Here is a 115343-nt window from a genome sequence, read left to right as displayed (position 1 = left end):
GGAATGAATCCCAACAGTACTCCTGTGCAGGCTGGTGGAGCAAATAATCCTTATAAAAATGGTGGTGATAAATATACCAATTCAAATTCACGAATGTCTACTGAATCAAGAAAGCAAAAGGGAGATCAAGCTAGTCTACAGTTAAATTCACAAACATTCTTAGTTGCCAATAAGGAATCAGAACTTCTTTACCCTGGCGCAGAAACACCTTTAGGAAGAATTAAAAAAGAAGCAGAATTACCAATTATTACAGAAGAAGAGTTCAAACATCCTGAGCCAGGTGGATTAATTCAGCGTCAACCAGATTTAGGAAATCGCATTCAAGACCGAATTGAAACTGTAACAGAGTCATTTGAAAAAGCTTCAGGATTTTTGAAAGAAAAAGCAGATGAAGCAAGCGCCAGACCTGAATTACAAAAAAATCCATCTGTAGGCAAATAGACTTTTATTAAAGTACAAAAAGGATAATGAGGATAATTATGAACAGAGTAATTAATTGGTTACAAAATCTGCGACCCTTAAAAGTTTTAACGGTATTTTTAGCTGGGGCTTTGCTCTTTTTAGCACAAGCCTGTAATCGTCCCACCATAGCCGGACAACCACCCCAACCTGCTGGACAACCGCCAAATGTGCAAAGATACGATCCTACAAAAGATTATCCTATCTCTCGATATCAAGGGGGAATGAACAATTTTAGTGATGTAGATCCCAGAGCGAGAGATGCAGAAAAATCAGCCAGAATTAGAGCCGATGAATTAATAGAAAATACTCAGAGAAACATTGAAAATAAAGGAGTTGATAGTACTGAGCAATATGTCCGTAATTATCGCGCAGGAACACCTTTTGGTGAAAGGGTGAAAAATTTAGGTGAAGATGTAGGAAGTTCTGCTGAAGAATTGCAGAAAGGTGTCACCAAAGGAACTAAGCGAGGATTTGAAAATGTGCAGGAAAATGTCGGAAATGCTGCTAAAGATTTGACCAAAAATGTGCAACGTGGAACTGAAGATGTGGGAAAAAATATCCAACGTAGAGCCGAGGATACAGGAGAAGCAATCAACAGAACTGTGAGAGAGGCTGATTAAATTTGATTTAATTTAATGATGGTAGGGCAGGCTTGAAGCCTGCCTATTTTATTTTTGATTTTCTACATACCAATTTTGTAGCGCCATGCGTTGAATTTCTCGCCAAGGTATATGATGTTTTCGTGCTAAGTCTGCACAATCCTCATATTCTGGCTGTACATTAGTAATTACTTTTTTTGCGGCTGATCCTTTCCAAGCAACTTTAACACCAACTTTGCCATAAAGAGGGATTTCTACTTGTTGAATTTCCCGTTGCAAAATAGTGCGTTGTCCAGTAGTGCGACGAATTCCTAAAGTAGTGGTTTCGCGGTATAAAATTTCTTCACAAGTGACTAAATGTTCTGGATGACAAATAACGGTTAATAAAATTCCTGGACGAGATTTTTTCATCCCTATAGGTTGGGTAAAGACATCCACTGCACCAGCAGCAAATAAAGCCTCAAAGACATAACCGATAGCTTGAGGGTTTAAGTCATCAATTTGGGTTTCTAGGACAGAAATGGTTTCTAAATAGGGGCTATTATCAGCAAAATTAAGAATATTTGTCTGGAAATTTGCACTTTCACCGAGCCAGAGCCGTAGTATATTGGGGATGGGTAAATCGAGGGAACCTGCTCCTAGTCCCACTTGTGTAATTGTGATTGGGGGGGGTGAACCAAAATTTCTGGCTAAAGTAGTAGCGATCGCTGCCCCTGTCGGTGTTACCAGTTCTTTATCAATACCATTACTATAAACTGGACAACTCCGCATTTCCCACAGCTTCAATACTGCGGGGACTGGCACTGCCATTTGACCATGTGCAGCGCGAACAGTTCCCCCACCAGTCGGAAACGCTGAACAATAGATCAGAGGTAATCCTTCTTCATTGCTGTCGATACCTAACCAATCCAACCCCAGGCAAGTACCGACAATATCCACAATCGCGTCTACAGCGCCCACCTCATGAAAATGAACTTTTTCCGGTTCAATGCCATGTACTGCCCCCTCTGCCACTGCTAACTGGCGAAATACAGCTAAACTCCAAGTCTCTGCCTGTGACGGTAACTTAGCTTTGAGAATCATCTCCTCTATTTCTGGTAGGTGACGGCCATGATGGTGAGAGTGTTCATGGTGATGATGGTGATGGTGTACTAAATCGACATGGACTTTAGTTGCTTGCTGAGTTTGCCGATGAACAAGTTCTGACCGTAATTGGTATTCTTGCTCAATTCCCAAACAATTGAGTTTTTCTACTAAATACTCTAAGGGAACACCCAGACTTACCAAAGAACCCAGGCACATATCACCGGAAATTCCTGTTGGACATTGAAGATAAGCAATTTTATTCATAAATTATCAATTAATGATTGGTAATTAGTGATTGGTGATTGGTAATTGGTAATTGGTAATTGGTAATTGGTAATTGGTAATACTATTCACATTACCTTTAACCCATAACCTATCACCTGTCACCCCTCAACAGTTCATCAGTTACTCATAGGGGAAACTACACCAATACCCAATACCCATCACCCATTACCCATTACCCGTTACCCAGTGAGCATCTTTTATGGCAAGAACTTTTTCAATTCATCCTGATAATCCTCAAAATCGCCGAATAGATGAGATAAAGTTAGCGCTCTCTAGTGGCGCTATCATGCTCTACCCTACTGATACAGTTTATGCAATTGGTTGTGATTTGAATGCCAAGTCGGCGGTGGAAAGAGTGCGGCAAATCAAGCAGTTAGCAAATGATAAACCACTAACATTTCTATGTCCCTCGCTTTCTAATGTGGCGACTTATGCCTTCGTAAGTGATACAGCCTATCGAATTATGAAGCGGTTGATACCAGGACCATACACGTTTTTGCTACCTGCTACCAAGTTAGTGCCGCGACTGGTGCAAAGTCCCAAGCGGAAAACTACAGGAATTCGAGTGCCAGATCACACCGTGTGTTTGTCATTGCTAGAAGCGTTAGGAAATCCAATTATTTCCACTTCGGCACATTTACCACCAAATGACATAGATGATGAAATAGTAGGAATAGATCCAGAATCTATTTTGTCTAGGGTTGAGCTATTTGACCGTTTGGATAACTTGGTGGACATAATTATAGACACAGGTGAAGAACCGACTTCTCTAGTGTCTACCATTTTAGATTTAACGGAAGAAGAAGCAGTAATTACACGGAGGGGGTTAGGTTGGGAAGCAGCAGCAGCTTGGGTATAATAATTAATCCTTACAGATGCGACTTTCTGTTTCGGAAATTGTGATAAACATACACCAGTTTTAAAATTGTCATACTCACAGACGCTGGGATCGCGGCAAACGGGATGGCGGCAAATCTTGGTATTACCAGGTTTTGGATTTGTTTTAGCGCCCTCTCACAACCGATGTCTCAACTTTGATATAGTTGCTGATAAAAAAAGCGACACACTTGACAAGCCCTTAACTTTTGAAATTTACAGCAGTCTTATGTGTGAACAGTATAGGCGGCGAGTCTTGATGGATAAATGCCAGCAAGATTTTCCTGTTATGACTGGCCTTAAGTACTGTGTCTGCGTTTTAGTTAAGGTGCAATACCAATTCCAGGAAAAGTCATGAAAGCTAACCTCGTCAATCTGCCAAATTCTACACCTGCTTTTGATAGCGATGTTTCCACCGAAGACTTATCAGAGAGTAAATCTGATACTTTAGTACAACTGCTCTGTCAGGAAATGCAGTCTCAGGTAAAAGCTTCAGTTGGATGTGTACAATCTGTAACAAAGCGTATAGCTAAAGAAGTAGAACGCATTTGTGATAAAAGCTCCCGCATTCAAACTTCTGGACAAATCAGGTCTTGGCAGATTACTTTAGCAAGACACCGATTACAAAAGTGCCTGCGTTACTATCAATTGGGTTCAAAACAAGGAAGGGTGGAATTACATAGCAGTTTAGGTGCTATTGTTTATCGCCACGTGACGATCGCTGGCTCAGAGTTGGGTTTTGAAGCTCGTTACAATTTGATTGAAGATTTTCTCCAAGCTTTTTATATTGAAGCGATTAAGGCTTTTAGAAGAGAAAACGAGTTACCGGAAGATTACACACCGCGCACTCAGCTACAATTGGCTGAGTATATGGCGTTTACAGAGCAGTATGCTAAACGCCGCATTAATTTACCTGGTGGTGCTAATCAACAGTTGATTGTGTTACGCGCTCAAGGTTTTGCTCGTCGTCAACCCCAGGAAACGACTGTAGATATTGAGATGGCTGTGGATTCGGCTAAGACTGAAGAGGCAGAATCTTATCAACGCAATTTAGCAGTGCAACAGATTAGGTCACAAATGGTTGCTAAAGCGACATTTGATCCTTCTGAGGAGTCGGAACGCGATCGCGTGATTACAGAGTTGATGAAATATCTGGAGTCCCAAGGTCAAGCCGACTGCATGGATTATCTCTCTCTGAAACTACAAGACCTCTCAGCCCCGGAAATTGACCAAATTCTCGGACTCACTAGCCGTCAGCGGGATTATTTGCAACAACGCTTTAAATATCATGTTGAGAAGTTTGCTAAACAACACCACTGGCAATTGGTACATCAATGGCTAGGTGCTGGTTTAGAACATAAGTTGGGTTTATCGTCCCAGCAGTGGGATACGTTTTGGAATCAACTTACAGAACAGCAACAACAAATCTTTAATTTAAAAACTGCTTTGGAGAATGATCAAGCGATCGCAAAAGCTGTCCAATGTACCCCCAAACAGCTACAAAAGCGCTGGACTCAAATGTTAGAACTAGCATGGGCTATCCGCAATGGTCATGCTGAAGTTAAAACCGGCTGAACCCAAGCTGAAACTCCTAAATTTATCTGAATCCCTGATCCACCTTATACACCTGTTCTTACAAAACAAATATCTCCTCTATTTCTCCCCCAGTCACGGGAGAATTAGAGAATAAGGTAGGAAATAACAATTTTAGATTTTAGATTTGCATAAATACATTTGTTTTAAAGTACAAAAGTACCATATTATTTTTACCCTTTCTGAGAAAAAATCAAAAATTTATACTCAACTAATGACCCTTTGTTACTGCTTTCATGGAATCCTATAATAAGCAGGACTTTCAGCAGAGGGTTTGAGTATGACTATGACTCAAGGTGGACGGGCCAATAAGTCTGGGAAGATTTTAGAAGGTAATATAGAGGCAATATTAAAAGGGCATAATTATTTCCAAGTCGGAAACCATGTCCAAAAAGAATTTTTATTTAATGCTGCTTTATTGCCAAAACGTTATGGAAAAGAAGTTTATATTGGTACAGGAATTTATGATACTGAACTGAAGGTAGACTTTTATATTATTGGTATACCTGCAATGCGATCAGGTTTAATTATTGAGTGCAAATGGCAAGAAAGTGGTGGTTCAGTTGACGAAAAGTTTCCTTACTTGAATATGAATATTCAGTTATCTTATCCTGCCCCAACCATAATAGTTATGGGAGGTGAAGGAATGAGAGAAGGTGCAAGCAACTGGCTCAAAGCAAGAGTTAATGATAACCCAAATTTATTAGCAGTTTTTAGCTTAGATAGATTCATTGCTTGGACAAATAAAAACCTCTAGTAGGAGGTGATTAATAGTTCATTAATTACACCACGTTTTTGAGCATTGGAATTAATTGATCTTGCTGCTGATATAGTACGAATATTGAAATTTCTATAAAGGTCACGAATAAATTTGCAGTCTGAATTAGATAGCATAACTCTAACACCACATTTAGATAATTTTACAAATATATCCCTTAATTCAACTTGCTGACTTTCAGCAAAGGAATAGCGACTGTAAGCTGTAAAATAGCTGGTTTCACTGACAGGATAATAAGGAGGATCAAAGAACACAAAATCATCACCATTGAGCGCATAATTTAGCACTCGTTTAAAATCTGCTTGTTGGATGTCAGCCTTGGAAAGCGCTTTAGATGCAACTCTCAGCAAATCTTCTTGACAAATACCAGGATTTTTATATTTCCCCAAAGGTACATTAAACTTATTTTGAGAATTAACTCGATACAGACCATTAAAACAAGTTTTGTTCAAATAAATAAACCGAGCAGCTTTTTCTAAATCTGTGCCTTCAGGATAGGCTCTTACATCATAATAATAATCTCTATCATGTCGTTCTTGATGTTTTTGTAGTAGTTTAATTAATTCTTCCACATGATCTCTAACACAGCAATAAGTAATAATTAATTCTGTATTGATATCAGTTAAAACTGCCTTCGGTGGTTGGAGATGGAAAAAAACAGCCCCTCCGCCTAAAAAGGGTTCATAGTAAGTCTTGTAATGCTGAGGAAAATAATCTTTATATTGCGGAATCAACCGATTTTTACCCCCAGCCCACTTTAAAAAGGGACGTGGGAAAGTTGCTTTGGGGATTTGACTTACCATTTACTTAATGATTAAACTAAAACTCGGCTCCTCAATCAAAGCCAATATAACTAACGAATTATATTTTATATGAATTGAGCTATTTTCAGCATCATAGATTACAATTAAGCTAAATAAGCATCTGAAAACAAACTTACATTTTATAACAAGGTAGTCTATATTCAAATGTTTGACGGATTTTGGGATAACGTCTTTCGCTACCCTCGGTACTTGATCACTATCGTCTTAGGTATTTTTCTGAATACCTTTGAGCCATTAATGCCACTTTTGAAACGCCCAATCACCTTAATTTCTCTGTTGGGCTTATTTATAGGGGGTCTGTTTTTCCTAACGTTGACTCTCCGGGCTATGCTGGGCTTAGGTACAACCTAGCTTGATCCCATCCCTAATTTGCATCTATTCATGTCGTACAACCTCTGTGAGAAGGCGGAATTTTTATGGCTACAAATCGCCGCGTTTCCCGCGTTGCTGAATTAATTAAACGGGAAGTTAGCCAAATGTTACTCAACGGTATTAAGGATGATCGTGTGGGTACAGGTATGGTAAGTGTTACCGATGTGGATGTTTCCGGTGACTTGCAACACGCTAAAATCTTCGTCAGTATTTATGGGACAGAGGAAGCTAAGGCAGAAACTATGGCAGGTTTAAAGTCAGCGACTGGTTATGTTCGCAGTGAGTTGGGTGCTAGAGTCAGGCTACGTCGCACGCCAGAAGTTATATTTGTCGAAGATGATTCCCTTGAACGAGGCACTAAATTGCTGAGTTTATTGAACCAACTCAAGCAAGATCGTCCACCAGAAGGAACTGACGCTGATAAGCAGGAATCGACTGATGAGTAACGAGCGTTGAGTAACAAATAGTACCGAATAATTAAGGGAATACCAAAAAATAAATTATCCAAAAATTGTAGTTTTTTATTTGGATGTTCCTTAAATAAATCAGAACCTGGCTAAAGACCAGGTTTTTGGCGTTTGAGGTCACTTTACAGCACTTATGTTTATCAAAACAGAATTCAGGAGTCAGGAGTCAGTAGGACTTACGCAAGTGTCACATTTAATATCTTTTGCAGGTGCGTCAGACCTATAAATTGCTTATTATCAAAAGATTTACGATATCTGACGCACCCTACAAAGCTGTTTAAGAAAACATGGCTTTCCAGATTAAAAAATTGTTAACAGATAGGTTGCTGCAAAACTTAGTGGTGTAACTTAACTATGGGAATTTGCAACAGTTTATACTTAATCTCCGCTCATGGGTAATTTATTTTTCTTAGAAAAAATCATCACAGCACGACTAGAAAGAGTTTGCGTTGGCTATTAATAATACTAGCAATATTTTATACCAAAGCAGTTATTTCTAACTGCTAAATTGTAGCTATAGGCATATAGATATTAAAGTGTTAAACCTGTTGAATAGTAGTCACACCGAATTCTCAGTCAGTTTAGTTAATCTCATTGGGATTCATAATATAAAGCGGAGTAAATATAAATGTTAGGATTCATTGACAAACTTAACATTTCTTTAGATAATTTATAGGTCTGTAGCGTCAAAATGATAATAGTTCCGTATAGCAAACTACAAAACCTAGCCACAGGTCTAATTATTGCCATTTTTGTTCCTGATTAGATTGGGAACACTATCTAATTGTAAATTTGTGAGTAAAAACAATGAGTGTGAATACGGTGCCTTCTATCAATTACTACTCTCTAGATGTAATTCAGGACGAAGCACGCCAACTGGTACAAAGGGGAATGTTGAGTCGTCAGCAACCAATATATACGCTCTGCCAATACATCCCAGCGAGAGAGTGGGTTTGTGTTGAATGTGAGTTAGAGAAATGTGACTTTTTATTGCGCGATCGCATTGGTGATTTGATTGGTCGTGAAGAATGGGATAACGACTAATCAATCTTTAGTTGATGATTTTGGTCAGGCTAGAAAGTCTTAATGGGTTTTCATCCAGTTAAGCGATTGCTTCCCTTTGGGTTTCGTAATTGCTCCCAAAGGGATTGGGTGTTAGTTTTTTATTCTAGATTTACGCAATATCTAAAAGTCGATCAATCTAAATAATTAGTCATTGTTTTATTTATACTTGTCCAGATTTCAGAAGTCTGGACAAGTATTTTTTAGCTGACTTGTTCTAAGTACTGGTTAATATCCTCAATCATGCGAGTGAGTTCAGTTTCTGTAGTTACGCGAATGTTGATATTGCGAATAGTCAGCAAAACTTTGGCTGCAAAGGGTGTAGGCCAAATATTGGGGTTACAAAAAACTTCTAAAAAGACTTCACCAGTATAGCGATACTCTAGGGAAGGTTGGGGCTTGACTTTACCACCACCTGGGGTGGGTTTAGCAGCAACAGCTTTCAGACTCACCATTAATTCAGCTATTGCTGCTTTTAATTCTTGTGCTGCTTGGGCTGAAAAACTAAAGGAAACGGAACCTTGACCCAGGTTCAATGTCAGAGGAGTAGAAGACATAGAGCTTTGTGATGACAACTTTTTGGTAATTACTTATCTTACCGGATGGGGTAGTGCGGAGATGGTAAAAAAATAATTTTCCGTTTAATTCAAAAAGCAGATACTAAAACTGAAAATAATTTTTACTATTAATGATAATTATAGTCTATTGGTAGTCACCATAATACATAAATATATAGATATATTAGCTAATTTTTATTTAAAATTAATCTCAATAAAATTGTCTAAAAATTAGAGTTGGTTAAGAGACTTATTCCTTACAGTATAGGACTTTGAGAAATTTTATTTGTGTTAATTGGTGTTTTAGGTTTTACAGTAGAAGTCATAGAACTTGAGATTATAAATTTATGACTTACGATCACCGCGCTGAAGTTAGAAAAGTTTTAATAATTACTCTTTTGCTCAATTTGTTCGTGATGGGATTGAAAGCATTTGTAGGGTACTCAACAGGTTCTCTCAGTCTGTTGGCTGATGCATTACATAGTGTGACGGATAGTGCTAACAATGTTTTAGGATTGTTTGCGAGTCATTTTTCTTCCCCATATCCAGATCGAGAACATCCCTATGGACATCATAAATTTGAAGCGGTGGGTGCTTTAGGGATAGCAGCTTTTTTAGGTATAGCCTGTTTTGAAATTCTCCAAGGAGCAGTGGAGAGGATTCTCAAAGGTGGTGAGCCGGTGAAAGTATCAGCACCGGAATTGTGGATATTGTTGGTTGTGTTAGGGGTAAATATTTTTGTGGCGTTTTACGAACGTAATGTTGGGAGGAGGGTGGGTAGTTCAATTTTAATTGCTGATGCTACTCATACAATGAGCGATGTTTGGGTGACTATTTCAGTAATTGGAGGTTTGATTGGTATTTGGTGGCTAAATTTTCAATGGCTAGATGTGGTGTTAGCTTTTCCGGTGGCTTTGTTGGTGTTTTGGAGTGGTTGGTCAGTTTTAAAAGAAAATTTACCTTCGTTAGTGGATGAGATGGCGATCGCACCAGAAGCAATTCATGCGATCGCACTTTCTGTTTCTGGAGTGATAAATTGCCATGATATTGCTTCTCGTGGTATTCTCGGTCGTCAAGTCTTTATAGAAATGCATTTAATAGTAGATGCACCAGATGTAGAAACTGCTCACCGGATTACCGAAGAAGTAGAAAGCCAACTAGAACAACGCTTTAGTCCAGTCAGGATTTTAATTCACGTTGAACCACCAGCATACAAATCTGAAAATATTAGCTTTGAACCGAGAGTAGAACAGATCGATCCTCAATGTTAATTGTGAGAAAATGCGACTAATTTGGCTATAATTTCCACTAATTGATCTGGCTCTACAGGTTTAGCTACATGAGTCTGAAAGCCAGCTTGTAAGGCACAGAGTCGATCATCACTATCTGCATAAGCAGTTAAAGCTACAGCCGGAATCCTTCCACCTTCATTTGCTTTAAGCGATTGCCTTCGGCACTGCTCTTCGAGCGATCGCACTTGGCGGATTAAACTATAGCCATCTTCATCAGGCATAGCAATATCACAGATCAAAGCATCAGGTTTAAACTTGGTTAGCATTTCCAACGCCGCTGCTGCTGAAGAAACCGCTGTAACAACTGCTCCATCTGCTTCTAAGACGGTAGTAATGTAAAAGCGACTATCTTCATCATCATCGACTACGAGAATGCGTAAGCGAGCAAGAGGGAGATTGGCTGGCATAACATCTTTATTAGTGTTAGGAATTTGCAAAAAAAATCCTCAATCAGTGCTTTTTGTCCTATCCTCATCCACCACACCAGAAATAATTCTACTGTGATCAAGGTAATTTTTTACTATTGATTAATTTAGTTTATTTAATAGTAAAATTGAGCATTATTAATAATCTACTGGAAAATTGGGCAAATATTTATTATTTTGAATAATTCTTTTATAGCTTTTTTTCCAAACAGTAGAAATTAAAGACATTCATTTAACTTTACAAAAATACACTTTTCGTATAAGAGTCAAAATTAGGCTTTTATAATAAAATTTAGAAATTTACCCAGAGCTTTTAACTGATTTTCATAGCTATTCACCGTCTAGTTTAGAACCAATAATTAAATATATATCTAAAATAGTAAGAGTGGAGAAATTGACATCTATTGATTGATAATCATCACTTTATACATTTATAAATCAAGTACAATATCCCCGAAGTGATCACAGTAAAGTTGTAACTTTCAAGCAAGATCCCTAACCCCATTAGAGACTTGCAAATAAAAGAATCTCCAATTTATAGGGTGACACACCACCAACTTCAGGGATAATGGTGAGTGGCTGCGCTTAAACATGGCATAACCCACCTCATACAATTTTCAAAGAAATTTATTTTTTGGTGTTCCTTTAGACAAATTCAATTTGCTCAGGACTTACGCAAAACAGAACGAAAGTAGCGGTAATTCATGAATTACCGCTACGTAATCATAAGGTTTTCAGCCACATCTTGCATAAGTCCTATTTCTATAATAAAACTCAAACAATAATTAGTGATTACAAATCAGAAATTGGAATTATCAATTATGAATACTAGCAATGATGTCAGCATTGATTTAACAAGCTGTGAAAAAGAAGCAATACATATACCTGGATTGATTCAGCCACATGGAGTTATTTTATCTTTTCAAAAACCAGAACTAACTATTTTGCAAATTAGCAATAATACATTTAATATTCTGGGAATACAGCCAGATGAATTATTGAATCAAAACTTGAATAAACTGCTGAAACCTGAACAAATGAATTTATTATTAGATTCTTTAGAGCAGGAAAACTTAGAGTTTGGTAATCCCATTGAATTCAACATCACAGTAAATCAAAAAAATGTAGATTTTGATGGAATTATTCATCGCTGCCAAAAACTTTTTATTTTAGAATTAGAGCCTGCTTTGTCAGAAAAAAGTAATCATTTTTTCAAATTCTATCCGTTGATAAAGCTTGCTATATCAAAGCTAAGAGGAGCAAATAACGTTACTCAATTAAGCCGAGTTATCGCTCAAGAAATCAAAAAAATTACTGGCTTTGATCGAGTAATGGTTTATGAATTTGACGATAATTGGAATGGTGTAGTAATTACAGAAGAAAAAGCAGAAAACCTCACATCTTATTTAGGTTTACATTACCCAGCTTCTGATATTCCTCCACAAGCTAGACAACTCTACACTCAAAACTGGCTCAGACTCATACCAGATATTAACTATCAACCAGCACTAATTATACCCAAAAATAACCCATTCAATCAACAACCTTTAGATTTAAGTAATGCCGTACTCAGAAGTGTTTCACCGCTACATATTGAATATTTGCAAAATATGGGTGTGATAGCATCAATGTCAATTTCTATTATCAAAAATAAAAAATTGTGGGGACTGATTGCTTGTCATCATCAATCACCCAAATATTTATCCTATGAAATTCGCCATGTTTGTGAATTTTTAGGACAAATGGCATCTTTAGAATTGGGCGCTAAGGAAGATATTGAAGATACTGAATATAAATTAGATTTGAAATCCATTCAATCTAAATTAGTAGAATATATGTCAGCAGAAAAAAACTTTATTCAAGGTTTAATTAAGCATCAACCCAATTTACTTAATCTTGTAGACGCTGAAGGAGCAGCAGTTTATTTCGATGGTGAATATATCACTGTTGGACACACTCCTGAAATACAAGAAATTCATAATTTAGTGACATGGATTACTAAAAATTTGCATGACGCAATTTTTTATACTGATGGATTATCACAAGTTTACCCAGCAGCAGAAAAATTTGGAAATATTGCTAGTGGTTTGATGGTAATTTCTATTGACAAAAGCCAGAAAAATTATGTCCTGTGGTTTCGTCCAGAAGTTGTGCAAACTGTAAATTGGGGAGGAAATCCCAATAAAGCTGTAGAAGTAACAGTAAATGGGGATTTATGCTTATCACCCCGGAAATCTTTTGATTTATGGAAAGAAACAGTACGATTAAAGTCACTTCCTTGGAAATCCTGTGAAGTGAATGCAGCGCTGGAGTTGAGAAATGCTGTTATCAGTGTGATACTACAAAAAGTAGATGAGCTTGCACAAATAAATATAGAATTGGAACGGAGTAATAATGAATTAGATGCTTTTGCCTATATTGCATCCCATGATTTGAAAGAACCACTGCGTGGGATTCATAATTATTCTAACTTTTTGATAGAAGATTATGGTGAAACCCTGGATGAAGAGGGTAAGACTAAATTAAGAACCTTAGTGCGTTTGACTCAGCGCATGGAAGATTTAATTGATTCATTACTGCATTTTTCTCGCTTAGGAAGGGTAGACCTTTCTAAGCAGAAAACAAACCTCAATCATCTTCTATCTCAGACTTTAGATTTATTGAGCGCACGAATTGAAGAGACGGGAATAGAAATTCGCATTCCTCAACCGCTACCAACAGTTTATTGCGATCGCGTTCAAGTCGGAGAAGTATTTAATAATTTGATTGCTAATGCCATTAAATACAATGATAAAGATGAGCAATGGATTGAAATTGGATATTTACATCATCAGGGAATATTTATATTCTATGTCAAAGATAACGGTATTGGGATCAAAGATAAACATTTTGAATCTATTTTTCGGATCTTTAAAAGACTCCACAGTCCTAATAAATTTGGTGGAGGTATGGGAGCAGGACTAACCATTACTAAAAAAATTATCGAGCGACATGGAGGTAAAATCTGGGTAGAGTCAACCTATGGTAAAGGTAGTACTTTCTATTTCACATTGCAGGGAGAAGAAATTTAATGTACGAATTCAGGAGTCAGGAGTCAGGAGTCAGGAGTCAGAAGTCAGGAGTCAGGAGTCAGGAGTCAGGAGTCAGGAGGAAGAGGGAAGAAGGAAGAATGATATTTTTCTCTACTGTTAAGAGTTCCCTGCTATATCAAACATTCTGTATCCTTAATCCTTATGTAAAAATTTAGGAGATGCTACGCAGACCTCTTCAGTTCAGAATAGCTATGAAATCAGGATTAGAGAAAAGCGGTATTTTATGAAAATTATCGAATTAGACTCAAAAAATTGTTATTCTCCTGAAATTTGTATTCTTTCTTTTGAATGCTTACAATTTAATTAAGCAATTGTTTTATCAGCAGAGAATTTTAAAACGCATTTAATAATAATTACAAATTTTCAGGTTTAAAATATTTTATGATGCAGCCATCAGCTAAATGTACATTCTGCAAAAAATCAGCACTATTGTTAGTAATTGAAGATAGTGATGAAGATTTTGAAGCTTTTAATAGAGTCATAAATCAACAAGGAGTTATCAATCCCATTTTCCGTTGTACTGATGGAGATGATGCTCTCGATTACCTGTACCATGATGGTATTTATAATGATTACCAAACTTCTCCACGTCCATCTATTATTTTACTTGACTTGAATTTACCAGGAACTGACGGTAGAGATGTTTTACAGCAAATTAAACAGGATGAAAATTTAAAAAATATCCCTGTAATTGTATTTACTACGTCTTCTAATCCCAAGGACATTGAAATATGTTATCAAAACTCTGTTGCTAGTTATATGTTGAAACCAATCGACATCAAAAAATTAATCAAAACAATTCAAAGCTTTATCACTTATTGGTTAGATATCGTCATCCTTCCTGATGTTGGAAGTAATTAGTTATGGTGCAACAGCTAACTGTTTTAATTGTCGATGATTCTTCTGAAGATCGTCAGACTTATCGCCGCTATCTGCTACAAGATAAAGAATATAGCTACACAATTATTGAAGAAGAATCAGGTGATGCAGCATTGGCTTTATGTCAACAGTTTCAGCCTGATAGTATCTTACTAGATTTTAAGCTTCCTGATTTAGATGGGCTGGAATTTATAGCAGAATTAAAACAGCAGGCTCCAAAAATGATGCCAGCAATAATTATGTTAACAGGTTATGGTAACGAAGATGTTGCTGTCCAAGCGATGAAAAATGGTGTACAAGATTATTTAGTGAAAGGAAGGACAACAGCCGATTTATTATGCGCTACTATCCACTCAGCAATTAAAAAATCTCATCTAACTCAAGAACTACAAAGGACTGAAAATCGGTTTCAGACTTCTGTAGAAAATCTACTGGATTGTTTCGGTATTTACTCAGCTATTCGTAATCAGAAAGGTGAAATAATAGATTTTCAGATTGATTATGTAAATGCCGCAGCTTGTGAATGTCACGGCATGACAAAGGGAGAGCAATTAGGTCAAAGTCTCTGTGAAATTTTCCCTGCTTATCGAGAAAGTGGTTTATTTAATGAGTATTGCCAAGTGCTGGAAATAGGTAAACCTGTAGTTAAAGAATCACAGCAATTTATATGTGCTGATAAACAAGAGCAATCACATAGAGCTTTTGATTTTCGGATCACTAAAATGGAAGATAGCTGTGTTGTTTCATGGCGAGATGTGACTGAAAAAAAGCAAGCAGAGGAACAGTTACGGCAAAGTCAGCAGTTTATTGAAAGCATTACTGAAGCAACTCCAGGGATGTTGTATGTTTACGATTTAGTTGCAAAACGGAATATCTATATTAATAGTCGGGTTAAGGAATTGTTGGGTTATACACCTCAACAAATTCAGAATATGAGTATAGTGGATATGGCTAATTTAATACATCCTGATGATATTAAGCCAATATCAGAGATGTATCCACAATTTAATTTAGCCCAGGATGGCGAAATTCTGGAAACTGAATTGCGAATGCAGCACTTCAATGGTGAATGGCGCTGGTTTTGCTGTCGATATGTGGTGTTTGCGAGAAACGCTAACGGTTTTCCTTATCAGTTTCTCGGTTCAGCAATTGATATTAGTGAGAGCAAATTAACTGAAGAGGCATTACGTGAAAGTGAAGCTAAATTTCGTCGGATTGTCGAATCTAATATTGTTGGTATTTACTTTGGTGACTTCGGGGGGAAAATTTTTGAAGCTAACGATGCCTTTTTGAAAATGTTTGGCTATACCCATGAGGAATTAGCTAATGGAAGTCTCCGTTGGGATATGATGACACCTTCAGAATACCAAACTTTGGACGAGCTGAAAATTCAAGAACTGCGAACTGTGGGAATTTGCACTCCCTTTGAGAAGGAATATTTTTGCAAAGATGGGACTCGTGTGCCAATTCTTTTAGGAATTGCGTTGATAGAAGGTAGAGAAAAAGATGGTTATAGTGCCTGCTTTGTTCTTGATTTAACTGAGCGTAAACAGGCTGAAGAGGCATTGCGTCAAAGTGAGGAATCATACCGTTACTTATCTGATGCTATCCCTCAACTTGTGTGGATAGCTAATACTGAGGGTGAGTGTGTTCATGTTAATCAACGGTGGCTGGAATATACAGGACAAAGAATTGAGGAGGTGATGGGTTTTGGCTGGGCAAAATATGTGCATCCAGATGATCTGCAAATTACTATGCAGGCTTTGTTAGAGGGAATGCAGACTGGGGAATCTTATGAATGTGAAAAGCGCTTGCGAAGATATGACGGTGTTTATCGCTGGCATTTAGTCAGAGGTGTACCTATCAAAAATGAGTTGGGACAAATTGTAAAGTGGTTTGGGACGAGTACAGATATTGAAGATCGCAAGCAATTGGAAGTAGAACGTATGCAAATTTTACATCTGGAACAAGCTGCGCGTCTTGAAGCTGAGACAGCTAACCAAATAAAAGATGACTTTGTGGCGATGGTGTCTCATGATTTGCGATCGCCACTCAATGCTATTTTAGGCTGGGCATCCATACTGCGAAATCGGTCTGTAGATACACAAACTTTCAACCGTGCCTTAGAAACTATTGAACGCAATGCTCATTCCCAAGGGAAACTTTTGGACGATTTGCTCAATATCTCCCGTATTCTTCGGGGGAAGCTACATCTAGAACTCTGTCAAGTGAATCTGGTGTCTATTATCCTGGCAGCTATTGAAACTGCTTATCCGGCTGCAAATGCTAATGATATCTTTCTAGAATCTATTATTGATGAATCTATTGAACCCATGATGGGTGATGAAAATCGCTTGCTACAAGTTTTAGGAAATTTACTCTCTAACGCTATTAAGTTCACATCCTCAGGTGGCAGAGTCAAAGTGAGTTTGTCACAAGTTTATGATCAGGTCAAAAAACTCAAATATGCTCAAATTACAGTTAGTGATACAGGAATTGGCATCAGTCCAGAGTATCTACCATTTGTATTTGAACGCTATTACCAGGGTGACAGCCTAACTCATACCGGAGATAATCGCACTCACAAACAAGGTGGTTTAGGATTGGGTTTAGCGATCGCTCGTCATTTAGTAGAATTACACGGTGGCACTATTCAAGCCACCAGTCCCGGTGTAGGTAAAGGCGCTACTTTCACCATTAAATTACCTATTTAGGGAAATGGTGATTGGTGATTGGTAATTGGGAAGAGGTTATGGATAATTCTCTCCCCGCGTCCTGCTTCTTCTACCTGTCACCTGTCACCTGTTTCCTGTCACCTATTTTCTATTCCCACTCAATAGTTCCAGGTGGTTTAGAGGTGATGTCATAAACCACGCGGTTAACGCCTTTTACCTCATTGACAATCCTGGTAGAGATGGCTTCTAGGACATCATAAGGTACACGCGCCCAATCTGCCGTCATGCCATCTTCACTGGTGACAATCCGCAAAACAATGGGGTAGGCATAGGTGCGTTTATCACCCATGACACCTACACTGCGAATTGGTAGTAATACGGCAAAAGCTTGCCAAACCTCGTTATACATTCCCCGCTGATTGATTTCTTGACGGACAATTAAATCTGCATCGCGTAAAATATTTAACCGTTCTGATGTGACTTCACCTAAAATGCGAATTGCTAAACCTGGGCCTGGGAAAGGTTGGCGTTGGACAATTTCTTCTGGTAAACCAATGGAACGTCCTACTTTGCGAACTTCATCTTTAAAGAGTTTTCGCAATGGTTCTACCAATTTGAATCTGAGGTCTTTGGGTAAACCACCAACATTGTGATGACTCTTGATTTTGACTGCTACCCGTTCACCAGTTTTGGGGTCAACATTTGTATCAGCGGATTCGATTACATCAGGATAGAGAGTACCCTGAGCTAAGTAATCGAAATGTCCCAGATTTTTGGATGTTTCTTCAAAGACGCGAATAAATTCATGTCCAATGCGGCGGCGTTTTTCTTCGGGATCTGTGACATCGGCAATTGCAGCGATGAAGCGATCGCGGGCATTTACATATTCTACGGGAATGTGAAACTGTTCTTGGAATAACTTCAGTAATCGTTCTGGCTCTAATTTACGCATAAAGCCTTGATCGATAAACACACAAGTTAGCTGTTCACCGATGGCTTTATACAGCAAAAATGCCAGGGTGGAAGAATCTACACCACCGGAAAGAGCTAATAGTACTCGTTTATCGCCTACTCTGGCACGAATTTCCCGAATTGACTCTTCTACAAAAGCTGCTGTTGTCCAAGTGGGTTCACAGTCGCAGATGTGGTAGACAAAGTTACGAATTAATGCTATCCCACCAAGGGAATGTACGACTTCAGGATGGAACTGTACACCATAAAGTTTCTTTTCGTGGTCAGCAATAGCAGCACAGGGAGTATTTTCTGTATGTGCTAGTAATTCAAATCCCGGTGGCATTTTTTGGACTGAATCTCCATGACTCATCCACATTGTTGTGCCATCTTCAACATTAGTCAGCAAGTCTGTGGGGTCATCTATATATAAAGATGCTTTCCCATATTCACCTCGTTCAGCTTTGGTGACATTTCCACCCAGCTGATTGACCATCAATTGCATCCCATAGCATACGCCTAAAATGGGGATTCCCAAATTCCAGATTTCTGGGTCACAATGGGGAGCATGATCAGCATATACTGAATTTGGCCCACCAGATAAGATAATCCCTTTAGGATTTAGTTGGCGTAAATGTTCCGCTGTAGTGCGATAAGAAAAAACTTCAGAGTATACTTGAGTTTCGCGGATACGACGGGCTATTAGTTCAGAATATTGAGATCCAAAGTCTAAAATTACAATAATTTGGCGATTAAGCTGCCTCAAACCTGCTTGTGTTTGAGATGCTTGTTCGGTTGGTAGAGTCACCGCTGTATTCATGATGGAGAGAGTGTGTCTTTAAGGATAAATCGGTCTAATTGTAAGAATTCAGGAGTCAGGAGTCAGGAGTCAGGAGTCAGAATGCTTATGAAATCAGGAATATAGAGAAGTTATTTTTCTCAAAATCATCAAACGTTGACTCGAAAAGCTTTTATTCTCTTGACTTGTGTATTCTCTATCCTGAATACTTACGTTTAATTTCACATGATCACCATTTTTGGCTTTTTTAGGCTACTAATGGTCTAAAAACCTAATAGATAGACGCGACTCTTGCCGCGTCTGTTTAGCCGATTAATTTGGCTTCGTCATTAAAAGCAAAAAATCACTCTAAAGTAGGTAATCAAACAAATTAATTATTTGGTTTATTTATGTTAATTGATAATAAGTTAGCATAATTTTCCCATTAACATACAACCAGTTTCACTTTGAACGATAATTTGGCGATCGCGATCAAAGAGAATTGAACCACAGACTGTTGTGGCTGTAACCCTTTCACTGTGGCTGTTAATATATTCTTGGCAACGAATATCAATGGTTTCGGCAATGGCGTTATAGACCTGATTTACCCAATTAGTACCAGAATTTTGGTCAAGCGATCGCAAATGCTTTAATGCTGCTTCAGCGGTAGGGCTATGAAACACTGTTTGGATATCTGAAGATTGTAAACCCAGTAATGCACAGTGCGCGGCTAAAATTTCCCGTCGGCCATCGGCTAAGTGATGATGGGTGTGAAAAATTCCCCCTGCCAGTTTCATCAGTTTACCGTGATAACCAAACAATAAAATTTCCTTCACACCTAAAATATCAGCTTCTACTAACATTGGCCCCAACCAGTTAGCCGTTTTCACCAGTTGTTGAGGATTTATCCCTAATTTTCGCGCTAAATCTAAGCCGTTTTCCCCAATACAGAAAACTAGAGTTTCAAACTGACCGGCTTTTTCTTTTAACTCGCTACGAAAAGCGGTGAGTTGATCTGGTGTACTCAAAGGTTGAGAAATACCTGTTGTTCCCAATAGAGAAAGTCCTTCTACTACGCCAAAAGCAGAGTTTGAAGTTCTCATTGCAAGCGATCGCCCTTCTGGTAAAATAATCGTGACTATGATTTTCTCCCCAGGTATTAATAACCGCTGCAAATTCTCTGTTAACAACCTCTGAGCATAACCATAAATCGCTGCATTTCCTTCACCATTTAATTGCTTACCAATCCCCTCTCCCCCTTTAATAATTACGTTTTCCCCTTCTCCTTGCCACCATTCCACCAACGCCCAAATCGGCGTATTTTTCGTCAAATCGAGGTTATCACCTGGATCACTGCGGGTAATTGCCAAAGCAGAATTTTCAGATAGTCCTGCTACCTGTTCAATTGGGATTTCTGCGATTTGGACTGGTTCAATCAAATCCACCGATGTTATGGTCAAAGGTTGACGATGACGTAACCAATGTAAAGCCGCAACAGCAGCAGCACAAGCAAAAACAGGCAGGGTGTATCCAGAAAGGGACATAATTTGGGTTTCAGGAGTTCAGGTTGCTGACATATTCCATCAGATTGTTTTGCAGTGTCAATCCGTTATGGTTGCATTCAATTAGCGATAGCACTACTAGTGGTCTGTCAAGCATAAATTTATGAGTTGGAAGGCAATGGAGAAGTTATTTAGAGTAAGCCACAAAATAAACAATACTGTAGCCAAAATAAGAGCCTTGATAATTTTTGGCAAAAACGGCAAAAATAAGCCTACATAAACGTTTCGATAAAAAGGGAGTTGAGAATCTCAAACCCTTATCCTACGGTTAATACATTAAAAAATCCTTGTAGGAAACCTGGAAGGAATTTTTAAGACTTATTATTTTTGCCAAACCTCAAAGGAATGGGAGTTCATGGTTAAAGCATTATCAAGTCACCCTCGTAAATTGGCTACAGTATTGATAAATGATCAGCAATTCTCATTTTAAGATTTCATGACATAAAAACCCTTTCACCAAGAGGGTTTGATAATTCTTAACAAAACTTGTGATCGCTGAAATGACACAGCCTCGTTTCAAAATGAGAATTGCTGATAAATGATCCTGTTTTGTCATGCTGAGTGTAGCAAAGCGAAACGTTCGCGTTAGCGTGCCGGAGGCTCTAGCCTCTCGGAGGATTCTTCACTACACTTCGTTCCGTAATGCGTCCGGCACGCTGCGCGAACAGAATGACATTGGGCATTTCTTTTTGTGGAGTTCTCTTACTCTAAGTCTTTATCCACAAATAGAAAATTGACAGACCACTAGTTTGCTCACCTTACTTCTCCAATTTGTATAATCAAAGACTTCAAAGCAATCGTCACAACTTTTTCATGATCCTTTTCCTCAACTTGAGAACACGCTTGTAAACCGCAAATCCATTACCTCATCGGGTAAATTTGCTTACTCTGAGAGTGACTCACCAAGGAATGCGAGACCTACTACTGCTAGCATCTTCAAGAAAGGGGAACCAAGCTCTACAGCGTGTTCAGTATTGTCAACTTGATCACTTATTAAGTGTCCAGTTTTACAAAAACTGGCAAAATGCTCACAGTTGAACTTCATGAGATCGTACTGTTTTAACAATCCTGTTCTCTGAAATGTGAGAAGTTGTTCAGCTATTGCAACAACTTTATCAGGAGGAAGAGAAGAGCGATGTGGAACAATAACTACCTTTCTACCATTGGCAAAATCTGCCACAGACGTTCTAGCGATTATAGGTATGGCACCCAGGCAATCTTTCTTAAAGTGAATTACAGTACCATCTCCCATATCAATTCCATGGTGTTCAATAAAAGAACCATATGATGTGTCTACACAAAGATGATCACTTTTTGCCATAACTTTAACTCTCCAAGATAGTTATCACAATCTGTACAAATAATTATAATCTATGTAAAGCCCAATACCCGTGAATGAAATTAATTGAAAGACGTAAACCCTCTTCTAGTATAAGTTATAGCTTTTAGAGCTAGACGATAATTGCCCTATGATATAACCCGGTTAAGAAAATCCCTGACTTTGAGATCACAGCAAATAAGGCAAACTCGATAGACTCCCATTTGGTAAAAACGCCCAAAATCCTTTTTGAGATTGCATTTGAGATATCTGACAAAATTCATTCACGGGTATTGATGTAAAGCCCAGAGCAGGTTATCTTTCAATATCATTTTATAATTCAAGTGATAATGTTCATACTTTCACAAATCTAGATGTAAAAATTATGAAATTTTCACTAAATGAACTAGTCTCTCTAGTGCAATCTCGTCTAGTTAATTCCTTTTCAACTCTTCCCAGTAACAATGATTGGGCTTGGACAGCCATTCTTTTGCTAATTTTTTCCTTAATTGTCATACCACTAGGTTTCAAACTTAATTTTTTGAAAGCTGAAATTCCCGAAATTTCTTGGAAAGTTATATTCCGCTTAACCTTAATAACCTTACTTCTTCCAGTTACAGCAGAAGAAGTGTTCTTTCGCGTTCTATTGTTACCTCATAAGACTGAGCAAGCATCTGTAGCATATCAATGGATTTTTGCAAGCATTAGTCTAGCACTGTTTATTATTTACCATCCGTTAAACGCTACTTTTTTTATCAAGAATGCGAGAACCACGTTTAGCAGCTTTGCCTTTCTCATTTCAGCCGCGATTTTGGCTATTGTTTGTACTATTGTGTACTTAAAAAGTGGTTCTATTTACCCTCCTATAATAATTCATTGGGTATTTGTGTTAGGTTGGCTTTTAGGCTTGGGAGGATATCAAAGGCTTCATAGTCAATCTAATTAATTTTTGAGAATAGAAGAAGTGTCATCCATTTGTAAAAATTTTAATAAATCTATTTACATTAGATGATTTGGTCAACTTTGCAATGTCATCTGACACATAGGGAAGGAATTCTACTTCCAACTCAGTTTTCTCGGCTTTTAAATTCTCGCTGTTAATCTTGATTCGATAAAGTCCTCCAAAAACAGCGACTAATTCATTATTAGTGTAAGCTTCTATCATCGCAGTCTCCGAATCAAATTCGATAACTCTTGCGCCTAAAAGTTTTAACGTTTCCTGACAGCGATTGATGGTGTCTTTAAAGTCAGCCTCTACAAGCAAGAAAGCCCTTTTAAATAAGAAGTGGCGTGCATCATTGGGATCATCTCCCATTCTTCTATAAGCTTTAGTAAAAGCAATAATGTAAAAACAGAAAAAGAGAACGTTTACAACAACAATTACATTTATTTTCAATCCCCAAACTGTGCCTATTACTCCAAAGTTACTCAGTGTGACGTACTGAAAGCCGAAGCGATACAGCAACGTATTAAACAAGATAAAGAGAATACTAGTTATTAACAAAAAAATACCAATCAGAAAATTTCTTCTAACTCTTCTCCAATGTCTTATATCCACTGGCTTCCTGATAATCTTGAGAACCCTTAAAGGTGGACTCCTCTTTTCTTGAAATAAGCTTCTTAACTTTATAGCAACATCAGTTATGGCTGTAAGAGCAGGGGGAGTTGCAGCAATACAGGCAGCGATAATGCTTGCTATGGCTGTAATGTTAGGTTCAGTGCTAGCTGCCATTACTTAACTAAGTCTCCCTTTACACGCCTTGATCTCAGTTGCGTTACATATTACACTTCACTATTTAAATTTTCTAGCTTCCAGATAAATATCTTAATAATTTACTTTCAAGACGTTCAGAAAAAGATGTCTCACTGATAACTCAGCGGTCTAACTATTTGTTATACATAAATTTTCTGTATAACACTTTTACACATAACTATATAGTAAATATTACAGGCGATTCTTGTCAAGTAATGCAGAATTTTTCCGTATAACCCCCTATGGAAAAACGTCCTAAAAAACTGCTAGAGCGGTTACAAAATGTTATCAGGCTTAAGCACTATTCCTACCAAACAGAGAAAACATATATTAACTGGATTAGACGCTATATTTTTTTACAATAAGCGCCACCCAACGGATGGGAAGTGCAGAAATTGAAGCGTTTTCAACACATCTCGCAGCGCAATTGATACCAGAGCGAAATCCGCCTACACTGATTTTTGGATTTCAACCTGTGGAATTTATTTATATAGTTATTCCTTGGCTATATCCAAAACTTCTTGATAAAGCTGTTGACTAATACGTTTACCTTGAGCCATCAATTCATCTAGCACTGGTTTGACACTTTCAATCAATCCCTTGTGTTTGGCAATTAATAAAATACCAACAGTACCAGTTACAGGTAAATGTCTGGATTTTGCTACTTTTCGCGCCGCCCACTCATCAATCAAAACTCGATCTGCGCCCAATTCTTCAGCTAAAATAATCGCGGCACATTCACCTAAGTCTAGATTGGTTTCTGATTGCAAAATAGAGACTTGCTGAGAATTGCGAATTGATAAAACTTCAATCCAGTTTGCTGATTTTACTGCATTGACGGCTGGATGAGTTCCTGTTGTGATTTCGTTGTAAACCTCTTGGGGAATGATAACTTTTCCAAAAATATCCCCTAATAAGTTCATTCGTCCTACTTTTGCCAATTCACTGAAGGGGGTGGTGTTAGAAACAACAATCACTTTTGTTACTTCTCCAGCATAGCTAGGGTTTCAGCAACTTCTTGTTCTAATTCTTCCTTGCTTTGGGGTGAAAAAACAGATATTCCATAAACTGCCATTAAATCTATCACTTCTAGACGAGAAATTCCTAACAATCTGGCGGCTAGTCCACTACTAATCTCTCCGTATCTAAGTAAAGTTATAATATAGGCTTCTTTGGCTTTATATTCTGCTTCTTTGCGGCTCGATTCAGAAATATCAGGAATCTGGACACTAAATTCGACTGTAGTTAATAAGTTATGGGTTGACATATTTGTTTTCTCCTAAATTCTGACTCTGAGGATACTGTAATGAGCGATCGAAGACAAAGCGTTAATTATTTGATAACCTGTTGCTACAGGAGCTTTAGGATCGCTCATGTTATTTTAAGTTAGAACTATATATAGTATAACGTCCAAAACTTCTTGAATTTGGTATCACCAATACCAAGGCACAACTTGGGCAATATACTCAAAATCTTAATATTCAACACTTCTGTGCTGATTGATGTTTTTATGATGATTAATTATCTCCTTGATTAATTTCCTGAAATTTGAGTATCTAAGGACTGGTCTAAGGCTTACATCGCGCATTCTCTCATTCTACTATGGCGATTCCTAGGTCGAGCTTCGCGATCGCTCCCCTAATTAGGTAAACTTGAATAAAAGAGCTACGTTGTTTAAACTTTCATTTTCTAGGTATTACCAATTCTAAACACCTACTTCTGATAACAAAACTTGCATAGCTTCCCAAGATATTCCTTGTTGAATATAACGAGGTGATTCAGGATTGTAAGGACTAGCTATGCGGTCAATACTGCGAATTATTGCTTCATCTGGCAATACAGGAACATCTGGATCAGAGGCGGTAGGACGCATTAGAGAGCTAGAAAAGCCTTTGAATACGGCTATTTTATCTTGCTCATCAGTCAAGTCTATCGTGATGATAAGGACTTCTTGAGGGCGTTTGATTGTGTACTGTTCTAGCCGCTTACCAATGGAATTATTCATCAATAGAAAACTGTGTAACTTAGTTGGTTATCTTCTGATGAAGTATTAACTTGAAAACTTAATACTTCATGCATAAGGATTCAGGATAAAGAATAAAGAATGCAGAACAAATAAGACTTTAGAGTATCATGCTTGATATTTTTGTTAAAATCTCGAATCAGTTAATTCTTGATCTGATGATTATTCTGACTCCTGACTCCTGAATTATTTTTATTGTGTTGCAGAACGTCCCTGCTTGCCTAATTTAATCGTCACAAATATGCCTAAATAAATTACATAAATGACTAAAGCCAATATGCCCAAAAATCCGAGAAAAGCAGGTTTACTATTATAGTGAAAGTAGTCTTTAAACATTAAAGGCGCTTCAGTCCAAACGCTACAGAATGGTTTCTTTAATGAATTTTCTGAAAAAGCACAACCTAAAAATGGTAAAAATGTGATTGCTCCTAAAGTGCAATAAATAGACATTGCCCAACGCCAAGATGTGAACATCAATTTCAGCATACTATTCGGTTGATAATCAATTTCATCGTTGATATCAACCCAAAACCAGAGGGAAATGGGGATGAGAATACGAGCTATTAAGCCAGAGACAAAACCTACTGCCAAACCACCAATCATCAAGTACACTGTGATTGCCAATAGACTTGCTACTCGCCAGTAAATCATTAATAAGCGTTGTATCCCTTCTGATTTTTGTACAAATGCCCAGATCAGGAGAATGAGAGGAATAATTAAAGCAAATAATAACGCTAATCTATAATCCATCCAAACGTAAGGGCGAAACCAAGGTTGTGGCATAACTTTTGTTAGTTGCTAAATGATAAATTTATTTATCTGAATTGTTTAATTAAGTATTTCAGTACAATTAAACATAAGTATGTGAACAAAAATTAATGATATGCAAATTTTCTTTCCTTCTGCCTCCTGTCTATTTACGCTAAGATGAATAAATTTAGAGGCATAAGTTTTATAGTTTGCTATCTATTAGGTAAAAAAGCAAGCAACTCATGAATCTGTAGCTGATATTTTGCACTGACCTATAAAGTTATCAGGAAGATTTTAGAAACTCAACCTGATTTATAATCATTTCAGCATACCCAGAATAACGAAGATTTTTATGGGTTTTTCGGGGTTTTAGCTGAGGTTTTCGCCTCTCTGTGTATAACTTGCTCTTTTTTCCAACTTAGATATTATTTAAGGGGAAGTGGGAGCTTTATATGGGAGTGGACTGAAGGTGCAAGATATTCAGTTGATAGATACTTGGTTGCTTGCCTACTAAACTAGAAGAAAAGGGATGAACTTAATTTCTAGTCTTCGTAAATTTTGCATTCATCAGCTTCTGGATTAGCATCACAGTATTTCTCTAAAGAGTTTTTTGGCTTACTTTGACGCTGGTGGGAAGCTTCAGCTTGTAGTTCTTCAACTGCATCCCAAGCAGCAGCACACTCTGCGGAGTTACCACCTGAAATATCACAGACAGTACGCGCTTGCTCAATTTCTTCTTGGATCTGTTCTTGGATGTTAGTTTTTTCTTGGATATTGGTCATTGGGTTTAGTCTCGTTATGTGTTGTTTATACTAGTGTAGAAAAAAAAATCAAAACTTGTAGTAGTTTTTGCCTATGGCTCGCTTACTATTCTAACCACTGTGTTGATCTGTTAGTATGGGAGTCTGATCAACGATAACTAATACAACTACAACAAATTACCTCATCTGTAGTTTATTCCTCCCTATGTTTTAAGATTTTGTTTAAGATTTTGTGGTGTCAGTACTACAGAAAAACAATAATACAATATATTTAAATGGATATATTAGGCAGTAACCGCCCCAGTTAGCTGCCTGTGATTGACAGGGTAATAAGGGGTATACAAAGGGCTGGTGGTCAACTCTTGTAGGATGGAATTTCCCTGGATAGCACAAACTACTAGCCTCAACACAGAGAGAAGCCCAGAACTCATGGCAGACCAAATGCAGTGGGCAAATGCCCTATCAACCCATCATTCTTTGGAAGCAGCTGTTGCAGATGTAGTACAACAAGCTGTCTCGTCTTTAACAGCGCCTGCGAATCTAGGACTGGTATTCATTTCGTCTGCTTTTACGAGTGAGTATTCCCGACTTTTGCCGTTGTTGGCGGAAAAACTTTCAGTCCCTGTGCTGATTGGGTGTAGTGCTGCGGGTGTAATTGGTACGACATCGAAAAGCGAAACCCAAGAGATAGAAGCAGAACCAGCCCTTAGCTTGACTTTGGCTCATTTACCAGGGGTGAATCTTCAAGCTTTTCATGTTCTAGCTGACCAATTACCTGATTTGGATAGTTCACCGGATGCTTGGATTAATTTACTTGGTGTGCCACCATCACCTGTACCCCAGTTTATTTTGTTGTCTAGTGCCTTTTCGTCGGGAACTAATGATCTGTTGCAGGGGTTAGATTTTGCTTATCCTGGTTCGGTGGTTGTGGGTGGACAAGCTAGTGGGGGGTTTGTGAGCGATCGCATTGCTCTATTTTGTAATAATCGTCTGTATCGTCAAGGTACGGTGGGTTTGGCTTTGAGTGGTGATATTGTCTTAGAAACAATTGTCGCTCAAGGATGTAGGCCTATTGGGGAACCATTACAAGTCACTAAAGCTGAACGGAATATTATTTTGGAGTTGGATGAAAAAGTACCTTTGGTGGTACTGCGAGATTTAATTAGTAATCTCAGTGAAGAAGAGAAGATGCTGGCACAGCATTCTTTGTTTGTGGGTTTGGCGATGAATGAGTTTAAGCTTTCTTTGAAGCAGGGAGATTTTCTCATTCGCAATTTACTGGGAGTAGATCCATCCGCTGGTGCGATCGCAATAGGCGATCGCGTTCGTCCTGGTCAAAGGTTACAATTTCACTTAAGGGATGCTCAAGCCTCGGCTGAAGACCTAGAATTTCTCTTACAAGAATATCAAGACCAAAGCAGTAACGAATCCTCCCCTTTCGCAGCCTTGATGTTTAGTTGTGTGGGACGTGGTGCAGGACTCTACGGTAAATCCAATTTTGATTCTGAGCTATTTCAGCGTTATCTCCATAACATCCCCCTGGGAGGCTGTTTCTGTGGTGGTGAAATCGGCCCTGTCAGTGGCAGAACCTTACTTCACGGTTACACCTCAGTTTTTGCAATTTGCCGAGGGAAGAAGGGGGCAGGTGACAGGTGACAGGTGACAGGTGACAGTAGGAAGGGAGCAGAAGAGATAATTACGAATTACCCATTACCAATTACCAATTAAAAGTTTGCTGTTGTTGTCAATTAGGTGAGGATGACTATCTTGAGTAATTGCACCATATTTTTGAATGTAATGGCGGACTTCGAGAGGGAATTCTGGGTAGTCTAAGACTCCATCTCCATCAGCAACAGCTGACCAAAAGTCTCGTAAATCGGGGGCTAGTTGTTTGGCTTGTGCTAATGGTAGGTTGAGGGGAGGTAGAGTTAGTAGCTTGATGAGGAAGGGGAAAGAGCGATCGCCCATCCATTCCCGTGATGATTGCTGCAAGTTGGGAAAATCAGGTACTGACTCCACCCGATGAGATACAATCTGCAACCATTCCCTATCTAAATGATCTCGTTCAAACTCTAGAACCCGATAAGGATGAGGATAGCTGACTAATGAACCAGTCGTAATATCATATATTCCATCTGCACAAGCTACATCTTGAACGTGCAAATGTCCCGTAAATACTAATCTCACTCCATATTGACGCAGCAAACCTAGAAGTTCTGGCGCATTTTGCAACATATAACGATTTGCCATTGGATGGTCTGATTGATTAGGCAAATGCTCAACAACGTTATGATGTATCATCACCAAAACTAAATCATCCCCAACTGTTGCCAGTTCAGCTTCTAACCACCTGACTTGTTCGGGATCTAAACGCCCTACCTGCTGACCTTGCTCATCAAATGAGTTAGAATTTAGACCAATCAGCCGGACTCCAGGTAGCAACCGACAGTTGTAATAAGATTGCTCTGGGTTTTCATAACCAAACTTGCGGTAATAATGGGGAAAATCTGCAAAAGCGATAGATTGCTCATTTGCCTTTAATACAGGAACATCATGATTACCAGGAACAACATAAACGGGAAAAGGTAGTTGAGATAATCTTGTTTGTAACCAAGCGTGATTTTCTGGTTCACCGTGTTGAGTTAAATCTCCAGGTATCAAAAGAAAATCTAAATCTAATTGTGTTAAATGTTCTAGTACACTTTCAAAAGCTGGAATACTCACTTCCACGAGATGAAAGCGGCTAGGATGATCCCAAATTGTATGGGGAAGCCCTATATGTAAATCGCTAACGATGGCAAACCGAAAATTGATATTCATTGATTTAAGAAAATGTTAAAATCCGAAGTGCAAATACTCTTTTCTTCAAAGTATAACTCTTGCTTTGTCCGTCTGGGGATCAGCGGTTAGACTTAATATTTATATACATTTGAGTTTAATTTTTATGTGTGACATTTAATATTTATTGTAGGGTGCGTCAGACCTATAAATTAGTGATTATCAACAGATATTTGACATCTGACGCACCTATAGCGGTATGTACTTGAATGAAATACATCATAGCCCCCTCATCGCTTGCGGGGAGGGGGTTGGGAGTGGGGTTCTTGTATCTCATTCAACCGAGAACCGCTATAACTAATATGCCAGTTATGTAAGCCCTGTACTTAAAGGAGATTTGATTTTGGCAGTTGTTCGAGTTCGTCAACACGTTAACCCACTTGCCAGCAAGTATAAAATACCAGCCAATCCCCTAGAGTGGGAAAAAGTTTATGCACAGCCAAATCAACCTCTGCACTTAGATATTGGTTGTGCGAGGGGCAGGTTTTTACTAGAAATGGCACAAAGAGAACCGAACTGGAATTTTTTAGGTTTGGAAATTCGGGAACCTTTGGTAGTGGAAGCAAATAAGTTGCGATCTGAACTGGATTTAATAAATTTGCATTATCTATTTTGCAATGTAAATAATTCATTAACACCAATTTTATCTACCTTGCCATCAGGAATTTTACAACGTGTAACAATTCAATTTCCCGATCCTTGGTTTAAAAACCGTCATGCGAAACGACGTGTAGTGCAACCAGAGTTAGTGGCAGAACTAGCCGGTTATTTGACAGAGGGAGGAGTTGTCTTTGTGCAGTCTGATCAAAAATTTATTGCAGTGGAAATGTCGGAACGCTTTTCCGAACACCCAGCATTTGAGAAAATGGGTACAGAGGAATGGTTAGCAGACAATCCTCTCCCAGTTCCCACAGAACGAGAAATAGGAACTATTAACAAGGGTGAACCAGTTTATCGGGCTTTATTTGTGAAGCGGTGATTGGGGACTGGTAATTGGTAATTGGTGATAAAATTCCGGTCTTAATCCTGTCAATCCTTTAATCCTGGATATTCTGATTCTGACAATTTCACATCATCACACAACCTCTTCTCCTCCTCACTCAAACCCACATTAGGATTCTGCAAATAATACTTTAACCAATCACAACCATCCCCAAGTAACCGGTCTAAATTCCGCACAGGCCACAACCGCGCTGTATTGTCCAATGAAGCCGTAGCAATGGTTTTTCCGTCCGGACTAAAACTCACACTAGAGACTACACTCTGATGCCCTTTAAATTCTTGCAGCAGTTCCCCCTTTAAGTTCCATAACCGCGCTGTTTTGTCCTCTGAAGCCGTAGCAATGGTTTTACCGTCGGGACTGAAACTCACACTTCTGAGATCACCTTGATGCCCCTTAAATTCTTGTAGCAGTTCCCCCTTTAAGTTCCACAACCGCGCTGTTTTGTCACCTGAAGCAGTAGCAATAGTTTTCCCATCCGGGCTGAAACTTACACTATAGACAGGTAACTGATGCCCCTTAAATTCTTGTAGTAGTTCCCCCTTTAAGTTCCACAGCCGAGCTGTATTATCTAATGATAAAATGTCACCTGAAGCAGTAGCAATAGTTTTACCTTCAGGGCTAAAACTCACACTTCTGAGATCACCCTGATGCCCTTTAAATTCATGCAGCAGTTCCCCTTTTAAGTTCCATAACCGCGCTGTTTTGTCACCTGAAGCAGTAGCAATGGTTTTCCCATCCGGGCTGAAACTCACACTATAGATAGGACTCTGATGCCCCTTGAATTCATGCAGCAGTTCCCCTTTTAAGTTCCATAACCTTGCTGTTTTGTCATCGGATGCCGTAGCGATGGTCTTGCCGTTGGGGCTAAAACTCACACTAAAGAGACGATCCTGATGCCCCTTAAATTCTTGTAGCAGTTCCCCTTTTAAGTTCCACAACCGCGCTGTCTTATCAGCTGAAGCAGTAGCAATGGTTTTGCCGTCGGGGCTGAAACTTACGCTAAAGAGACGATCCTGATGCCCCTTAAATTCTTGCAGCAGTTCCCCCTTTAAATTCCACAACCGCACTGTGTTGCCTAATGACAAAATATCCTCTGAAGCAGTAGCAATGGTTTGACCATCTGGACTGAAATTTACTCTAGAGATAGATTGATGCCCCTTAAATTCATACAGCAGTTCCCCTTTTAAGTTCCATAACCTTGCTGTTTTGTCAGTTGAAGCAGTAGCAATGGTTTTACCATCTGGGCTAAAACTCACACTATTGACACGATCCTGATGCCCCTTAAATTCTTGTAGCAGTTCCCCCTTTAAGTTCCACAACCGCGCTGTTTTGTCCTCTGAAGCCGTAGCAATGGTTTTAGCATCTGGGCTAAAACTCACACTTATGACAGAATCCTGATGCCCCTTAAATTCATGCAGCAGTTCCCCCTTTAAGCTCCACAACCGCGCTGTTTTGTCCTCTGAAGCCGTAGCAATGGTTTTACCGTCCGGGCTGAAACTCACACTTGTGACATGATCCTGATGCCCCTTAAATTCATGCAACAGTTCCCCCTTTAAGTTCCACAACCGCGCTGTATCAACTGAAGCAGTAGCAATGGTTTTACCGTCCGGGCTGAAACTCACACTTGTGACATAATCCTGATGCCCCTTAAATTCATGCAGCAGTTCCCCCTTTAAGTTCCACAACCGCGCTGTATCACCTGAAGCAGTAGCAATGGTTTTTCCGTCCGGGCTGAAACTCACACTTGTGACATGATCCTGATGCCCCTTAAATTCATGTAGCAGCTCTCCTTTTAAGTTCCATAACCTTACTGTTTTGTCAGCTGAACCAGTAGCAATGGTTTTTCCGTCCGGGCTGAAACTTACGCTAAAGAGACGATCCTGATGCCCTTTAAATTGGTTACGTTCTTTAATATTATCAAGGATATTATTTAAGGCATAGATAGGGCTAATAGTGGGATATTTTTCCAGGGGATTATTTTTAACTAATGTTTTTAAAGCTTTAGCATTTCGTACAGCAGACACTAAAGCTGGTAACTCTTCAAGTTGGAATTGTCTTAAAACATTCACTCCACTTTGTTCTAGTTTGGTAACTAGGAGTGCATCTTCTTGGGATTTGAGTGCTGCTTGTTTAGCTGTCTCTGCTTTTTTTAATTCTGCATCTGCTGTTTTAAAGGTTTCTTGAGCTTGTTTAGCTTTAGTTTCTGCTTCCTGTTGTTGTATTTGTGCTTTTTGTGATTTATCTACCGCTATTCTTGCTTGATCAATAGCCTGTTTATTTATTGCTTCAGCTTTTGCATTTTTATCTGCTAAATCAAATGCTTTTTTTTCAGTCCCTTGTAGTTTAAATTGTACTCGTTTGAGTTTTTGAGTTGACTCTTGTTGTTGTTTAACAGCAATTTGAGCTTTGCCTTCAGCACTATTTTTTTTAGATTCTAATTCTTGAGATTTTGTCTGTAATTCCATTAATTTATTTTGAGTTGCTACCTTTTCTTGATTGAGTAGATTGAGTTTTTTCTCTGCATTATTTTTTGCTCCAAGTAAATTATTAATTTCTGATTTAACGACTTTAAGTTGTTTATTTGTATATTCCGCAGCTATCATAACCAATATAAAAAACAATGCTGATACTCCGACAGTCCAAGCTGCTCTAAAGTTAGCCCATTGAATTTTTTTGTCTGCTTGTTTTTTCGCATTAACTAATATTTCTTTTGCTTCTTCTGCTTCCTTTAACTGCTTTTTGGTGTTTACCAATTCTTTTAATAATTGTTTTCCCTGCTGTTGACGAATAAACTCAACTAAATAATCATGAACTAATTGATATCTATCCGCAGGTGATTCTGGTAAGAGTAATACCAAACCTGACGCAACAAAAATATTTAAAATTAAATCAAGTTTGATAGTAGATGAATTTGTCATGCTGAGGAACGAAGCATCTAATAAATTTTTATTTTCGTTCGCAAAGTTATCTTTAATTCCTAACTGTGCTGCTAACTCAAGACGAGTTTTTAAAGGTCTTGTGCCATTTTCATCTGTGAGTAGATACAAAACCAGTCGCGCTGTTTGTTCATTCTCTACACCACAGTCTTTAATTACATCTTCTAAAAACTTTCCAACTAATTTTTCTTTACCAAATTCTTGATATTTATCTAAAGTTTTAATTTGTTCTGATTGTAATTGTGTCCCGACTATTTGTAATTCAATCGGTCTAACTTCCCCAATATCTCCTGCTAAGTCTTTGACTAATTGATCAATTAGTTCAGCTTGTAAATAAAAGCGTGTTTTTTCGGTAAGACTTTTAATTACAGCTTTAGCATCTGCGGGTGAAAAATTACCCAAATAATAACGAATATTTTTATCAAGAATATTATTATTCGTAACTGTTAAATCAACTAAACGGTCTAATTCTAATAAATAATGTAAATAATCTTCTCGTAAAGAAAGCACAATTTTGACAAAAGGAATATCTAAACAGACTCGTAAAAAGTCATAAAATGGTTTTCTTTGTTTTTGGTCATTATTCACAAAGAAAAATTCTTCAAATTGGTCAAATATCAAAACCGTTAATAAATTTCTGTCGGCATTTTTTTGTAATTGTTGAATAATTGTCTCCGTGGAGTGTAGGGATAATTCATGAATTACCCCTACATTTGATTTTAAAGATTCTCCTAAAATTTCTACCCAATTTGTATAAACTCGTAAAAGAATTGGTAAAGCCTCACGTTCTCCAATTGGTTCTTGTTGGAGTGCAGGAATTAACCCACCTTGTAAAATTGAACTTTTACCAACTCCAGACTGTCCATGAATTACAGTTAATTTATGTTCATTTCCCGCAATTCTTCCCCGCAACCGTTTTACATCTTCTTCTCTCCCAGAAGCAGAAATTTCTTGTGCAATTGTTCCTGTATTTTCAATTACATCAGATACACCCCTCCCCAACCCTCCCCTTACCAAGGGGAGGGTGCGCGATAGCGCGGGTGGGGTATTTCCGTAACTTATAACTTTGCGTTGGGGGTTTAAATAAGATGCACCAACAAATGCTGTAAATCCATATTGTTGTTTTATTTGTAATCTGGCTTGTTTAATTTCAAAGGCTTTTAAATATTCTTTTTCTTGAAAATAGAGTAAATTTAATTGTTCTAATATATCAATATATAATTTAGGATTATATTGAGGATGACTTTCATTTTTAGCAGTTTCTAAAGTTTGAATTGCTGCGGTATTGTCTCTTAAACCTACCTGAGAACGTGCCAATAATAAGCGACATAAACCAAATTCTTGGGATGGTAAATTAGTAATATTCGCTAAAATGTCTAATCCTTGCTGTGCGTGTTGATTTGCTTTTTCCCATTCTTTATTTTCTAAAGCTACTTCTGCAAGAAAAGCATAATTTTGACCTAACCCTCTAACTCCTTTGAATATCAGAGATTCGGAAATATAAACATTATCTCTTCTTCTGGGAGAAAGGTTTTCATATAATTTTAGATATTTTTTAGCCAGATTTTCTAAATCTTCCCATGCTCGTAAATGTCGTAATATTCCCCCTAAAAGGTTAATGGTTTCAACAAATAAATCCAATCTTTCTGATGGTCTAAATATTTTTAAAGCTTCTTGTAAATAATCTCTAGCAGTAACAATTGGCCAATGTTCTTGATTTTGGTTATTACTAATTTCTGATTTGCGGATATAAGCTAAAGCGATTTTAACTAAGAGAATACCGATACGTTCTAGGTTATTTTTACCTTCCCAAAATTTTCGACTGCGCTGATAATAAATTAAAGCATCATCTATATTATCTTGTTGATATTCCTGTAAACCAAAAGCTAAATCTAAACCTGCTTGTATTTCTGGGTCTATTTCTTCTCCTCTATTTTGTAAATCCTGACTTGCCGCTTCTATTTCTTTGTAAACTTGAGGAGTAGGAATAACATCATGATTCAATATTCCTTTTGTTGTTTCTTGCAGTAAATCAATTAAATCATCAGTATCATTTTCAAAATCAATAATACTCCCCCAGTTTTCTAAATCTGGTGCGACTCTGATAATTTTTTTGAGAATTTGGTCATCTATCCAAATCAAAATGGGAAAAGGAAAGTTTTTTCTAAATTCCTCTCGAATTTGATTAGATAAACTCAATATTGAATCAATTTTGTTAACAGAGTCTAAACCAGAAATTATCAAAGCTTGTGGTTGTTCATCTCCCAATTCTTGAGCTATATTATCGTAGAGACTTTTAGCTGATTCTGGTAAAGTTATTTCTCTAATGGGTATAGAAGAAACCTCTTTAAGTTGTGCTGCTATCTGCTGACGTAATTTTACATAATTGCAGCGGAGGAAAATTAGGGATAATTGACCTTGGGAAAAGTTAATTGCTCTTAATATGGTTCTGATAGAATTCTCATTAAGCTGAGAGAAATTTTCATCATTTTCTTGATTATTCATAATGTTAACCCAAACGCACCGTTATAGATTAAATCACAATGGTGCGTTACGCTGTCGCTAACACACCCTACTTACTACGCAATGTGATGATTATTTATGATGCTAATTCCTTGGAATCTATCAAAATTGGATTAATATCAAACCAAGAACCATCTTCATCTCGATATTCAAAAACAAACATACTACGAAGTAAAATATCATATTTATCTTCACCTCTATAGGTTTTTGTTGTCTGTACTTCCTTTAGTAATTCCCATTCATCATCTGTAATTGCTAAACTTAACTCATTACAACGCTTTTTAATAACGGTTTCTACACATTTTTTAGAAATTGGTGTATCTTCTATTTGCAGACAACGAAACAATAGCATTAATAGGTTACGCAAATGTCCACCGCTAACTTTACAAAGTCGTTCTAATGTTTCAGGGCTATCAAAAATTTTTGTAACTAAATTTTGACTTTGTTCCCAATTTACATCAGGAAAAGCCCTAGCCATTACCATTTGTTGTAGGAGTGTAATTCCAGCTTGGTAATCTTGACCATTCCTCTGTTTAATCGCAACCATTGGTAAGACTTTAGGATCTACTCCAAAGCGATTTGTTAATCTACCTAATGCGTTAGAAAATATGAGAACTAGGGGAATTGTATACACAACATGACAATTTAATTTGTTTAGCTGTTCACCCCGTTCTACAAATAGATATTCTGGTTGATATTGACCATTTGGTTTCAGTGCGTTATCTACTCTGTCTAAGTTATCAATGATGACTACTAAACCTGATTTACCTTGTTTTTTAAGTCTTTCTTTTGCAGGTATGAGTAATTCTTTATTAATTGCTTCTAAAATGCCACTGGTGCGGGGTTCTAAATATTGTCGTAACTGACTACGCAGTTTAGGACTATCTTTAGTTTTAGCGGTAATTTTGCCAATACCTACAGATAGTTCTGCTTCCACACCAATATCTAAGGGTGTTTGTAAAAGTTCAGCTATTTCGGTAAATAGATTTTGAAAATATCCTGGTTTGAGTTTGATTTGTGCTGCTTCTAAACTTTGACTAACTTCTCTAGCTATGGCTAGTAAAATATCTGTAATATCAATATCAGCTAAATCTAAACTTTGACTAGATTCAAAATAAACTACATGAAATTCTTGTTCTTGTAATTCTGCTTTCAGTCGTAGTAATTCTGTAGATTTGCCGCAACCTATATGTCCTGTAAATAATTGACAAGTGGGTGATTCTGGAGAAAGTAGGGTAATAGTTCGTTTTAATTCTCTAATTATTTCTGCACCCCGCACTTCGGAAAAATCAATATAGTATTGTCTATCCTCAGCTTTGCTTTGATCAAGAGTTTTATTTGGGTTGCAAGCTTGATAAAATCTTTTTAAATCAAGTGTCATGAGAAATTGCCTAAAACGAGTCTAATCTTAATTCATATCTCAGTAATTATACAGGTAATGATAAAATTAAGCCAGAAATTAGACTCGTGATAGCGCGGCGTAAGCCATACTCCTCACTCAGCAATGTTTTTATTCAAAAATGGTGTATTTAGGACTTGCTGAAAAAGTCTTTCCGTTAGGGCTAGGAGTCAGGAGTCAGGAGTCAGGAGTCAGGACGAAGAATTAGAAGGAGATCAGAATATTCTCAAATCTGGGTAAATGAACGGTTTTTGATGATTTCATCGCTTATTTCTTGCACCTTCTTCTACTTTTTCAGCCTGTAACTATTGATATATCTAGGTTTTTGGTTTATATGCCTAACGGCACGCTCTTCGCGTTCAGCAAGCCCTATTTATTTCAGTTTCATTATGGGCAAATTCACCGTAAATGTTGTCCCTACACCAACCTGACTATCAACGTAAATTTCACCACCATGCGCTTCAACACATTTTTTAGCGATCGCTAAACCCATGCCTGTTCCTGAAATACTGCCGACATTTTCGCCCCGAATAAAGGGCTGAAATAGCCGTTTTTGGTCATGTTTGGCGATGCCAATGCCCCAATCTTGAACCCGGAAAGTGACTACGTTATCTTGACTTGTGACTTCAAATTTGACTGTGCTACCAGGGTGGGAATATTTAATGGCATTACTGAGCAAATTTTCTAAAATGTGCCGTAATAAGCTTTCATCCCACAGGGTATCCTTAAAATCACCACAACTGGTGAATTCTATGGTAACTTGTTTATCTAAAGCTGTTAAATGTAATTCTTCTAGGGTTTGATGACAAAAAGCTTCTAAATCTAGACGACTGAGATTACTGTGTAATTTACCTGAATCAGCTTTACCAATAAAGGTAACTTCATCTAATAACTGTGCCATATTTTTGATGGCAGAGCGAATCATCCGCAAATGATTAACTTTTTTCTCTTTCGTTAATTTGTCGTCACTGTTTTGTAGCAATCCAGCCGCTAAAAGAATTGTATTGAGTGGATTACGGATGTCATGGGAAAGCATGGAGACAAAATCAGATTTGCACTGATAAAGTTCTTGAGCTTTTACTAGTTCAGCAGTTCTTTCTTCAACCCTCGATTCTAATGCTTGATTGACTGTTCGTAGTTGTTCTAGAGCTTGTTTTCGGGCGATCGCATATTCTACTGATCGCACTAACATATCTGGCTTTACCTGCCTTTTAACTAAATAATCTTGCGCTCCCTGTCGCACTGCTTCAATAGCTAGTTCTTCATCATTGGTGTTTGTGAGAACGACAATTGGTGTACTAGGAGCTTGATCTATCAACAGCGGTAAAGATGATAATCCTTGACTATCTGGAAGGGTAAGATCCAATAAAATCACATCATAAGTCTGCTGATTTAGTTCTGCGAATGCATCCCGTAATCTTTGAACATGAACTAAACTAAATTTTTTAGATTGGGCTTGCTTGAGAAACTCTTGTAACAACCTAGCTTCGGCTAAGTTGTCCTCAATTAACAAGATTTTCACTGAGTAGCTCGCAGCCATAATTTTCTGCTTTAATCCCCCTCTAATTGCTGATTTCTGAGTCCTGAACAATAAATTTTTCTCCTATTTTTCCAGCTTACTCTAATGGTAACGTAGCGGTAGAAAACCAAAATTCCTCAATCCCTTTGACGATTTGAAATAGTTGGCTGAGGTTACGAGATTTGGTGATGTAGCAGTTTACGTGCAAGTCATAACTATGGAAAATGTCATCTTCGTTTTTAGAAGTTGTTAAGACTACTACGGGAATGCGTTTAAGTTTGGGATCTGATTTAATTTCTGCTAACACCTCTCTTCCATCTTTTCTGGGTAGGTTCAAATCTAGCAAGATGAGGTCGGGACGTAGTGCATCAGCATATTCGCCTTCTTGACGCAGATAAGCCATTGCATCTATGCCATCTCTAACTGTCACTACCCGATGGGGTAGTGTGCTAGTTTTTAATGCTTCTTGAATGAGGCGAATATCGGCTTTATTGTCCTCAATTAAAAAGATTATTTTGTGTGTTTCTTCCGTTTCTGCGCTCACGCTCACGTCCTCCGGCTGGAATGGTAAAGTAAAAGGTTGCGCCCTGTCCGAGTTGTGACTCTACCCAGATTCGCCCCCGATGACATTCGACAATTTTCTTACAAATTGCCAAGCCCATACCTGTGCCTGGATATTCATCTCTTGTGTGCAGGCGTTGAAAGATGATGAAAATGCGATCGCTAAATCGCGGATCTATGCCAATGCCATTATCGCGCACTGAGAATAACCATTCATCTTCTAGTCTCTCTGCACCTATATGGATTTGCGGCGTTTCTTCACTGCGGAATTTAATCGCGTTACCAATCAGGTTCAGAAATAGCTGCATCAGCTGGGTACTGTCAGCCATGACGGTAGGTAAGGGGTCATGGGTAATAATAGTACCTGTTTCGGAAACACGCTTGCGTAAATTGCTCAGAGCGCGTTCTAAGGCTGTGTCTACTTCTGTAACTTGAAATGCGATCGCTTGGCTATCTACCTTGGAGTATGCTAATACGTCATCAATTAACGTCTGCATCAAGCTCACTCCCTCTACTGCATAGTTAATAAACTCCTTCGCATCCTCATCAAGTTGGGCTTCATAGCGCATTTCTAACAACTGCACATAATTGGCGACTTGATTGAGTGGTTCTTGCAAATCATGGGAAGCGACATAGGCAAACTTTTTCAATTCCGCATTAGAACGTTCCAAATCTTGCGCTAACTGAGCTAATTCATCAGCTTGACGCAAGACAATATTCACAATTCCCTTCCGCAATTCCAATGCTGCTTTGATTTCTACATATTTCCAGGGTAAAGATGTTAATCTGACTGTTTCTTTCCACAATTCAAATGATTTCCGGGGACACAAACGCAAATTCCCATGTGCTTGACTAACTTCAAATGCCTTATTCGGATCACCACCCCAATTTACAGTTTGAATCACTTCCGGTCGGAACCACAAAACATAATTCCGCTGAGAAATAGGAATAGCTAACAAACCACTAGCGACATTTTTGAAGCTTACCGCATCTGGATAAAGACTAGGAAGAGAATCTGTATAAAATACCTCATCATCGACATTATTCTTGAGCCATTCAACTAAAAAGTTTAAGTCTTCTTCTTTGGGCGTTTCACCAATCAAGGTGTAATTTCCCCCAAAGCATACTGCTGCACCTTTCGCACCAGTTAAATCTAGAATATTTGGCTGATTTTTTACCAAGCCATCAATAAAGTTATCCTCTTGGGACATATATTCAACTAATAGTGATTGAATAGATGTCAAATTCATCCGATAGTCATAATCTTCTGTTTCTTCTCTGGCGGAAATTTCCGAAAATATCAATCTTCCCAAGAATTCGCAAGCTTTCCGCAATTCATAAGAAACATATTTGGGTGTTTGATGATGACAAGCAATTAATCCCCAAAGTTTTTGATCTTTAATCAAAGAGATAGTCAAAGAAGCCCCAACACCCATATTATGTAAATATTCCGTATGGCAAGATGCCGCACTTCTGAGACTTGATTGTGTTAAATCAACAGGACGCTCAGTTACAGGATTATTAACAGGAAAAATTTCTATAGGTTGAGAATGAGCATCCGGGATTAATCTAATTGAATTGGAAATAAATAATTTTCTGGCAGGTTTAGGAATATCTGACTCTGGAAAGTGTAAACCCAAGTAAGGTTCTAAACTTTCTATTTTTTCTTCAGCGATCACAGAACCATGTCCATCGTCATCAAATTTATATAACATTATTCTGTCAAATCCCGTCACTTTGCGGACTTCCTGGACGATGATTTGACCAAATTCTCGGAGATTTTTAGTAGTTTCTAGTTGATTTATAGATGCTCTTGCTAAATGATAAAAGCTTAAAAAGGGAATATTTTCTTGAGAAATAGCAGGTTCTAATTCCAGGATTAAAAATCCTTCCGTATTCCGGTGAAATACAGCATCAAATACAGTATATTCGTCACCTTTTTTTCTAATCCAAATTTTAGTAGGATTAATAAAATCTAAATTCTCTTCTGCTAAACCAGATTTAATTCTCTCTATTTGAAAAGGATCAACTAAATCTTCTAATTTTTTCTGCAACATATTTTCGGGGGAAATTCCGAAAACATTTAATGTGTTATTGCTAATTTGCAATATTTTCAACTCCGGTTCTTGTAAAACCAACAAAATACCATGAGGTTGAATTTTACTTGAAACATGAATTGGTGCTTCTTTCAAGCTGGTAACATTCACATTCTGCACTTGTAACGCTATATCCATGTCGATTCCCCTCTTTATATATATCTAGGTGCGTCAAGAGCAGAATTAATGATAGATTTTTCACCTGTCAGGTTTCGTATTCTATCTAAATGTACCGCTCTTAGCTTGAAAATTAACTCGCAGATTATTTCAGAAATATGCTTAAGCTGTAATAATTTTCCTATCTGTCTAGGCAAGAAATTATTCTAGTGGGAAAGAAGTAAAAGCAGCTATATTAGCTATTTTTAAATTTGCTATTCCCCATCAAGTTAATTTTTTTTACTGCCAATATCATGTCAAGTTTCAGTTGTCATTGGGTAGAGTTACCCGAATTTGCCAACTGCTTACAGTGTAACAGTCAGTTATTCTGAATACAGATAAGAAATGTAAAATACAGGTGATTAACCAAGCAGTTTTTATGTACTTATATGAAGCGAATAATCAATAAAATAACTTAGTTAAGTGAGTGACTCAAATCCAACTTCTAAACCACATCCGCAGGTGATAATCTTCTTGAGACAGCGGTAAACCCAAATAGATAGGCATCCAAAACACGAAAGCAGCTATGATAGCGAAAGTGATGGTAATACCCAGTATACGCAGTTCTCGGCGATAACTACGAAGACATTGATCAACAAACCATGCGATCGCTATAAATGTAAAAACCACCGCACACATATAATGGTAGATAAACACACACCGATTGACCTTCACCCAAGGTAAGAAATTAGCGGCATAATTAATAACTATATATAAACTAATCCAAGTATCAACACCCAGATTTTTAGGAACAAAGACGCGTTTTTGCTGTATCCCTGGTAAAACCATTTTTACAAACAGCATTCCCATTAAAAATATCATGGCTGCAACACCAAACCACCACAAAAACGGATTACCTATTGCGTGGACATCATAAATTACTTTCCCAGCACCAGCAGGTAAGGGAGGGCCAAATACAGGTAGAGGATCTTTAAAACTTTGAGTTGTTTGATAATAATAAGCCATTGGTCGAGTTAATAACGGCCATTTGTACCAAGCAGCACAATAAGGATGAACACTAGAATTGTTACCACCTAACTGCAAATGAAATTTCAGAATTTCCTGATGAACTTCTATAAATCCATACCTGGTGTCTAATTGCAAGTGAGGAATCCAAATCAGACTATAAACTGCTGCGGGAATAATTCCCAGACAGGATATCATCTGCAAAATATTTATCTGAATTAGGTTTTGTAATGGTGTTTGAATAGTAACTTCATGATTAATTTGAGAATTTGCTGGAGTAATTAAAGGACGCAAATAAGAAAACAAAGAAACATGGCGTGACGGGGAAAAAAATTGCAACCATTTAATTATCCAAGCTGCTATCCACATTCCATAAGCACCGAAAAGAAACCATAAACCATTCCATTTTGTAGCGATAGAAGCACCAAATCCAACACCAGCTAAAGCCAACCACAACCAACGTTGTTTATTTTGCTTCTCCAAAGCTAATAACAAAAACCATTGCCCAATTAAACCAAAGATAACTATATATATATTATTCAAAGCATAGCGAGATTCTACTAAAAATAAACCGTCACAAGCTGTAAATAAACCAGCTAATAAAGCAAAGCCACGCCGATAACATAATTGATAAGTTAGTAAAACAACTACTACAGGAATAAATGAACCAGTCAAAGCATTTATCCACCTATAACTCCACGGGGATAATAAAGAACCAGTCAACCCATTTACAGTATTTTGCCAAAAGGGAATATGATTACCAATCCAAATCCCAAAGCCAATTATATATTGACTTAACGGTGGGTGAGCATTAAAAAATGGTGTTTGGGTAAGATAGTTATTGCCAAATTGGGCAAAATAAATTTCATCAAAAACGAGGGTATTAAATCTCCCTAAACCCCAAAAGCGTAATATAAATGACAGGATAAATATCACTATCATGCCAGTCCGAAACCATTTTTTAGTCATTGATTATTGATCAAAGGAATTTATGAAAATAGGACTTATTCATTGACAAAATCCATCAAATATGGATTATGAATTTTATCTTTTGTAGGGTGCGTCAGTCCCGATAATTGAGCATCTAACAGATTGTCTCTATCTGACGCACCGCACTAATATACGATTCCAAAAGTCTGAAACTAGGCAATTTCATTCACACATATGATGTGCAGTTTGTAAAGTGAGTAAGTCCTAGAAAATATTTCTATTAAACTAAAACTGTATCCAGTGGAAAATCTTAACTTTACTTGCTTGAGAAATAGATTTTTACTTACAAGTCAATTATCTAGCTAAACATTCAAATACATTTATAAATACTTTCTACAACTTTTGTCTCCAAAATATTGTGATTAAACCACAAAATACACTTTCTTTAACATCCTTGTGAATTTTACGCATTCTGTTTTGTCCAGGCTGGGTATGTTAAAAATCCATAGAAAAAATTGACCCTGAGTTTTACCAGAATCAAAATTATTCTATCAAATTTCTTGTTTAATGCCTACCAAGCCAAAAATGCTAATTACAAATTCGCTCTGAGTTGCACACCATAAATTACTGGATCTCCAAAACCAGCAGTCACATCAGGCGGTGGGAAAAAGAAGCCAGAAGTAATATAACGAGTGTCAAACAAATTATTGGCATACAAGTAAATACCGTATTTTTGCCATTCATAACCAATGCGAGCATTCACCACCACAAACGGATCTTGCTTAATTTGATTTGCATCATCAATACTGTAGCCAAATTACGAGGGTTCAACGGCTGTAGAAGCATTGTGAATACGACCAAGAGAGGTAAGCTTGGCAAAAATCTGGGATAATAAAATAGGCTCAGGCTGTTGCGGAAGCATTTTTAATATTTCCCGAACATATCGAAAACCCCGACAATAAGCCTGAAGATCAACAATGCCAGCACCGGGATTATCTTCACGAAACTGAGCTAGAAGATAATGAGACAAATTGACCATAAAAAAAGAAAGATTAACAGCATTAGTCACAGCAGTTTGACCTCTGTTCATAAAATCTTCCAATCCCCAAAACTGTTTGGCATCTCGGAAATTAAATTCGATTTGGAAGCGCAACTTATAGTAGTCAATTATTTTTTCAGATGATAAAGTTAAGTCACTAGAAAACAGAATTACGTGACTGCGAGCATTAGTTTTGAGATTGGTTTTCACCAAAATAACTACATTCAGTGGTTGGCCAAATTCTTTGTGCAGTAGAGTAGCTTGATAAGTATCAGTTTTAATATCTTCTTCAAGACTACTTTGACGCAAATATGCCCCAGGAATATTACGCCAGTCCAACTTCTCTCCGTATTTACGACGGGAACGATGATTAGGGTCAGGATTGTGGTAAGGTATATATAATGCCGAATCGTGACGTAACTTGGAAATTATGTGTAACTTTACCTGCCTAGCCATCTGCAAAGCATTATTGTTCCCAAAGTGACCATCTACGACCAAGTAAGTGAGGGGAATAAAGTTAGCTATTAACTTAAATAGCTCATTAATCATCTTCTTAATTCTTAGCAATTCAGGTGTAAAAGTCACCTCCTTTTTATTTTTGTTTTTACTTCCTTTTGGTCGTCCCCGTCCACGTTTTTCTTGAGGTTTTACTTCTGGACTTGGCGAGACACTACTTTTTTCTACATCGCTTTTTATTACCTGTTCTATCTGAATCGGAAATGAGTGTCTTTGTTGAACACTTACTAATGATAATGTAAAGAAAGATAGTCCCAATATTGGTTTACTTATTAGACTGGAAAAGAACCTATCTAATCCATAGGTTTTTTTCCCGGCTTTGCTTATTACTACTTCGTCTCCTGCCAACAAATAAACATCATTTGGGCAGAACAAATGCCGCCGAAAAAACACCCAGAACACCGTTGTCCACGGTATGACTGTACGAAAAAATCTGATTACCGTCCGATAACTACCACCACTAAGCGTCCAACGCGATATTCCCAACATTGTGACTCGCCCGCTCATGGCTAACATGGCCGTGATGATCTGGCTTAACTGCCGCATCGTCGTCACTTTTATTTCTGGTAGTAGGCATTGCAACAGTGCTAGTATGTCAAACATGGGCTGTATGTGGCTTTCGAGTTGTCGTTGTGGAAGACTATAACTCTACTACATCAGCCCTCTTTTTATACTCTTTTTTTGGCTACAGTATTGATCATCAAAATAATTTTTCCCATAGCCGCGTAATTCCCCACGAGCAAAGATACCACTAGGACTACGGTACTGAATAGCCAAATTGTAAGTTAATTCTGGTGCAAGAGGAACGCGATTATTACTATAATTTATGCCTGTAAATGGATTGCTGTAGTTTTGAAATTTGCTATCTACATAACCCACGCCAGCAATTAAATCTAGCCCCTTTACAGGTTGGGCTTTTAGTTCAAATTCTAATCCCGTGATATCAACATCAGCATTCGCAATATCGCGGAAAAATCCATCACTATCTGTTAGTAAAACTTGATAGTCATTTACATTAGTCCGAAACACCGATAAATTAGCCATCAAGCGGTTACCCAGCCAGGAAGACTTTAAACCCGCTTCATAAGTCCAAGATGTTTCTGCTCGATATTGGCGGGTCGCGTCGTCGTCAGCCCGGTAATTGAGTCCACTAGGGCGATATCCTTGGGCAATTGTCCCATAGGCCATTAAATTTGGGGTGATTTGATACTGCAACCCAAAACGCGGAATTACTGCACTGCTACTAATTTCTGCTCCTTTTAATTCAGCACCAAATGGGGTAACACCACCACCAGCCACTTCAAAGACACGGCGACGGCTCAGGGTGCTATCCGCAGCTTCATAACGCAAACCAGCAAATAAAGTCAACGCTTCAATTAATTTGTAGTCTAATTGACCAAATACAGCGTAAGTATTACGAGATTGTTCTGCGGAAACACGGTTACGTCCTGCTGGTAAACCAAATATGGCAGCGGCGGTTACTGTTCTTTCTATAGTATCGTTAACAACATTAAAATCACGCCCTTCATAATATCCACCAAGTAACCAACGCAAACGGTCTGCACTTTCTGGTGACTGGAGACGAAATTCCTGTGACCAAACGGTGGAATTAATATCTATAATCTGCCTTAGTAAATCAAGTTCAGCAAAGTTATCTCCCAGGAAATTGGACTGATTGTTAAAACGCCGTGCTGTAATGGACGTAGCCCGAAATTTATCACCATCATAGCCAATTTTCAAGGCTTGGGTATTACTGCTTAACCGCGCAAAACCGTCCACATTTTGATCGATCTTAAATGGGTCATCCGCATTACGAAGATTATAAGTAGGATTACCACCATCACTACCACTAGCATAAGTATTGAAAGACACGCTCCATTCTGGTGTGGGTGTCCACAGAATTTGCGCCCGTCCTGCTACTTTTGATACTTCACCAACTGTGCGATTTAATGTCGTATTATCAATAAATCCATCCCGTGCGTTGTATGCACCAGCTAGTCGAAATGATAATTTATCAGGAATTACCGCATCGCTGAGGGAAAGTTGCAATTCCCGGCTGTTGTAGCTGCCATAACTGGCTGAAACTCCAAATTCCGGCGTTTGAGTTGGTTGACGGGAAATCACATTTACTACCCCAGCCGGACTGCTTCTCCCTTAAAGGGTGCTTTGGGGACCACGTAGGACTTCGACTCGTTCTAAATCAATTAAACTTAGGTCTAAAAAGCCACCATAATCAAATGGGACATCATCAATATAAAAAGCTACGGTGTCTTGGTTAGTAAAAGCATTGAAATTACTTAAACCACGCATACTGTAGTAGTTGTATTCGGCACTACCAGATGAAGATGAAGAAAAGGTAAAGTTGGGTGTGTTATTGGCGATACCAGAAAAAGAACTAATTTGACCATCTTCAAGTTGCTGACGCGGAATAACAGTGAGACTAAGTGGTATATCCTGAGCGTCTTCTGTCCGTTTTTGGGCGGTGACAGTTATTTCTATATCTGGATCTGATGTAGCGACAGATATATTTAAAGTTAAACCGCCATTATTTGCACTTATCTGTAGTGTTGGTGCGTCTTCAATTCCAGTTACTAAAACTCGGACTTGGTTATTTTCTTGTTGTGTAACCGTAATTGCAGTAATTCCCGCTGCTGGATTTTTGGTTGTAAACTCTTTTTGCTCTGGTAAAGCTAGGACTGCATTGGGTATATCTGCAATTAAAGTATTACCATCAATTAAAGTTTTTGGTGCGGATAATTCTCCAGAGGGAGTTTCTAAAACAACTTCTAAACCTATTTCTGTCTTTTGCAGCCGCACACCAGTAATTTGCAAAACTTGAGGAGTTGGAGATTCCTGTGCTAACCAATCTTGAATACTCGTTTTTGGATGTTCAATATCATTTAGTCGCGGAATATCTGTAATAACTCCGCTGAGAACAGGTTCTGCATTCGCTTTTTGAGTTATCAGCAAACAAATCGTACTTACCACACTTATAGACACACACCATTTTAACTTCAAAGCTTCCCCCCACATTCCACAAAAAATAACTAGAGATATTACGTCCCAAGTCTCCAGGTAGGATTATTTACTTCATAGAGTCAGGTTGTCAAAAGACAAGCTGTCAAATAAGATATTTACCTGGTCTTGACTCATCTTTTAAATCCAAATGTTCTAATATGCCCCCACCCGGTATTGAAGAGTTATAATTTTCGTGATAGCTTAATATCTGACATAAAATTAAGTTCAAATAAACTTGCTTAATTAATGTTTTATGTGCTACGTGCGAGTAAAATCAGAGTCATAATTAGACCATCACAGTTTATACTATTAGTTTTTATGCCAGCAACATTTTTTATTCAGACAGAGTGGGCAACCGGGTTTCTTCACTAAAAAGTAGGCAAATTTTGCTACATAGGTTGTTTGTCTGGAAAAAAGCAAATGGCTATTTAGATATTCACAAAAAAATCCATCAACATCAAATAATAGGGCTAATTTTGGGAGTTACTTTGTTACTCTCATTGTTGATATTATTCTGAAATTAGGAATTATAAACCAAATATCATGCTCATATCTGTTGGATGAAACATTCGATAGCTAATATTTCATGTTTTTCAAATCTGATTGTAATCGCTAAAAATTGTTAGGAGCAAATATGTCATCAGCAAACGTAACTCTGGGAATTCCGTCTTTCAATATTATGAATACCCAGGATTATATTGAACTAGAACAGGAATATGGTGCTGATAATTATCATCCTTTAGATGTAGTTATCAGCAAAGGAGAAGGAGTTTGGGTATGGGATATAGAAGGTAAGAAATATCTCGATTGTCTTTCTGCTTATTCAGCATTAAATCAAGGTCATTGTCATCCTAAAATTCTTGAGGCTATGATCAAACAAGCTGAGAAAATTACTCTAACTTCTAGGGCTTTTCGTAATGATAAATTGGGAGAATTGTATCAAAAGCTGGCTCAGATTTCCGGTTTACCTAAAGTATTACCCATGAATTCCGGTGCAGAAGCTGTAGAAACTGCTATCAAAGCCATTCGTAAATGGGCTTATAAAGTTAAAGGTGTTCCAGAAAATCAAGCTGAAATTATTGTTTGTAGTAATAACTTTTCTGGACGCACTATTAGTCTAATTAGTTTTTCCACAGAAGAACAATATCAAGATGGATTTGGTCCTTTGACAACTGGATTTAAAGTTATTCCTTTTGGTGATGCTGAGGCTTTAGAAAAAGCAATTACTCCTAATACTGCTGCATTTTTAGTAGAACCAATTCAGGGTGAAGGTGGTATTATTGTTCCTCCCAATGGTTTTTTGAAGCAAGCAGAACAAATTTGTCATCAACATAATGTATTACTGATTTTTGATGAAATTCAAACTGGATTAGGCAGAACTGGGAAAATGTTTGCCCATGAATATGAAAACGTCAAACCAGATGGTATCACATTAGGAAAAGCTTTATCTGGTGGATTTTATCCAATTTCTGCTTTTATTTCCACCGACGAAGTTATGAGTGTATTTCAACCAGGAGATCATGGTAGTACCTTTGGGGGAAATCCTTTAGCTGCTGCGATTGGAAACGCAGCCATTGATGTCATTATTGACGAAGATTTACCAGGAAAAGCTGCTAAATTGGGAGAATATTTTATGGAAAAATTACAATTAATTCCCAGTTCACATATTAAAGAAGTTCGCGGTAAAGGCTTACTAATTGGCATGGAATTACACCCAGAAGCTGGTGGTGCGAGACGTTTTTGTAAAGCCTTAGCGAAAGAGGAATTATTAGCTAAAGAAACTAGAGATAATGTCATCCGATTTGCTCCACCTTTGGTTATTTCTCAAGCTGAAATAGATTGGGCTTTGGAGAGAATTTTACGGGTAATGACAACTTTGTAATTATTTAAAAATACCTTTTGACCACTGTTTAATTATCCTTAATATTTCCATAACTTAAACAGTAGTTAAAATCAGGTATTCTGTTAGTGAATTAAAGGCGTTGCTGAATTCAAAAATCAATAATTCTCAACTCTTACTTTCTGTGACTCTACGCCTCTGCGTGAAATAAAATTTTAAACTTTAATTAGGGAAAATCTACCATGAATCGTGAAGAACTTTTGCAAGAGACTGTGCAACCAATTGACATTAAAGATTTTGATGTTGTTGGTTTAGTGGAAGCTATGAGCAAAACAGCTTTCCAAGCCAGAAATTTAGGACGAGCGGCGAAAATTTATGATGCCATGTTGCAAGACAAAGAATGTACAATCATTCTATGTTTAGCAGGTTCTTTATTTAGTGCTGGATTAAAGGGAATAGTTCACGATTTAATTACTAACAATATGGTAGATGCAATTGTATCTACTGGTGCTAATATTGTTGATCAAGATTTCTTTGAAGCATTAGGTTATCGTCATTATGTCGGTGATCCTTTTGCAGATGATGAGATATTAAGACAGCAACGAATTGACCGCATATATGACACCTATATTGATGAAGATCAGTTACGGGTGTGTGACATGACCATTGCGGAAATTGCGGAGACTTTAGATAATCGTCCCTATTCTTCACGGGAATTTATTGAGGAAATGGCGGCTTATATAGAACGCAGAGGTAACTATGGTCAGTCTGTAGTACAAGCTGCTTATCAACACCGAGTCCCGATTTTTGTCCCCGCTTTTAGTGACTGTTCGGCTGGGTTTGGACTGGTTCATCATCAATGGAATTCTCCAGACTCTCATTTAACCATTGACTCGGTGCGAGACTTCCGGGAGTTAACTCAGTGTAAACTAGCTTCAAACTATACTGGCTTGGTGATGATTGGTGGTGGTGTGCCGAAAAACTTTGCTCAGGATACGGTGGTAGCTGCGGAAATGCTGGGCTTTGATACGAGTATGCACAAGTATACAATTCAAGTTACCGTTGCTGATGAACGAGATGGGGCTTTATCTGGTTCTACTCTCAAAGAAGCCCATTCTTGGGGGAAGGTAGATAAAGCTACTGAACAAATGGTGTTTGCAGAGGCAACTGTGGCTTTACCGTTGATTGCGGGATATGCCTATCATAAGGGTAATTGGCGCGATCGCCAACCACATCATTTAGCTGATTTATTCACTAAACCTCAACCCAAGGTAGCAACTGTGTAGAGATTTTTAGGGGGCAAAGAAAGCTCCCTAAAATAGCTATAATGTATTTGTAATTAAGACAAAACCTAGATATTAAAATATGACTAATTTACTTAGGTTATTGACAATTTCATCTTTGCTCTTGTCTCTAAGTTTGCCCTCTTTGGCCACTAATAAATCCTTGGTTACGGAGAAAAACTTCCAAGGTGATGTAGAGCCAAAAAACTGCCCTCTACAAAAAAGGAAAAAAGGTAGTTTTATATATGATCTTTGCCAAGTTAAGGGTAAACCAATATCTTTATATATCCAAAGTGTTGAAGCATCTGATGGCAATGAAAATGGTGCTTTGGATGTTGCTGTATTAAAATATAAAAATGGACAATTAATTCACGTTAGTGCTGAAGATTTTCATAGATATGGTTTCCGCAAACAAAAATTAGTTGCAGCTTGGCACTTAGATAATACCATTAAAAATGTATCATCACCTGAATATCGCGCCATAGAAAAGCGTTTTTTAGCAGAGTCTCGGAGCAGTTTAGAACTATTTGGGATTAAGCAAGAATAGCACAGGACTTACGCAAAATATCTCTCAAACCCTCATTTCTCTGTGATCTCTGTGCCTCTGTGGTATGCCTGACGGTCCCGTAAGGGATACGTTTATTCCGTACCTTATGCGTAAGTCCTATGTCTTGTTACTTGCCTGATATAATTTTGCTGCTTTTTGAAAGTCACCAATAGCAGCTTGCTTTTGACCTAAACGACGTTGAGCAAGACCTCGATTATAATAGGATACTGCCGACTCAGGTTCTAGTTTAATTGCTTGATTAAAATCTGCGATCGCATCTTTCGCATTGTCCCTCTCATCTCCCCGCTTCAACCACTGTTCAGCCGTTGTTTGAGCCTAAGAAACTATTACCGGAGATATATTCTGTGAGGTAGTATTTGCGATCTCTTTTTGATTTACACCCATGTTTAGTAACACCAATATGCTGGAAATTCTTAACCAGCTTGGTACGATCAATCTGTACGTTTTTTGTATCATCATTTCTCCAAAAACTTGATATTTGAGATAGTTTATGAAGTGAGTATTTTTAGCATTTTTACAAACTATTTTTACAGATTCAAATTATAGCCAAAAACCTTCAGCATATTTCGGCTAGACTTCATCGCCCAATCGGTATATTCCTTACGTTGTTTAGGGTTAAATTGAGTCGTGATTATATTGTATTTTGGGTTAACAGCACCCACTTCCACCTCCGCAATCAATTTTCCCTTTTCAAACATCCAGACTTGCCCACTACCAGTATCTCTAAACGCAAATAGCTTGCCACCATAGAAGTAAGCCGTTGGTCCATTTTCTCCCTCTGGTCCTTCCATACTAACTCTCGTGTGAATATCTTCCATTGAACACAGTTGATATTCCAGACTCTCGAATCTACGCTTTTGTGGACGCACACAGTTTTCATCTACAAAATTAGTATATTGATCAAATTTCTCTTTGTAAGTTAGCTTAGGTTTTGCTCGCACTTGGGCTTGGGTAGATTGCATTTCTGGGTAATTAAATATGCAAAAAATCCCTATCAGTGCTAACAGCAAATTCGAGTGTTTGAACATAGTTACATGAAAGTAATAATTTTGCTGATCAAGTATAACATAACTTTGTTACTTGCATTTTTACGTAGAATTACATAATCTTCAGATACCTACTGTCAGAATTAGCGCGTCTCAAACCCTATTGACAAGCGGACTTAGCTGATATGACCGTAGCCATTTTTGATTAAGACATTGTTGATCCTTAAGACCTAATCATAGCAGGGGTTTCTTTCTTGTAAGAGTGCCTATTGCTTTCTGCTATAAGTAATCAATTTGTCTACAAATCAAAAATTTCTACCTTTCAGCCCTAACTGAACTTGATTATACGGTATCCCGAATGATATTTAGTACGGTTTACCGTATTTTTTTATCGTGTCAACACCTTGCAAAAAATATTTACAAAATGTTATATTCATTTACATAAGAGAACAAAAAAGAAAAAAACATGACAGTTAAAGGCTTTACCACCAGCGAATTTGGTCAACTCAACAGCTTTGCGATTGAACCCAAGGTATATGTAGATCAAACCCCAAGAACAGGTTTTACAGAATACGCAGAAAAGCTGAATGGACGTTTAGCTATGATTGGTTTTATTTCACTCATAGCTGTAGAAGCGATTACAGGAAATGGCTTGATTGGATGGTTAACAAACCTGTAAATTATTTTTCAGTCAACCAATACAACATTAAAAAGGGGAAACTATGAAAACTGATTTTGATTTTCCTAAAAAAGACTTAATTAGTCCAGTTGTGTTTCGTCCTAACTTCAATAACTTTGAAACAGTTAATGTCAACCAAGCCTGGTCATTGTTTTTTAGTGTAGGACAAGACGACAAAGGACTAGGACAAGAAACTGAACTAGGCAGATTTTTCACAAATGCTTTAATTGCAGTAGGAGTAACGGGAACTCTTTGGTCAACCTTTTTTAATAACTTGGGATAAGAAGTTGGCTGCAAAATATAAACTGAATATTTCCCTAAGAAGTCTTTGTTGTTACAACTCAGACTTCTTTTAATTTTCATATTTACAAATTTGTCTAAATCCACAATATAGCAATTTCTATTTAAGTAAGGTACAAGTGTTAATAATTAAACGAAGATGGACGCAGATATAGCTTGCTTCCCGCAGGGTACGCAGATAATTTTGTACTTCCTTAGACTAGGAAATGCTATATCAAAAATTAAGTTTGACAAGCTGTCTTTTGACTAAGTGGTTTATTTAACTCAAAATAGCTATTCATAATATCAACATTAATAGCCCTTCACACTAGAAAAGTAACTAAATTCCTTTATTCATAGAACCAAGCATGAAACAGCAATTATTATTGACATCTACCACAATGGCAGGAATTATCCTGGCTGGGAATTTCTGTTGCGTTACCAAAACTGTAGCTCAAACGAGTAACAACCAAGAAGTAACCATTAATTTTCAAGGAAGAGTGGGTAAACAACCTTTTGAATGTGGTAAAACCTATACCTTAGGTAAACCAGCCACAAAAGTTACTGCCGATGATTTCCGTTTTTATGTATCTGAGATTGCCTTAATTGATAATAATGGTAAATTTATACCTGTGAATTTAACACAGGATGGAAAATGGCAATATCAAAATGTTGCTCTCTTAGACTTTGAAAATAAATCCGGTGGTTGTGCTAACGGTACTCTCGAAACACGCAATCAAATTGTTGGGACAATACCCAAAGGTAATTATCAAGGCTTACAATTTACTTTAGGTGTTCCTGTCAATCTCAATCATGCTGATTCTGTCATTGCACCATCACCATTAAATCTCACTTCTTTATGGTGGAATTGGCTTTTTGGTTATAAATTTGCTCGTTTGGATTGGAAAACCCAAACTGATAATTCTCAGGTAAAGCATGGTGAAAAAAGTGAAAAAGCTCAGGGTTTCCCAATTCATTTAGGTAGCACTGGTTGTCAAGCAATTGAGGGAAGTCAAAAACCATCAACTTGTAGTAATTTGAATACTGCAAAAGTCATTTTTACTAAGTTTAATGTTGATAAAGATGTCGTAATTGCTGATATTGCAGCCTTAATAGGAAATACAAATTTAACAGTTAACAAAAAAAATACACCTCCTGGTTGTATGTCATCTCCAGATGATATTGACTGCAATGTGATTATGACTAATTTCGGTCTACCTTTTAATGGTAAACCTGCTACTAAACAGAAATTTTTTAGAGTTGAATGAAATTATCTCGCTGGTTCACATTGCTAACAGTTTGTCTGTTCTCAGTTTGTTTATCAATGGGACTGAGTACAGCTATTTCTGCATCTTCAACTTCAGAATATAATTGGAATATTCCTGTCTGGATGCCTAAACCAATTGTACCAGCTGATAACCTGATGAATTCCCAAAAAGTTGAATTGGGAAGACATCTTTTTTATGAACAACGTTTATCAATTACAGGTGAATTTTCCTGTGCTTCTTGTCATCTGCAAAAATTGGCTTTTACTGATGGGGAAACAATAGCAGTGGGAGCAACTGGGGAAAAACATCCTCGTAACTCCATGAGTCTTGCTAATATTGCCTACAACCCTGTATTAACTTGGGCTAACCCTTTAATGACAAAGTTAGAAAATCAAGCATTAGTGCCAATATTTGGGGAACATCCAGTGGAAATGGGGATGGTAGGAAGGGAAAAACAAATATTAGCAATGTTGCAAGATGACAGGAAATATCGACAGATGTTTACAGATGCTTTTGAAAATGATAAAAATCCTATTAATCTCAGCAATTTAACTAAAGCGTTAGCAACTTTTGAACGCACTTTTATTTCTGTAAATTCTCCCTATGATAAATATCGCTTTGGTGGTGATGCTAATGCCATTTCTCCAGCAGCAAAACGAGGTGAGAAACTATTTAATAGCGAAAATTTAGAATGTTTTCACTGTCATGGAGGAATTAATTTTACAGATTCAGTCATGCACGAAAAATTAGCCTTTCAAGAAATTGCTTTTCACAATACTGGTCTTTATAATATTGATGGTAAAGGTTCTTATCCAGCAAATAATACTGGTGTTTATGAAATAACTTCTAAACCAACAGATATGGGTCGTTTTAAAGCTCCTACTTTGCGAAATATTGCCCTCACTGCACCCTATATGCACGATGGGAGTATAGCGACTCTGGAGGAAGTGATTGACCATTATCAAGCAGGTGGCAGAACTATCAATACAGGCGAGTTTACCGGAATTGGCAGTAAAAATCCTTTCAAAAGTGAGTTTATTAGTGGGTTTCAATTAAGTGAAAGTGAAAAACAGGATTTACTGGCATTTTTGCAAAGTCTGACCGATGAAGATTTTGTTGAAAACCCAGCTTTTAGTAATCCCTACGAAGACAAACTAACAGAATAATTATCAATATTGAACGGTAATCTTTTGTAATTGCAGTTCAATTCAGCAAGACTTAAATAAAATTATCCTGCCACTACCATTGACAACCAACGAAAATTATTGTATGTTTATTTTCGATATCGGTTTTAATGGAAAACCCATTAAACGCAAGGGGGAAAGTTTGGTGTAAATCCAACGCTGTCCCGCAGCTGTAATGAGGCTTATGTCTCTGAGTCAGAATGCCCGCCGAGAGTGAAACCAACCATATCCATCTGCGTGGTACAGATGAATAAATCCATGAATATTTCCATCAAAATTAATCATTTTAGCTTCAGAGATTCTCTACAGATTGTGTATTACTCTGAGGATATTAATAGTCGATTGAGTTTTTTGCAACCTTGTATCCAAGAAGACGGAAAGCGTAGATGACTGAGGCTTACTGCTATCTTCAATAGATTTTTCCAAATTTCAAATAGACATAGCAGTTTTCAATTGAATCAAATATACCAATTGATATCAGCCCTTTTTTAACTTGGGAAGGAATGATTTCAAACATTATTTGTTTGCAGGAGAGGTTGCTGCTGTAGCAACTTTTATATCTGCGTTTCTAGCTGATTATTACACATTTTTCAATCAATGCTCAATCAAAAACATACTCTATTTGTCTGCACGACTTGTGGTGGTAAGTGGCAAGACGGGAAGCAGGTTGGTGAAAGTAAAGGTGAACAACTACTACAACAGCTTCAAGAACTTGCAAAAGATAGCGAAATGCAAAATCAATTCTGCATTCAGGGGGTTGAATGTATGAGTGCTTGCAGTCATTCTTGTGTAATTGCTTTTACAGCGGCAGGAAAATCAACCTATCTGTTTGGTGATTTATCCGTAGATGGTAGTGCATCTGCGATACTAGAATGTGCAAGATTATACTGTGCTAAAGCGGATGGTTTATTACTTTGGTCAGAACGACCAGAAGCCTTGAAAAAAGGTATTTTAGCGAAAATTCCTGCGTTAAATAAGTGGGCAAACTTAAACGCCAATTGTTGTTAATTGTTCACTATATATCAGTATAAAAAGTATGTTGCTCTTGGTGACTAGTTAAATTGATGCCAAGCCACTATTGCAATTTTATACCACCTGCGCGACAATGATTATGATTCTCATTTCATGCAGTGCGGCTTCTTTCTTTATTGTCGCAGTCTTTTTTGAGCTTGTAATTGAGTGAGTTACCGTGCTGGGTAATAAAAAAGACTGCAACTTTTACCTTGTCCCAATTTTTAGTTATCCAGGTGTTTAGATCAAAAATGTCTACTAATTTAGTTGCGAAACTGGGAATTCAAATTATTGCGTCTAGTGCGACCTTGGGAATGTGGTGTGAGAATTGCAAAGTTCTAGGAGTAGAAATTACTCAAAATACACCAGCAGATACTGAAGAAAAAGAAGCTGATATTGAAATAAATGTTATTGAGAAGCTATTAAATGAACCTGTTTTTTCACCCTTTCGTCAGGAAGGAACAGTCAAAGATTCTACCCGGCCAATTTATGTAATTACGGGTGAAGAAATGGAAGCGCAAGGTGCGAGAACCGTGAGAGAAGCGCTTAAATTTCTGCCTGGTATATTAGGTGATGGTACAGTAGGAACAGAAGTTAATGCTTTAAGTGGTCAATTTATCCGTGGTTCTAATACCGGTCAAGTATTAATATTACTTGATGGTAGACCAATTAATAATGTGGGAGGTGGTGGTTTTGATCTTTCCGAATTTACAACTAATAATATTCAAAGAGTTGAAGTATTACCGGGAGGAGGTTCAACTCTTTATGGTTCTGATGCAATTGGGGGAGTAATTAATATTATCACCCGTCGTCCTACAGAGAAAATTACCACAGAGGCAAAAGTCAATTTTGGTGCTTATGGACTCAATCAACAGAGTATTCAAAATAGCGGTAAAAAGGGTGATATTTCTTGGGTTGTAGGTTATAACCGTACTCAAGCTGAAAATAATTATCCTTTTTCTATTCCTGAAGCTAATTTTTCGGGAACTCGAAAAAATAATGATGCACTTTATAACAATTTTAATGTCAAATTAGAAGCAAATTTAGGAAAACGAAATACACTCAGTTTCTCGACTTTATACTTAAATAAAGAACAAGGAACACCAGGAGGAGTGCCAATTCCTTTTCCTGTCAATGGACAAGGTTTTTTAAATTCGCTTACTGATAAAAATCGCAAATACACAGATCAAGTTTTAACGGATTTAACCTGGAATTCAAAATTAGGAGGTGGAGATGATTCTTTATTAACAGCAAGAGTTTATGGTGATTTTTTGAACACTCGTTTTGATCCTAGTGGTTCAAGTCGCTTTGAGACTAATCAAACTTCCTACGGAATTCAAACTACGCATAGTTGGAATTTTGCTAAAAATCAAAGTTTAGTTTATGGCTTTGATTATCGCACTGTAAGTGTTCGGAATACTTCCTTTAGCTATTCTACTAATATAGAAACATTGAACTATGACAATGATATTAATCAAGGAGCATTATTTGCCAAATATGAAGTAGCATTAATCCCTAATTTGACTGTTAATTTAGGTTTACGTCAAGATTTTAGTAGCTTGATAAATGCTTCTGTTACATCTCCATCTGTAGGAACAAAATTTGCTATTTTCGACTCAACAACCTTAAGAGCAAATTACATCAAAAATTTCCGAGTTCCTACTATTGCTAACTTATTTAATGTAAATCCTAGCAATATTGGCAACCCAGAACTTAAACCAGAAAGAGGTGATAGTTTTGATATTGGCATTGACCAAAAACTTGGTAATATTGGTTTACTAAGATTAACCTTTTTCAAAAATAGTGTATCAGATACAATTGCCTTTAAGCGACTGACACCACCAGTAAATGTTAATACAGGAACTTGGGAAAATATCGGACTGGTAGAAACTACAGGAATTGAGGCTAGTTTGAATTTGCAACTTGCCAAAAATATTTATACTTTTGTTAATTACACGGCGAATGATCCGCGTATTTTGAAAAGTTCTAATCCGGCGGAAATTGACAAAGAATTACGCTTTGCTGGTGCAGATAAATTAAATTTGGGAGTTTCTTATGAAAATCCTCAAGGTTTGTATTTGGGTTTATTAATGAATTCCTTAAATGGATATCCTACTAATAATACAAATACAGAATTTTTATCTGGATATACATCTTTTGATTTTAAACTGCGTGTACCTTTAAGTGATAAACTTGTAGTTACAGGTAGTGTAGAAAATCTTTTTAATCAGCGTTATCAGTTGTTTCCTGGTTTTCCTGACGGAGGTAGAGGTTTTCAAGTTGGTTTGAGTGCTACTTTTTAATATTAGGAAGGTGTTGTATGGCTGATTTTAATTGTTGGGTAACACCAGTAAATGAAAAAACAATTGAAGCAACGGGGAATAATTGGCAAATTGAATATGAGTTTTTTGATTGTCAAGGTGATGTCCTTGCTTGTTTAGCTTATACTTTATTTCAGGAAAATTGGCATCAAGTCGGTTTGGGACATTTGGAACAAGGTAGTGTTTTAGAGTTGGAGTTTCACGAAGCACCTAAGAAATGTGTTCTCTATGATGGATATTTAACTGTAATTACTAGAGATTGGCATTTTCATTTATGTATTGAGGAAACGTTAGGTGGTCCTAATGCTGAAACTTATATGGAAGTAAGACAGCAACGTTTGATTAGTAAGGGTGCATTTTATCGCCGGATAAATCCTGAAGGAGAACCCAGAAATTGGGGTATTCAATTTTGGAATGGTGCTGGTGAAAAAGCCATGACGATATTTTTACCTAATCCCTATGTAGAGGATGAAAATCTGCTTCCTGAAGGTAAGGCTGATTTTAAAAAGTTAGCTTTTTATCAGGAACTTAGAGATATTTATGTCTTAGGTAAACAGCCAATTCCTTTTACTAAAAATCCTTTCAAATGTGCCTATATTGCAGTTTGTACTTCTGGACGTTGTTATCCTTCTCGAAAATGGCAACCTACTTTTGATGCGTTAAAAGCTGCTGTTGAAAAAGCGGAATTAGATTTGGAAGTGAGAACAAGTGGTTGTTTACAAGTTTGTAAGTTAGGGCCTGTTGTTTATCATTCTACCGATAGAACTTGGTACAGTCGTGTTAAGCCTGAGGTTGCGGAAAGAATTGTACAGGAACATTTGGTTGAGGGGAATAAGGTTGTTGAATATATATATCCTTAGTTTGTATTTGGGTAGGGTTATTTTTTCACGCAGAAGCGCAGAGGGAAATATGGAAGATGGTTTTTAAGAAGTCTCAGGTTATTATTTTTCTATGTCAGTTGTTTTTAGTTGCTGTTTTGGTTGTTTCTTGTCAAGGTTCTCAGAATAGTCTGGTTGTTAGTTCTGCTAATAATGGTTGTGTTCAAAGCTATGATCCTAATGTTGATTATTTTCCCAACAAGCTGAAGGTTACTCATGCTATCGGCTTTGCAGTTGAATATTATAAAAACTACAAAGTCGTGACGATTAAAAATCCTTGGAAAGATGCTAAAACAGGTTTTAAATATGTTTTGGTTCAATGCGGTACACCGACACCAGCAGGGTTTGAGAAATCCCAAATATTTACTACACCTGTAAATTCAGTGATTTCTCTTTCTACAACTCATTTACCACATTTTTCTAAGTTAGATATTGTTGATAAGTTAATCGGTGTTAGTGATATTAAGCAAGTAACTACACCAGAATTTATTGACAGAATCAAGGCTGGTAAGGTGCTATCGGTGGGGAATAATTCTACTGTGAATGTGGAGAAAGTTTTAGAACTTAATCCTGAGTTAGTTACTACTTTTGGGACTGGAAATCAACAAACTGATAGTTTTCCTAAGTTGTTGGAAGCTGGGTTAAAGGTGGCGATAAATGCTGAATATATGGAAGATACTCCACTGGGGAGAAGTGAATGGTTAAAATTTACTGCTTTATTTTTTAATAAGGAGGAAGAGGCGGAAAAAATATTTGCTGCAATTGCTAAGAAATACGAAGATATTGCTGTTAAAGCTAAAGCTGTTAAAAATCGTCCAACTGTGTTTGTTGGCTTCAATTTTAAGGGAACTTGGTATACACCAGGTGGTAATAGTTATGTGGCTAAATATCTAGCTGACGCAGGTGCAAATTATCTTTGGAGTGAGGATAAATCTTCTGGTAGTTTACCTATATCTTTTGAAGCTGTTTTTGAACGTGCTGCTAATGCTGATTATTGGTTAAATCTTAGACAATCTTGGCAAACTTTAAAAGATGTCATTATTGAAGATCATCGCTATGGTGATTTTAAAGCTTTTAAAAAAGCCAATCTTTATAATAATAATGCTCGCTTTAATGTTAACGGTGGTAATGATTATTGGCAAAGTGGTATTAGTAATCCAGATGTAGTTTTATCGGATTTAATAAAAATATTTAATCCAGAAATTTTAGAAAGTCATCAATTATTTTATTATCGGAAACTTAGTCAATAATGTTAACCGCAAAATCTCAAATTTCAAATTCTTTATTACACCAAAAACCTGCGACTCGAATTAAGGCTCTAGTTTTTTCAATTTTACTAATAGGTTTAGTTTTGGCATTTTTACTAGATTTAGCTTTAGGTGCAGTTGAGATTCCTATTAATCAGGTAATTACAATTTTACTCGGACAAGAAGCAGAAAAAACAACATGGACAAATATTATTTTCAAGTTTCGCTTACCTAAAGCCTTAACTGCAACTTTAGCTGGTGCAGCTTTAGGGGTAAGTGGCTTGCAAATGCAAACTCTATTTAAAAATCCTTTAGCAGGGCCATTTGTATTAGGAATTAGTTCCGGTGCAAGTTTAGGAGTTGCTTTAGTTCTACTAACAGCAAGTGTGACTGCACCAACATTATTAAATAATTTGGGAATCCTTGGTGATTTTAGCTTAGTTATAGCTGCAAGTTTTGGGGCAGCTTTGGTTTTAGGGTTGATGTTAGTTGTTTCTCGTCGTGTGCAAGATACAATGACATTGTTAATTTTAGGTTTATTATTTGGATACGCGACAGGTGCAATGGTAAGCATTCTGTTACAATTTAGCTCAAAAGAACGGATTCAAAGTTATATAATGTGGACTTTTGGCAGTTTTACTGGGGTAACTTGGCAACAATTAGCTATTTTAACTCCAGTTATCTGTTTAGGTTTATTAATAGCGGTGCTGCAATCCAAATCTCTGAATGCACTTTTATTAGGTGAATCCTATGCACGCAGTTTAGGGTTGACAGTGCAGAAAACTAGATTTTCTGTGATTAGCAGTGCTTCAATATTAGCAGGCGCAATTACTGCTTTTTGTGGACCGATAGCATTTTTAGGTGTGGCGATTCCCCATCTTTGTCGGAGTCTTTTTAATACTTCAGATCATCGGATATTAATTCCTAGTGTTATCATTATGGGGGCAATTTTAGCTTTATTTGCTGATTTGTTTTCCCAACTTTTAATCAGTCAGATGGTTTTACCTCTAAATGCTATTACTGCTTTGATAGGAACTCCTGTTGTTACTTGGGTGATTCTGCGGCGTAATTCTAAGAAGGCTTTTTAAACGCAGAGGTACACGGAGGTAGGCGCGGAGGTACGCAGAGTGTTTATAAGTTTAATCCGCTAGGCATTATGAGTAACTCAATTCTGACAATTCACAATTTGACTATTGGTTATAAGACTGCTCAGAAAACTATTCGGAATGTGGCAGCGAATATTTCTACATCTTTGCAAGCTGGGGAGTTGGTTTGTTTACTAGGTGCTAATGGTGCTGGTAAGTCTACTTTATTAAGAACTTTGGCGGGAATGCAACCACCAATTGCTGGGGAAGTTAAACTTTTAGATGATGATATTTATAAGTTACCACCACAGGAATTAGCAAAACGGTTAAGTTTGGTATTGACTGAAAAAATTGATGTGGGAATGTTATCAGCTTATGCTTTGGTGAGTATGGGCAGATATCCTTATACTGACTGGTGGGGAAAGTTATCATCTGAAGATGAAAATATTATTAATTGGGCGATAAAATCTGTGGGGGCGGTGAATTTACCCCAACGTAATGTTAGTGAATTAAGTGATGGTGAACGACAAAAGATTATGATTGCTCGTGCGTTAGCCCAGTCACCTATGGTGATGTTATTGGATGAACCTACAGCTTTTTTAGATTTACCACGCCGGGTAGAAATTATGCAATTGTTGCGTCAGTTAGCACGAGATACAAATCAAGCTATTTTGCTTTCTACCCATGATTTAGATTTAGCTTTGCGCCTTGCTGATAAAATTTGGCTGTTAGGAAATCATGGTATTTTACACGTTGGCTCACCGGAAGATTTGATATTAAATGGTATATTTGCTGATACTTTCCGTAGTGAAGGTGTGGAATTTGATATGTTTTCTGGGGAATTTCATCTGCATACACCATATAAAGGGGAAATTAATTTAAGAGGTGAAGGTATTGCTGCTATTTGGACAATTCGTGCTTTAAAAAGAGTTGGATTTGTTGTTATACAAGATGATCAGTCTACACAAGTTACGGTAGATGTGATATCTGCGTCTGAAGGAGTTTTTTGGCGAGTTAGAAATAGTCAGGCTGTGTCTACACATCATTCGTTGTATGAAGTGATTAAATTTTTGGATTTTTTATAAAAGCGATCGCTCATAATGCCGTGTTATCCTTGACTGATAAGAATATTTTTATAATCATGTCACAATTAGAACGACTACAAAAAATGGCAGAAGATGAGCTAACCGAGTACAGCACTGATGCCCGGAAGATGGAAAAATTACGCCGTAAGATAGGTTTATCCGTATCTTTGGCGGAACAGCGACAAATTAAAGAAGCATTATTAGCTACAATGGAATCTAGCACAATTGCTGGAATAGTAGAAGACCAAAGACAAACGGTAGCTTTGCCTTTTTGGGGAATTGCGGGCTTGGGGTTGTTATTTGGAATTTCTCTCAATCAGCCCATAGCCTTGTTAGCGGCTGTAGCTGGTACTGTTGCAGCTTATAGAATTCAAAAATGGGGTTGGCAATTACAAGCAAAGCGTCTATTGTTACGCACATTAGAAGATATTGAAGCACGTATCGCTCAACCAAATAAGTAATTTTTTCTAGCTTTATGTATAAACTAAACTAAAAATGCAGGATCAAGAACCTGCTCAATACTGAAAGGACACTCATTAGGAAAAGTTTCTACTGATTTGTGAGTCTCCTTTGCAGCATCTCGCGCCGCGCGGCGATAATATTTCTCTATCCACTCCCAGTCTTTAAGCAAACGTTGCAAACTAGGAGTATCTTCTAAGCAATCTTGAATTTTGTCTCGACAGTTTGAGATTGTATTGTCCCAACCTTTAGTTCTGAGTTCTGGTTGATACTGGCATTTGAGTAAGTGCATCAAAAGCACTTGTAGGTAACTTCCCAGTTCTTTTTGTTCACTACGACCCAAAGCCTCGATTTCCTCCACCAAGTTTTCAATATCTAATTCAGCCCAGCGCCCCTTTTTTAGACTCTCAGCTTGTTGTTGTGTCCATAGGATAAAGTCCTCATTGTAGAGGATTTCTCGACTCATCAATGGTTTCTCCCCTTTGCTTCCAGCAACATCTTTCATATTTTCGCTTAATCTGATACTGCTGTGCAATTGTCCCGATTTAACTTGTCAGCTTAGTTGGTAATATAGATTACTAAAATAATATCTAGAGAAGGTTCCTTACATTGATAAACTAACAATTATTGCTGGTGTGTGATTGGTTATTACTAAAAAACCATTGAAGGAGATAGAGATGATGACAAAGTATGATAAAATCTTCAATTCAAAAGAAACCTCAGAAGAATCACTGAGTCCTGAAGAAGCGGTAGCGGCTATCGCTGTGATTACGGCAATAGTCGATTCTTCCCTGGAAGACTTGGATACAGAGAGTTTGATTGATATTCTGTGGGAATTTGAGGTTTTTGATGAATACTCAGAAGAGGAAATGACAGAGATAGTTGATAGACTAGTAGCGATCGCACAAGATGAAGGATTAGGCCCACTGTTTAACACTGCATACGCAAGCCTCTCAGACGAAATCGTACTAGATGGCTTTGCGGCTGGGGTAATCATGCTTTTAGACGACGAAGACTTGACTATCCCCGCACAAAAACAATCTTATATCAAACAGCTACAGCAAGCTTTAGAACTAGAAGACGAAGAAGCAGGGGAAATTATTAAAGAAGTCATAGCTGCAATTGAAGAAGCAGAAAATGATGAATATGCAGCAGAAGAATCCGAAGCAGTAATATTTAATGACCTTGGTCAGCAGATATATAAATCACCTTTAGATAATTTTACAGTTCCCATTCCAGTTAACCCAGAACAGGGTGGAAGAATTCAAAGTCAAGAAGGAATAGTCGGTTTTTCGGATGATATTGGTACTTTGCTCAGAATTGATTATTATCCTCTCCCTCCAGAATATTTAGAGGAAATGGAATTTCAAGGGCAAGAAAAATATTTCCACTCAATTATCATCGAAAAATATGTGCCTCAGGCAATATTTGCCAATGTCCAAGGTGCAGAAATTAAATACGCAGAATATCTAGAAGATATTTTAAATGGATATTACTATGTATTAGTTGATATGCCTAAAGGCTCAACAATCTCCAAGCAAGGAAATAACGGAAATGCGATTAGATTAGATGCCTATAGAGGATTGCTGGCGTTTATTAATGGGGAATTTTTTTATATAGTTAGTAGTCAGCGCAGCTTTTTTGAAGGTAATATTCCCGGTTCTATTAAAAAAGAAGCTGAAGAAATTAAGCAGCATATTTTAGAGTTTGTAGAGACGATGGAGTTTAGCTAAATAGGAACTTTTAGAGTCGTAATTTAGAGGATGTTTGTCAAGTTCACCAATATCAATTACCATTACTTCAAAACATCTCTCAAAATACCGGGCAACTGGAATAATACCAATGATTAACCCCTACGACTTTGAAGATGATGACTTCGACATTGAAAATGAGGATTTATTTCCCATGAATCCCGTCAGCAAAATGACCGAAGGCGAGAAGCTACAGCGCTTTAAACGCTTTTTTGACAGCAGTACCCGCTCTATGTTACAAGACTGTCTTTTTCGGATTGTCAATTATGAAGATGGTACCGGAATTTTAGAAATACTTTGTCCAAATGAAATTGTCCGTCAACGTCTATCCAAAAAGAAGCGGAAAATTACAAATAACATTAATGGTTGCTGGAGTCAGATCAGGTGGTTTTCCTTATGTATCCAGGAGAATGGACAGTTAGATTGTCAAACTTTTAACCGTAATGGCGATCGCTTTTGAAACCTTGACGCGATATAGATTTCAGGGTTAATAAACAATAGCTAATTAGTCTTTAATGTGCCAGTTGCGTAAGTCCCGAAATTTTGTTGCAAGATTCAACACTTCTGATTGTGGATAGACTTTAATTTTATGTAGTTTGTTTTTGCACAGCTTTACGTAAACCATTAACTGTGGTTTTGAGTGTGATAGAGGTTTAGATACTAGTATTAATTGTAAAAGCAAAAGCGGTCAGATTGACCGTGTTATTATGTAGACTGGATAGTGCCAACACTTCCGGGATGAAACAGGAAGAGAAACGGACAATTGCTAGTTTTTTTGTATCAGAGAAAATTATGTCTACCAATCCACAAAACCTAATTGTCACAAAATCCACACAAGTCAAAGCTGATTTTGGATACGTTCCTATTGATCAAATTTACACCTACACCTACGATGCCAATGGCAATCAGACTTCACAAACATCTGATTACAATGCTGATGGCACAATCGACTCTATCACCACCTACACTTACGATGCTAATGGCAATCAGACTTCAGTCAACTCTGACACCAATGCTGATGGCACAATCGACTCTACCTACACCTCTACCTACGATATCAATGGCAACCTGACATCACAAATATCTGATTACAATGCTGATGGCATAGCAGACTTCATCTACACCTCCACCTACAATGCCAATGGCAATCAGACTTCACAAACATCTGATTACAATGGTGATGGTATGCCAGATTTCATCAGTACCTTCATTTATAATGCCAATGGCAACCTGACTTCACAAATATCTGATTACAATGCTGATGGCACGCCGGATTATATCACTACCTACACCTACGATGCCAATGGCAATCAGACTTCACAAACATCTGACTACAATGGTGATGGCACGCCGGATTCTACCAGTACCTACACTTATAATGCCAATGGCAACCTAACTTCACAAACATCTGATTACAATGGTGATGGCACGCCAGATTTTATCGACACCTACACCTACGATAGCAATGGCAACCTGACTTCAGTAAACTCTGACACCAATGGTGATGGCACGCCGGATTCTACCAGCACCTTCACTTATAATGCCAATGGCAACCTAACTTCACAAACATCTGACACCAATGGTGATGGCACGCCGGATTCTACCAGCACCTTCACTTATAATGCCAATGGCAATCTGACTTCACAAACATCTGATTACAATGGTGATGGCACGCCAGATTTTATCGACACCTACACCTACGATGCCAATGGCAACCTGACTTCACAAACATCTGATTACAATGGTGATGGCACGCCAGATTTTATCAGCACCTACACCTATAATGGCAATACCAAGAGCAATCTGGCTTCACAAACCTATGACTACAATGGCGATGGCACGGTAGATTATATCACCACCTACACCTACGATGCCAATGGCAATCAGACTTCAGTAAACTCTGACACCAATGCTGATGGCACGGTAGATTATACCGATACTTACACCTATGATGGCAATGGCAACCTGATTTCACAAATATCTGACTACAATGCTGATGGCACGCCAGATTATATCTACACTTCTACTTACGATGCCAATGGCAACCTAACTTCAGAAAGCTATGATTACAACGGTAACATCATTCCTGAATACAGATATCTCTATGATGTGAATGGCAATGTCACCAAACTGCTTAACAGTGTAGTGGAAACAACCCAATTCATCATCGGTACTAATCGCAAAGATTCGTTATTCGGTTCTGATGGCATTGATAATATTTCTGGTGGTAATGGCAAAGATAGACTGTTTGGCTTAAAGGGTAATGACATTCTCAATGGTGATAATGGTGTTGATCTCCTAGTGGGTGGTGCAGGGGCTGATGTCCTCACAGGTGGGAAGGGTGCAGACAAATTCCGCTACAAAAATTTAAGCGATTCCCTGTTAAGCAGTTACGACAAGATCACCGACTTTAAGATTGGTAAAGATAGAATTGATGGTATTAATACCGTTTCTAAACGGAATGTGTTTGATGGAGGTACGGTTAAAAGCTTGATTGATACTGATATTCAAGCAGTGTTAACTAATAGTTATTTTGCGGCTAATGGTGCAGCTACTTTTACTTTGGGTAGTGGTGCAACTCAACAGACATTTGTAGCACTTAATGATGACATTGCTGGCTTCTCTGCTGCTACCGACTCCATTATTGAGATTACTGGTTTTAGGGGTAATTTGAATAATCTAAGAATAATCTAGTAATTTTGTAATTGGACTTAATCTGTTTGTTCTGAGCAATGTTGGCTTGCTCAGAACAATGAGCGCACTAATTATTCAATTTCCGATATGGATTTTTATAACCTGAAAAATGCCTAAAAAACAAAAATTTCCCTATTTACTCGGTTCTAAGTGGACAGCACAACAAAAAATTGATGGGTGGCGACATTTTCAAGTTGTTAACCGGAAAAATCAGGGTAAGTGGGTATATGCAGAAATGGTGGCTGCTTGTGATCCTCAAGTCCGCTTTTGGTTGAATGCGAAATTGTTACAAGATAATTCCCAGTGGCACGCCGGTTGGCAATCATTGCAGGAAATCAATGCTGTTGAAAAAAATTAAGATTAAATTAATATTTATATATCAAATTTATGGGTGACATGATTTAATTAGTTTTTACATAATAAATTTTTTAATTTAATAATTATTTACAACTAACAATTCTTAGCCCTAGCCAGCAGAAGGCATTTTTCATCCAATTAAATCATCCCATATTGAGTAAATTGCCTGAAAGCATCTATTTATATACTCTCTAAAATTCTTGGGTATAGCCAGCCGTAAGGATTGTTATGTTTTTAGTCTTAACTGATAATAATTCTTTTTTGACGAGAAAACAAGCCTATCTGCTTGATAACAAGCTGTAAATAAATGACTAGAATTGTTTGTAAACAGTTATAAACAGAGAATTTATTTTTTTTGTTTTTTGTAACTATTTTATTAATTATTTTTTATAAATTAATTTAATAGAATTTTTGAGAATTTTTTTGAGCTTTATAAGCCTAATTGATGATTTAAAGTATTTATTTATCTAAATTACGCCCTCTAAAGCCAAATTTCAAATTTACAGCCTCTTTCTTTTCTAGGAAATTTGCACAATAATGACACTCACACACCTCACACGTCGCTAATACAGGCTAGGTGAAGGCTGCAAGTTTGAAAAGAAACTATTAAAGAGGCAATCAAAAGTGAAATTAGCAGTATACGGAAAAGGTGGAATTGGCAAATCAACAACTAGCTGTAACATCTCAGTTGCCCTAGCCAAACGCGGTAAAAAAGTACTACAAATTGGCTGTGACCCTAAACATGACAGCACTTTCACACTTACCGGGTTTCTGATTCCTACAATTATTGACACTCTGCAAGAAAAGGATTACCACTACGAAGATGTTTGGCCTGAAGATGTAATTTACAAAGGCTATGGTGGTGTAGATTGCGTAGAGGCTGGTGGGCCTCCTGCTGGTGCAGGTTGCGGTGGATATGTAGTAGGTGAAACTGTAAAACTACTTAAAGAACTCAATGCTTTTGATGAGTACGATGTAATTTTATTTGACGTACTTGGTGACGTTGTGTGTGGTGGCTTTGCAGCACCACTCAACTATGCCGATTATTGCCTGATTGTTACTGATAATGGCTTTGATGCCTTGTTTGCTGCTAACCGAATTGCAGCTTCAGTTCGTGAAAAAGCACGGACTCACCCACTGCGTTTAGCTGGGTTAATTGGTAATCGCACTGTCAAGCGCGACTTGATTGAGAAATATATCGAAGCAGTACCAATGCCAGTTTTAGAGGTATTACCTCTGATTGAAGATATCCGTGTTTCCCGCGTCAAAGGTAAAACACTGTTTGAAATGGCAGAGTCAGATCCTTCACTGGAATACGTTTGCGACTATTACCTTAGCATCGCTGACCAAATCTTGGCACGTCCTGAAGGTGTTGTTCCTAACGATGCTCCAGATAGAGAACTTTTCTCTTTGTTGTCAGATTTTTATCTAAATCCGAGTAAACCACAAGCCACTAATGCAGAAGAGGAATTAGACTTGATGATTGTATAAAACATTTTACCTCGTCAGGATGGGGGGAGACTATGGCATTCTTTAATAGCTTTACGGACTCAATCAAGCAAAAGTGGTTGCAATTCTTTCAGGTGAACCGCGATTGGATTACCCTGCAAATGGCAATAGAATCGGTTTATACCCCCGATGGAGGGAAGCGACCATCTTCGTACCTCATCCTGGGAGTGGTAAATGCGCTAGAACCCAAACTAGCCCAGCTAATGTTTCCTTTTGCTAAATTAAATCCAGATGCTGATACTCTGATTGAAGTATTGGATTTGCATTTTGACCCAGATATTGTCCTCGGAAACCGTTTGAGTCCGACAACAGAACCAAAAAGATACTTGGACGTTTCTGAAGACATCCCTGAAGTGCTAGAAGATATTGCTGAAGATGTTCTGGAAGAGGAACCATCAGCAAGCACTGATGTAAGTGATCTTGGGGGAGAGGGGATTGATCAAGAATTCACAATGATCGATGTCACTCAAGTCAACTGGGACGAAAGCAATTCACTGGTAGATGACAATGCTTTCGATGAGATTTCTTTAGCCGGTGAAAGCATCCTAGAAGAGTCCGAACCAGCCTCCAGTGTAGAAACAGTGGATGAGTTTAGTGGCATTTCCTTTGAGTCTATGACTTTAACGGAAGACAACAACGCGTCTGCATTAGGTGATTTAAATCTATCTGATGACAATGAGTTTGATGATCTAGGTCAACCTGAAGAGAGCGCATTTCGTGATGTGTTGTCTGATGTCTGGGGTGATGAAAAATCCCTGCCAGAGGGTGAAGAAAATAATGACCTTTTGGGTGAAGAACTGCCATCAGAGGTTTTTGATGAATCAGAAATGGCTCGTCTCTTCCCCAATAATTAATTGTTGAAAGCAGGTGATAGGGGACAGGTGACAGGTGATAGGGAAGAAAGTAGAGGGGAATGAATAACCCAATCACCAATCACCAATCACCAATCACCAATATCCAATCATCTGCTTTACAAGCTTTAAAAATTAAGGGGAGAATATTAATATGACTGTTGCTCAACAGCCAGAAGCTTTAAATTTTGAATGTGAAACTGGAAATTATCACACTTTTTGCCCTATTAGCTGCGTTGCGTGGTTATATCAAAAAATTGAAGATAGCTTCTTTTTGGTGATTGGGACAAAAACCTGCGGTTACTTTCTGCAAAATGCAATGGGAGTGATGATTTTTGCTGAACCCCGCTATGCAATGGCAGAGTTGGAAGAAGGGGATATTTCGGCACAATTGAACGATTATGAAGAATTAAAACGATTGTGTGAGCAAATTAAGCGCGATCGCAATCCTAGTGTAATTGTCTGGATTGGTACTTGCACCACAGAAATTATTAAAACCGACTTGGAAGGTTTAGCACCCAAGTTAGAAGCTGATTTAGGTATTCCCATTGTTGTCGCCCGTGCTAACGGACTCGACTACGCATTCACCCAAGGAGAGGACACTGTATTAGCCGCTATGGCTCATCGTTGTCCTGAAAAGTCTCCTGTATCGGAAACTGAAAAAGGCGAGCGCAACGCCATTCAGAAGCTGATGAATTTCGGTAAGAAAAAAGAAGATATCGCCCAAGATGAATCTGAGTATGTAGATCATCCACCTTTGGTGCTATTTGGTTCTTTACCTGACCCCGTAGTGACTCAGTTAACCTTGGAATTGAAAAAACAAGGGATTAAAGTTTCTGGTTGGCTACCCGCAAAACGGTTTACAGAATTACCTGTGATTGAAGAAGGGTATTATGTCGCGGGTGTTAATCCTTTCCTCAGCCGCACCGCTACAACCTTAATGCGTCGCCGCAAGTGTAAGCTGATTGGCGCACCATTCCCCATTGGCCCCGACGGAACCCGCGCTTGGATTGAAAAAATCTGCTCTGTGTTTGGAATTACACCCAAGGGTTTAGATGAACGGGAAGCGCAGATATGGGCTGGTGTAGAAGATTATGTGAAATTAATTCGTGGTAAATCTGTGTTTTTGATGGGTGATAACCTGTTGGAAATTTCTATGGCGCGGTTTTTGATTCGCTGTGGAATGACTGTTCAGGAAATCGGTATTCCTTACATGGATAAACGCTATCAAGCTGCTGAGTTGGCTTTGTTAGAAAAAACTTGTCAGGAAATGAATTCACCTTTACCAACTATTGTTGAGAAGCCTGATAATTACAATCAACTGCAACGGATTTATGAGTTGAAACCTGATTTGGTAATTACTGGTATGGCTCATGCTAATCCATTAGAAGCACGAGGTATTAATACTAAGTGGTCTGTGGAGTTTACCTTTGCTCAAATTCACGGTTTTGGTAATACCCGTGACATTTTGGAATTGGTAACTCGTCCTTTAAGAAGGAATAATAATTTGAAGGATTTGGGTTGGGATAAGTTGGTGAGAGAAGAAGCGAAGATTTAAGTTTTTTCGGCAATTTTAAGGGCGGACTTTTTAGTTCGTCCTTTTTTTTTGCACGCAGAGACGCAGAGGCGCGGAGAGAGGAGGAATGTTATAATTGGTAAGTTATGCTTTTGATTGAGTGGATAGAGCTATATGAACCATCAACTATATGAACAAGATTTTAATCTTTGGAGAGAAACTATCATTACGCAAATCAAAGAAAAACATTTTAATGATATTGATTGGGAACATTTATTATTAGAATTAGAAGATATGGGGAAATCAGAAAAACGGTCATTTTTGAGTAACTTAACAATTTTAATTGCCCACTTACTCAAATTAACTGTTCAATTTGATGCTCCTGAAATGATGAAAGGAAGTTGGTACAGTTCTATTACTGAACATCGGTTTAGAATTAAAAAAGATTTACAAGAAAATCCTTCTTTTAAAAATTATTTTCATGAAGTATTTTTTATAGCTTATGCTGATGCTAGAAAACTGGCGATCAAAGAAAGCAAAAATGCTAAATTGGGAGTGAGAAAACCAGATGAAGCAGAATATCCTCTTGATTTACCTTTTACTTTAGAGCAGTTATTAGATGATGATTTTTATGGAGATATGAACGGGGCTAAATGATACCAATTTTATCGGAGTTTGCAATTTATTTATGTGTTACAAGTAAGGAATAAAATATATGAAAGCTAGTAAGGATTCAGGTCATACCAAAATCTCTACAACCTTTTTCTGATAATGGTTTCCGGGGATTAGGCATAAATTTATATTCTCAACAAGATTTGTGTAACGCATATATTTTCGTTCCTTGTTGCGACTAAAGGTAGGTTAATAAACAAAATTCAATTTTGAAACTGCCTCTGTGACTGGGTTTCAAACACCTGAATCCTTACGAAAGCTATAAAAATGTGGTCTTATTTGGTTGTTTACTTAGTGTTGTTTGGTGGTGTTAATGTTGTAATTTTACCTGCAAAAGCTGAGGAAGTGTGTAAAGTAACTGACCCTACAGGTACTCCTTTGAATGTAAGAGATGTCCCTAATGGTAAAATTATAAATCAATTGAAAAATGGCAAGGAAGTTTACATCTTGGAAATTGCCTATGATAATAAAGGAAAACCTTGGGCAAAAATCTCTGGTTATCACAATGATAAATATAGGGTTTGGGGTTGGGTATTTAGAGAATTTATCAGTTGCTACAATCGCTAATTAAATATGAAGCTAAATCTCAATTACACAGAAATGCCATTTTTACCATATCATCAACGTAAAGATTTACCTACAAAACCAGGTATTTATTATGTTGGTAGTAGTGATTTTCCTGTTATGTACATAGGACTTTCTCTTAATTTGAGAAATCGTCACCTAAATCATCATCGTCAATCAGAATTTGCAGAACTTAAAAATGCTGTTATACGTTATCGAGTTGTCACCGAAGATTTATTAAATAGAATTTCTAACCTTACAGAAAATCTCAGGAGACTAGAAAAGCAAGCTATTAATTATTATCAGCCAGAACTCAATAGAAAAGCTGTCCCTACTCAGCCTAAATTATCACTTGGAGGAGTTTACATTCAAACTCATCAAGTCGCAACAGGCAGGATATTGTCCACATTTTAATGTAGAAGATGGAGAAGAACTAGCCATTAATACAAGTTTAAGAAAGATAAGTTTAATAAATAAAGCTATTGAAAGTCAACGTCCTATTTTTTTAATAGCTTCTGGAAATTATGAAGATTATAAAATAGAAGATTATGATAATTTGTCTGAGTTAATTATGTTCAAACATGAAAAAATCTATATATTGATAAGCTGTTTTATTCCTTATGGTTGCGAACTTAATCACAGTTATGTGCAAGATCATATAGTATATGGAGGCAATTCTAAAATATTTATTGAACCTTACATTATTCTTAACAATCAACCTGGATTTAAGGAATTTAAAAAAAGTTATTTGACAGTAGGATTTACTAACTGTGAAAAATCTCCATTTGCTCAAATTTTGTTAAACTTAGGAGGTTTCCAATTAATTTAGATTATTTAATACATTAAATGGTTGGAATAGAGAAGGAAATAACTAATGTTTTTTTAACGGTTGCGTGGTGTATTGGACAAATACCGCAAAAGAAATAAAAAGTGTGATCGCATCTGCAAAATATACCGCTCTTTACACTGTATTTGGATTAACAGCTATAATTCCCTCAGAGGCATAACGGTTAAAATCACCTGTATTAAATGTCAGAATATGCGCTATATTATTAGCCTTCATAGTTGCAGCAAGACGAGCATCATGCACTTGAACACCTGATACACCAAATTTCACAACTAATTTACGCCACTCTGGGTAAACTGTAGGTACATCAGATAATAAGGGAAAAATCCGCTCAATTAATCTTAACTGTCTATCTGCATCTTTGGGTGTTAAACCAAATCCGTTTTTTGTAGCTGGCCTTGTAGCCACATTCCAAAACTCAGCACAATTTTGGGGAGTAGTTAACATTATATTCCCATCATTCTTCAGCTTTCTAACTGCATTTCTAATCACCGTATTTAATGGATCAGTACGCTGCACAAGGCGCAATAAAATATTCGTATCTACTAAATATTCCACTGTTAAGGATGATCCTCATAAATACTTTCACGACTAACAGCATAATCTGACAAAACAGGTGCATTTTTCCCAACACAAGCTGCAAAATCATCAGCTAATTCATCTAAAGTAGTTTCAAATTCTTCCTGATTTATCAGCAACTTCTCGAAACTTCCTTTACTTTTGCGCTGTGCTTCTTGAATAATTAACTGTTGGAAATATTCACTGGCTGAATTATAACCACCCTCAACAATTTGCTGTTCAATAAAACTTTTCAGTGATTCAGGTACAGAAATATTAATATTGGTCATAGTTTTTAACTTAGGTTTTACTAGGTTACTTGTATATTAACATTTTAGAGTTAAAATAAAAGATAACAGTTTCATTTTATCAAAATGTCTGAAACTATCACTCTCCAACTACCGGAAACCCTGGTGCAAAAAGCTAAAGAAATCGCTGCTTTTACCCACCGCCGTCTTGAAGATGTATTATTAGAATGGATTGACCGTGCTAGTAATGAATTACCTGTAGAATCATTACCAGATGAGCAGGTTTTAATATTGTGCGATTTGCAAATGGAAAGTCAACAGCAAGAAATTCTCAGCGACCTTTTAGCACGTCAGCAAGAAGGACAGCTAAATGATATAGAAAATAGCCAACTAGACGAGATAATGCAAGTTTACCGAAGTGGTTTGGTACGTAAAGCTAAAGCTTTAAAAGTGGCTGTTGAACGTGGTTTAATACCTGCGATTAATTAACAGTCATGGCTCGATTTTACATTCCTGTTGCTTTTTTGGGTTATACTTTTCTAAGTTAACTTTAAAACAATTAAATCTAAATGAATAATCAACTCTTGAAAGAAAAATTACAAGCAATAATTAATAAAATTCAAACTAAAGGTGATGGTTCTCCTGTTACTAATTTAAAGCTGGATCAAACTTTAGCTGAAGAAATTGAACAATTGACAACAGAACTAGAAAGTCTTAATCCTAATCCTCAACCTCTTCTCCATGCTACTGCTTTGTTAGATGGTGCTTGGCAACTTCAATACTCCACAGCTAGAGAAATACGTTCTTTAGCTTCCTTACCATTGGGTTTACAGATAGGTAAAGTTTATCAAGTAATTAATGTTGCTAATAAACTGTTTTTTAATCTAGCTCAAGTTAACCATCCTCTGGGGATAGTATCGGGATATGTGAAAGTAACAGCTAGTTTTGAACCTGCTGTAGATATATCCGGTTCAGCAGATAAACGCATTAATGTTGATTTTGATAAACGTTATTTAGCTATTGAAAAAATTCTGGGTATTGACACACCTCAACTAAATCCATTTAAAGTTGTCACAGCTAATAATCCTCAAGGTAGAATTGCTACTCTCGATATTACTTATTTAGATGAAACTTTAAGAATTGGACGTGGGGGTGATGAAAGTTTATTCATTCTTAATAAAGCCAATAATTTATCTAATTTACCTGCTGAACTAAGGTAATAGCAAGGGGTAAAAAATGGCAGATACAAATAAATTTGACTAATTTTCTTAGCTAAAGAATTTGTGATAAAAACTTCCGTGTTCTTTCTTCCTTCGGTTCAGTAAAAAACATATCAGGAGTCGCTTCTTCAACTAAAGAACCACTATCCATGAGAATGACTCTATCTGCGACTTCCCGTGCAAAACCAACTTCATGAGTCACTACCACCATTGTCATTCCCTCACTAGCAAGATTTCTCATCACATCTAATACTTCTCGCACCATTTCTGGATCTAATGCTGAAGTTGGTTCATCAAATAGCATGATTTTAGGTTGCATAGCTAAGGCACGCGCTATGGCTACTCGTTGCTGCTGTCCACCAGATAACTGTCCTGGATATTTATTTGCTTGTGCTAAAATTCCCACCCTTTCTAACAGTTGCATTGCTAATTCTTCAGCTTGAGCTTTTGGTAATTTACGCACCCAGATTGGTGCTAAGGTGATATTTTTTAAAACTGTTAAATGGGGAAATAAATTAAACTGCTGAAATACCATTCCCGTTTCTTTACGAATTTTTTCAATATTTCGTAAATCACGGCTGAGAGTAATTCCATCAATACTAATATTTCCCTGTTGATATTCTTCTAAAGCGTTAAATGTACGGATGAAAGTTGATTTACCTGAACCCGAAGGCCCCATTAAAACAACAACTTCCCCCCGATTGATTGTTAAACTCACTCCTTGAAGAACGTGGAATTTACCATACCACTTGTGAACATCTTCAGCAATAATAATCGGTGTTTGTTCTTCCATGAATTTCAACCTCAAATTGATAAATATAAATTGGATTTTTTAATTATTTAACTGTTTTTCTAGCCGTCGAGAAGCCAAAGACATTGAGTAACAAAATATCCAATAAATCAAGCCGATAAATATATATACTTCCGCATATCTCCCCAAAAACTGCGGTTGTGCTAAAATAGAGCGAGCAATTCCGGTTAGTTCGACTAATCCCACTAAAGATAAAAGTGAAGTGTCTTTAAATAAGCCAATAAACTGTCCAACAATTGCGGGAATAACAGCACGTAAGGCTTGAGGTAAGATAATTAATATTAATACTAAAGGTGTATTAAATCCTAGTGCTTTTGCTGCTTCGGTTTGTCCTCTGGGTATTGATTGCAGTCCACCACGCACATTTTCAGCCATGTATGCGGCACTAAATAGCACGAGTCCAGCTATTCCTCTGATTAAGCGATCTAAACGTAAATCTGTTGGTAAAAATAAGGGTAACATGACTTGAGCAATAAATAAAATTCCTATGAGTGGTAATCCTCTGACTATTTCAATATAGAGGATGGAAAACCAACGAATTATAAATAATTTACTTGTGCGTCCTAATGCTAACAAAACCCCAAGGGGAAAGGAAAGGACAATACTAATTACTGCCATTAATAAGGTCAACAGCAATCCGTTCCATAAGTTTGTTGATACAGATTGTAAGCCTAATCCTCCTCCTATTAGCCAGATAATCAGAGGGAAAGATAATAACCATGTTGGTGCAAGGGTAGGGATAATAATTTTAGAAAATCTGCGTTTTATGATATTTTCTTTTTTAGAAAATACGCTCCAAGTTATCCCGCTTAAAGTTATAATAATTCCTAGAACTATCCAAATTCGCCAATATAAGCTTTGAGGAAATCTACCAACTAAAAATAAAGGTAAATTAACTTGAATTACTCGCCATTGTGCTTGATTAAATACCCAATTTAAGAATCCTATAATTACCCGAAATATAAATACTGAACAGAAAATTGTTAATAAGCTGTTATACCAATTACTAAATAAATTTTGGCGTAACCAAGTAAGTTGAGTCATTGGAAAAATTTGTTGTTTATCTTTATTTATCGTCAGGATTCAGAAAACAAAATTCAGTATGAATCAGGGTTTTTGAGTTGAGCTTGATAATTTCCTAAAAAACTCGCTTTTCTATATTTTTGATTTAACAAATATTCTGACTCCTGATTCCTGATTCCTGAATTCTTAATTGTTATCTTTCTTTGATTTGCACGGAACGATTTAATAAGTTCATCATGAAGGAGATGATTAAGCTGAGGGTGAGATAGGTGAGCATAATTAATAACATCACTTCTACTGCTTTGCCGGTTTGGTTAAATGTGGTAGAAGCAACAAAATAAATATCAGGATAGCCGATTGCGATCGCTAAACTAGAATTTTTGGTTAAATTCAAATACTGGCTGGTAAGTGGGGGAATGATTACCCGCAAGGCTTGGGGAATCACCACCAACCGCATGACTAAACCGGGTTTCAGTCCTAAAGACCGTCCTGCTTCCCATTGTCCTTTAGCTACTGATTGAATTCCACCCCTGACAATTTCGGCAATAAACGCACCTGTGTAAAACGTTAATCCCAGCAGCAAAGTTGAAAATTCTGGAGAAAAGCTAAATCCAGGCAGTTCTACTCCATTTTGACTTAGGTAGACTAACCCCCAGACCGAAAATTTATTTTCTGCTTTAGGAAAACCAAGGAAAACAGCAAAGTACCAAAATAGCAATTGGAGTAATAATGGGGTATTCCGAAAAATCTCTACGTAAACTAGACTGATATTTCGCACTAACCAATTATCAGACAAGCGAGCGATTCCCGCTGTTATCCCTACAATTGTTGTCAGCAAAATTCCCACCACTGCTACCCGCAAAGAGTTGATTAAACCTATCCATAAAGCGCGGGTGTAGGTATCAGTAGGTTTATAACTAAGAGGAGTTTCGCCAATATCAAAAGATGCTTGTTGCTGAAGAAAATCAAAACCGAATTTAATGCCTAATTGCTGTAAATTCCGGTTGAGATTCATCCCCAAAATAGCAACTATTGCGATCACTAAAATTACAGCTATACATTGCGCTGCAAGTTGCCAAAAGCGGTAATCACGCCATATCGGTGGTCTTGAATTAGTCATTGGAAGAAGGTGACAGGTTACAGGTGACAGGTGACAGTAGGATGAGGATAGAAGAAAAATAATATTCCCCCTGATCTTTTGGTTCTCTCTGTTCTCTCCTACACCCTTTTTTCCCAGTCACGATTACCGGAATGGGGGAGAATAGAGTAAACCCCCTTTTGTCCAGAGTTGATTTTGACCACGGGGGAGATTAAGCTTTGTTTGTTTACCCAGATTGCGATCGTAAATTTCACTGTAGTTACCGACGTGTTTGACTATCTTCGCTGCAAAGTCATTTGTTAAGCCAAGTCCTGCACCCAAGTTGCCTTCTGTTCCCAAAAAACGCTTGATTTCTGGATCGTTACTGGTAGCAAATTGAGCTACATTCTGAGAATTAATCCCCAATTCCTCAGCTTTAATGAGAGAATAAACCACCCATTTAACTACATCACTCCATTGAGTATCACCTTTAGCGACTGCTGGTGCGAGAGGTTCTGAGGACAGTAACTCATCGAGAATTACATTATCTTCCGGTTTGGGTAAAGTCGTGCGTCGAGAAACCAAAGCCGAACGATCAGCCGTCACACCATCACAGCGTCCTTCGGCATAAGTTGCAAAGGTAATATTAACGTCTTCAAAAACAACAGGTTTGTAGGTAACACCTCGTTTCCGCATTTGATCAGCCAGATTCTGTTCGGTAGTTGTACCAGTTTGAGCGCAAATTGCTTTGTTTTTCAGGTCTGATAAGGTCTTGATCCCGCTATTTTTGCGAACCATGATTCCTTGACCATCGAAAAATACTACAGGTGCAAAATCCAACCCAACTGAAGTATCACGGCTGAGTGTCCAGCTAGTATTGCGACTGAGGACATCTATTTCCCCAGTTTGCAAGGCTGTAAATCTTTCTTTAGCATTCAGGTTGCGAAATTCTACCGCATCGGGATTATCAAACAAAGCTGCTGCCACAGCACGACAAATATCTACGTCAATACCGCTATATTTACCGTCAGTTCCCACAAAGCTAAATCCTGGTAATTCACCACTAACACCACAAATCAGTTTGTTACGGCTTTTAACTGTATTAGCAATATTCCGAGTCACCTGAGTTCCTGGATTATTGGCTGTATTGCCTGTTGTGCCTGAATCACCACCACAAGCACTGAGGGCGAAAATTAAAAAAGGAGCGATCGCTAATATGAAAGCCGATTTACGCATAAATTTTCCAGATATTCAAGGTATTCAAGCTGAATGCATTGAGCAATAACGTATAAATTATTCTCATAATAGTACAAATAATCATTTTTATATAGGACTTCTATTTGATTTTCAAACAGGATCGGTACACACTGAAAGTCTTCTTTCCTTTTCCCTAACTCAACGGAAAATTCATAAATCATTTAGGATTATTATATTAGTAATACATAATAAAATTTAGTTATTTGCTATCGTTCTATGTCGCCAATAATTTAAATGATTAAAAACATGAAATCGACATTCTATCCGACCATTTATATCTTTTTATATCAATAAATCCTGTCAAGATATGAAGATAAAAATAGGGGATTTATTGCATTAGATAAAAATAATGAGCAGATAAAGTGATATATTTTAGCTATTGAGATTGGTTAATGCACAATTATTAATCAACCAAACTCAAACATGAGCTTACCAGAAATTCGGTACTCATTTTCACTTTTTTAGCTCTTTTTGTGGAATCTGGATAAATTCTACACTATCAAAAAAAAGAAGCTGCACCAATCTAAATCAAGACCCATAGCAGGTTAAACTAGGTCTGGTAACAGCCGCTCCACCGTTCCTTATGAGGCTTTTATGGGAGCTAATCTGAAACAGATAGCCAATTATTTAGACAATCTTGGCTGGGAATACCGTTGTGATGATGATGAAGACAGAATTATTACAGGTGTAGAAGCTGATAACTTAGAAGACTTTCTGATTGTTGTTCAGTTAGATGAGGAAGGAAAATTTTTCCGAGTCTTTGCGCCTCAAGTTCTCGCGGGAGTGAAAGAGCATCCTCACAAAGCATCTATTCTCCAGACAATGCTGGCCATTTCTTGGGAAACCAAAATGCTGCAATGGGAATATGATCCATCCGATGGCGAAATCCGCGCCATTATTGAGTTTCCTCTAGAAGACTCAATTCTGACAGAAAGACAATTTCACCGTTGTCTCAGTGGATTAATTCAGGTTGTGGATAATATCGCCTTACCCCGACTCCAACAGGTGATGGCAACCGGTGAAGATCCTGGTAATATAGAACTTGGAGAAAGACTGTTACTTAGTATTCAGGAAGAAGCCCCAGGACTACTCGATCTGCTGGAAAAGGCCATGGCAGCTCGAAAAAAGCGGGGCAGTTTTCCAAACGAGTGAGGCGGATAATCACTGAAAATAGCTATACTCCAAAGTGATAACCTCACTATAATACTGAAATTTTTAAGGTTGGATTTTTATGACATCCTATACAACTTCCTCTGCCAAAGCGGAAATGAGTGAACTCCGGCGCTTGAAAAGCTTACTACCACCAGAATTGCAAAGTTGGGTAACGGTTGAAGGCACAACTGAAGTCAATCCACCCCTGGTTCGTTGCGAAGAAATTGGGAAAGACCAGGTAGAAATTCAAATTGACTTGGTGAAATGGGATGCTCTAGCAATGGATCAGCGTAATCTGCTGTTCTGGCATGAAGTTGCTCGTGTTCAAAATGACACGATTCCCAAAGATGGTTGGGAAATGGCAGCATTGGCAATTGGTTTAGGTGGTGCTGTCGGTGAATTATGGGTGCAGGATGGATTACTGCTAGTTTTAGCTTTAGCACTTTGTGGCGTATCCGGTTGGCGACTCTATCAAAAAAATAACGGGGATAAACAAATTAAAGAAATACTCGATGCCGACGAGAAAGCGATCGCACTAGCAACTCGCTTTGGTTATAGTCTCCCCAACGCCTACAAGAGTTTAGGTAGCGCCTTAAAAACTTTAGTTGAAAACACTCCCAACAAGCGCCAGCGCTCTCGCTACGAAGCCAGACTTTCCGCCCTCAAACGCAGCGCCAACAAAGCCAAAGCCAAATCTAAAACCATGAATGAAGGTGGAATGTAAGTACCGAGTACCGAGTACCGAGTATTGAGTACCGAGTATTGAGTAAGAATTTTCTCTCCCTGACTCCTGACTCCTGACTCCTGACTCCTGACTCCTGACTCCTGCCACTTACATCTGCTTCAGCATTTTGTGAGTTTGGGGGATTACCCGCACTTGTTTAACAAACTGCTTCATCAAAGCTTGCCATTCTAAAACTTGGTCTGGTGAAGGTGCCAAAACTGGTACTTGACTGAATTGTTCCGAATTTGCCAAAGGTGTAACAGGTTGCAGAAATATAGGGATATCCTGATGTACTCCCCCGACTAACATCCCAGCGCGTCTTAATTCATCAGGATCTGTCCTTTGAGAGACAATTATCTTGACAAAAACCTCTAAATTTGCATCAAAGCAGAGTTGGAGGAATTTTTCGTGTTCTGTCCAATGAGTTTCGCCACTAACACTGGGCAGTTTTAAATCCATACCCACAGAATCAAGGTAGGGGAGAATCATGGCTAATTGCTCTGGCCTATGCCCTCCAGATTCCAGATATATGGGTAAATTTGTGAGCGATCGCACTTCCGGGAGAAATTGTTCTAAAAAAGGGGCATGAAGAAGTGGTTCGCCTCCCGTTAAGCTGATGCTATCGTGTAAAGAAGGCAAGTTTTGCCTTTCCACCCATTGGAGCAAAATGGGCAAGGAAACAGGATTAGAGTGGCTTTCAAAGTCTCTGAATCCAGGTGAACGCTCTATCTTACATACAGCAGGTGCATTCCATGTCTGGGCGCTATCGCAGAAGTGACAACGCAAGTCACAAAGACCAAAGCGAATAAAAATCTGACGTGTCCCGACATTCAGTCCTTCCCCTTGAATAGCAGAGAAAACTTCAACCAGGCGTGCGGTAGGTTTGACTATAGTTTTAGCAATCATGAGATGATAGATAGCAGTGCGAAATCGCACCTAGTCGTCACAGCAGCAAGTATGTTTTTAGCTTCTTGTTCTATTGTGAACTCTAGCACGCGATTTCTAAGCTCTCCGCTAAAAACTAACTACTTGTCCTTAATCCTACTTTTTCAAAATTAGGTTAATTAATTTTCTAGGACAAAATTTATGTTTGGCAGATTAGATTTAGATGGCAACTAAAGTGCATAGCTTCATGAGTAGCCAACCCACAGAGGCAGATTTCCCAGTTACTTACCTTCAGGACACAGCAATCGTGCAAATGTCGATGCGTTTGAGCGTGCTTGAGGCTGTCAGCTTAAAGCAAACCTGCCGAAACTTAATGCAAGCTGATTCCCATCCCCAGCAAGTTGTCCTCGACTTCCAAAATACTATTTTTATGGATAGTAGCGGTTTAGGGGCTTTGGTAAGTAATTATAAATATGCCCAAGAACAAGGGATCTCATTCGTACTTCGTAATGTAACCCCCCAAGTGATGGCAGTGCTGAATCTGACAGGATTAGATCAGGTATTTTCTATTGAGTCTGTGAACAGCAGCAAAACAATAGAATCTAATCACCCTGGAGATAGTCGGAAAGACGTTGCTCGGAAAGTAGATCCGCTACCTCAGACTCATCCTTCTGTCACCTCTTGGATGAAAAGACTGATTGACATAGTGGGATCATTGACAGGTTTAGTAATTACAGCGGTTTTATTCATTCCCATTGCGATCGCCATTCAAGTCAATGATCCCGGACCAATTTTCTTCCGTCAAATTCGTTGCGGTTGGATGGGGAAGCGTTTCTATATTTGGAAATTCCGTTCAATGTGCGTGGATGCCGAAGCTAAGAAAGGTCAAGTCAAAAATCAAGTAGAAGGCGCTTTCTTTAAAAATGATAACGATCCCCGCATTACTCGCGTAGGTCGCTTTTTGCGCCGCACAAGTCTAGATGAACTACCACAATTCTGGAACGTCCTCAAAGGTGAAATGAGCTTAGTCGGCACCAGACCACCTACCCCAGACGAAGTAGAACGCTACGAAGTACCAGAGTGGCAGCGTTTTGATGTCAAACCAGGAATGACGGGCGAATGGCAAGTCAACGGACGCTCGACAGTACGCAGTTTTGAGGATGTCATTCGCCTGGATTTACAGTATCAAAAAAATTGGACTTTCGTTTACGATTTAAGGCTGATTTTCAAAACAATAGCCATATTGTTTAACAAAAACAGTGGGGCTGTTTAGCCAAAACCGCAAACTGAATTTTTTTTGATATGTAATCTACTGCTAAAACTACCAAATTTAATTTCTGAATTTACCCAAGCCCAAAGCGGTTCTGGGTAAATTTTAGCTGTTATTGATGGAGAGAACCTGAGTTCGGTGTTCGGAGTTTCTCCTCCGGAGACGCTACGCGAACGGAGTGATGATTTTTAAGAGCGAGAGAATAAGGCGTTGAGACTCATACTGGGGGCGAGTTTTCCACAAATTATCTTATGTCGAACTCAGGTGAGAGAGGGAACTCTGACTCTTGAATTATGCTGTAGTTGACAAAAAGTACACCAGAGAGAGAATATTAGGTACACAGCAAATACATTGTTTCCATAAAAATTTAAAAAGTATTAATAACTACATTTTTATAGGTTGTAAAATCTCAAAAATACAAAGTTTCTATAGACTTCATGGAACAGTTGCATCAAAAACTGCATCTTCATTTAAGAAGCTAATATCAAAATTTACATAATCTTCAACGAAAATTTACTGGCAAAAAATATGTATAAAGAGATAATGAATTTATACAGGTGACTCTATGATCCACAGTGACTTTAAAAACAAATACTGATTTTCGTTCAACAAAAAACCAGGAAACTCCGACTAATTTGTTATGCGGATTTTAATTTACTCCTACAATTACCACCCAGAGCCTATTGGTATAGCCCCGCTAATGACTGAATTAGCAGAGGGACTGGTCAAACGTGGACATCAAGTACGCGTAGTTACAGCTATGCCCAATTACCCGGAACGTCAAATTTATCCAGACTATCGGGGTAAGTTGTATTTAAACGAACAAAAGGAAGGAGTTGATATCCAACGTAGTTATGTTTGGATTCGTCCCCAACCAAACCTGTTAGATCGAGTGATGCTAGATGCTAGTTTTGTAATTACCAGTTTTTTTCCGGCCATCATGGGTTGGCGACCTGATGTAATTATTACTACGTCACCATCTTTACCAGTGTGCGTACCTGCTGCACTTTTAGGATGGTTACGCGGTTGTCCTGTGATCTTAAATTTACAAGATATATTACCTGAAGCAGCTATCCACGTCGGTCTGCTGAAAAACAAATGGCTGATTAAAATATTTACAGCATTAGAAAAATTTGCCTATTCATCCGCCAGTAAAATTAGTGTAATTGCTGATGGGTTTGTAGAAAACTTGCTTTCTAAGGATATAGCAGCCGAAAAAATCGTCCAAATTCCTAATTGGGTTGATGTCAACTTCATCCGTCCATTACCACAAGAAGATAACCCTTTCCGTGCTACACATAACCTAAATGGTAAATTTGTGGCTTTATATTCTGGCAACATTGCCTTAACACAAGGCTTAGAGACAGTGATTAAAGCGGCTGTAAAACTACGTGATATCCCAGAAATTGCTTTCGTGGTTGTCGGTGAGGCCAAAGGCTTGCAGCGGTTGCAACAGCAATGTCTTGACTGGGGCGCAGATAATGTTTTGTTATTACCTTTTCAAGACCGAAAAGATCTGCCGCAAATGTTAGCAGCAGCAGATGTGGGTTTGGTAGTGCAGAAAAAAAACGTGATTTCCTTCAATATGCCATCAAAAATCCAAGTTCTACTTGCCAGTGGCAGAGCCTTAGTGGGATCTGTACCGGATAATGGTACGGCAGCGAGAGCAATTAAACAAAGCGGTGGTGGAGTGATTGTACCTCCAGAAGATCCCCAAGCTTTAGCAACGGCAATTTTAGACTTGTACCAAACTCCGGAAAAGGTAAAAACCCTTGGTTGCAATAGTCGCCAATATGCGATTGAGCAATATGCATTTGAGCAAGCCTTAAATCAGTACGAAACATTGTGCCACTCGTTGATGGCAGATGGTAAAGCAATTCAACCAATAGTGATTACTAAACAGGAAGTTTAATAGCTTTTAAAGGTATATGTGTATTTCTTAACCTGATATGACTAAAGTTGCATGGTGTGGTTCGGCAAGCTCACCAACCACATCAGATATCAAATATCTGTTTATTTGCAGGATTTATAAAGTCTAACGCACCCTGCTGATATGCCAATTGCGTAAGTCCTGATTCACGAACTAGTCAAATCTGATATAATTTTATTGATAGGTGTAATACAAATTAAATGCTGAAAAGCAGCCTATTTAACTTTTGTTAAATAATTTTACAAAAAAGCTCCTAGGGCATAGGACTTTAAAGCTCAGTTAATGTCTTCAAAGAAGAGTCGCTGAGAAGCCCACACTTACCTGTTCACCGAAGGGTAAAGGAGTGTGTGGAGTATGTCACTATTCAAAAAAACCTATTCACACAATTGTCGGTTTGTTGTAAGTACATCAGACAAATTGTTATAAAAGGAAAAAAGCACCTGAGGTTTAATGACTGATTATTTCCAAGGAAATTTCCCCCTACAATCTGTTCCACTGACAAAGAATACTGTGAACAGATCAATGGCTCAAACTGATGATGGCAGTGGCAAATTAGCTATAACCATCGCCGAAGCTGGGTCAGAACGCAAAGCTGGCGAGATTTTACTGCTCAGGGTAGCAGAGGTTTCTTACCTGTCTGACTACTTTGTGATGATGACTGGCTATTCTAGGGTACAAGTCAGAGCGATCGCAGCAGCAATTGAAGCCAAAGTTGAAAGCGATTTGCAACGTCGTCCCCTAAGAACAGAAGGAAAGGCTGAGGGAAGTTGGGTGCTACAAGACTATGGCGACGTGATCGTTCACATCATGATGCCAAAAGAACGTGAGTTTTATAATTTAGAAGCGTTCTGGGTTCATGCCGAACGCATTTCGCTACCAAACTCCGATGACGGTGAGGATCAGCCCAGATGATGAAATCCTCGGTTTCTAATTGCCCAGTTCCTACAGAACAACAACCGCTCAATGAGTACGAAGAGTTAAAAAATGCATGGCTGTTTCGTGATAGCGCTGCAAAGTGGCGCGATTACACCAGCAAAATTTTTTGGATTTGGAGTTGGTCGTGGCTATTGGCAGGGCCTGTAGCTGCGGCCAGCTTTCCTCCACAAAAGAATCTGGTTTATTTTGTGCTGTGTGGAGCAGCCACAGCGAGCGTTGGAGTGGTGATGGTATTGGTGCGGTTGTACTTGGGTTGGTTCTATGTGCGCGATCGCCTTTACAGCCCCACAGTATTCTATGAAGAATCTGGTTGGTACGACGGACAAACCTGGACAAAACCCCAGGATGTCATCACACGCGATCGCTTGATTGTCTCCTACGAAATTAAACCCATTCTCCAACGCTTACAAATTACCTTTGCAGCCTTGGCTTTAATGTATCTTATTGGTACTATAGTTTGGCATTTGTTATAAATTAGTCATTAGTCATTAGTCATTAGTCATTAGGAACTCTTAACAAGGAACAGGGGAAAATAGACTACTGTCTATTGCCTATTGCCTTTTCCCTCTGACAATTGACAACTGACAACCTACAAAATAGATATAAACCCATGACAATGGGAAAACGAACTCAGTCCGCAGCACTGGAAGTCCGGTTGTTGCGGGAAGGTATTATCGAATCTCGGCATATAGTCCAGGCTGTAGTCAGCGACGAACGGGGACGAGTTCTGTCAGTTGCTGGCAACGCCGAAACCGCTGCATTTGTCCGTTCAGCCCTCAAGCCATTTCAAGCCTTAGCTGTCGCCAGCACAGGCACACTAGAGCGATACGATTTGAGCGATCGCGACTTAGCCATCATCACCAGTTCCCACAAAGGAACCTTAGAGCAGGTGAGACAGGTATTTAACATTATTTGGCGGGCTGATCTTGATCCAACTGCCCTCCAATGCCCAATTCCTAAAGATAAACGCAGTCCTCTAGAATACAACTGCTCCGGTAAACACGCCGGAATGTTAGCCGTCTGTCAGCAACGCCATTGGCCTTTAAACAACTACTTGGATCGTAAACACCCAGTCCAGCAGTTAATTATCACCAAAGTAGCAGAATTGCTGCGAATGCCAGCAGAAGAATTTCTCACCGCCCATGATGACTGTGGCGCACCCACATATTTAATGCAACTCAGTCAAATGGCTTCTTTATATGCGGTGCTTGCCTCTAGCAATAGCTTGGATATGGAACGTGTCGTCCGCGCCATGAATCATCATCCCACTATGGTGGCTGGAGATGGGGAATTTGACACCGAATTGATGCGCCTAGCTCCCAGTGAACTTGTCAGCAAAGCTGGTGCAGAAGGTGTGCAGTGCATCGGCCGACTTGGTGAAGGCATGGGATTAGCAATTAAAGTCATGGATGGAGCCAAACGGGCAAAATATGCCGTAGCCATTCACCTGCTGCAACAAATGGGCTGGATTACTCCCAGCGTTGCCCAGAGCCTATCTGAGAAGTTTATGAACCTCGGAAAATACAAGCGTTTGGAAGTAATTGGAGAATTATCGCTTTTGTAGTTGACAAACTTTTGACTTCGCGCTATATTAAAGAAGTCGAGAGACAAAAGCAACGCGGGATAGAGCAGCCTGGTAGCTCGTCGGGCTCATAACCCGAAGGTCAGTGGTTCAAATCCACTTCCCGCCACCAAATTGGAAAAGAAGACCCTGTAATCTTAATTGATTGCGGGGTTTTGTTTTATTGAAGTTCTTTTTCAATCAAGTCGATTAATTCTAGGATATTCCGACATTGACTTGGTTCTACGTTCGATTCTTGAACGATGTGGACATGGTGCGGAAAATTCGGTAAATTGGGAAAATGCCTGACACTATCCCAACGCTTTCTCAATTTTTCCTTAGTTTTATCCATCCATTGATAACGATAATCAAGAGTAACACAATCCTCATCTGTGATAGTAAAAGATTCAGCAAGTTCTAGAAAGTCACCGTTATTTAAAGTCAATCTGGCTCGGAAGTAACCTCGATTTAGTAAAATTCTTTCATCAACTATCACAATTTCCTTAACTGCTGAACTTGTATCCAGTTTTGTTTTAACCCTGATAATATAATCTTGGAGTTCCATTGGCAAATTAACTCTCTGTGGGTGTTAATTGTTGTTGTGCATTATTCCACATTTCATAGAAGACACTCCACTCAAAAAAGTCCATTCCATCTCCTAATTTACCTGATTTAAATTGCTGGTAAAAACTGCTTGATGACATCTGATATTGTTTTTCAAATTGTTTTAAACGATTTTCTAAATCTAAGATATTTTGTTTGCTTGATTGGTTAACTATTGAAGATGTTGGTAAGTTTTTAATTTTAACTTCTAATAGTTTTCTTTCTTCTTCAGATAAAGACAAAATAATTTTGGCTAGAGATTCAACCAATTTTGTATTCATATTCATTTACCTTAAATTTTAATAATTTGGCATTAGTTGATAATTCTAGCCATTGTTCCCATCTTCAACACCAGGTAATTGAGCAAGATAATTATCTATAATGTCTGGTAATTCTCTATTTGGATAATTATATGTCATTGCTAATAACTCAATTGCATTTAATATTAATTGTGGTTTATTTAAAATTTGCGAAAGTTGCTGTCTTTTTAAAGTACCATTCAAAACCTCTAAACTTGCATCTGCTATTGCTAGTGTAACTTCATCTTCTAGATAAATTTGCCATTCATCTTGATTGATGTAATAGGATTTTTTATTATCTTTCAGGTTGAGTTTTTTGATTTCTATCAATGAATTACGAATAGACGCAATCCAAGAATTGGTTAATCTTTGCTCAATTTGGTTTTTAATCAAATGAATCAGCAGAATCTTTAAAAAAGCTTGAATATTACGTATAATTGCTTGTTTACTCATTCCCTCTAATTCATCCACAATTGCTAAAGCATCTGTGTAACGTCCTTCTGTAATGCTGTTTCTGAGGTCGATTAATTCTTGTGTCATCTGTATTAACCTCAAGTTATAAATAAGTGAATATTTATTCAACCAGTGCATAATTGTATTTTATAGTTAAATCTGTTTACTTGTGGCACTCCCAAAAGCAGGTTTTGATCTATTCTGAAGATAAAGCTATCCATGCGCGGAGAATCAGAATTGTGAAGTTACATAAACCAATATTGGTGGGAGGACTGGGATTGTCCTTCTCCCTGTGGATGTTAGACACTTGGCATGATTCCATAGTCCAGGTGGGAGAATTCGGCCTGTTGAGTGCTTTAGCTGTAGGTGGGGGTTTGTGGTTATTGCAGAAAAATCGCCCCGGTGAACAGCTAAATGATATGGTTGTAGATAGGGCATCTGTGGAAAAAGCGATCGCACAAACAGAAGCTGTCATCAACCAACTTGCACAAGAAGCAGTCAATCATCCCGCTTTAGAAAGCCTACGCGAACAACTTGCTAAATTACCCTTAGAGTTAGATAGACGAGAAATTCAAGTTGCTGTTACTGGTGGAAAGTCAGTAGGTAAAAGTACAATTATTCAAATTCTCAAGACTTTAGATACAAAATCTCTACATTTTTCAGAAACAGCACCTTTGTTTACAGAACTGGGTGAAAACTCAAATGTAGCTATTTTGTCACAAGTGCAAAAATCTGATTTTGTTTTATTCCTGACAAACGGTGATTTGACAGACTCAGAATTTCAAGTTTTGCAACAACTCAAAGCAATAAAACAGCCAACATTGCTGGTTTTTAACAAACAAGACCAGTATATGCCAGATGAACGTGCAACAGTGTTGCAGTCCTTGAAACAGCGCATGGAAGGAAATATAGTCGCAACAGCAGTAAATCCTGTGCCTGTGAAAGTGCGGAAACATGAAGCTGATGGTACTGTGCAAGAATGGATGGAACAACCAGTACCTGATATTCAACAGTTAACACAGCAGTTAACCGAAATATTAGCGCAGCAAGGACAGCAGCTAGTTTGTACAACGACTCTGCGGAAAGTGCTGTTATTGAAAGCTGAGGCGAAAAGTTGTTTAAATAGGGTGAGGTGCGATCGCTCTACACCCATCATAGAACAAAATCAGTGGATTGCCGCTGCTGCTGCCTTTGCTAACCCAATTCCTGCCTTAGATATACTAGCAACTGCGGCGATTAATGCCCAAATGGTGATGGATTTGGGTAATATTTATCAGCAAAAAATTTCCCTAGAACAAGCGCAACAAGTAGCTGGAACTATGGGAAGCTTAATGTTGAAATTAGGTTTAGTGGAACTTTCTACAAGGGCTGTTACTGGTATTCTCAAAACTAATGCTGTCACCTTCGTTGCTGGGGGAATGGTGGAAGGAGTGAGTGCAGCTTATTTGACTAGAGTTGCTGGTTTAAGCTTAGTTGAATATTTTGAACAGCAAGAAATAGCTTTAGAAACAGGAAATGCTTTGAACCTGGAAAAATTGCGCCAAGTTTTACAAACCGTATTCCAGCAGAATCAAAAAATAGCTGTTTTGGAAGCTTTTGTTAAGCAAAGTGTGAAGCGGTTGTTACCAGAAGCAAAGCCAGTTGAAGTTGTCGGATAATTTCGCACCAAATCAGAAATTTGCAACCCGCTTTCACTGGAGTTATTCCCAAATCAAAAGCGGGTTTTATTTTTGAAATTGGACAAATTTACGGCAATTTTGAACAGATTGATGATGGTGTAGCAGTTATTCTCATAACATCTCTGATTTTCTCAGATGTTTACACTATTTGCGAACCTATGACACCTCAAGAATTTTTGGAAAATTTAGCTACAGCGGTAACAGATTCAGAAAAATTGATAGTTTTTGCGCGATACTTAGATACAACCGCGCTCGATCATGCAACCACACCAAGATGGAGAAGTATTCCTCACAGTACAGAAATTCAGTTTGCACTTAATAATGTTGCTTTTCATTTAGAAGCACTTGCTGAAAAAGGCAATTAATGAAGACAATACTCGATAGGTTGTCTTCAGAGATACCTATCAAGTAATAATATCTTTTTGGATAAATTCGCGCAAATACCCCATTAATCAAGTTATAAAATAATTAGTTTAATTGACGATGAACTGCAAATAGACAATCATTATATTGCTTATCAACTTCAATATTTGTAAACGCCCAGGCTACTTTATATGGTTTTTGATATTCTCCTAAAATATTGATACGGTGACAAACATTAGGAATTTTAGTCAAATATCTGGGTTCTAAAGGTTCATCACAAGCAAATATACCCTTAACTCTGTGTGTTGTACCTGTTATACCTGAGCTATAATTAATCATGATTGCTACAAAGTAGGTATCCTCTGATGTATGGAGGACTTGAACTAAGTCATCATGAGTAATACCAAGTAAATGATCAGGTAATTTCAAGGCTTCGCTGGTATCTAAGGGAAGGTTTTGAGTTTTAACCCAATCGAGAATTTCTTGATATTTTGTCAATGCGGCACGTTTGCGGAAACAATATTTAATCTCGACAAATAAATTACTTATCCGGTATATTATTTGGAACAGTGTTAATACAAATCCGGTGAATATTCGTTGTAAATTAAACATTTATTTTTTGAACACCTTATAGTTATGATTCAGATGATTAAATACCATGATTACACAATATAGAATATATCTTGATGCTTGTTGTCTGAATCGTCCATTTGATGATCAAATGCAATCTCGTATTTATGTAGAAGCACAGGCTATTATGACAATTCTGAGTCAATGTCAATCAGAAAATTGGAAATTAATCAACAGCAGTGCTTTAATATCAGAATTAAATCAAACACCTGATTTAGAAAGACTCCAGAACGTCAAAAAATTACTCTTGATTGCTAAAATTAAAGTTATTAACAGCGTCTTCATTGAAGACAGAGCCACCGAACTTCAAAAATTAGGATTCTCCAGCTATGATGCTACTCACATTGCTAGTGCTGAAAGAAGTCAGGCAGATATATTTCTGACAACAGATGATAGACTTCTTAAAAAATCTCAAAAATATTCTCAATTAATTAACGTAAAAATTAACAACCCTGTGCAATGGCTTGCAGAAGTAATACAAGTAGAGGAAAGCAATGATGAAAACCCAACATGAAATTATTAAACAAGGCTACGATGCATTAATAAATTCTCTGGGAGTTGCCGATACTATTCGATTTATTCAATATTTCATTCCTGGTAAAGGAGACTATACAAAAGAACGTCATCAATGGCTAGATGAAAAAACTTTAGCAGATGTGTTTGGGGATATCAAACAATTACAGGAAGATGATTTAAATCAATATGATGAAATTATTGAATAGTTCAACTCTTGTATTATGTAACTAATACACTTGAAATCACAGATTAATTAAAAACTATGTAAATGATTATCAGAGTATCCAGCACCAACAAATGCAGGAGTAGATTCAGCTTGCTTATCACTCAATTCTAGCAAAGCTTCATTACAACGTTCCACAATTTCTGGATATTTATTAGCATACCATCCCAGTGGTGTGACAATACAAGGATCACTAATATCAAAACCCAACTTAATGAGTTCTTCAGTTTCTTTAATTGCAAGATTGAAGATACCATCAAAATCTATAAATTCTTCATACATATTTCTATTTTAGTAACGCAGCTTGAAAAAAAAATGTAGGTTTGGTTGAGAAAACCCAACAATGAAATAGGTTGTTTTTGTTGAGTTTTGCTATCGCTTTACAGGAAAGTTAATAATTTAACTTTTAATGAAAATAATTACTTGTTGTGGATTTCCAAACCATATAAAAAGGTTGTCTCTTTCAATATCTAAATCAATAGCATACGTCTCGATTTCATGAGGATTATTATCATGATTAATATAAGAAATTAATGCTATATCATTATTGATTTCTAGATTTGGTTTGGAAATTAAAGTATTTCCTAGTTCTTGAGATTTTACAGGCTCCCAAATTACTTGGAAAGTATCTCTGTTAAAAACTTGTCTGTACTCTAAAACATGATAAAGGCTAAAATTTTGGTTGCCTTGATTTTTCCACCAAGCGGCAATTTTATTTAGATTGCTTTTCTTTACTTCCAGAATTTCAGGATTTGCATACCATCCGTTAGTCCAGCGAATACTATTAGAACTATAAATACTCATACGTAATTTTATAAGTAAAAGTGATGAAATTATAACAATACACAAATTTACTGTCAAGCTGACTGCCTAAACTGGCTTCAACTATTTAAACTCAATGCCTACTTATGAAAGTCTCTGTAGTGTTAATGTACTCCTAGAGGGTAAATCCTCCTCCTACATCGACATATTCTGCTTGAAGCATTAGGTCTTGGTTGAGATGTAGGTGTCACTAACGAGAGGTAAAACTATGGTTCAAAGAAGAACCAGTGCTAAAGTAGCTAAAACAGCCTCTAAAATACTTCGTGACGGTAGGACTAGCAAAGCCAGCAAGTCCGTTGCTGGTTCGGCGCTTTCACAGCGTTCACCCAAGAAGAAGAAGTAGATATCTGTTCTAGCTTTGGGGATTTGACTCTAAGGGGTCATTTCCCCTATTTTATACAGGCAACTATCGAAAAACAAGTAGAGCTTAGGGTGTGTTAACTAAGTAACTTACCCAGGGTTAACTCCATGAATGATACTTTTATTAAAAACTATCAACCCACAATCTTTTCCTTCTTCTCCGGTTCAGGATTCCTCGATTTAGGCTTTGAAACCACCGGCTATAAAATCGCTTACGTCAATGAAATATTCCCCCCCTTCATATCCGCATATCGCTATTCACGGGAAATACTCAAACTCCCATCTCCTGAATATGGATATCATCAAGGAGAAGCCGCAGACGTAAGCAAATTAACAGCAGGAACACCAGCACAACGATTAAATGAATTAGTCAAACATTCCCGTAAATCACATCATATAATTGGCTTTATTGGTGGTCCTCCATGTCCTGATTTTTCTATTGGTGGAAAAAATAAAGGACATTTAGGTGATAATGGTAAACTATCAGAATGTTATATTGAATTGATTTGTCAAAACTTACCTGATTTCTTTTTATTTGAAAATGTCAAAGGTTTGTGGAGAACAACAAAACATCGTTTATTTTATGAATCATTAAAAATTAAATTACAACAAGCAGGTTATATATTAACAGAACGGTTAATTAATTCTATTGAATATGGTGTACCTCAAGATAGAGATAGAATTATTTTAATTGGCTTTAGAAATAATTTCCTCAAAGATATAGAACTTAAAGATGATTTTACTTTTCCTTGGGAAAAATATATTAAACATACTCAATCAGAAGTGTTTGCTTATCCTTGGAATAAAAGCCAACCATTTAAAGAAGATTCTATAATTGTTTGTCCTGAAAATATTCCTGAAAAACTAACTGTTGAATATTGGTTTAAAAAAAATGATGTCTTAAACCATCTCAATGCAAAACATTATTTTCAACCCAGAGCAGGTATTACTAAATTTGCTACTATTGATGAGGGAGATGATTCTAAAAAGTCATTTAAACGTTTGCACAGATGGCGTTATTCTCCTACAGCTTGTTATGGTAATAACGAAGTACATTTGCATCCTTACAAAATTAGACGTATTTCTGTAGCGGAAGCTTTAGCTATACAATCTTTACCCGCTAATTTCTCACTTCCAGAAAATATGTCACTTACCAATATGTTTAAAACTGTGGGTAATGGTGTGCCATATTTAGCAGCAAAAGCGTTAGCTCAAACTATTCTTGATTTCTTGACAACTAGAGAACAGTTTGATGAAGAACAAGTCAAATAAAATACTTTGAAAAGATATAGGAATCTGATTTGATTATTAAAAATATACGTAGGGTGTGTAAAGCCCTTGCGGGCATGGCTACGCTTAGAGCGACAGCGTAACGCACCAAACCCTTGATAACGGTGCGTTACGGATTTCATCCTAACGCACCCTACAATACTTAATCCTGTTCAAAAATCAAATAGTAATCCTATTTTTTATAAAAACAAACCTAATAAATCCATATTTGTACTATCAATTACTTTATAGATTATTTTTTCAGATATAAAATATATTTCTAAGCAGTTCATAAAAACAGGTAAATATTTTTTTAATGGTTTTGAAGCTTTAGCTACATCACCTAATTTTTTTAGTGAGAGATTCTTAATAAAGAATATTTACCTAAAATAAGTTAATTTTACAGGCTATTTTTCACATTCTTAGGTATTTATATGGCTTATAACTCAGAAGAAATGCAACAGATTTTGGAAGTAGCTTTTGCCCGTCAGCAACAGGGAGAATTTACACGGGAACAGATTATAGAAATTGCATCAGAATTGGGACTTTCATCAGAGTCATTAAAAGCTGCGGAACAAGAATGGTTAACAAGGGAAATAGAAGTGAAAAAACAACATAAATCAAAAGCCCAAGAACGTAAGGAATTTAAATCACATCTGATTACTTTTGTTGGGGTAAATGGATTTTTAATTCTGTTAAATTTGTTGATAAGTCCTTCATATTTTTGGGCAATTTTCCCTCTTTTAGGTTGGGGTTTAGGTTTGTTTATTCATGCTATGAAGACTTATGTAATTGAGTCTTGATAAATAGGATATTAAAAAAACCGCTTATCAAGCTTTGATAGTATTCTGTAAATCTGAAAATGACAGGTTCAGTAGTCAGGTGCGTCAGATGTCAAATTTCTGTTGATTGTTGATGAATTTTATCGAGTCTGACGCACCCTACAAATTTACAAAGCAAGCTAATTAGGTGATTTCTAAATCTGTCAATATCAATATCATCTTATCTTGTGTGTCTAATTCACCCTGACTAAATATTAACAGGACTTCCGCAACTTGTACATTGGTAAGGTGCGTCAGATATCAACAATCTGTTTATTTGCAAGATTTATGCAGTCTGACGCACCCTACAACAGATTTTTATTGTGACACTTGCGTAAGTCCTAATTAATTAGGGGTAGTTCTAAAACCACCCCTAATTCCCCTCTTATTTAAGATTTACTTACAGAACCCTTTTTGGGCTTTATAATTACTCGGCTATATTAACAATTTCAGAACTCGCTAATGTTGGTGTTGTGAAGATTTGCGAGTACAAGTTTGTTGGTTGTTGATGAGCAATAACTGGTAATGCTTGACGAGCATGAGCAGCAACTTCGACTGTTTTCACATCATAAGCTTGTGTAGCTAACTTAGGATAGAAACCAATGCTGATGATAGGAAGCAATAAACAAGCGGTGATGAATAATTCACGAGGTTTAACATCAGATACAACAGCATCTAAATGTAATTCTTGGCTTTGCTCTCCGTAGAACACTTGACGCAACATGGAGAGTAAATAAATGGGGGTGAGAATTACGCCAACTGCTGATAAGAAGATGATGACAATTTTGAAGCTAGAACTGTAAACATCACTGGTGCCAATACCCAAGAATATCATTAACTCACCGACGAAGCCACTCATGCCGGGTAAAGCTAGAGAAGCCATTGAACCGATAGTAAATAGTGCGAAGGTTCGGGGCATTACTTTAGCCATGCCACCCATTTTATCCATCATTAAGGTGTGGGTACGTTCGTAAGTCACACCAGATAGGAAGAACAAACTAGCTGCAATCAAACCGTGGGAAACCATCTGTAACACAGCACCGCTGATGCCGATTTCTGTGTAGGAAGCAATCCCAATTAACACAAACCCCATGTGGGCAATTGAAGAGTAAGCCAAGCGGCGTTTGAGGTTGGTTTGAGCAAAGGCGCAACAAGCACCGTAAACTATGTTAACTACTCCTAATACTGCTAATACTGGAGCAAAAACAGCGTGGGCATCTGTTAACATTTCAACGTTGAAGCGGATAAGTGCATAACCACCCATCTTCAACAATACACCTGCCAAGATCATGGAACCAGGAGCAGATGCTTCACCGTGAGCATCTGGCAACCATGTATGGAAAGGGAAAATTGGTAGTTTTACACCGTAGGCTATTAAGAAACCTGCATATAGTGAGAGTTCTGAGAGCTGGGGATATTCTTTCATTCCCAATGCTGTCATGTTGAAGGTGAAGTTATCACCATAGAATGCCATTGCAAAACCAGCTACCAGAATAAATATAGATGCTGCGGCTGTATAAATAATGAATTTGGTGGCTGCGTAGCGGCGGTTTTTTCCTCCCCAGATGGAAATTAGTAAGTAAACGGGTACTAACTCGATTTCCCACATTAAGAAGAACATTAGCAAGTCTTGGGCGAGGAATACGCCTAGTTGGGCGCTGTACATTACCAACATCAAGGCATAAAATAATCGCGGCTTGTTGTCTACTTTCCAAGCCGCGAATACTGCGAGAGTGTTGATTAAGCCTGTTAAAAGTATTAGGGGCATTGACAAACCATCAACTCCGACAGCCCAGTTAAAACCAATCTGGGGTATCCAAGTATAGTTTTCTGTTAGTTGCAGGGCTGAACTTTGGAAGTCGTAGCTCTGCCAGAGGGCAAAAATCATTAATGCAAAGTCTGCAAATGCTATTCCTAGCCCATACCAGCGGACGGTTTTGCCGTCTTTATCGGGAATGAAGGGGATGGCTAGGGTGGCCACTAATGGCAGAAAAATTATGGCTGACAACCAAGGAAGTTCTATCGCATTCATCACTTCTGACAATATATTTTTGGTTTCGCTTTTGTTTACATTATATTAAGGAATCGTTACTTTTGTAAACGAGTTGGCCCCTAATATTTGCTATTTTGGGCATAATTAGTAATAAATACTTACTAAAATAGGCTCGTGTCCATTCTAAAAGCAAAGTTTTGTAACGTCAACAAAAAAACGGCAACATTGATTGCCGTCTTACGTTATAATTCCGATTTTTTATATGGAATTTACATTTCTACAAAATTGATATCGAGTCTTTACACAACACGGTTGACAATTGTCCATACTTCTCCATCGGAACGGACATAGGGAACGGAGATGGTTTTAAATCCGGTGATGAAGGGTTTGTAGTAAACCTGCCAATACATGGGACTAAGTTCATCAGCGCAAGCTTTGAGGAGTTTGATTTCTGTGGCTAGTTCCTGTGCGAGTTGATTAACGTTTTGGGCATGAACTTGAGCGACTTTTTTGGCTTCTTCTAGCTGTTGCTGCTGTTGAGAGATGCGGATGGATAGGGCTGAACGCTTGCTTAGATAGCCTTGCTGCTGTTGTAGCTGCCTCTCTAGAAATGCGATCGCATCATCAATGCCTTTGAGTTCAGCCGACAATTGAGCATTTTCTCTAGCTTGACGACGGTAAGCCTCTACTATTGCTAAGGGTGAGTTATTTTCCCCAGACTCTACATCATTATTAGTCAGTGCATCGCGTTCTTGCTGGAGTGCCTGAATTTGCGAATTAAGTTCTTTTATATCCATTTGTATTTGCTCCATATATATAGTGAATGATTGGGGATAGGTGACTGGGATTTATGAAAATGCTCTTGATGGTTTCTGGTTCAGAGCAATATAATACAACCGACTACGGAACTTATCTAAAAAAATATTTTTTATTGTGTTATTTCTTCTGTGCGATAGCAAAGCGAGGTGATGGCTAGTTTACCACCAGGACGAACCATCCGCCAAAGCTCTCGAATAGCTGCAACCATATCGGGAACAAAGAAAATCCCGAAGACACAAACAATTGCATCAAAACTCTCATTGGGTAAACCTAAATTTTCAAAATCTCTATATCGAAACTCGATATTGTTGAGCTTTTGCTGCTGTGATTTATTTCGCGCCAATTGCAGAAGAGATTCGGCAATTTACTCTCACATTGAATTAGGATTGAAAAGTCACTTCCAATATTGAAAATTAAAATGGATAACAAGCAACTATTTATAGACGGATACTTAGATAGAATCTCTGGGCAATTTAATGTAACTAAAGATACAGCATTTGAAATTTTCTCAATGGCTGCGATTACAGAGAGACCATTTCAAGAAGTATATGATGACATTCAAATAAGGCAAAAGCCCGATCTTAAAGGTCAAGATGGTGGCTTAGATGGGGCTGTGTTTGTAGAGCAAGGCGGCTACTATACACTAATGGTATTCCAGTGTAAGAATAGTCCTAGTTTAAAAAATAACGAACTTGATAAATTTCGTCACGATGTAGACGATTCTTTTGTCTATGGAATAAGTAAGCCAAATTCGGAATTACTTCAACCTAAAATAAATGAATATCAGCAACTATCTAGAGATGGTTTTTTAATCGAAATCAAATATTATTTTGTGTATAATGGCTCTAACAATGATCCTAAATATGCTTCAAATCATGCTAACTATCTAGCTTACCATAGACCAGATGACTTTGAAATTTGGGATGCAGAAGAAATTTATGAAAAAATTAGTCAGCTAATTAAAGCACAAGCTAAACGCAAAGATATCAAGTTTATTTTTAATCCTCAAATATCAAACATCATAACTTCTGATAGACAAGGACAAGGCTTATATACATACTCTGTTGGTAACGTCAGAGCCGCTAACTTTCGCATTGAAGCTGATGAACTTTGTCGTTTAGTTGAGCAAGAATTATCTACTAATAATACTTATGAGTTTCTATTTTCTGAAAATATTCGTTCTTTTTTAGGATTTAAAGTTAGACCGAATCAAAGAATGAAAGAAACATTAATTGATCCAGATTCAGCGATATATTTTCCTTTGCTTAACAATGGGGTAACAATCATTTGTGAAAAAATGGAAATTCCATCTACTTTACAAAGTGGAAAATACATTTTACCTACCTATAATCCTATAATTGTAAACGGTTTACAAACGACTCGTGTTATCTACGAAGTTCTCAAGGAAAGTAAACGTGAAGGAATTAATAGACTTCAAAATGTTTTTGTAAATGTACGTTTGTACGAAACAAGTGATATTGAGATAGTTGAGAAAATCACGGATGCTACTAATACTCAAACTCCCATATCTTACAAAGATAAAGTAAGTAATAAAGACTTCAATTTATATGTAAAAGAAGTATTTGCTAATCAGGGAATCGCTTATATTACAAAACGTGGTGAAGTTTTCTCCAATAATCTCAGTAGGCAGCTAAAGTCTACGATTGAAAGCGATACGCTTTTGCGATTTTGGTATGCAACTTTTTATGAGCAGCCAGAAACAGCTAAAAATAGTGTATATGAAGTTATGGAAGCTATTTTTGATGCTACAAATAATAATAAATATCCATTACATAGATTATTTAATGGTGAAAAAGATTCACCTATATATTTACAATTGATCTATTCTTATAGAATTTACCGTTATGTTCAAACTAAAAAAGAGGGTCAACAAGCAACAAGAGAATATATTAGTCATGCTACTGAGTTACTGTCCTATGGTATTTACAAGTATTTAGAAAATGATTTGACAAGTATCAATAATTCAGACAAATTAGAAGAAGCATATCAATTTGCTCTCAATGTTGTAGACCAGATTATACAAGAGCAGATAGAGTTGTATAAGCAGCAAGAAAAATCATTTTCCTACAGTGGTTATTTTCGGAAAGCAAAGTGCAGATTTGAATACAACCTGAAAGCTGGCATTGTCGATGATGACTCGATTATAGAAAAATTGCAACTTTTGACTTAATGGTATTAGTGTAGTTTGGGATCGGAGATAACGTTCTGGCTAAACGGCTGCGTTCAAGAAGTTCAAAAAGAGTTTACAGAAGGCAAATGCCAAACAGCCTGCTACCCCTGCACAACTCATGGAGGAAAATTTATTCGATCTGCCAAAAAATAATCATAAGTATCGCTTGTTGAGAATTTGGGGAGGTGCGATCGCTTCACTCCTCCCTAGCTAGTTTCTTTATACAATTATGCAACGCCAAATTCTTTTCTAATTATGAATTACAAAATTGTTGCCCCTTGAGTATCGAGGGGGAGCGATCGCACAATAGATGTAATTCCCTCTTGTTTCCAAGCATTTAACATGGCTGTTGCCACTGTTTTCGCTTCAGAAGCATCTGCTAAAGCTAACAGTGTAGGGCCTGCACCACTAATCACCATGCCATAAGCACCAGCAGCAACAGCAGCAGTACTCACGGCATCGTACCCAGGGATTAAGGCTTGTCGATAAGGCTGATGCAACTTATCTTGTAAAGCTGCTTGTAACCATTCTTGGCGATTAGTTGCCAAACCTCGCAACAGTAAACCAAAATGAGCAATATTAAAAATTGCATCTGCACGACTGACTTCTGTGGGTAAAACTCGCCGTGCTTCTGAAGTTGATAACTCAAAATCAGGAATTGCAACTACTGGAACTATATCTCGATGCCAAGTAACATCACAAATTTCCCAACCTGTTGGGCTGGTTGCAGCTAGACGACATCCCCCTAATAATGCTGGTACTACATTATCAGGATGTCCTTCCATAGCGATCGCTAATTCCATCACTTGCAACTCAGACAGAGGTGAACCCGCTAGTTGATTAGCAGCCACCAAACCCCCAACAATCGCAGTCGCAGAACTTCCCAAACCCCTAGCCAACGGTACACCCAACTTAATCTCTATTTTCACTGGTGGCGGTGTCTGCTCTATATATTGATATAACTTGACAAACGCCTGATAGAGCAAATTACTCTCATCAGTTTGCACTTTTTGGGCTTCAGCACCAGAAACTTGAATAATTAACCCACCAGCATCAAGGCAAGTGAACTTAACTTCGTTGTACAGCTTTAAAGCAGCACCAATGCAGTCAAAACCAGGCCCCAAATTAGCAGTTGTGGCGGGGACTTTAACAGTAACAGTAGAAACCAAAGACATTTATTTGTAAATACTCACCAATCAATTAACCAGCATCTCATGTTAAGGGTTCAGTTGTTGCTAAAACTGACATTGGCGGAGAATAAAAATTAGCGAACTGACAAGTCAGCGCTTGCGCTATCGCACTTGACAATCAAGATAAGTACCTGGGCAAAATTAATTTAACATTTTTGGAACAAACAAAAATCTCTGTATTCCTTATCTGTTACCTGTTACCTGTTACCTCTCCCAAATATAAAATTTATTTTGCACGACTACTTAGTCGCTAGAAGATATGCAAACCAGAGTCTAAGTATGTCTTCCTAAGACTCACAGAATCCACCTCGACGTGCAGCCAGTTCCTGTTCAATTTCGTCCTCGTTCAGCAGTCGTAAACCAGTAGCGATCGCTCGTTGTCGGATTTCCCATAATTTTTGGGCTAAGGGGGTTTGTGGTACAAAATCAGATTCGGGAGGTGTTATTTCTGACTCAGATTTCAGGAGTTCCACAAATTCTAAGACTTTTTTTGCTTTTCCGGTGTGAGTTCTCGCCAGTTTTCTAGTAGTTCTTCTTCTTTACCCATAAATACCTCACTATTGAATTATATTTCTATTTTAGTGCTAGAAACCTTTACTGTTGGGTTTCTTTTCACCAACCCAATTTACAAAATTTTTGTAGAGAATAATATCCAGAAACATTTCAGGTATTTTCGATGATAAATAGGACTTACTGAATAAATAATAAAAGCCAGTAGTATATAGATTAGATAAACAAAGCAAAACACTCAAGTGCAAGCACTGACTTTCTCAATTAGGTAAATAATTAATATCGAGAACTTCCTCCAAAGAATAAGGACATTCTGGGGGAAAATTTACAGTAAAACCTGTTTTTTCTTGAACATAGCCCAAAGCATCCTCATAAATAGTTGTAAGAATAGAATTCAAATAATTATACAAGTTAGGCGTTAATCTATCTTTTAACTGTACTCGAAAGCTTCTAATTTCCGAACGCCAATGATTTTTATTTCTGTCATATTCTTGCATCCAAAACTGCAATAATAAAAAATGTCTAATTATTTGTTCTAGTAAATTTTTAACTTGGTGTTTATCTCTTTTCGCCAATGATTCCAATTCCTCAATTAAATTTTCTAAATCTAACTCATCAAAACGACTTTGTTTTAATAATTGAATAGTTTCTAATAACCATAAATGGTCATCTGTTTCATAGAGTTGCTGTAAATTAGTAATAACTGTCATAACTTCACCTTTTGTTATTTACAAATTACACATACAATCAATATATATTATAACGTGCATCAGACTCGATAATTTAATGTTAATCAACAAAATATCTAAAGTAGGGAAACACTTCTGTTCTCTTCCCATGACTTAAGTGACGCTACGTTATCACCGATACTTTCTCAACTCACTTAGGATTGCTATAGATATTTGGTGTTGCTGCATTTCTAATTACCCATTACAAAATAACTGGGTAATTAATTGGTAATGGGTGATTGGTGATTGGTCATGAACAACCAATTACCAATCTAAAATCTAAAATCCTAAAACTGTAATATAATTGCCCCCGTAGGTTTCCAGGGGGAGCGCTCGCACAATTGAGTGTATACCCATTTCAGTCCAGGCATTTGCCATTGCTGTTTCTACGGCTATTGCTCTGGTGATATTTACTAAAGCTAAAAGTGTGGGTCCTGCACCACTAATTACCATCCCATACGCGCCAGCATTAATAGCAGCCTTTTCTACCGCATCATAACCAGGAATTAAAGCTTTACGATAAGGTTGATGTAACTTATCTTGTAAAGCGGCTTTTAACCATTCTTCTTGACTAGTTGCTAGACCTCGCAGCAACAAACCCAAATGAGAAATATTGAAAATCGCATCAGCACGGCTGATTTCTGTAGGGACAACCTTTCGCGCTTCTGAAGTTGATAACTCAAAATCAGGAATTGCTACTACTGCAACTATATCCTGATGCCAGGGAATATCACAAATTTCCCAACCTGTACTGCTGGTGGCCGCTAGACGACATCCACCCAAGAACGCTGGTACTACATTATCAGGATGTCCTTCCATTGCGATCGCTAATTCCATCACCTCTAACTTAGACAATGGTGAACCTGCCAAATAATTCGCTCCCACTAACCCCCCGACAATAGCAGTGGCCGAACTCCCTAAACCACGCGCTAAAGGTACACGCAGGTTAAGCTCTATTCTTATCCCTGGTGGTGTTTGTTCTATATGTTGGTATAACTTGAGAAAGGCTTGATATAAAAGATTAGTCTCATCAGTTTGCACCTTTGCAGCTTCTGTTCCATAGGCTTGAATAATCAACCCACTAGTATCAAGAGTAGTAAAATAAAATTCGTTATGCAGCTTTAAAGCTGCACCAATGCAATCAAAACCAGGCCCCAAATTTGCAGTTGTGGCGGGAACTGTAACAGTAATGTAAGAAACAGTAGACATTTGCCGATATTCATTAATCAATAAACTAGTACCCTAGTACCGCAGGGCGGAATTAAAAATTTAAAATTAAAAAAGCTAATTTCACAAGCTTTTCAGGCATTTTTAATAGTTCGTTTATTTACGCCGTGCTGTACTACCCGGATTTCTCACCAAAATTTTCAAACCCTTATAAAATCTGGATTCTGGAGTTTCACACTGCATCAAAAATCAACCCCGTAAAAAATGCCTGAAACCGATTCTCTATAAGGGTTATACAAATTGTGATTACATTGTTTGTGAGAAATACGGATACTAGCATCTCATGGAAAGGGTTAAGTTGTTGCTAAAACTGACATTTGAGGGAGCGATCGCTGATCGAAGATATTGCTTGTCTGTTATTAATACCCGATAGCGATCGCCTTAACCCTTTATTTAAATTTCCTCAGCTTCTGAAAATTTTTGCACCAGCAATCCATTAGCATAGATGCGGGGATTGGTTTGGGCAACTATACTATAAGACTGGCGAACATGAGCATTTATAGCGACAGTTTTCACATCGTACATCTGCATAGCCATCTTGGGATAAAAACCAATCCCAATAATTAACACCAGAAAACAGGCAGCAATAAACACTTCACGCGGTCTGGCATCAGTATATACAGTTTCATTTGGCAGTAAACAATCTGTACCAAAACAAGCTGTTCCTTCATCTTCCTGATTTTCCAAACCTGCATTGTTAATGTCGCAGATTAGTGCTGCACCAGAACCATAAAATACCTGTCGCAGCATGGAAAGTAGATAAATAGGTGTCAGAATGACTCCTACAGCCGCGAGAAACACTGTTACGGTGCAGAATGTGGAAGTATAAACATCGCTACTAGTTAATCCGACAAAAACCGAAAGTTCACCGACAAACCCACTCATTCCAGGAAGTGCTAAGGATGCCATTGCACCCATTGTAAACAGAGCAAATACCTTCGGCATGGCTTGACCAATACCACCCATATCTGCCATTACCATTGTCCGAGAGCGATCGTAAGTGACTCCAGCTAAGAAGAATAGCACCGAGGCAATCAAACCGTGGGATATCATTTGCAACATCGCACCGTTGATACCCAAATCAGTAAAGGAGGCAATACCCAGGAGTACAAACCCCATGTGGGAAATTGAGGAATTAGCCAAACGCCGTTTCATATTCGTTTGGGCAAAAGAGTTCAATGCACCATAGATAATATTGACAACACCAAGAATGGCTAAAACTGGTGCAAAGTAAATATGTGCATCAGAAAGAAGTTCCAGATTGAGGCGAATCAGTCCATATCCGCCCATTTTCAACAACACACCAGCCAAAATCATCGACACAGGAGAAGATGCTTCACCGTGGGCATCCGGTAGCCAAGTATGGAAGGGAAAAATAGCAAGTTTGACACCAAATGCAATTAACAGTCCTGCATACAGTAGTAGTTGGAGGGTTAGGGGATATTCTTTATGTGCGAGTTCGGCGATATCAAAGGTGACATTTCCCCCACCATATAGCCCCATTGCTAAGGCTGCGACTAAAATAAATATAGAAGCGGCGGCAGTATAAATCAAAAATTTTGTAGCTGCGTAGCGTCGCCGTTGCCCACCCCAAATACAAACTAGTAAATATACGGGAATAAGTTCGACTTCCCACATGATGAAAAATAACAGCAAGTCTTGGGCAACAAAAACCCCTATCTGTGCCGAATATAGCACCAGCATCAGAAAGTAAAAAAGGCGTGGTCTCCGGTCAACTTGCCAGGCTGAGAAAATCGCCAGCGTGGTGACAAATCCGGCTAAAAGCACCAGCGGTACAGAAAGACCATCAACTGAGACTGCCCAGTTTAGTCCTAACTGAGGCATCCAAGCATAATTTTCTACAAGTTGAAAGCTGGAACTACTAGCATCGTAATGGTTCCAAAATGCGTAGCACATCAAAGCAAAGTCTGCCACACCTACACCCAGTGCATACCAACGTACCAGCTTGCCATCTTTATCAGGCAATACAGGAATCAAAAAGGAAGCAAGGAGTGGCAGCAGGATAATTGCAGTCAGCCAAGGAAATTGATCCGCTATCATGTCTATAGGAAAAAATACTTATCAGTGAATATTGTTATTGTACTAAACTTTTTAACAATTTCTTTATAAGTTTTTACCCCAGGTTGACATATAGAGAATATATACCTAACAAAAATCTTATGCTTAGGATTGAGTAGATGAGAACAGGTCTTGATTGGATTGATGGTCTAAAATGGACTATTAAACCCCATTTAAGATGAAAACTGTATGTCGGGATCAAGGTGATTTTTAACCTATAACCTATCAGCCAGAGAAATAGGCTCAAGATTAATGTGAGAGCAGAAAATTCACCTAAGTTATGAATATAAACATCATAATAGGACTTACTCAAGATGTGGCTGAAAACCTGATTATTACGTAGCGGTAATTCATGAATTACCGCTGCTTTCATTCTGTTTTGCGTAAGTCCTGGATACCTTGGTTAGATATTACAAAAAAATGATAGAACAAAGATGTGATTATTTACGTCTACATATGTAAATTCACAAGCTGTAGAGAAACATTCAGTATCAATCTCTACAACGGAAATTAATAGCTATTTATGCCTAGTACTACCTGGAATCGTCATCACATTCTTTCCCTGGCTGACTTCACAACTTTTGAATATAACGCGGTTTTGCAAACTGCGGCCTCATTTCAAGAGGTACTATCACGGAGAACAAAAAAAGTACCTACCTTACAGGGACAGGTGGTGGCCAATCTATTTTTTGAATCTTCTACCCGTACACGCAGCAGTTTTGAAATTGCTGCTAAACGTTTAAGTGCGGATACCCTCAACTTTGCTGCTGCAACTTCTTCGATGACAAAGGGAGAGACAATTCTCGATACAGCAAAGACCTATTTGGCGATGGGAACTGATATTATGGTGATTCGCCATCGAGAAGCGGGAGTACCGCAAGCGATCGCACAAGAAATGGATCGTTTAGGTGTCAAAGTCAGTGTCCTCAACGCCGGTGATGGTCAACACGAGCATCCTTCCCAAGGACTACTAGACTTATTTACCATTTGTACATTAATTGATCCAGCCCGACCCCGCATTGAACTATTACAAGGTAAAAAAATTGCCTTGGTTGGCGATATTCTTCATTCTCGCGTAGCCCGTTCCAATATTTGGAGTTTAATCGCCAGTGGCGCTGAAGTTCATCTCGCTGCACCTCCCACATTATTACCTAAATTCTTTAGCGAATACTTAGGTGAAGCAGCAAACACAGGAAAGTTATTCACCCATTGGCAAATAGAACCAGCTTTAGAAAATGCCGATTATGTCATGACATTGCGGTTACAAAAAGAGCGGATGACGGCTCATTTATTGCCAAGTTTGCGAGAATATCATCAACTATTTGGCATTACCCGCGCCAAACTCAAACTGTGTAAACCTAATGTCAAAGTTTTACATCCAGGACCAGTTAATCGGGGTGTAGAAATTAGCTCTGACTTAATGGATGATCCTGAATTTAGCTTAATTCAATCACAAGTTACCAGTGGTGTAGCTGTGCGGATGGCCTTGTTGTATTTTATTGGTAGTGGGAGAGCCTAATAGTAGCAGGATGGGAGATAGGGAGGGAAAATTACCCAGTCCCCATCTCACCCTCGTAAATCGGCAAAGGTCGATCAGGTAAAATGAAAACAAATCAACAATGAGGAAGTCTTTATGGCAACCCAAATCAGTGAAATCAAATCTCCCACTGAACCGGTCATCTCTTGGGAAGCCTTACCCGATGATTTTCAGTTAGAGGATGAACCGGTGGAAAATACAGGACAGCCAATATTGGCTGGTGCTTTGCGAGAAAGCTTAGAAATTGCGGGTTTTATTCAACCGCAGATGTTGATAGCCTCGAATTTTGGTTTGTGTGCCACATTAAACGGTCAATTTATCGCTAAAGCACCTGATTGGCTATATATTCCCGCAGTCAAAGAGATTGTCCCTGAACGCAAAAGCTACACACCCAATTTAGAAGGGGATGTTCCGACTATAGTTATAGAATTTTTATCAGATACTGAAGGTGGAGAATATTCTGTTAAGCGAACATATCCACCAGGAAAATGGTTTTTTTATGAGCAAATTTTGCAAGTTCCTATTTATGTAATTTTTGATCCAGATGGTGGTTTATTAGAATTTTATCAACTAGAAAATGGTCGCTACGAATTAAAACAACCGAATGAAAATGGTCTGCATTGGATTGATGCAATGGGTCTATTTTTGGGAACTTGGAGAGGAGAAAAAGAAGCCAGGACTGGTTATTGGTTAAGATGGTGGGATAAAGCAGGTAATTTGTTACCTTGGTCTGTAGAAAAGATTGCACAGGAACGTCAGGAGAAAGAACGGTTAATAGCTTATTTAAAATCGCAAGGGATAGATCCGAATAATTTACCCACAGGAACAACTTAGAGGTAGATGTAGGGGTAAAGCAAAAGTTTAACTTGACACCAATGAGCATTGCGAAACCCTTACATTGCTTATGATATGGGAGTTAAGATAGATAATCAAAACAATTTCTTACTTATTTGGTAATTAGGTTAGATTAATAAATTAAACTATCCAAACCTTTTTTACGAACTAAATGCAGTAATTTAAGAGCCGCGCCTGTAGGTCGTTTTTGCCCAATTTCCCATTTTTGAACAGTTGATAAACTGATGTTTAAAATAGCAGCAAACACAGATTGGCTTACATTGAATGATTCACGAAGTTGCTTAATTTGTTGAGGTTCTAGTGGTTCAATTGGAGGTAAACACAAGCTATCAAATTCGCGTAACGTAACTTGACTCATTACACCAGCTTTGTATAGTCCTATAGCAGTTTCGTGAACAGCCTCAAGAATTGCTGACTTCTTCTTCCTCATTACAGATTACCTCTATTAATTCATCTTTCAATTTTGCTGTTTCAATAGCCTCTGTTGTTAAAGACAACAGTTCTGATGACAGTTTTTTCAAGGCTTCTTTTTCATCCTGATCAATATTGCTACGCTCGTTTTTTGGAAACCCAAACACAAAAAACCAGCTATCTTCCTTGTTAGTAGCAACCAATGTACGGAAACCAGCCCTCTTTCCTTTTCCAAAACGGGCAATGCGTTTTTTAAATAGTCCACCTCCTAGATCCGCGTCGTAAAGACCTGCTACCATTTCTGCAACAGCATTACAGAGACTAGAATCATTTAACTTCTGATCTTTTGCCCAACGGTTAAACCATCGGGTTTTGTAGATTGCCATATTAGTTTCTTTTAACTAAAGTATATCACTTGGTGCTATAACAGGCAATTATTTAAAATGTGTATTTAGGTAAAAAAGAGAAGTTGCAAAACTTCTACAAATTCGCTGGAACTTAGGTAAACAGATTGATTTGGCAATAATCAAAACTGTCTGTCCACAGGGATATGCTGCTTTTACACAATCTTTACTGATAGCAACAAAAGCAGTTATACTAATTCTTAACTAATTTGTAACAGCTTACCTTACTTCAATAAAATGGATATTTTAAATTAATGCTATTAGATTTACTTAAAGAAGAAGCAAGTAATCTTCAGACTTTACCACAAAGATTACGAGAATTAGCTGCAATTAATGATGATCTAGCGAGATTAGTGGCTGCTAATCCTCTGTCGGAGAGTAGTTTATTGGGAGAACTTTTCATAAAAGCCAAAATCAACAAAGATGTGGAAATGCAAAGAGCGATCGCAAGTAATCCCAATACACCAAGAAAATGGTTGATTGGACTAGCATATCGGTTTCCTGAAGAGTTCTTTAGCAATCCGGCTTATGATTTATCAATTCTGGAAAATGTCAATTTTGCTCACAGGTTTGAGAAAAAATTACTCTTCAAGCTGGTTTGTACTTCTAATGCACCAACCTCTTTTCTAGAATTTGCGGCTGGCATTTGCGAGACTAATATTAAGCGTATTCGGAATAATGACTATTTTAACCACTTCTCTCTAGAAGAGCAATATGGCATTAAGTATCTTCGGATGAATATAGGGTATATGGATACATTCTTTGACGATTTTTGGAGATGGAGAGAAATTTTAATTGTTATAGCTAGTCATCAGAATACTTCCAGAAAAAAACTATTGGAGTTATCAACATCTGGTGAGGATATTGTTGCCGAACTTGCTCAGTTACGTCTTGATTTTCCCAATGATGATATAAATTTCTGGGATCAGGTGGCTTTAAATAAGAAGCCAAATCTCATTCTTTTTATTCCCCGTAGACTGATATTTAAATTGCTGCAATTGCCAGATATATCAACAATCTTTTTAAAAGCAGCATCCGAGCTTGAGACATTCCCAGGCATTCTCAATATTATTGCAAATCATCCGAAAACACCTAAAGAGGTACTCGATAAACTAGCGAAAAATAGCATTTCTTTTATTGCTGAAGCAGCAAAGCTACATATTAATTATGCTGGAGAATTGGAAACTGGATGGCGCGATCTAGCTGAAGAAAAAATTGATAGAACCCATCTGCCCAGTTTAATTATTAATACAGAAGCAATTGAACTACGATTGTGGTATACAGGAGCAATTGATGAAAGCACTTTACCTTATTTAAATCAAAAGTCAGTACACGAATATACAAGTACTTTATTAAAAATAGTTTCTTCTACTGACACACCTCGACAGATTTTAGATAATCTGGAAAACAACCCCAGAGTTTCTCAATTAATTGCTGAATGTGTTACTTATTTAAAACAGCGAGAAGCAATAGCTTTCGATTTACTTCCGGGAACGCTTCCCATAAATAGTAAGAAATTATCCGATAATTTTGCCACGAATCAAATTAACCCCATAGTTGCCGATTTAAATACTCTATTTACAAATATAGCAGATAGGAATTGGTGGATTGATATAAGATGTATCTCCATAAATAACCCAACAATTAATCTATGTTTACTTGATGTGATACAGAAAAGCAAGTCAAGAAGTAGAAGATACCATCTAAACAATATGTTTATGGATTTTGAACAAGGTAGATATAAAGAGAATAATTTAATATTGATGAGATTTTCTAATTTAGAATACTATGGCGTAATTCTAGCGACCGACCCAAGAACTTCACCGGAAATCCTATCAAAATTAGTGGAACATCCAATCCAGAAAGTGAGAGTTTTGGTAGCTAGTCATCAAAATATTAGTCAAAACTCTTTAGATAAGTTAATTGATGATCGCAATCCAGAAGTTAGAGCAGCCGCTTTGGCAAATCCTAAACTTGATTCGATACTTAGAGAACAATTAGCAACTTTGGAAAATCCAAATTTATCTTCATTAGATTTACTAGAACTAGCAAATAGTGAGCATACTGCTGTTAGAGCTAAAGTTGTTCAACATCCTAACGTTGATGGTTCAATTCTGAGAAAACTAGCTGACGATAAATTAATTGTCAGATTAGCTGTAGCTAAACATCCGAAAACTCCTGCCGAGATTCTAAATAGATTTACTCAGCATCCAGATCGAAAATTACCTCTAGCAGTTGCTCAAAATCCTGGTGCGCCAAAAGATTTACTAATTCAGTTAGCTACTCAACCCGGAGGACATGGAGGATTTCACTTTAATCCACTTAATTTAGCTGCTATTAAAAGTTTACTGATTCAAGAACCAGAAGCGGCGATTCCTGTTTTAGATCGATGTCTCAAATTTCCTGAGCGACCATCATTTTCTCGGTTTTTGGTTCTCATGAATCCTCGTATACCTAGTTCATTTTTGGCAAGATACTATAAATCTTGGTTTTGGCCAGAAAGATATGCGATCGCTCAAAACCCGAATACTGACCCCAATATTCACCAACAACTAACGCAAGACCCCAATAGGATTGTTCGTGCTGCCGCACGGGATACTCTAAAATAGAAAATAGTATTAAATCTCAGAAGTTGCACAACAGGCACTGAAGGCAAGAGCTTGATTTCAGCAAGGCTTTTGTAAAAATTAACACAGTCCATTGAGGATTCTGAGAAGACCCTCAGTGATGATTTAGAACTGTAAATACTTAACATAATTTGAGATTTTAGATTTTTTCCTTCTTAAATTAACCTCCAGAGTTGGTTAGCAATGGTATCATTCGGTTATTACAAAAAGTAAAGGGCAATTTTACTATGACCAAAGCACCTGTTGCTCCTGTGGTGCTAGTCATTTTAGACGGATGGGGCTACTGTGAGGACAAGCGAGGAAACGCAATTGTCGCTGCCAAAACTCCAATCATGGACAGTTTATGGGCAGCTTATCCCCACACCCTCATTCGCACATCAGGAAAAGCTGTAGGGTTGCCAGAAGGTCAAATGGGCAACTCGGAAGT

General features: G+C 37.7%; 112 protein-coding genes, 1 tRNA gene, 1 pseudogene and 1 riboswitch (2 of these 115 only partly in view). Of the genes and pseudogenes, 64 read left to right on the top strand and 50 right to left on the bottom strand.

The window, feature by feature from the left end; translation table 11 throughout:
• Window positions 1–441 carry the 3' portion of a DUF6658 family protein gene (locus AC012T_RS20820; RefSeq protein WP_487060615.1) on the top strand. It extends 114 nt beyond the left edge of the window, so 441 of the gene's 555 nt are visible here — the last part of the coding sequence; the start codon falls outside the window, past its left edge; it ends in the stop codon at window positions 439–441.
• Between the two features lie 38 nt (window positions 442–479).
• The gene (locus AC012T_RS20815) at window positions 480–1082 is read left to right on the top strand and encodes a DUF6658 family protein (RefSeq protein WP_487060614.1); all 603 of its coding nucleotides are present in this window, start codon (window positions 480–482) and stop codon (window positions 1080–1082) included.
• Between the two features lie 48 nt (window positions 1083–1130).
• On the opposite strand, the gene larC is transcribed toward AC012T_RS20815, so the two are convergent.
• Window positions 1131–2411 (bottom strand): nickel pincer cofactor biosynthesis protein LarC, encoded by a 1281-nt coding sequence (gene larC, locus AC012T_RS20810; RefSeq protein WP_487060613.1) that lies wholly within the window; start codon window positions 2409–2411, stop codon window positions 1131–1133.
• Window positions 2412–2631: 220 nt separating this feature from the next.
• Here larC and AC012T_RS20805 point away from each other — a divergent pair, with 220 nt between their 5' ends.
• The 3 genes from AC012T_RS20805 (at window position 2632) to AC012T_RS20795 (ending at window position 5658) form a co-directional block, all read left to right on the top strand.
• On the top strand, window positions 2632–3291 hold the full coding sequence (locus AC012T_RS20805; RefSeq protein WP_487060612.1) for an L-threonylcarbamoyladenylate synthase: 660 nt from the start codon (window positions 2632–2634) through the stop codon (window positions 3289–3291).
• Between the two features lie 371 nt (window positions 3292–3662).
• Window positions 3663–4883 carry a HetZ-related protein gene (locus tag AC012T_RS20800; protein WP_015216119.1) on the top strand — a complete coding sequence of 407 codons (1221 nt, stop codon included), beginning with the start codon at window positions 3663–3665 and terminating at the stop codon, window positions 4881–4883.
• A gap of 298 nt (window positions 4884–5181) precedes the next feature.
• On the top strand, window positions 5182–5658 hold the full coding sequence (locus AC012T_RS20795) for a PD-(D/E)XK nuclease superfamily protein (RefSeq protein WP_487060611.1): 477 nt from the start codon (window positions 5182–5184) through the stop codon (window positions 5656–5658).
• On the opposite strand, the gene AC012T_RS20790 is transcribed toward AC012T_RS20795, so the two are convergent.
• Window positions 5655–6482 carry a DNA adenine methylase gene (locus AC012T_RS20790; RefSeq protein WP_487060610.1) on the bottom strand — a complete coding sequence of 276 codons (828 nt, stop codon included), beginning with the start codon at window positions 6480–6482 and terminating at the stop codon, window positions 5655–5657. The genes AC012T_RS20795 and AC012T_RS20790 overlap by 4 nt on opposite strands.
• A 165-nt stretch (window positions 6483–6647) precedes the next feature.
• Between AC012T_RS20790 and AC012T_RS20785 the strand changes: the two genes are divergently transcribed.
• The 3 genes from AC012T_RS20785 to AC012T_RS20775 all read left to right on the top strand — a co-directional run bounded on the left by AC012T_RS20785 (window position 6648) and on the right by AC012T_RS20775 (window position 8386).
• Window positions 6648–6854, top strand: a complete 207-nt coding sequence (locus tag AC012T_RS20785; RefSeq protein WP_487060609.1) for a DUF751 domain-containing protein — start codon at window positions 6648–6650, stop codon at window positions 6852–6854.
• A gap of 65 nt (window positions 6855–6919) precedes the next feature.
• On the top strand, window positions 6920–7321 hold the full coding sequence (gene rbfA / locus AC012T_RS20780; RefSeq protein WP_487060608.1) for a 30S ribosome-binding factor RbfA: 402 nt from the start codon (window positions 6920–6922) through the stop codon (window positions 7319–7321).
• Between the two features lie 828 nt (window positions 7322–8149).
• A complete protein-coding gene (locus AC012T_RS20775) occupies window positions 8150–8386 on the top strand; it encodes a DUF4327 family protein (protein WP_015216113.1) in 237 nt (78 codons plus the stop codon).
• A 221-nt stretch (window positions 8387–8607) separates the two neighbouring features.
• Here AC012T_RS20775 and AC012T_RS20770 read toward each other — a convergent pair whose 3' ends face one another.
• Window positions 8608–8961, bottom strand: a complete 354-nt coding sequence (locus tag AC012T_RS20770; RefSeq protein ID WP_438892514.1) for a hypothetical protein — start codon at window positions 8959–8961, stop codon at window positions 8608–8610.
• Window positions 8962–9308: 347 nt separating this feature from the next.
• Between AC012T_RS20770 and cdf31 the strand changes: the two genes are divergently transcribed.
• Window positions 9309–10232 (top strand): CDF family zinc efflux transporter Cdf31, encoded by a 924-nt coding sequence (gene cdf31 / locus AC012T_RS20765; protein ID WP_487060607.1) that lies wholly within the window; start codon window positions 9309–9311, stop codon window positions 10230–10232.
• On the opposite strand, the gene AC012T_RS20760 is transcribed toward cdf31, so the two are convergent.
• The gene (locus AC012T_RS20760; protein ID WP_487066688.1) at window positions 10229–10660 is read right to left on the bottom strand and encodes a response regulator; all 432 of its coding nucleotides are present in this window, start codon (window positions 10658–10660) and stop codon (window positions 10229–10231) included. The genes cdf31 and AC012T_RS20760 overlap by 4 nt on opposite strands.
• A gap of 839 nt (window positions 10661–11499) precedes the next feature.
• On the opposite strand from AC012T_RS20760, the gene AC012T_RS20755 reads away from it, so the two are divergent.
• From AC012T_RS20755 to AC012T_RS20740, 4 genes are all read left to right on the top strand, one after another.
• On the top strand, window positions 11500–13749 hold the full coding sequence (locus tag AC012T_RS20755; RefSeq protein WP_487060606.1) for an ATP-binding protein: 2250 nt from the start codon (window positions 11500–11502) through the stop codon (window positions 13747–13749).
• The gene (locus AC012T_RS20750) at window positions 13749–13925 is read left to right on the top strand and encodes a hypothetical protein (protein ID WP_487060605.1); all 177 of its coding nucleotides are present in this window, start codon (window positions 13749–13751) and stop codon (window positions 13923–13925) included. The genes AC012T_RS20755 and AC012T_RS20750 overlap by 1 nt, the downstream gene beginning before the upstream one ends.
• Window positions 13926–14151: 226 nt before the next feature.
• On the top strand, window positions 14152–14631 hold the full coding sequence (locus tag AC012T_RS20745; RefSeq protein WP_487060604.1) for a response regulator: 480 nt from the start codon (window positions 14152–14154) through the stop codon (window positions 14629–14631).
• A gap of 2 nt (window positions 14632–14633) precedes the next feature.
• Window positions 14634–17363, top strand: a complete 2730-nt coding sequence (locus tag AC012T_RS20740) for a PAS domain-containing sensor histidine kinase (RefSeq protein ID WP_487060603.1) — start codon at window positions 14634–14636, stop codon at window positions 17361–17363.
• A 109-nt stretch (window positions 17364–17472) separates the two neighbouring features.
• On the opposite strand, the gene guaA is transcribed toward AC012T_RS20740, so the two are convergent.
• The 3 genes from guaA to AC012T_RS20725 all read right to left on the bottom strand — a co-directional run bounded on the left by guaA (window position 17473) and on the right by AC012T_RS20725 (window position 21936).
• Window positions 17473–19095 carry a glutamine-hydrolyzing GMP synthase gene (gene guaA, locus AC012T_RS20735; protein ID WP_487060602.1) on the bottom strand — a complete coding sequence of 541 codons (1623 nt, stop codon included), beginning with the start codon at window positions 19093–19095 and terminating at the stop codon, window positions 17473–17475.
• A 386-nt stretch (window positions 19096–19481) separates the two neighbouring features.
• On the bottom strand, window positions 19482–20597 hold the full coding sequence (gene cbiD, locus AC012T_RS20730) for a cobalt-precorrin-5B (C(1))-methyltransferase CbiD (RefSeq protein ID WP_487060601.1): 1116 nt from the start codon (window positions 20595–20597) through the stop codon (window positions 19482–19484).
• Window positions 20598–21498: 901 nt separating this feature from the next.
• Entirely contained in the window at window positions 21499–21936 is a 438-nt protein-coding gene (locus AC012T_RS20725) for a lecithin retinol acyltransferase family protein (protein WP_487060600.1), read from the bottom strand.
• A 382-nt stretch (window positions 21937–22318) separates the two neighbouring features.
• Here AC012T_RS20725 and AC012T_RS20720 point away from each other — a divergent pair, with 382 nt between their 5' ends.
• Window positions 22319–22879 carry a CPBP family glutamic-type intramembrane protease gene (locus AC012T_RS20720; protein ID WP_487060599.1) on the top strand — a complete coding sequence of 187 codons (561 nt, stop codon included), beginning with the start codon at window positions 22319–22321 and terminating at the stop codon, window positions 22877–22879.
• Between the two features lie 21 nt (window positions 22880–22900).
• Here AC012T_RS20720 and AC012T_RS20715 read toward each other — a convergent pair whose 3' ends face one another.
• Window positions 22901–23665: a hypothetical protein gene (locus AC012T_RS20715; protein ID WP_487060598.1), complete on the bottom strand. Its 765-nt coding sequence runs from the start codon at window positions 23663–23665 to the stop codon at window positions 22901–22903.
• A 263-nt stretch (window positions 23666–23928) separates the two neighbouring features.
• On the opposite strand from AC012T_RS20715, the gene AC012T_RS20710 reads away from it, so the two are divergent.
• Entirely contained in the window at window positions 23929–24051 is a 123-nt protein-coding gene (locus AC012T_RS20710) for a phage integrase N-terminal SAM-like domain-containing protein (RefSeq protein ID WP_487060597.1), read from the top strand.
• Window positions 24052–24180: 129 nt separating this feature from the next.
• On the opposite strand, the gene AC012T_RS20705 is transcribed toward AC012T_RS20710, so the two are convergent.
• The 5 genes from AC012T_RS20705 to AC012T_RS20685 form a co-directional block, all read right to left on the bottom strand.
• Entirely contained in the window at window positions 24181–24663 is a 483-nt protein-coding gene (locus tag AC012T_RS20705; RefSeq protein ID WP_487060596.1) for a PIN domain-containing protein, read from the bottom strand.
• A 5-nt stretch (window positions 24664–24668) separates the two neighbouring features.
• Window positions 24669–24953: a UPF0175 family protein gene (locus AC012T_RS20700; protein ID WP_487060595.1), complete on the bottom strand. Its 285-nt coding sequence runs from the start codon at window positions 24951–24953 to the stop codon at window positions 24669–24671.
• A gap of 438 nt (window positions 24954–25391) precedes the next feature.
• Window positions 25392–25691, bottom strand: coding sequence for a DUF7734 family protein (locus tag AC012T_RS20695; RefSeq protein ID WP_487060594.1), 300 nt, complete (start codon window positions 25689–25691; stop codon window positions 25392–25394).
• Between the two features lie 210 nt (window positions 25692–25901).
• Window positions 25902–26492, bottom strand: coding sequence for a DUF3177 family protein (locus tag AC012T_RS20690; protein WP_487060593.1), 591 nt, complete (start codon window positions 26490–26492; stop codon window positions 25902–25904).
• A gap of 509 nt (window positions 26493–27001) precedes the next feature.
• Window positions 27002–27241, bottom strand: a complete 240-nt coding sequence (locus AC012T_RS20685) for a Calvin cycle protein CP12 (RefSeq protein WP_015216100.1) — start codon at window positions 27239–27241, stop codon at window positions 27002–27004.
• Between the two features lie 408 nt (window positions 27242–27649).
• Between AC012T_RS20685 and AC012T_RS20680 the strand changes: the two genes are divergently transcribed.
• Complete coding sequence (locus tag AC012T_RS20680; RefSeq protein WP_487066686.1) at window positions 27650–28876, top strand: FIST signal transduction protein; 1227 nt, start codon at window positions 27650–27652, stop codon at window positions 28874–28876.
• Between the two features lie 54 nt (window positions 28877–28930).
• Here AC012T_RS20680 and AC012T_RS20675 read toward each other — a convergent pair whose 3' ends face one another.
• Entirely contained in the window at window positions 28931–30040 is a 1110-nt protein-coding gene (locus tag AC012T_RS20675) for a metallophosphoesterase family protein (RefSeq protein WP_487060592.1), read from the bottom strand.
• Window positions 30041–30401: 361 nt separating this feature from the next.
• On the opposite strand from AC012T_RS20675, the gene trmB reads away from it, so the two are divergent.
• Window positions 30402–31037 (top strand): tRNA (guanosine(46)-N7)-methyltransferase TrmB, encoded by a 636-nt coding sequence (trmB, locus tag AC012T_RS20670; RefSeq protein WP_487060591.1) that lies wholly within the window; start codon window positions 30402–30404, stop codon window positions 31035–31037.
• Between the two features lie 50 nt (window positions 31038–31087).
• Here the strand turns inward: trmB and AC012T_RS20665 are convergent, their stop codons facing one another.
• The 10 genes and pseudogenes from AC012T_RS20665 to AC012T_RS20620 all read right to left on the bottom strand — a co-directional run bounded on the left by AC012T_RS20665 (window position 31088) and on the right by AC012T_RS20620 (window position 48702).
• A complete protein-coding gene (locus AC012T_RS20665; RefSeq protein ID WP_487060590.1) occupies window positions 31088–36502 on the bottom strand; it encodes a WD40 domain-containing protein in 5415 nt (1804 codons plus the stop codon).
• A 94-nt stretch (window positions 36503–36596) separates the two neighbouring features.
• Window positions 36597–37901 carry a P-loop NTPase fold protein gene (locus AC012T_RS20660; protein ID WP_487060589.1) on the bottom strand — a complete coding sequence of 435 codons (1305 nt, stop codon included), beginning with the start codon at window positions 37899–37901 and terminating at the stop codon, window positions 36597–36599.
• Between the two features lie 391 nt (window positions 37902–38292).
• Complete coding sequence (locus AC012T_RS20655) at window positions 38293–39459, bottom strand: sensor histidine kinase (protein WP_487060588.1); 1167 nt, start codon at window positions 39457–39459, stop codon at window positions 38293–38295.
• Between the two features lie 76 nt (window positions 39460–39535).
• Window positions 39536–39982 carry a response regulator gene (locus AC012T_RS20650; RefSeq protein ID WP_438892549.1) on the bottom strand — a complete coding sequence of 149 codons (447 nt, stop codon included), beginning with the start codon at window positions 39980–39982 and terminating at the stop codon, window positions 39536–39538.
• On the bottom strand, window positions 39936–42233 hold the full coding sequence (locus AC012T_RS20645; RefSeq protein WP_487060587.1) for an ATP-binding protein: 2298 nt from the start codon (window positions 42231–42233) through the stop codon (window positions 39936–39938). Before AC012T_RS20645 ends, AC012T_RS20650 begins: the two co-directional genes overlap by 47 nt.
• Before the next feature lie 450 nt (window positions 42234–42683).
• The gene (locus tag AC012T_RS20640) at window positions 42684–44186 is read right to left on the bottom strand and encodes a dolichyl-phosphate-mannose--protein mannosyltransferase (protein WP_487060586.1); all 1503 of its coding nucleotides are present in this window, start codon (window positions 44184–44186) and stop codon (window positions 42684–42686) included.
• Window positions 44187–44739: 553 nt separating this feature from the next.
• A pseudogene (locus tag AC012T_RS20635) lies at window positions 44740–44949 on the bottom strand (hypothetical protein); the annotation flags it as partial.
• Between the two features lie 15 nt (window positions 44950–44964).
• On the bottom strand, window positions 44965–46305 hold the full coding sequence (locus AC012T_RS20630; protein ID WP_487059178.1) for a transposase: 1341 nt from the start codon (window positions 46303–46305) through the stop codon (window positions 44965–44967).
• Window positions 46306–46353: 48 nt separating this feature from the next.
• Complete coding sequence (locus tag AC012T_RS20625) at window positions 46354–47826, bottom strand: TonB-dependent receptor (RefSeq protein WP_487060585.1); 1473 nt, start codon at window positions 47824–47826, stop codon at window positions 46354–46356.
• A 30-nt stretch (window positions 47827–47856) separates the two neighbouring features.
• A complete protein-coding gene (locus tag AC012T_RS20620; RefSeq protein WP_487060584.1) occupies window positions 47857–48702 on the bottom strand; it encodes an AMIN domain-containing protein in 846 nt (281 codons plus the stop codon).
• A gap of 652 nt (window positions 48703–49354) precedes the next feature.
• On the opposite strand from AC012T_RS20620, the gene rocD reads away from it, so the two are divergent.
• The 3 genes from rocD to AC012T_RS20605 all read left to right on the top strand — a co-directional run bounded on the left by rocD (window position 49355) and on the right by AC012T_RS20605 (window position 52390).
• Window positions 49355–50602 (top strand): ornithine--oxo-acid transaminase, encoded by a 1248-nt coding sequence (rocD, locus tag AC012T_RS20615; protein ID WP_487060583.1) that lies wholly within the window; start codon window positions 49355–49357, stop codon window positions 50600–50602.
• Between the two features lie 200 nt (window positions 50603–50802).
• Window positions 50803–51846 (top strand): 1,9-bis(guanidino)-5-aza-nonane synthase, encoded by a 1044-nt coding sequence (locus AC012T_RS20610; protein ID WP_487060582.1) that lies wholly within the window; start codon window positions 50803–50805, stop codon window positions 51844–51846.
• Between the two features lie 79 nt (window positions 51847–51925).
• On the top strand, window positions 51926–52390 hold the full coding sequence (locus AC012T_RS20605; protein ID WP_487060581.1) for a hypothetical protein: 465 nt from the start codon (window positions 51926–51928) through the stop codon (window positions 52388–52390).
• Window positions 52391–52507: 117 nt separating this feature from the next.
• Here AC012T_RS20605 and AC012T_RS20600 read toward each other — a convergent pair whose 3' ends face one another.
• The gene (locus tag AC012T_RS20600) at window positions 52508–52702 is read right to left on the bottom strand and encodes a tetratricopeptide repeat protein (protein ID WP_487060580.1); all 195 of its coding nucleotides are present in this window, start codon (window positions 52700–52702) and stop codon (window positions 52508–52510) included.
• 236 nt (window positions 52703–52938) lie between these two features.
• Complete coding sequence (locus AC012T_RS20595; RefSeq protein ID WP_487060579.1) at window positions 52939–53439, bottom strand: hypothetical protein; 501 nt, start codon at window positions 53437–53439, stop codon at window positions 52939–52941.
• Window positions 53440–53863: 424 nt separating this feature from the next.
• On the opposite strand from AC012T_RS20595, the gene AC012T_RS20590 reads away from it, so the two are divergent.
• The 11 genes from AC012T_RS20590 to AC012T_RS20540 all read left to right on the top strand — a co-directional run bounded on the left by AC012T_RS20590 (window position 53864) and on the right by AC012T_RS20540 (window position 64895).
• Complete coding sequence (locus AC012T_RS20590) at window positions 53864–54076, top strand: high light inducible protein (protein WP_487060578.1); 213 nt, start codon at window positions 53864–53866, stop codon at window positions 54074–54076.
• Between the two features lie 43 nt (window positions 54077–54119).
• Entirely contained in the window at window positions 54120–54359 is a 240-nt protein-coding gene (locus AC012T_RS20585; RefSeq protein WP_487060577.1) for a hypothetical protein, read from the top strand.
• Between the two features lie 364 nt (window positions 54360–54723).
• Entirely contained in the window at window positions 54724–55623 is a 900-nt protein-coding gene (locus tag AC012T_RS20580; protein ID WP_487060576.1) for an MbnP family copper-binding protein, read from the top strand.
• Window positions 55620–56789 carry an MbnH family di-heme enzyme gene (locus AC012T_RS20575; RefSeq protein ID WP_487060575.1) on the top strand — a complete coding sequence of 390 codons (1170 nt, stop codon included), beginning with the start codon at window positions 55620–55622 and terminating at the stop codon, window positions 56787–56789. The genes AC012T_RS20580 and AC012T_RS20575 overlap by 4 nt, the downstream gene beginning before the upstream one ends.
• A gap of 103 nt (window positions 56790–56892) precedes the next feature.
• Window positions 56893–57033: riboswitch (cobalamin riboswitch) on the top strand.
• Window positions 57034–57404: 371 nt separating this feature from the next.
• Window positions 57405–57815: a DUF1636 family protein gene (locus AC012T_RS20570; RefSeq protein ID WP_487060574.1), complete on the top strand. Its 411-nt coding sequence runs from the start codon at window positions 57405–57407 to the stop codon at window positions 57813–57815.
• A 254-nt stretch (window positions 57816–58069) separates the two neighbouring features.
• A complete protein-coding gene (locus tag AC012T_RS20565; RefSeq protein ID WP_487060573.1) occupies window positions 58070–60121 on the top strand; it encodes a TonB-dependent receptor in 2052 nt (683 codons plus the stop codon).
• A 17-nt stretch (window positions 60122–60138) separates the two neighbouring features.
• Window positions 60139–60999, top strand: a complete 861-nt coding sequence (locus AC012T_RS20560; RefSeq protein WP_487060572.1) for a (2Fe-2S) ferredoxin domain-containing protein — start codon at window positions 60139–60141, stop codon at window positions 60997–60999.
• Window positions 61000–61055: 56 nt separating this feature from the next.
• Complete coding sequence (locus AC012T_RS20555; protein ID WP_487060571.1) at window positions 61056–62267, top strand: ABC transporter substrate-binding protein; 1212 nt, start codon at window positions 61056–61058, stop codon at window positions 62265–62267.
• A complete protein-coding gene (locus AC012T_RS20550; protein WP_487060570.1) occupies window positions 62267–63352 on the top strand; it encodes an iron chelate uptake ABC transporter family permease subunit in 1086 nt (361 codons plus the stop codon). The genes AC012T_RS20555 and AC012T_RS20550 overlap by 1 nt, the downstream gene beginning before the upstream one ends.
• 68 nt (window positions 63353–63420) lie before the next feature.
• Window positions 63421–64434: an ABC transporter ATP-binding protein gene (locus tag AC012T_RS20545; RefSeq protein WP_487060569.1), complete on the top strand. Its 1014-nt coding sequence runs from the start codon at window positions 63421–63423 to the stop codon at window positions 64432–64434.
• Between the two features lie 56 nt (window positions 64435–64490).
• Window positions 64491–64895 (top strand): hypothetical protein, encoded by a 405-nt coding sequence (locus tag AC012T_RS20540; RefSeq protein WP_487060568.1) that lies wholly within the window; start codon window positions 64491–64493, stop codon window positions 64893–64895.
• A gap of 23 nt (window positions 64896–64918) precedes the next feature.
• Here the strand turns inward: AC012T_RS20540 and AC012T_RS20535 are convergent, their stop codons facing one another.
• Complete coding sequence (locus AC012T_RS20535) at window positions 64919–65359, bottom strand: DUF29 domain-containing protein (protein WP_487066684.1); 441 nt, start codon at window positions 65357–65359, stop codon at window positions 64919–64921.
• 214 nt (window positions 65360–65573) lie between these two features.
• On the opposite strand from AC012T_RS20535, the gene AC012T_RS20530 reads away from it, so the two are divergent.
• The 11 genes from AC012T_RS20530 to AC012T_RS20480 all read left to right on the top strand — a co-directional run bounded on the left by AC012T_RS20530 (window position 65574) and on the right by AC012T_RS20480 (window position 75636).
• Entirely contained in the window at window positions 65574–66626 is a 1053-nt protein-coding gene (locus AC012T_RS20530) for a tellurite resistance TerB family protein (protein WP_487066682.1), read from the top strand.
• A 109-nt stretch (window positions 66627–66735) separates the two neighbouring features.
• Window positions 66736–67104: a hypothetical protein gene (locus tag AC012T_RS20525; RefSeq protein ID WP_487060567.1), complete on the top strand. Its 369-nt coding sequence runs from the start codon at window positions 66736–66738 to the stop codon at window positions 67102–67104.
• A 332-nt stretch (window positions 67105–67436) separates the two neighbouring features.
• Entirely contained in the window at window positions 67437–69338 is a 1902-nt protein-coding gene (locus AC012T_RS20520; RefSeq protein WP_487060566.1) for a bluetail domain-containing putative surface protein, read from the top strand.
• 109 nt (window positions 69339–69447) lie between these two features.
• Window positions 69448–69696, top strand: coding sequence for a TIGR02450 family Trp-rich protein (locus AC012T_RS20515; protein ID WP_015216057.1), 249 nt, complete (start codon window positions 69448–69450; stop codon window positions 69694–69696).
• Window positions 69697–70319: 623 nt separating this feature from the next.
• Window positions 70320–71186 carry a ferredoxin:protochlorophyllide reductase (ATP-dependent) iron-sulfur ATP-binding protein gene (gene bchL / locus AC012T_RS20510; protein ID WP_071191546.1) on the top strand — a complete coding sequence of 289 codons (867 nt, stop codon included), beginning with the start codon at window positions 70320–70322 and terminating at the stop codon, window positions 71184–71186.
• A gap of 32 nt (window positions 71187–71218) precedes the next feature.
• Window positions 71219–72058, top strand: a complete 840-nt coding sequence (locus AC012T_RS20505) for a DUF5331 domain-containing protein (RefSeq protein WP_487060565.1) — start codon at window positions 71219–71221, stop codon at window positions 72056–72058.
• A gap of 151 nt (window positions 72059–72209) precedes the next feature.
• The gene (locus AC012T_RS20500; protein ID WP_487060564.1) at window positions 72210–73613 is read left to right on the top strand and encodes a ferredoxin:protochlorophyllide reductase (ATP-dependent) subunit N; all 1404 of its coding nucleotides are present in this window, start codon (window positions 72210–72212) and stop codon (window positions 73611–73613) included.
• A gap of 132 nt (window positions 73614–73745) precedes the next feature.
• Window positions 73746–74228 (top strand): DUF29 domain-containing protein, encoded by a 483-nt coding sequence (locus AC012T_RS20495; RefSeq protein ID WP_487060563.1) that lies wholly within the window; start codon window positions 73746–73748, stop codon window positions 74226–74228.
• Between the two features lie 282 nt (window positions 74229–74510).
• Window positions 74511–74810 (top strand): SH3 domain-containing protein, encoded by a 300-nt coding sequence (locus AC012T_RS20490; protein WP_487060562.1) that lies wholly within the window; start codon window positions 74511–74513, stop codon window positions 74808–74810.
• A 6-nt stretch (window positions 74811–74816) separates the two neighbouring features.
• Window positions 74817–75221 (top strand): GIY-YIG nuclease family protein, encoded by a 405-nt coding sequence (locus tag AC012T_RS20485; RefSeq protein ID WP_487060561.1) that lies wholly within the window; start codon window positions 74817–74819, stop codon window positions 75219–75221.
• Complete coding sequence (locus AC012T_RS20480) at window positions 75160–75636, top strand: hypothetical protein (protein ID WP_487060560.1); 477 nt, start codon at window positions 75160–75162, stop codon at window positions 75634–75636. The genes AC012T_RS20485 and AC012T_RS20480 overlap by 62 nt, the downstream gene beginning before the upstream one ends.
• Window positions 75637–75768: 132 nt before the next feature.
• On the opposite strand, the gene AC012T_RS20475 is transcribed toward AC012T_RS20480, so the two are convergent.
• Together AC012T_RS20475 and AC012T_RS20470 are read right to left on the bottom strand one after the other, a co-directional pair.
• A complete protein-coding gene (locus AC012T_RS20475; protein WP_487060559.1) occupies window positions 75769–76212 on the bottom strand; it encodes a type II toxin-antitoxin system VapC family toxin in 444 nt (147 codons plus the stop codon).
• Between the two features lie 2 nt (window positions 76213–76214).
• Window positions 76215–76502 carry a ribbon-helix-helix domain-containing protein gene (locus AC012T_RS20470; protein ID WP_487060558.1) on the bottom strand — a complete coding sequence of 96 codons (288 nt, stop codon included), beginning with the start codon at window positions 76500–76502 and terminating at the stop codon, window positions 76215–76217.
• An 84-nt stretch (window positions 76503–76586) separates the two neighbouring features.
• Between AC012T_RS20470 and AC012T_RS20465 the strand changes: the two genes are divergently transcribed.
• Both AC012T_RS20465 and AC012T_RS20460 read left to right on the top strand, forming a co-directional pair.
• The gene (locus AC012T_RS20465; RefSeq protein ID WP_487060557.1) at window positions 76587–76949 is read left to right on the top strand and encodes a hypothetical protein; all 363 of its coding nucleotides are present in this window, start codon (window positions 76587–76589) and stop codon (window positions 76947–76949) included.
• A gap of 80 nt (window positions 76950–77029) precedes the next feature.
• Complete coding sequence (locus AC012T_RS20460; protein ID WP_487060556.1) at window positions 77030–77680, top strand: PAP/fibrillin family protein; 651 nt, start codon at window positions 77030–77032, stop codon at window positions 77678–77680.
• 52 nt (window positions 77681–77732) lie between these two features.
• On the opposite strand, the gene AC012T_RS20455 is transcribed toward AC012T_RS20460, so the two are convergent.
• The 4 genes from AC012T_RS20455 to AC012T_RS20440 all read right to left on the bottom strand — a co-directional run bounded on the left by AC012T_RS20455 (window position 77733) and on the right by AC012T_RS20440 (window position 81828).
• Complete coding sequence (locus AC012T_RS20455) at window positions 77733–78473, bottom strand: amino acid ABC transporter ATP-binding protein (protein ID WP_487060555.1); 741 nt, start codon at window positions 78471–78473, stop codon at window positions 77733–77735.
• A 39-nt stretch (window positions 78474–78512) separates the two neighbouring features.
• Entirely contained in the window at window positions 78513–79535 is a 1023-nt protein-coding gene (locus tag AC012T_RS20450) for an amino acid ABC transporter permease (RefSeq protein WP_487060554.1), read from the bottom strand.
• A 172-nt stretch (window positions 79536–79707) separates the two neighbouring features.
• The gene (locus AC012T_RS20445; protein WP_487060553.1) at window positions 79708–80634 is read right to left on the bottom strand and encodes an amino acid ABC transporter permease; all 927 of its coding nucleotides are present in this window, start codon (window positions 80632–80634) and stop codon (window positions 79708–79710) included.
• 123 nt (window positions 80635–80757) lie between these two features.
• A complete protein-coding gene (locus tag AC012T_RS20440) occupies window positions 80758–81828 on the bottom strand; it encodes an amino acid ABC transporter substrate-binding protein (protein WP_487060552.1) in 1071 nt (356 codons plus the stop codon).
• A 615-nt stretch (window positions 81829–82443) separates the two neighbouring features.
• Here AC012T_RS20440 and AC012T_RS20435 point away from each other — a divergent pair.
• Together AC012T_RS20435 and AC012T_RS20430 are read left to right on the top strand one after the other, a co-directional pair.
• Window positions 82444–83001: a hypothetical protein gene (locus AC012T_RS20435; protein ID WP_487060551.1), complete on the top strand. Its 558-nt coding sequence runs from the start codon at window positions 82444–82446 to the stop codon at window positions 82999–83001.
• Window positions 83002–83080: 79 nt separating this feature from the next.
• The gene (locus AC012T_RS20430; RefSeq protein ID WP_487060550.1) at window positions 83081–83725 is read left to right on the top strand and encodes a DUF3318 domain-containing protein; all 645 of its coding nucleotides are present in this window, start codon (window positions 83081–83083) and stop codon (window positions 83723–83725) included.
• Between the two features lie 108 nt (window positions 83726–83833).
• On the opposite strand, the gene AC012T_RS20425 is transcribed toward AC012T_RS20430, so the two are convergent.
• Entirely contained in the window at window positions 83834–84631 is a 798-nt protein-coding gene (locus tag AC012T_RS20425; RefSeq protein WP_487060549.1) for a 7-carboxy-7-deazaguanine synthase QueE, read from the bottom strand.
• A gap of 202 nt (window positions 84632–84833) precedes the next feature.
• Between AC012T_RS20425 and AC012T_RS20420 the strand changes: the two genes are divergently transcribed.
• The 6 genes from AC012T_RS20420 (at window position 84834) to AC012T_RS20395 (ending at window position 90440) form a co-directional block, all read left to right on the top strand.
• The gene (locus tag AC012T_RS20420; protein ID WP_487060548.1) at window positions 84834–85883 is read left to right on the top strand and encodes an anti-sigma factor antagonist; all 1050 of its coding nucleotides are present in this window, start codon (window positions 84834–84836) and stop codon (window positions 85881–85883) included.
• Window positions 85884–86520: 637 nt separating this feature from the next.
• Window positions 86521–87792 carry a glycosyltransferase family 4 protein gene (locus AC012T_RS20415; protein WP_487060547.1) on the top strand — a complete coding sequence of 424 codons (1272 nt, stop codon included), beginning with the start codon at window positions 86521–86523 and terminating at the stop codon, window positions 87790–87792.
• Between the two features lie 468 nt (window positions 87793–88260).
• Window positions 88261–88722, top strand: a complete 462-nt coding sequence (rsfS, locus tag AC012T_RS20410; protein WP_487060546.1) for a ribosome silencing factor — start codon at window positions 88261–88263, stop codon at window positions 88720–88722.
• The gene (locus tag AC012T_RS20405) at window positions 88719–89219 is read left to right on the top strand and encodes a CGLD27 family protein (protein WP_487060545.1); all 501 of its coding nucleotides are present in this window, start codon (window positions 88719–88721) and stop codon (window positions 89217–89219) included. The genes rsfS and AC012T_RS20405 overlap by 4 nt, the downstream gene beginning before the upstream one ends.
• 137 nt (window positions 89220–89356) lie before the next feature.
• The gene (locus tag AC012T_RS20400) at window positions 89357–90310 is read left to right on the top strand and encodes an asparaginase (RefSeq protein ID WP_323314469.1); all 954 of its coding nucleotides are present in this window, start codon (window positions 89357–89359) and stop codon (window positions 90308–90310) included.
• Between the two features lie 53 nt (window positions 90311–90363).
• Window positions 90364–90440, top strand: a tRNA-Met gene (locus AC012T_RS20395).
• Between the two features lie 48 nt (window positions 90441–90488).
• Here AC012T_RS20395 and AC012T_RS20390 read toward each other — a convergent pair.
• The 3 genes from AC012T_RS20390 to AC012T_RS20380 are packed head-to-tail and all read right to left on the bottom strand — an operon-like array spanning window position 90489 to window position 91749.
• A complete protein-coding gene (locus AC012T_RS20390) occupies window positions 90489–90872 on the bottom strand; it encodes a toxin-antitoxin system TumE family protein (protein WP_487060544.1) in 384 nt (127 codons plus the stop codon).
• Window positions 90873–90879: 7 nt separating this feature from the next.
• Window positions 90880–91191 carry a hypothetical protein gene (locus AC012T_RS20385; protein WP_487060543.1) on the bottom strand — a complete coding sequence of 104 codons (312 nt, stop codon included), beginning with the start codon at window positions 91189–91191 and terminating at the stop codon, window positions 90880–90882.
• 45 nt (window positions 91192–91236) lie between these two features.
• Complete coding sequence (locus AC012T_RS20380) at window positions 91237–91749, bottom strand: DUF29 family protein (RefSeq protein WP_487060542.1); 513 nt, start codon at window positions 91747–91749, stop codon at window positions 91237–91239.
• Between the two features lie 209 nt (window positions 91750–91958).
• On the opposite strand from AC012T_RS20380, the gene AC012T_RS20375 reads away from it, so the two are divergent.
• Window positions 91959–93320, top strand: coding sequence for a YcjF family protein (locus AC012T_RS20375; RefSeq protein WP_487066680.1), 1362 nt, complete (start codon window positions 91959–91961; stop codon window positions 93318–93320).
• Between the two features lie 179 nt (window positions 93321–93499).
• Window positions 93500–93706, top strand: coding sequence for a hypothetical protein (locus AC012T_RS20370; protein WP_487066678.1), 207 nt, complete (start codon window positions 93500–93502; stop codon window positions 93704–93706).
• A gap of 103 nt (window positions 93707–93809) precedes the next feature.
• Here AC012T_RS20370 and AC012T_RS20365 read toward each other — a convergent pair whose 3' ends face one another.
• Entirely contained in the window at window positions 93810–94316 is a 507-nt protein-coding gene (locus AC012T_RS20365; protein WP_487060541.1) for a hypothetical protein, read from the bottom strand.
• Window positions 94317–94362: 46 nt separating this feature from the next.
• Here AC012T_RS20365 and AC012T_RS20360 point away from each other — a divergent pair, with 46 nt between their 5' ends.
• Together AC012T_RS20360 and AC012T_RS20355 are read left to right on the top strand one after the other, a co-directional pair.
• A complete protein-coding gene (locus tag AC012T_RS20360) occupies window positions 94363–94848 on the top strand; it encodes a PIN domain-containing protein (RefSeq protein ID WP_487060540.1) in 486 nt (161 codons plus the stop codon).
• The gene (locus AC012T_RS20355) at window positions 94832–95056 is read left to right on the top strand and encodes a hypothetical protein (RefSeq protein ID WP_487066676.1); all 225 of its coding nucleotides are present in this window, start codon (window positions 94832–94834) and stop codon (window positions 95054–95056) included. The genes AC012T_RS20360 and AC012T_RS20355 overlap by 17 nt, the downstream gene beginning before the upstream one ends.
• A gap of 47 nt (window positions 95057–95103) precedes the next feature.
• Here AC012T_RS20355 and AC012T_RS20350 read toward each other — a convergent pair whose 3' ends face one another.
• Window positions 95104–95355, bottom strand: a complete 252-nt coding sequence (locus tag AC012T_RS20350) for a hypothetical protein (protein ID WP_487060539.1) — start codon at window positions 95353–95355, stop codon at window positions 95104–95106.
• A 117-nt stretch (window positions 95356–95472) separates the two neighbouring features.
• Window positions 95473–95877, bottom strand: a complete 405-nt coding sequence (locus AC012T_RS20345) for a hypothetical protein (protein ID WP_487060538.1) — start codon at window positions 95875–95877, stop codon at window positions 95473–95475.
• Between the two features lie 226 nt (window positions 95878–96103).
• On the opposite strand from AC012T_RS20345, the gene AC012T_RS20340 reads away from it, so the two are divergent.
• The 3 genes from AC012T_RS20340 to AC012T_RS20330 all read left to right on the top strand — a co-directional run bounded on the left by AC012T_RS20340 (window position 96104) and on the right by AC012T_RS20330 (window position 98327).
• Entirely contained in the window at window positions 96104–96238 is a 135-nt protein-coding gene (locus AC012T_RS20340; RefSeq protein ID WP_487060537.1) for a hypothetical protein, read from the top strand.
• A gap of 125 nt (window positions 96239–96363) precedes the next feature.
• A complete protein-coding gene (locus AC012T_RS20335; protein ID WP_487060536.1) occupies window positions 96364–97527 on the top strand; it encodes a DNA cytosine methyltransferase in 1164 nt (387 codons plus the stop codon).
• Between the two features lie 431 nt (window positions 97528–97958).
• Window positions 97959–98327, top strand: a complete 369-nt coding sequence (locus AC012T_RS20330; protein ID WP_487060535.1) for a 2TM domain-containing protein — start codon at window positions 97959–97961, stop codon at window positions 98325–98327.
• Between the two features lie 445 nt (window positions 98328–98772).
• On the opposite strand, the gene AC012T_RS20325 is transcribed toward AC012T_RS20330, so the two are convergent.
• The 3 genes from AC012T_RS20325 to AC012T_RS20315 all read right to left on the bottom strand — a co-directional run bounded on the left by AC012T_RS20325 (window position 98773) and on the right by AC012T_RS20315 (window position 101500).
• Window positions 98773–100377 carry an NAD(P)H-quinone oxidoreductase subunit 4 gene (locus tag AC012T_RS20325; protein ID WP_487060534.1) on the bottom strand — a complete coding sequence of 535 codons (1605 nt, stop codon included), beginning with the start codon at window positions 100375–100377 and terminating at the stop codon, window positions 98773–98775.
• Window positions 100378–100637: 260 nt separating this feature from the next.
• Window positions 100638–101150 (bottom strand): hypothetical protein, encoded by a 513-nt coding sequence (locus tag AC012T_RS20320; protein WP_487060533.1) that lies wholly within the window; start codon window positions 101148–101150, stop codon window positions 100638–100640.
• 116 nt (window positions 101151–101266) lie between these two features.
• The gene (locus AC012T_RS20315; RefSeq protein ID WP_487060532.1) at window positions 101267–101500 is read right to left on the bottom strand and encodes a class I SAM-dependent methyltransferase; all 234 of its coding nucleotides are present in this window, start codon (window positions 101498–101500) and stop codon (window positions 101267–101269) included.
• A gap of 75 nt (window positions 101501–101575) precedes the next feature.
• Here AC012T_RS20315 and AC012T_RS20310 point away from each other — a divergent pair, with 75 nt between their 5' ends.
• Window positions 101576–103348: an AIPR family protein gene (locus AC012T_RS20310; RefSeq protein ID WP_487060531.1), complete on the top strand. Its 1773-nt coding sequence runs from the start codon at window positions 101576–101578 to the stop codon at window positions 103346–103348.
• A 260-nt stretch (window positions 103349–103608) separates the two neighbouring features.
• Here AC012T_RS20310 and thrB (AC012T_RS20305) read toward each other — a convergent pair whose 3' ends face one another.
• The 5 genes from thrB (AC012T_RS20305) to AC012T_RS20285 all read right to left on the bottom strand — a co-directional run bounded on the left by thrB (AC012T_RS20305) (window position 103609) and on the right by AC012T_RS20285 (window position 109064).
• Window positions 103609–104523 (bottom strand): homoserine kinase, encoded by a 915-nt coding sequence (gene thrB / locus AC012T_RS20305; RefSeq protein WP_487060530.1) that lies wholly within the window; start codon window positions 104521–104523, stop codon window positions 103609–103611.
• Between the two features lie 302 nt (window positions 104524–104825).
• The gene (locus AC012T_RS20300; protein WP_487060529.1) at window positions 104826–105011 is read right to left on the bottom strand and encodes a hypothetical protein; all 186 of its coding nucleotides are present in this window, start codon (window positions 105009–105011) and stop codon (window positions 104826–104828) included.
• A 297-nt stretch (window positions 105012–105308) separates the two neighbouring features.
• Window positions 105309–105758, bottom strand: a complete 450-nt coding sequence (locus AC012T_RS20295; protein WP_487060528.1) for a DUF29 domain-containing protein — start codon at window positions 105756–105758, stop codon at window positions 105309–105311.
• A 297-nt stretch (window positions 105759–106055) separates the two neighbouring features.
• Window positions 106056–106985 carry a homoserine kinase gene (gene thrB, locus AC012T_RS20290; RefSeq protein ID WP_487060527.1) on the bottom strand — a complete coding sequence of 310 codons (930 nt, stop codon included), beginning with the start codon at window positions 106983–106985 and terminating at the stop codon, window positions 106056–106058.
• Between the two features lie 411 nt (window positions 106986–107396).
• Window positions 107397–109064, bottom strand: a complete 1668-nt coding sequence (locus AC012T_RS20285) for an NAD(P)H-quinone oxidoreductase subunit 4 (protein WP_487060526.1) — start codon at window positions 109062–109064, stop codon at window positions 107397–107399.
• Window positions 109065–109605: 541 nt separating this feature from the next.
• Between AC012T_RS20285 and AC012T_RS20280 the strand changes: the two genes are divergently transcribed.
• Window positions 109606–110601, top strand: coding sequence for an aspartate carbamoyltransferase catalytic subunit (locus AC012T_RS20280; RefSeq protein ID WP_487060525.1), 996 nt, complete (start codon window positions 109606–109608; stop codon window positions 110599–110601).
• 114 nt (window positions 110602–110715) lie between these two features.
• Window positions 110716–111453 (top strand): Uma2 family endonuclease, encoded by a 738-nt coding sequence (locus tag AC012T_RS20275; RefSeq protein WP_487060524.1) that lies wholly within the window; start codon window positions 110716–110718, stop codon window positions 111451–111453.
• A gap of 133 nt (window positions 111454–111586) precedes the next feature.
• Here AC012T_RS20275 and AC012T_RS20270 read toward each other — a convergent pair whose 3' ends face one another.
• Entirely contained in the window at window positions 111587–111904 is a 318-nt protein-coding gene (locus AC012T_RS20270; RefSeq protein WP_487060523.1) for a helix-turn-helix domain-containing protein, read from the bottom strand.
• Window positions 111876–112271, bottom strand: a complete 396-nt coding sequence (locus AC012T_RS20265; RefSeq protein WP_487060522.1) for a type II toxin-antitoxin system RelE/ParE family toxin — start codon at window positions 112269–112271, stop codon at window positions 111876–111878. The genes AC012T_RS20270 and AC012T_RS20265 overlap by 29 nt, the downstream gene beginning before the upstream one ends.
• Window positions 112272–112543: 272 nt before the next feature.
• Here AC012T_RS20265 and AC012T_RS20260 point away from each other — a divergent pair, with 272 nt between their 5' ends.
• A complete protein-coding gene (locus AC012T_RS20260) occupies window positions 112544–114898 on the top strand; it encodes a hypothetical protein (RefSeq protein ID WP_487060521.1) in 2355 nt (784 codons plus the stop codon).
• Window positions 114899–115143: 245 nt separating this feature from the next.
• On the top strand, window positions 115144–115343 hold the beginning of the coding sequence (gene gpmI, locus AC012T_RS20255) for a 2,3-bisphosphoglycerate-independent phosphoglycerate mutase (protein WP_487060520.1). Its footprint extends 1399 nt past the window's final position; only the first 200 of its 1599 coding nucleotides appear in the window; its start codon is at window positions 115144–115146; its stop codon lies beyond the right edge, outside the window.

The organism is Anabaena sp. EIM26, assembly GCF_057568715.1.
This window is presented reverse-complemented; position numbering and strand designations above follow the sequence as displayed.

What these genes read in the sequence shown, in the direction of transcription:
- AC012T_RS20675 (WP_487060592.1), bottom strand. Translation starts at nt 30,040, where the DNA reads ATGAATATCAATTTTCGGTTTGCCATCGTTAGCGATTTACATATAGGG.
- cbiD (WP_487060601.1), bottom strand. Translation starts at nt 20,597, where the DNA reads ATGTCCCTTTCTGGATACACCCTGCCTGTTTTTGCTTGTGCTGCTGCT.
- thrB (WP_487060530.1), bottom strand. Translation starts at nt 104,523, where the DNA reads ATGTCTTTGGTTTCTACTGTTACTGTTAAAGTCCCCGCCACAACTGCT.
- AC012T_RS20380 (WP_487060542.1), bottom strand. Translation starts at nt 91,749, where the DNA reads ATGACACAAGAATTAATCGACCTCAGAAACAGCATTACAGAAGGACGT.
- AC012T_RS20660 (WP_487060589.1), bottom strand. Translation starts at nt 37,901, where the DNA reads ATGACACTTGATTTAAAAAGATTTTATCAAGCTTGCAACCCAAATAAA.
- AC012T_RS20595 (WP_487060579.1), bottom strand. Translation starts at nt 53,439, where the DNA reads ATGTTCAAACACTCGAATTTGCTGTTAGCACTGATAGGGATTTTTTGC.
- AC012T_RS20580 (WP_487060576.1), top strand. Translation starts at nt 54,724, where the DNA reads ATGAAACAGCAATTATTATTGACATCTACCACAATGGCAGGAATTATC.
- AC012T_RS20515 (WP_015216057.1), top strand. Translation starts at nt 69,448, where the DNA reads ATGCCTAAAAAACAAAAATTTCCCTATTTACTCGGTTCTAAGTGGACA.
- AC012T_RS20700 (WP_487060595.1), bottom strand. Translation starts at nt 24,953, where the DNA reads ATGTCAACCCATAACTTATTAACTACAGTCGAATTTAGTGTCCAGATT.
- AC012T_RS20590 (WP_487060578.1), top strand. Translation starts at nt 53,864, where the DNA reads ATGACAGTTAAAGGCTTTACCACCAGCGAATTTGGTCAACTCAACAGC.
- AC012T_RS20285 (WP_487060526.1), bottom strand. Translation starts at nt 109,064, where the DNA reads ATGATAGCGGATCAATTTCCTTGGCTGACTGCAATTATCCTGCTGCCA.
- AC012T_RS20685 (WP_015216100.1), bottom strand. Translation starts at nt 27,241, where the DNA reads ATGACCAATATCCAAGAAAAAACTAACATCCAAGAACAGATCCAAGAA.
- AC012T_RS20310 (WP_487060531.1), top strand. Translation starts at nt 101,576, where the DNA reads ATGGATAACAAGCAACTATTTATAGACGGATACTTAGATAGAATCTCT.
- AC012T_RS20280 (WP_487060525.1), top strand. Translation starts at nt 109,606, where the DNA reads ATGCCTAGTACTACCTGGAATCGTCATCACATTCTTTCCCTGGCTGAC.
- AC012T_RS20455 (WP_487060555.1), bottom strand. Translation starts at nt 78,473, where the DNA reads ATGGAAGAACAAACACCGATTATTATTGCTGAAGATGTTCACAAGTGG.
- AC012T_RS20680 (WP_487066686.1), top strand. Translation starts at nt 27,650, where the DNA reads ATGGCAGACCAAATGCAGTGGGCAAATGCCCTATCAACCCATCATTCT.
- AC012T_RS20400 (WP_323314469.1), top strand. Translation starts at nt 89,357, where the DNA reads ATGACAATGGGAAAACGAACTCAGTCCGCAGCACTGGAAGTCCGGTTG.
- AC012T_RS20585 (WP_487060577.1), top strand. Translation starts at nt 54,120, where the DNA reads ATGAAAACTGATTTTGATTTTCCTAAAAAAGACTTAATTAGTCCAGTT.
- AC012T_RS20520 (WP_487060566.1), top strand. Translation starts at nt 67,437, where the DNA reads ATGTCTACCAATCCACAAAACCTAATTGTCACAAAATCCACACAAGTC.
- AC012T_RS20360 (WP_487060540.1), top strand. Translation starts at nt 94,363, where the DNA reads ATGATTACACAATATAGAATATATCTTGATGCTTGTTGTCTGAATCGT.
- AC012T_RS20385 (WP_487060543.1), bottom strand. Translation starts at nt 91,191, where the DNA reads ATGAATACAAAATTGGTTGAATCTCTAGCCAAAATTATTTTGTCTTTA.
- AC012T_RS20695 (WP_487060594.1), bottom strand. Translation starts at nt 25,691, where the DNA reads ATGAATAATTCCATTGGTAAGCGGCTAGAACAGTACACAATCAAACGC.
- rbfA (WP_487060608.1), top strand. Translation starts at nt 6,920, where the DNA reads ATGGCTACAAATCGCCGCGTTTCCCGCGTTGCTGAATTAATTAAACGG.
- AC012T_RS20815 (WP_487060614.1), top strand. Translation starts at nt 480, where the DNA reads ATGAACAGAGTAATTAATTGGTTACAAAATCTGCGACCCTTAAAAGTT.
- AC012T_RS20565 (WP_487060573.1), top strand. Translation starts at nt 58,070, where the DNA reads ATGTCTACTAATTTAGTTGCGAAACTGGGAATTCAAATTATTGCGTCT.
- AC012T_RS20690 (WP_487060593.1), bottom strand. Translation starts at nt 26,492, where the DNA reads ATGCCACAACCTTGGTTTCGCCCTTACGTTTGGATGGATTATAGATTA.
- AC012T_RS20500 (WP_487060564.1), top strand. Translation starts at nt 72,210, where the DNA reads ATGACTGTTGCTCAACAGCCAGAAGCTTTAAATTTTGAATGTGAAACT.
- AC012T_RS20575 (WP_487060575.1), top strand. Translation starts at nt 55,620, where the DNA reads ATGAAATTATCTCGCTGGTTCACATTGCTAACAGTTTGTCTGTTCTCA.
- AC012T_RS20560 (WP_487060572.1), top strand. Translation starts at nt 60,139, where the DNA reads ATGGCTGATTTTAATTGTTGGGTAACACCAGTAAATGAAAAAACAATT.
- AC012T_RS20390 (WP_487060544.1), bottom strand. Translation starts at nt 90,872, where the DNA reads ATGGAACTCCAAGATTATATTATCAGGGTTAAAACAAAACTGGATACA.
- AC012T_RS20715 (WP_487060598.1), bottom strand. Translation starts at nt 23,665, where the DNA reads ATGGCAGCTAGCACTGAACCTAACATTACAGCCATAGCAAGCATTATC.
- AC012T_RS20535 (WP_487066684.1), bottom strand. Translation starts at nt 65,359, where the DNA reads ATGAGTCGAGAAATCCTCTACAATGAGGACTTTATCCTATGGACACAA.
- AC012T_RS20775 (WP_015216113.1), top strand. Translation starts at nt 8,150, where the DNA reads ATGAGTGTGAATACGGTGCCTTCTATCAATTACTACTCTCTAGATGTA.
- AC012T_RS20445 (WP_487060553.1), bottom strand. Translation starts at nt 80,634, where the DNA reads ATGACTAATTCAAGACCACCGATATGGCGTGATTACCGCTTTTGGCAA.
- thrB (WP_487060527.1), bottom strand. Translation starts at nt 106,985, where the DNA reads ATGTCTACTGTTTCTTACATTACTGTTACAGTTCCCGCCACAACTGCA.
- AC012T_RS20745 (WP_487060604.1), top strand. Translation starts at nt 14,152, where the DNA reads ATGATGCAGCCATCAGCTAAATGTACATTCTGCAAAAAATCAGCACTA.
- AC012T_RS20795 (WP_487060611.1), top strand. Translation starts at nt 5,182, where the DNA reads ATGACTATGACTCAAGGTGGACGGGCCAATAAGTCTGGGAAGATTTTA.
- AC012T_RS20790 (WP_487060610.1), bottom strand. Translation starts at nt 6,482, where the DNA reads ATGGTAAGTCAAATCCCCAAAGCAACTTTCCCACGTCCCTTTTTAAAG.
- AC012T_RS20505 (WP_487060565.1), top strand. Translation starts at nt 71,219, where the DNA reads ATGGCATTCTTTAATAGCTTTACGGACTCAATCAAGCAAAAGTGGTTG.
- guaA (WP_487060602.1), bottom strand. Translation starts at nt 19,095, where the DNA reads ATGAATACAGCGGTGACTCTACCAACCGAACAAGCATCTCAAACACAA.
- AC012T_RS20785 (WP_487060609.1), top strand. Translation starts at nt 6,648, where the DNA reads ATGTTTGACGGATTTTGGGATAACGTCTTTCGCTACCCTCGGTACTTG.
- AC012T_RS20605 (WP_487060581.1), top strand. Translation starts at nt 51,926, where the DNA reads ATGACTAATTTACTTAGGTTATTGACAATTTCATCTTTGCTCTTGTCT.
- AC012T_RS20335 (WP_487060536.1), top strand. Translation starts at nt 96,364, where the DNA reads ATGAATGATACTTTTATTAAAAACTATCAACCCACAATCTTTTCCTTC.
- AC012T_RS20460 (WP_487060556.1), top strand. Translation starts at nt 77,030, where the DNA reads ATGAATAATCAACTCTTGAAAGAAAAATTACAAGCAATAATTAATAAA.
- AC012T_RS20345 (WP_487060538.1), bottom strand. Translation starts at nt 95,877, where the DNA reads ATGAGTATTTATAGTTCTAATAGTATTCGCTGGACTAACGGATGGTAT.
- AC012T_RS20710 (WP_487060597.1), top strand. Translation starts at nt 23,929, where the DNA reads ATGGAAAAACGTCCTAAAAAACTGCTAGAGCGGTTACAAAATGTTATC.
- AC012T_RS20430 (WP_487060550.1), top strand. Translation starts at nt 83,081, where the DNA reads ATGACATCCTATACAACTTCCTCTGCCAAAGCGGAAATGAGTGAACTC.
- AC012T_RS20405 (WP_487060545.1), top strand. Translation starts at nt 88,719, where the DNA reads ATGATGAAATCCTCGGTTTCTAATTGCCCAGTTCCTACAGAACAACAA.
- AC012T_RS20805 (WP_487060612.1), top strand. Translation starts at nt 2,632, where the DNA reads ATGGCAAGAACTTTTTCAATTCATCCTGATAATCCTCAAAATCGCCGA.
- AC012T_RS20725 (WP_487060600.1), bottom strand. Translation starts at nt 21,936, where the DNA reads ATGGCAAAAAGTGATCATCTTTGTGTAGACACATCATATGGTTCTTTT.
- AC012T_RS20485 (WP_487060561.1), top strand. Translation starts at nt 74,817, where the DNA reads ATGAAGCTAAATCTCAATTACACAGAAATGCCATTTTTACCATATCAT.
- AC012T_RS20425 (WP_487060549.1), bottom strand. Translation starts at nt 84,631, where the DNA reads ATGATTGCTAAAACTATAGTCAAACCTACCGCACGCCTGGTTGAAGTT.
- AC012T_RS20350 (WP_487060539.1), bottom strand. Translation starts at nt 95,355, where the DNA reads ATGTATGAAGAATTTATAGATTTTGATGGTATCTTCAATCTTGCAATT.
- AC012T_RS20270 (WP_487060523.1), bottom strand. Translation starts at nt 111,904, where the DNA reads ATGAGGAAGAAGAAGTCAGCAATTCTTGAGGCTGTTCACGAAACTGCT.
- AC012T_RS20740 (WP_487060603.1), top strand. Translation starts at nt 14,634, where the DNA reads ATGGTGCAACAGCTAACTGTTTTAATTGTCGATGATTCTTCTGAAGAT.
- AC012T_RS20760 (WP_487066688.1), bottom strand. Translation starts at nt 10,660, where the DNA reads ATGCCAGCCAATCTCCCTCTTGCTCGCTTACGCATTCTCGTAGTCGAT.
- AC012T_RS20755 (WP_487060606.1), top strand. Translation starts at nt 11,500, where the DNA reads ATGAATACTAGCAATGATGTCAGCATTGATTTAACAAGCTGTGAAAAA.
- AC012T_RS20320 (WP_487060533.1), bottom strand. Translation starts at nt 101,150, where the DNA reads ATGGAGCAAATACAAATGGATATAAAAGAACTTAATTCGCAAATTCAG.
- AC012T_RS20665 (WP_487060590.1), bottom strand. Translation starts at nt 36,502, where the DNA reads ATGAATAATCAAGAAAATGATGAAAATTTCTCTCAGCTTAATGAGAAT.
- AC012T_RS20415 (WP_487060547.1), top strand. Translation starts at nt 86,521, where the DNA reads ATGCGGATTTTAATTTACTCCTACAATTACCACCCAGAGCCTATTGGT.
- AC012T_RS20555 (WP_487060571.1), top strand. Translation starts at nt 61,056, where the DNA reads ATGGTTTTTAAGAAGTCTCAGGTTATTATTTTTCTATGTCAGTTGTTT.
- AC012T_RS20265 (WP_487060522.1), bottom strand. Translation starts at nt 112,271, where the DNA reads ATGGCAATCTACAAAACCCGATGGTTTAACCGTTGGGCAAAAGATCAG.
- AC012T_RS20530 (WP_487066682.1), top strand. Translation starts at nt 65,574, where the DNA reads ATGACAAAGTATGATAAAATCTTCAATTCAAAAGAAACCTCAGAAGAA.
- AC012T_RS20340 (WP_487060537.1), top strand. Translation starts at nt 96,104, where the DNA reads ATGGTTCAAAGAAGAACCAGTGCTAAAGTAGCTAAAACAGCCTCTAAA.
- AC012T_RS20375 (WP_487066680.1), top strand. Translation starts at nt 91,959, where the DNA reads ATGTTAGACACTTGGCATGATTCCATAGTCCAGGTGGGAGAATTCGGC.
- AC012T_RS20490 (WP_487060562.1), top strand. Translation starts at nt 74,511, where the DNA reads ATGTGGTCTTATTTGGTTGTTTACTTAGTGTTGTTTGGTGGTGTTAAT.
- AC012T_RS20540 (WP_487060568.1), top strand. Translation starts at nt 64,491, where the DNA reads ATGTCACAATTAGAACGACTACAAAAAATGGCAGAAGATGAGCTAACC.
- AC012T_RS20750 (WP_487060605.1), top strand. Translation starts at nt 13,749, where the DNA reads ATGTACGAATTCAGGAGTCAGGAGTCAGGAGTCAGGAGTCAGAAGTCA.
- AC012T_RS20640 (WP_487060586.1), bottom strand. Translation starts at nt 44,186, where the DNA reads ATGACTAAAAAATGGTTTCGGACTGGCATGATAGTGATATTTATCCTG.
- AC012T_RS20550 (WP_487060570.1), top strand. Translation starts at nt 62,267, where the DNA reads ATGTTAACCGCAAAATCTCAAATTTCAAATTCTTTATTACACCAAAAA.
- AC012T_RS20545 (WP_487060569.1), top strand. Translation starts at nt 63,421, where the DNA reads ATGAGTAACTCAATTCTGACAATTCACAATTTGACTATTGGTTATAAG.
- AC012T_RS20450 (WP_487060554.1), bottom strand. Translation starts at nt 79,535, where the DNA reads ATGACTCAACTTACTTGGTTACGCCAAAATTTATTTAGTAATTGGTAT.
- AC012T_RS20630 (WP_487059178.1), bottom strand. Translation starts at nt 46,305, where the DNA reads ATGTTTGACATACTAGCACTGTTGCAATGCCTACTACCAGAAATAAAA.
- AC012T_RS20610 (WP_487060582.1), top strand. Translation starts at nt 50,803, where the DNA reads ATGAATCGTGAAGAACTTTTGCAAGAGACTGTGCAACCAATTGACATT.
- AC012T_RS20800 (WP_015216119.1), top strand. Translation starts at nt 3,663, where the DNA reads ATGAAAGCTAACCTCGTCAATCTGCCAAATTCTACACCTGCTTTTGAT.
- larC (WP_487060613.1), bottom strand. Translation starts at nt 2,411, where the DNA reads ATGAATAAAATTGCTTATCTTCAATGTCCAACAGGAATTTCCGGTGAT.
- AC012T_RS20275 (WP_487060524.1), top strand. Translation starts at nt 110,716, where the DNA reads ATGGCAACCCAAATCAGTGAAATCAAATCTCCCACTGAACCGGTCATC.
- AC012T_RS20645 (WP_487060587.1), bottom strand. Translation starts at nt 42,233, where the DNA reads ATGGATATAGCGTTACAAGTGCAGAATGTGAATGTTACCAGCTTGAAA.
- AC012T_RS20435 (WP_487060551.1), top strand. Translation starts at nt 82,444, where the DNA reads ATGGGAGCTAATCTGAAACAGATAGCCAATTATTTAGACAATCTTGGC.
- AC012T_RS20260 (WP_487060521.1), top strand. Translation starts at nt 112,544, where the DNA reads ATGCTATTAGATTTACTTAAAGAAGAAGCAAGTAATCTTCAGACTTTA.
- AC012T_RS20470 (WP_487060558.1), bottom strand. Translation starts at nt 76,502, where the DNA reads ATGACCAATATTAATATTTCTGTACCTGAATCACTGAAAAGTTTTATT.
- AC012T_RS20440 (WP_487060552.1), bottom strand. Translation starts at nt 81,828, where the DNA reads ATGCGTAAATCGGCTTTCATATTAGCGATCGCTCCTTTTTTAATTTTC.
- AC012T_RS20355 (WP_487066676.1), top strand. Translation starts at nt 94,832, where the DNA reads ATGAAAACCCAACATGAAATTATTAAACAAGGCTACGATGCATTAATA.
- rocD (WP_487060583.1), top strand. Translation starts at nt 49,355, where the DNA reads ATGTCATCAGCAAACGTAACTCTGGGAATTCCGTCTTTCAATATTATG.
- AC012T_RS20570 (WP_487060574.1), top strand. Translation starts at nt 57,405, where the DNA reads ATGCTCAATCAAAAACATACTCTATTTGTCTGCACGACTTGTGGTGGT.
- AC012T_RS20325 (WP_487060534.1), bottom strand. Translation starts at nt 100,377, where the DNA reads ATGAATGCGATAGAACTTCCTTGGTTGTCAGCCATAATTTTTCTGCCA.
- AC012T_RS20370 (WP_487066678.1), top strand. Translation starts at nt 93,500, where the DNA reads ATGACACCTCAAGAATTTTTGGAAAATTTAGCTACAGCGGTAACAGAT.
- rsfS (WP_487060546.1), top strand. Translation starts at nt 88,261, where the DNA reads ATGACTGATTATTTCCAAGGAAATTTCCCCCTACAATCTGTTCCACTG.
- AC012T_RS20495 (WP_487060563.1), top strand. Translation starts at nt 73,746, where the DNA reads ATGAACCATCAACTATATGAACAAGATTTTAATCTTTGGAGAGAAACT.
- cdf31 (WP_487060607.1), top strand. Translation starts at nt 9,309, where the DNA reads ATGACTTACGATCACCGCGCTGAAGTTAGAAAAGTTTTAATAATTACT.
- AC012T_RS20720 (WP_487060599.1), top strand. Translation starts at nt 22,319, where the DNA reads ATGAAATTTTCACTAAATGAACTAGTCTCTCTAGTGCAATCTCGTCTA.
- AC012T_RS20365 (WP_487060541.1), bottom strand. Translation starts at nt 94,316, where the DNA reads ATGTTTAATTTACAACGAATATTCACCGGATTTGTATTAACACTGTTC.
- AC012T_RS20295 (WP_487060528.1), bottom strand. Translation starts at nt 105,758, where the DNA reads ATGACAGTTATTACTAATTTACAGCAACTCTATGAAACAGATGACCAT.
- AC012T_RS20420 (WP_487060548.1), top strand. Translation starts at nt 84,834, where the DNA reads ATGGCAACTAAAGTGCATAGCTTCATGAGTAGCCAACCCACAGAGGCA.
- AC012T_RS20525 (WP_487060567.1), top strand. Translation starts at nt 66,736, where the DNA reads ATGATTAACCCCTACGACTTTGAAGATGATGACTTCGACATTGAAAAT.
- AC012T_RS20770 (WP_438892514.1), bottom strand. Translation starts at nt 8,961, where the DNA reads ATGTCTTCTACTCCTCTGACATTGAACCTGGGTCAAGGTTCCGTTTCC.
- AC012T_RS20465 (WP_487060557.1), top strand. Translation starts at nt 76,587, where the DNA reads ATGTCTGAAACTATCACTCTCCAACTACCGGAAACCCTGGTGCAAAAA.
- AC012T_RS20655 (WP_487060588.1), bottom strand. Translation starts at nt 39,459, where the DNA reads ATGGCTGCGAGCTACTCAGTGAAAATCTTGTTAATTGAGGACAACTTA.
- AC012T_RS20330 (WP_487060535.1), top strand. Translation starts at nt 97,959, where the DNA reads ATGGCTTATAACTCAGAAGAAATGCAACAGATTTTGGAAGTAGCTTTT.